72 protein-coding genes and 2 pseudogenes are annotated in these 89,782 nt (G+C 63.6%); 31 read left to right on the top strand and 43 right to left on the bottom strand.

Going from position 1 to position 89,782, the window contains the following annotated elements:
- Positions 1-432 precede the first annotated feature (432 nt).
- From B9A15_RS18290 to B9A15_RS18265, 6 genes are all read right to left on the bottom strand, one after another.
- Positions 433-1,611: an ABC transporter ATP-binding protein gene (locus B9A15_RS18290; protein WP_139798475.1), complete on the bottom strand. Its 1,179-nt coding sequence runs from the start codon at positions 1,609-1,611 to the stop codon at positions 433-435.
- Complete coding sequence (locus tag B9A15_RS18285) at positions 1,611-3,545, bottom strand: glycoside hydrolase family 127 protein (protein ID WP_084411980.1); 1,935 nt, start codon at positions 3,543-3,545, stop codon at positions 1,611-1,613. The genes B9A15_RS18290 and B9A15_RS18285 overlap by 1 nt, the downstream gene beginning before the upstream one ends.
- A gap of 35 nt (positions 3,546-3,580) precedes the next feature.
- A complete protein-coding gene (locus B9A15_RS18280; protein WP_084411967.1) occupies positions 3,581-4,429 on the bottom strand; it encodes a carbohydrate ABC transporter permease in 849 nt (282 codons plus the stop codon).
- A complete protein-coding gene (locus B9A15_RS18275; RefSeq protein ID WP_139798479.1) occupies positions 4,426-5,331 on the bottom strand; it encodes a carbohydrate ABC transporter permease in 906 nt (301 codons plus the stop codon). The genes B9A15_RS18280 and B9A15_RS18275 overlap by 4 nt, the downstream gene beginning before the upstream one ends.
- 149 nt (positions 5,332-5,480) lie before the next feature.
- Positions 5,481-6,710 carry an ABC transporter substrate-binding protein gene (locus B9A15_RS18270; RefSeq protein ID WP_084411979.1) on the bottom strand — a complete coding sequence of 410 codons (1,230 nt, stop codon included), beginning with the start codon at positions 6,708-6,710 and terminating at the stop codon, positions 5,481-5,483.
- 255 nt (positions 6,711-6,965) lie between these two features.
- Positions 6,966-8,018 carry a LacI family DNA-binding transcriptional regulator gene (locus B9A15_RS18265; protein WP_342170512.1) on the bottom strand — a complete coding sequence of 351 codons (1,053 nt, stop codon included), beginning with the start codon at positions 8,016-8,018 and terminating at the stop codon, positions 6,966-6,968.
- An 854-nt stretch (positions 8,019-8,872) separates the two neighbouring features.
- On the opposite strand from B9A15_RS18265, the gene B9A15_RS18260 reads away from it, so the two are divergent.
- Entirely contained in the window at positions 8,873-9,532 is a 660-nt protein-coding gene (locus B9A15_RS18260) for a hypothetical protein (protein WP_139798474.1), read from the top strand.
- Between the two features lie 82 nt (positions 9,533-9,614).
- On the opposite strand, the gene B9A15_RS18255 is transcribed toward B9A15_RS18260, so the two are convergent.
- The 4 genes from B9A15_RS18255 to B9A15_RS18240 form a co-directional block, all read right to left on the bottom strand.
- Positions 9,615-10,532, bottom strand: a complete 918-nt coding sequence (locus tag B9A15_RS18255) for an intradiol ring-cleavage dioxygenase (protein WP_084411964.1) — start codon at positions 10,530-10,532, stop codon at positions 9,615-9,617.
- A 235-nt stretch (positions 10,533-10,767) separates the two neighbouring features.
- Positions 10,768-11,220: an RcnB family protein gene (locus B9A15_RS18250; protein ID WP_084411963.1), complete on the bottom strand. Its 453-nt coding sequence runs from the start codon at positions 11,218-11,220 to the stop codon at positions 10,768-10,770.
- A gap of 95 nt (positions 11,221-11,315) precedes the next feature.
- Complete coding sequence (locus B9A15_RS18245; protein WP_084411962.1) at positions 11,316-12,578, bottom strand: ATP-binding protein; 1,263 nt, start codon at positions 12,576-12,578, stop codon at positions 11,316-11,318.
- Positions 12,575-13,303, bottom strand: a complete 729-nt coding sequence (locus B9A15_RS18240; protein WP_084411961.1) for a response regulator — start codon at positions 13,301-13,303, stop codon at positions 12,575-12,577. The genes B9A15_RS18245 and B9A15_RS18240 overlap by 4 nt, the downstream gene beginning before the upstream one ends.
- A gap of 221 nt (positions 13,304-13,524) precedes the next feature.
- On the opposite strand from B9A15_RS18240, the gene B9A15_RS18235 reads away from it, so the two are divergent.
- Entirely contained in the window at positions 13,525-14,451 is a 927-nt protein-coding gene (locus tag B9A15_RS18235; RefSeq protein WP_084411960.1) for a hypothetical protein, read from the top strand.
- A gap of 220 nt (positions 14,452-14,671) precedes the next feature.
- Here the strand turns inward: B9A15_RS18235 and B9A15_RS18230 are convergent, their stop codons facing one another.
- Positions 14,672-15,289, bottom strand: a complete 618-nt coding sequence (locus B9A15_RS18230) for a TetR/AcrR family transcriptional regulator (protein ID WP_084411959.1) — start codon at positions 15,287-15,289, stop codon at positions 14,672-14,674.
- 149 nt (positions 15,290-15,438) lie between these two features.
- Between B9A15_RS18230 and B9A15_RS18225 the strand changes: the two genes are divergently transcribed.
- From B9A15_RS18225 to B9A15_RS23895, 3 genes and pseudogenes are all read left to right on the top strand, one after another.
- Positions 15,439-18,615: a bifunctional cytochrome P450/NADPH--P450 reductase gene (locus tag B9A15_RS18225; RefSeq protein ID WP_084411958.1), complete on the top strand. Its 3,177-nt coding sequence runs from the start codon at positions 15,439-15,441 to the stop codon at positions 18,613-18,615.
- 224 nt (positions 18,616-18,839) lie between these two features.
- Positions 18,840-19,121: a PepSY domain-containing protein gene (locus B9A15_RS18220; RefSeq protein WP_084411957.1), complete on the top strand. Its 282-nt coding sequence runs from the start codon at positions 18,840-18,842 to the stop codon at positions 19,119-19,121.
- 32 nt (positions 19,122-19,153) lie between these two features.
- Positions 19,154-19,499 (top strand): annotated as a pseudogene (locus B9A15_RS23895) (IS5/IS1182 family transposase); the annotation flags it as partial.
- 33 nt (positions 19,500-19,532) lie between these two features.
- Here B9A15_RS23895 and B9A15_RS22655 read toward each other — a convergent pair.
- Positions 19,533-19,670 (bottom strand): annotated as a pseudogene (locus B9A15_RS22655) (IS256 family transposase); the annotation flags it as partial.
- 200 nt (positions 19,671-19,870) lie between these two features.
- On the opposite strand from B9A15_RS22655, the gene B9A15_RS18215 reads away from it, so the two are divergent.
- The 10 genes from B9A15_RS18215 to B9A15_RS18170 all read left to right on the top strand — a co-directional run bounded on the left by B9A15_RS18215 (position 19,871) and on the right by B9A15_RS18170 (position 30,076).
- On the top strand, positions 19,871-21,799 hold the full coding sequence (locus B9A15_RS18215; protein ID WP_084411977.1) for a DUF3483 domain-containing protein: 1,929 nt from the start codon (positions 19,871-19,873) through the stop codon (positions 21,797-21,799).
- Positions 21,796-22,938 carry an electron transfer flavoprotein subunit alpha/FixB family protein gene (locus B9A15_RS18210; RefSeq protein ID WP_084411956.1) on the top strand — a complete coding sequence of 381 codons (1,143 nt, stop codon included), beginning with the start codon at positions 21,796-21,798 and terminating at the stop codon, positions 22,936-22,938. The genes B9A15_RS18215 and B9A15_RS18210 overlap by 4 nt, the downstream gene beginning before the upstream one ends.
- A complete protein-coding gene (locus tag B9A15_RS18205) occupies positions 22,935-23,723 on the top strand; it encodes a hypothetical protein (protein WP_084411955.1) in 789 nt (262 codons plus the stop codon). The genes B9A15_RS18210 and B9A15_RS18205 overlap by 4 nt, the downstream gene beginning before the upstream one ends.
- Positions 23,716-25,755: an oxidoreductase gene (locus B9A15_RS18200; protein ID WP_084411954.1), complete on the top strand. Its 2,040-nt coding sequence runs from the start codon at positions 23,716-23,718 to the stop codon at positions 25,753-25,755. Before B9A15_RS18205 ends, B9A15_RS18200 begins: the two co-directional genes overlap by 8 nt.
- Before the next feature lie 32 nt (positions 25,756-25,787).
- Complete coding sequence (locus B9A15_RS18195; protein WP_084411953.1) at positions 25,788-26,594, top strand: amino acid ABC transporter ATP-binding protein; 807 nt, start codon at positions 25,788-25,790, stop codon at positions 26,592-26,594.
- The gene (locus B9A15_RS18190) at positions 26,591-27,235 is read left to right on the top strand and encodes an amino acid ABC transporter permease (RefSeq protein WP_084411952.1); all 645 of its coding nucleotides are present in this window, start codon (positions 26,591-26,593) and stop codon (positions 27,233-27,235) included. Before B9A15_RS18195 ends, B9A15_RS18190 begins: the two co-directional genes overlap by 4 nt.
- Positions 27,232-27,897, top strand: coding sequence for an amino acid ABC transporter permease (locus B9A15_RS18185; RefSeq protein WP_084411951.1), 666 nt, complete (start codon positions 27,232-27,234; stop codon positions 27,895-27,897). Before B9A15_RS18190 ends, B9A15_RS18185 begins: the two co-directional genes overlap by 4 nt.
- A 31-nt stretch (positions 27,898-27,928) precedes the next feature.
- The gene (locus B9A15_RS18180; RefSeq protein WP_170923356.1) at positions 27,929-28,753 is read left to right on the top strand and encodes a substrate-binding periplasmic protein; all 825 of its coding nucleotides are present in this window, start codon (positions 27,929-27,931) and stop codon (positions 28,751-28,753) included.
- Positions 28,754-28,878: 125 nt separating this feature from the next.
- A complete protein-coding gene (locus B9A15_RS18175; RefSeq protein WP_210190542.1) occupies positions 28,879-29,367 on the top strand; it encodes a MarR family winged helix-turn-helix transcriptional regulator in 489 nt (162 codons plus the stop codon).
- Between the two features lie 16 nt (positions 29,368-29,383).
- Positions 29,384-30,076: an SDR family NAD(P)-dependent oxidoreductase gene (locus tag B9A15_RS18170; protein WP_084411948.1), complete on the top strand. Its 693-nt coding sequence runs from the start codon at positions 29,384-29,386 to the stop codon at positions 30,074-30,076.
- Between the two features lie 777 nt (positions 30,077-30,853).
- Here the strand turns inward: B9A15_RS18170 and B9A15_RS18165 are convergent.
- Together B9A15_RS18165 and B9A15_RS18160 are read right to left on the bottom strand one after the other, a co-directional pair.
- Positions 30,854-33,253, bottom strand: a complete 2,400-nt coding sequence (locus B9A15_RS18165; protein WP_244557025.1) for a putative bifunctional diguanylate cyclase/phosphodiesterase — start codon at positions 33,251-33,253, stop codon at positions 30,854-30,856.
- A gap of 367 nt (positions 33,254-33,620) precedes the next feature.
- Complete coding sequence (locus B9A15_RS18160; RefSeq protein ID WP_084411947.1) at positions 33,621-34,055, bottom strand: MarR family winged helix-turn-helix transcriptional regulator; 435 nt, start codon at positions 34,053-34,055, stop codon at positions 33,621-33,623.
- Positions 34,056-34,690: 635 nt separating this feature from the next.
- On the opposite strand from B9A15_RS18160, the gene B9A15_RS18155 reads away from it, so the two are divergent.
- The 4 genes from B9A15_RS18155 (at position 34,691) to B9A15_RS18140 (ending at position 39,664) form a co-directional block, all read left to right on the top strand.
- Complete coding sequence (locus B9A15_RS18155; RefSeq protein ID WP_084411946.1) at positions 34,691-36,538, top strand: type I secretion system permease/ATPase; 1,848 nt, start codon at positions 34,691-34,693, stop codon at positions 36,536-36,538.
- Entirely contained in the window at positions 36,535-37,938 is a 1,404-nt protein-coding gene (locus B9A15_RS18150) for an HlyD family type I secretion periplasmic adaptor subunit (RefSeq protein WP_084411945.1), read from the top strand. The genes B9A15_RS18155 and B9A15_RS18150 overlap by 4 nt, the downstream gene beginning before the upstream one ends.
- Before the next feature lie 95 nt (positions 37,939-38,033).
- Complete coding sequence (locus tag B9A15_RS18145; protein ID WP_084411975.1) at positions 38,034-39,011, top strand: sugar ABC transporter substrate-binding protein; 978 nt, start codon at positions 38,034-38,036, stop codon at positions 39,009-39,011.
- 347 nt (positions 39,012-39,358) lie between these two features.
- Positions 39,359-39,664: a hypothetical protein gene (locus B9A15_RS18140; RefSeq protein ID WP_084411944.1), complete on the top strand. Its 306-nt coding sequence runs from the start codon at positions 39,359-39,361 to the stop codon at positions 39,662-39,664.
- Positions 39,665-39,728: 64 nt separating this feature from the next.
- Here B9A15_RS18140 and B9A15_RS18135 read toward each other — a convergent pair whose 3' ends face one another.
- Positions 39,729-40,451 (bottom strand): pyrimidine 5'-nucleotidase, encoded by a 723-nt coding sequence (locus B9A15_RS18135; protein ID WP_084411943.1) that lies wholly within the window; start codon positions 40,449-40,451, stop codon positions 39,729-39,731.
- A 246-nt stretch (positions 40,452-40,697) separates the two neighbouring features.
- Between B9A15_RS18135 and B9A15_RS18130 the strand changes: the two genes are divergently transcribed.
- A complete protein-coding gene (locus B9A15_RS18130) occupies positions 40,698-41,597 on the top strand; it encodes a DMT family transporter (protein ID WP_084411942.1) in 900 nt (299 codons plus the stop codon).
- Between the two features lie 75 nt (positions 41,598-41,672).
- Here the strand turns inward: B9A15_RS18130 and hglS are convergent, their stop codons facing one another.
- Positions 41,673-43,076 carry a 2-oxoadipate dioxygenase/decarboxylase HglS gene (gene hglS / locus B9A15_RS18125; protein WP_084411974.1) on the bottom strand — a complete coding sequence of 468 codons (1,404 nt, stop codon included), beginning with the start codon at positions 43,074-43,076 and terminating at the stop codon, positions 41,673-41,675.
- 164 nt (positions 43,077-43,240) lie between these two features.
- On the bottom strand, positions 43,241-43,738 hold the full coding sequence (locus B9A15_RS18120; RefSeq protein ID WP_210190541.1) for a cupin domain-containing protein: 498 nt from the start codon (positions 43,736-43,738) through the stop codon (positions 43,241-43,243).
- Between the two features lie 390 nt (positions 43,739-44,128).
- On the opposite strand from B9A15_RS18120, the gene ilvA reads away from it, so the two are divergent.
- Positions 44,129-45,379 carry a threonine ammonia-lyase IlvA gene (ilvA, locus tag B9A15_RS18110; RefSeq protein ID WP_084411972.1) on the top strand — a complete coding sequence of 417 codons (1,251 nt, stop codon included), beginning with the start codon at positions 44,129-44,131 and terminating at the stop codon, positions 45,377-45,379.
- A gap of 9 nt (positions 45,380-45,388) precedes the next feature.
- Here ilvA and B9A15_RS18105 read toward each other — a convergent pair whose 3' ends face one another.
- The 7 genes from B9A15_RS18105 to B9A15_RS18075 form a co-directional block, all read right to left on the bottom strand.
- Positions 45,389-46,369: an alpha/beta hydrolase gene (locus B9A15_RS18105; RefSeq protein ID WP_084411940.1), complete on the bottom strand. Its 981-nt coding sequence runs from the start codon at positions 46,367-46,369 to the stop codon at positions 45,389-45,391.
- Between the two features lie 16 nt (positions 46,370-46,385).
- Positions 46,386-47,342, bottom strand: a complete 957-nt coding sequence (locus B9A15_RS18100) for an ornithine cyclodeaminase family protein (RefSeq protein WP_084411939.1) — start codon at positions 47,340-47,342, stop codon at positions 46,386-46,388.
- Entirely contained in the window at positions 47,339-47,890 is a 552-nt protein-coding gene (locus tag B9A15_RS18095) for a GNAT family N-acetyltransferase (RefSeq protein ID WP_244557024.1), read from the bottom strand. Before B9A15_RS18095 ends, B9A15_RS18100 begins: the two co-directional genes overlap by 4 nt.
- Positions 47,891-47,895: 5 nt before the next feature.
- Positions 47,896-48,741 carry a 3-mercaptopyruvate sulfurtransferase gene (gene sseA, locus B9A15_RS18090; protein WP_084411937.1) on the bottom strand — a complete coding sequence of 282 codons (846 nt, stop codon included), beginning with the start codon at positions 48,739-48,741 and terminating at the stop codon, positions 47,896-47,898.
- 120 nt (positions 48,742-48,861) lie between these two features.
- A complete protein-coding gene (locus B9A15_RS18085; RefSeq protein ID WP_084411936.1) occupies positions 48,862-49,620 on the bottom strand; it encodes an alanyl-tRNA editing protein in 759 nt (252 codons plus the stop codon).
- Positions 49,621-49,625: 5 nt separating this feature from the next.
- Positions 49,626-50,666: a cysteine synthase A gene (locus B9A15_RS18080; protein ID WP_084411935.1), complete on the bottom strand. Its 1,041-nt coding sequence runs from the start codon at positions 50,664-50,666 to the stop codon at positions 49,626-49,628.
- A gap of 154 nt (positions 50,667-50,820) precedes the next feature.
- Positions 50,821-51,294 carry a YaiI/YqxD family protein gene (locus B9A15_RS18075; protein ID WP_170923355.1) on the bottom strand — a complete coding sequence of 158 codons (474 nt, stop codon included), beginning with the start codon at positions 51,292-51,294 and terminating at the stop codon, positions 50,821-50,823.
- A 150-nt stretch (positions 51,295-51,444) separates the two neighbouring features.
- On the opposite strand from B9A15_RS18075, the gene B9A15_RS18070 reads away from it, so the two are divergent.
- On the top strand, positions 51,445-52,413 hold the full coding sequence (locus B9A15_RS18070) for a DMT family transporter (RefSeq protein ID WP_084411934.1): 969 nt from the start codon (positions 51,445-51,447) through the stop codon (positions 52,411-52,413).
- Between the two features lie 116 nt (positions 52,414-52,529).
- Positions 52,530-54,539 (top strand): acetyl-CoA carboxylase biotin carboxylase subunit, encoded by a 2,010-nt coding sequence (locus tag B9A15_RS18065; RefSeq protein ID WP_084411933.1) that lies wholly within the window; start codon positions 52,530-52,532, stop codon positions 54,537-54,539.
- A gap of 85 nt (positions 54,540-54,624) precedes the next feature.
- On the opposite strand, the gene B9A15_RS18060 is transcribed toward B9A15_RS18065, so the two are convergent.
- Positions 54,625-54,834: a hypothetical protein gene (locus B9A15_RS18060; RefSeq protein WP_084411932.1), complete on the bottom strand. Its 210-nt coding sequence runs from the start codon at positions 54,832-54,834 to the stop codon at positions 54,625-54,627.
- A 235-nt stretch (positions 54,835-55,069) separates the two neighbouring features.
- On the opposite strand from B9A15_RS18060, the gene B9A15_RS18055 reads away from it, so the two are divergent.
- Positions 55,070-56,197, top strand: a complete 1,128-nt coding sequence (locus tag B9A15_RS18055; protein WP_084411931.1) for an ATP-dependent DNA helicase — start codon at positions 55,070-55,072, stop codon at positions 56,195-56,197.
- Between the two features lie 292 nt (positions 56,198-56,489).
- Entirely contained in the window at positions 56,490-58,529 is a 2,040-nt protein-coding gene (locus tag B9A15_RS18050) for a putative bifunctional diguanylate cyclase/phosphodiesterase (protein ID WP_210190540.1), read from the top strand.
- Positions 58,530-58,593: 64 nt separating this feature from the next.
- Here B9A15_RS18050 and B9A15_RS18045 read toward each other — a convergent pair whose 3' ends face one another.
- From B9A15_RS18045 to B9A15_RS17990, 12 genes are all read right to left on the bottom strand, one after another.
- Positions 58,594-60,123, bottom strand: a complete 1,530-nt coding sequence (locus tag B9A15_RS18045) for a DHA2 family efflux MFS transporter permease subunit (RefSeq protein WP_280173814.1) — start codon at positions 60,121-60,123, stop codon at positions 58,594-58,596.
- Positions 60,124-60,203: 80 nt separating this feature from the next.
- Complete coding sequence (locus tag B9A15_RS18040) at positions 60,204-61,547, bottom strand: HlyD family secretion protein (RefSeq protein WP_084411929.1); 1,344 nt, start codon at positions 61,545-61,547, stop codon at positions 60,204-60,206.
- Positions 61,544-61,975, bottom strand: a complete 432-nt coding sequence (locus tag B9A15_RS18035; RefSeq protein ID WP_170923354.1) for a MarR family winged helix-turn-helix transcriptional regulator — start codon at positions 61,973-61,975, stop codon at positions 61,544-61,546. The genes B9A15_RS18040 and B9A15_RS18035 overlap by 4 nt, the downstream gene beginning before the upstream one ends.
- A 323-nt stretch (positions 61,976-62,298) precedes the next feature.
- Positions 62,299-63,786, bottom strand: coding sequence for a glycerol kinase GlpK (gene glpK, locus B9A15_RS18030; protein WP_084411927.1), 1,488 nt, complete (start codon positions 63,784-63,786; stop codon positions 62,299-62,301).
- 121 nt (positions 63,787-63,907) lie between these two features.
- The gene (locus B9A15_RS18025) at positions 63,908-65,719 is read right to left on the bottom strand and encodes an ABC transporter substrate-binding protein (protein ID WP_170923353.1); all 1,812 of its coding nucleotides are present in this window, start codon (positions 65,717-65,719) and stop codon (positions 63,908-63,910) included.
- Between the two features lie 94 nt (positions 65,720-65,813).
- The gene (locus B9A15_RS18020) at positions 65,814-66,098 is read right to left on the bottom strand and encodes a DUF2160 domain-containing protein (RefSeq protein WP_084411926.1); all 285 of its coding nucleotides are present in this window, start codon (positions 66,096-66,098) and stop codon (positions 65,814-65,816) included.
- 88 nt (positions 66,099-66,186) lie between these two features.
- The gene (locus B9A15_RS18015; RefSeq protein WP_084411969.1) at positions 66,187-67,017 is read right to left on the bottom strand and encodes a carbohydrate ABC transporter permease; all 831 of its coding nucleotides are present in this window, start codon (positions 67,015-67,017) and stop codon (positions 66,187-66,189) included.
- Positions 67,018-67,115: 98 nt separating this feature from the next.
- A complete protein-coding gene (locus B9A15_RS18010; protein ID WP_084411925.1) occupies positions 67,116-68,006 on the bottom strand; it encodes a carbohydrate ABC transporter permease in 891 nt (296 codons plus the stop codon).
- Positions 68,006-69,133, bottom strand: a complete 1,128-nt coding sequence (locus tag B9A15_RS18005; protein ID WP_084411924.1) for an ABC transporter ATP-binding protein — start codon at positions 69,131-69,133, stop codon at positions 68,006-68,008. Before B9A15_RS18005 ends, B9A15_RS18010 begins: the two co-directional genes overlap by 1 nt.
- A gap of 24 nt (positions 69,134-69,157) precedes the next feature.
- Positions 69,158-70,318, bottom strand: coding sequence for an ABC transporter ATP-binding protein (locus B9A15_RS18000; protein ID WP_084411923.1), 1,161 nt, complete (start codon positions 70,316-70,318; stop codon positions 69,158-69,160).
- A 234-nt stretch (positions 70,319-70,552) separates the two neighbouring features.
- A complete protein-coding gene (gene glpD, locus B9A15_RS17995) occupies positions 70,553-72,052 on the bottom strand; it encodes a glycerol-3-phosphate dehydrogenase (protein WP_084411922.1) in 1,500 nt (499 codons plus the stop codon).
- A 76-nt stretch (positions 72,053-72,128) separates the two neighbouring features.
- The gene (locus B9A15_RS17990; protein ID WP_084411921.1) at positions 72,129-72,947 is read right to left on the bottom strand and encodes a DeoR/GlpR family DNA-binding transcription regulator; all 819 of its coding nucleotides are present in this window, start codon (positions 72,945-72,947) and stop codon (positions 72,129-72,131) included.
- A gap of 318 nt (positions 72,948-73,265) precedes the next feature.
- Between B9A15_RS17990 and B9A15_RS17985 the strand changes: the two genes are divergently transcribed.
- Positions 73,266-74,777: an inorganic phosphate transporter gene (locus tag B9A15_RS17985; RefSeq protein WP_084411920.1), complete on the top strand. Its 1,512-nt coding sequence runs from the start codon at positions 73,266-73,268 to the stop codon at positions 74,775-74,777.
- Positions 74,778-74,795: 18 nt separating this feature from the next.
- Here the strand turns inward: B9A15_RS17985 and B9A15_RS17980 are convergent, their stop codons facing one another.
- From B9A15_RS17980 to B9A15_RS23265, 3 genes are all read right to left on the bottom strand, one after another.
- Complete coding sequence (locus B9A15_RS17980; protein ID WP_139798471.1) at positions 74,796-75,287, bottom strand: NUDIX hydrolase; 492 nt, start codon at positions 75,285-75,287, stop codon at positions 74,796-74,798.
- A gap of 234 nt (positions 75,288-75,521) precedes the next feature.
- The gene (gene ald, locus B9A15_RS17975; protein WP_084411918.1) at positions 75,522-76,637 is read right to left on the bottom strand and encodes an alanine dehydrogenase; all 1,116 of its coding nucleotides are present in this window, start codon (positions 76,635-76,637) and stop codon (positions 75,522-75,524) included.
- 305 nt (positions 76,638-76,942) lie between these two features.
- Positions 76,943-77,080, bottom strand: a complete 138-nt coding sequence (locus B9A15_RS23265) for a hypothetical protein (protein WP_210190539.1) — start codon at positions 77,078-77,080, stop codon at positions 76,943-76,945.
- 579 nt (positions 77,081-77,659) lie between these two features.
- Here B9A15_RS23265 and ftsH point away from each other — a divergent pair.
- Positions 77,660-79,585, top strand: coding sequence for an ATP-dependent zinc metalloprotease FtsH (ftsH, locus tag B9A15_RS17970; RefSeq protein WP_084411917.1), 1,926 nt, complete (start codon positions 77,660-77,662; stop codon positions 79,583-79,585).
- A 635-nt stretch (positions 79,586-80,220) separates the two neighbouring features.
- The gene (gene glmM / locus B9A15_RS17965) at positions 80,221-81,567 is read left to right on the top strand and encodes a phosphoglucosamine mutase (protein WP_084411916.1); all 1,347 of its coding nucleotides are present in this window, start codon (positions 80,221-80,223) and stop codon (positions 81,565-81,567) included.
- 675 nt (positions 81,568-82,242) lie between these two features.
- Here glmM and B9A15_RS17960 read toward each other — a convergent pair.
- The 3 genes from B9A15_RS17960 to B9A15_RS17950 all read right to left on the bottom strand — a co-directional run bounded on the left by B9A15_RS17960 (position 82,243) and on the right by B9A15_RS17950 (position 86,067).
- The gene (locus B9A15_RS17960) at positions 82,243-83,610 is read right to left on the bottom strand and encodes an MFS transporter (RefSeq protein ID WP_084411915.1); all 1,368 of its coding nucleotides are present in this window, start codon (positions 83,608-83,610) and stop codon (positions 82,243-82,245) included.
- 220 nt (positions 83,611-83,830) lie between these two features.
- Positions 83,831-84,763, bottom strand: coding sequence for a uracil-DNA glycosylase (locus B9A15_RS17955; protein ID WP_084411914.1), 933 nt, complete (start codon positions 84,761-84,763; stop codon positions 83,831-83,833).
- 62 nt (positions 84,764-84,825) lie between these two features.
- On the bottom strand, positions 84,826-86,067 hold the full coding sequence (locus tag B9A15_RS17950; RefSeq protein ID WP_084411913.1) for a urate hydroxylase PuuD: 1,242 nt from the start codon (positions 86,065-86,067) through the stop codon (positions 84,826-84,828).
- A gap of 103 nt (positions 86,068-86,170) precedes the next feature.
- On the opposite strand from B9A15_RS17950, the gene B9A15_RS17945 reads away from it, so the two are divergent.
- The 3 genes from B9A15_RS17945 to B9A15_RS17935 all read left to right on the top strand — a co-directional run bounded on the left by B9A15_RS17945 (position 86,171) and on the right by B9A15_RS17935 (position 89,163).
- Entirely contained in the window at positions 86,171-87,103 is a 933-nt protein-coding gene (locus B9A15_RS17945; protein WP_084411912.1) for a LysR family transcriptional regulator, read from the top strand.
- 144 nt (positions 87,104-87,247) lie between these two features.
- Positions 87,248-88,639, top strand: a complete 1,392-nt coding sequence (gene puuE / locus B9A15_RS17940) for an allantoinase PuuE (RefSeq protein ID WP_425292972.1) — start codon at positions 87,248-87,250, stop codon at positions 88,637-88,639.
- A complete protein-coding gene (locus tag B9A15_RS17935; protein WP_084411910.1) occupies positions 88,636-89,163 on the top strand; it encodes an ureidoglycolate lyase in 528 nt (175 codons plus the stop codon). The genes puuE and B9A15_RS17935 overlap by 4 nt, the downstream gene beginning before the upstream one ends.
- Positions 89,164-89,782: the final 619 nt, after the last annotated feature.

Below are 89,782 nucleotides of genomic sequence, written 5' to 3'. Positions count from 1 at the left end.
CGATCCGCGAAATTCTCGAGACCGTCACAAATCGCGAATGTTCAAACTATCTCGCCAATTCAGGTTATGCACCGAGGTAAAATCATCTCGCTCTAAGCTCTGTCATGGAACGGTCCTTCTCGTTCGAAGAGGTCAGCCCTCTCCCTTGTCACATAGATGCCGCAGAGCAGGGGCCGTTCCTCATCTTCAGCGGACGTATGAAATGATCTCCGCTGGCAGCCCGAGCGTCGTCTGAGCCCCTCGCCGGACATTGCCAAACGGCTGTCTCGACGCCGAGAATTGTCCCATCAGCCGATCGAACCGAAATGTCCGGCTCGTTTCCGCCAAGAGGCGCGATTCGATCCATTCGATAATCCCATGCCACTCTCTCGCTTTGGTGGTCAGGGCCACCTCTCCGAACCATTGAGCGGCCAATACTCGCGACAGGGTTCGTCAGCGAGCCGGAAGGCGCAAGCGCTCGCCGGTTTCCCGGTCGAAATAGCGCAAATCGTTCGGATCGAAGGTGACCATCAGCGTCTCGCCGGGCCGCGCTCGGACACCACGCCGGGCTTCGATCGTCAGCGGGAGGCCAGCGCTTTCGCGCCCCCCTGTTTGCCTGATCTCCCCATAAATATAGCTCGTCGAGCCGAGATATTCGGCGAAATCGACGCGGAGCGGCAGGGGGCCGATCATGCCGGAGCGCTCCTGGTCCAGACGCGCTCTGTCGAGGGAGGCGGGAACGACGACGAGATGTTCGGGCCGAATGCCGACATCGAAGGGTCCCGCCCCGAAAGCATCGGGTACGCAACGTCCGAGGGAATGGCCGCCGACCATCAGCACGCCATCCCCGTCGAGCTCAGCCGGCAGAAGGTTCATCTTCGGCGACCCGATAAAGCCTGCCACAAAGGCATTGGCCGGATCGTCGTAGATTTCGGCGGGCCGCCCCACCTGTTCGAGGCGTCCACCCCGCAAGATGACGATCTTGTCGGCCAGTGTCATGGCCTCGGTCTGATCGTGGGTGACATAGATCATCGTGTTGCCGAGGCGCTGATGGAGCTTGGCGATCTCGATGCGCATGGCCACCCGCAATTCGGCGTCGAGATTGGACAAGGGCTCGTCGAAGAGGAAGATCTGCGGATCGCGGACGATCGCCCGTCCGATCGCGACACGCTGGCGCTGACCACCTGAAAGCTGGCCGGGTCTGCGATCGAGAAGAGGCTGCAGCTGCAGTATCTCGACCGCCGAGGCGACGCGCCTCTCGATCTCGGCCTTCGGCGCGCCGTTCATGCGCAGACCGAAGCTCATATTCTCCTTGACCGACATATGCGGATAGAGCGCGTAGGACTGGAACACCATGGCGATCTGGCGCTCGGAGGGATCGGTGTCGGTCACGTCCCGCCCCCCGATCCGGATCGTGCCGTCGCTCGCATCCTCAAGACCCGCGATCACCCGCAGAAGCGTCGACTTTCCGCAACCCGACGGTCCGAGGAACACGACGAACTCGCCGGGTTCGACGGCCAGGTCGATCCCGTGCAGAACGTCGACCGTCCCGAAGGATTTACGGACTTTCGAAAGGGTGAGGCCACTGCCTTCGGCGTCCGCTATGGTTTGCCACCTCGCCTGCGCGCCCATTATTCGGCCTCCCGTCTCACCCAGACCAGCATTTCGCCGGGCTCGCGATTGTCCCAGGCGTAATAGGGCACGAAGGTCAGCGTTCCTTCTTCGCGAGACGGCGGCGTCGATCGGTAGAGCGCGCCCGTTTCGTATCGCTCGCGACGCCCCCCACAGGCGATGCGCACGAAACCGCCGAGATCGTCGATCGCCTCGCATCTGAAGGCCGGCTCCGCCGGCAGGACCGCGCCATTGAGGAAGCTGCCATTGTCGGCGCCTTCGAGGCAGTAGACGAGGGGGCCACGGGCGAGCGCCGCCCGGCCCTGATCATTGCCGACATTGGGATGGGCGAAGATAAGGCGCGGGACCATCTCGATGGCGAGAACGATACGCTCGCCGCCACGCCATTCCCGCTCCAGCCGCACATAGCCTTCGGCCATATGAGCGTCCAGATCGATCGCCTCGCCGTCGACGGCGAGCGTCGCACCGCTGGCCCAGCCGGGAATGCGCAGGGAGAGGGCGAAACGCGCCGGCGCCTCCAGTGCGCCGAATTCGATCTCGACGCGTCCATCCCTGGGATAGGCCGTCCTCTGGGTCAGCGTCACCGTCCGAGAGGCCACCTCGACCGTCGCCTCGCTCTCGCAATAGAGATGCACGGCGATTTCGTCCTTGGCAAGGCCGTAGATATAGGTCCCTATCGAGGCGATCAGCCGCGACAGATTGGGCGGGCAGCAGGGGCAGCGATGCCAGCGCCATCGATGATGATCGCCCCGGCTCTCCAGGGGGTTTTCGTAGAAGAACGTCTCGCCGTCGAGCGAGATTCCCGACAGGGCGCCATTATAGAGGGCTTGTTCCATCACATCGGAAAAACGCCGATCGGGCCCGCGCCCCAACATGCGGCTCGCCCAGAAGACGAGGGCGACGGAGGCGCAGGTCTCGGCATAGGCGCTGGCATTTGGCAGATCGTAATCGAAGGTCAGGCCTTCGTTCTGAGCGGACGGGCCGAGGCCGCCCGTTACATAGAGGTTCTTCTCGGTCAGATGCGACCAGAGCCCTTCGAGCGCGGGGGTCAGCGTCTCGTCGGCAAATTCGGTGCGCACATCCGCCATGCCGCTGTAAAGATAGGTGGCGCGCACCGCATGACCGACGATGCGACGCTGATCGCGTACCGGTTCGTGCGACTGATTGTATTCCTGGGTTCCGAACCAGAATGCGCCATCGGCTTCTCCGCGGACCTTCGCCTCCTCCTCGAAATAATTCGGGGTCTGGCCGCGCTGGTCGACGAAATATTTGGCGAGCGCCAGATAGCGCCGCTCGCCGGTGGCGCGGGCGAGCTTGACAAGGGCGAGTTCGAGTTCCGGATGGCCTGGATAGCCGCGTAGCTGCCCTTCGCCTGTGCCGAAGACCGTGGTGATATGGTCGGCATAGCGCGACAGGATGTCGAGGAAGCGCCGCTTGCCGGTCGCCTGGAAATAGGCTACCGCGCCTTCCATCAGATGGCCGGCATTGTAGAGCTCGTGGCGGTCGCGCAAGTTCGTCCAGCGCTCGCCGGGCTGAATGCGCTGATACCAGGAATTGAGATAGCCGTCCTCGGCCTGGAGACGGGCATAGGCGTCGATCACATCGTCGACCCGGCGCTCCAGCTCGGCATCCGGGTGGCGATAGAGGGCATAGGCCGCCGTCTCGATGCTCTTGCCGAAATCGGAGTCCCAAAACATCTGGGTGGTGACGGTGTTGCCATGCTGGAAGGGGATCCGGATTCCGGGATTGGGTCGGTCCGGATCGACCTGGTCCAGCATGCCGGCCTCGATGCAGCGATCGAAGAGCATATGGGCGGTCTTGGTGGCGATGGTGTCGATACGCGGGCCGAAGAACCCCCCGACCGTGACCTGGCGCAGTTGCGGCGGCCGGAAGGAAGCGGCCGAGCCTGCGGCGATCGAAGACTGTTTGTTCATGAAGTCACCTGAGGATGGGTCGAAACCAGAGACCGTCATTTGACGGCGCCCGCGGTCAGCCCGCGGATGTAGAAGCGCTGCAAGGCCAGGAAGACGATGAGGCAGGGGATCATCATGGCCGTGACCCCGGCCTGGACCGCGCCCCAATCGACCGAGCCGAAGCGACCGGCGCGCACCTGGGCGATCAGAACCGGCAGCGTCAGCTTGTCCGGATCGGACAGGAAGATCAGTGCGGCCAGGAACTCGTTCCAGGCGTTGAGAAAGGCGAAGATCGCCACCGTCGCGACGCCCGGCATGACGAGGGGTAGAAGGACGCGGAACAGCATCTGAAAGGTGGTCACGCCTTCCATGCGCGCCGCCTCCTCGATCTCTTTGGGCACCGCGTCGAAGGCGTTGCGCATCATGAAGATCGAGAAGGGCAGTTGCAGCGTCGTATAGACGAGGACGAGGCCGATCAGGGTGTTCTGCAGGCCGAGCTTGGCAAGCAGGATGAAGAGCGGGGTGAGGATCGACTGGAACGGGATCATCAACGTCGCCATGATGAGCACGAACAGGACGTTGCGCATGGGAAAGCGGAAGCGCGAGAAGCCGTAGCCGGCAAACAGGCTGACGATCACAGACAGGACGACCGTCATGCCGGCGACGAAGCCGCTATTGGCCGAGTGGCGCAGGATGCCCTCGCCCGCCGCATCGAGGCGCAAATAGCTGTCGACGCTGACGCCTTGCGTCGGCCAGGGCGGCAGCGGCACCTGAAAGGCTTCAGACCCGCCCCGGAAGGAGGAGAGGATCGTCCAGAGGATCGGCGCCAGAAAGGCGGCCGCCACCAGAAGACCGACAAGGGTCGACAATGCGAGGGACAATCTCTTGGCTGTGGCGGCGGTCATCGCGCATCCTCCTTGGGATCGCGGATGATCCAGAGCTGCACGACGCTGATGGCGACGAGAATCGCCAGAAGCACGATGGACAGGGCGGAGCCATAGCCGAGCCGGAAGGAGACGAAGGACTGGTTGAAGATCCAGTAGACGGCCGTCAGCGTCTGATTCTGGGGGCCGCCCGAAACCATGATGTAGAACTGGTCGAAAGCGAGCATCGAGCCCGAAATGCAGAGGATCAGCGCCAAACCCACAGTGCGCCGCATCAGAGGCAGTGTGAGGAAGCGGAAGCGCTTCAACGCGGAGACCCCGTCGATGCGCGCGGCCTCCGTGATATCCTCGGGAATGCTCTGAAGGCCGGTCATCAGGATGATCATGGTGAAGCCCGCGACCTTCCAGACGACCATGGTGATGATCGAGGCGAAGGCGAGGTCGAAACTGCCCAGAAGATTGACGCGCCCGTTCGTCAGGCCGAGGCGTTCCATGAGCGGGCTGAACAGTCCGTTGTCCACATTGAGTAGCCACACCCACAGGAGCGAGGCGGCGGCAAAACCGACCACGACCGGCAGGAAATAGATGGTGCGAAACACGTTCTGGAGGGGGCGCGGCTTCTCCACGAAGATCGCCAGTGGAAAGGCGACCGCGAAGATCGCGATCGTCACCACCACGGTATAGAGGACGGTGAAGCCCATCGCGTCCCAGAAGCCGGTATCGGAGAGCATGCGCCAATAGTTGTCGAGGCCGATGAAGCGCGGCTGGCCCAAGAGCGGCCAGCGATGAAGCGACATCCAGGCGGTCATGGCGACGGGCGTCAGGAAGAAGAGGCCGACAAGGAGGAGCGCGGGGACGACGAAGAGAAAGCCGACGAGTTGACTCTTTCGCTTTCGTTTTCGCTTGTGCCCGCCGCACGGCATGGCCTTGCCGACCGTGACCGGCTGGGTGACGATATTCGACATAGGATCGTCCCGGTGGTTCGAGGATGGACGGTTCGGGCAGCGCGCCCGGCAGGCTCGGGGCCGAGGCCGGACGCGCCGCATCGTCCGCTGGGAGGAGACGCGGGCGATCAGCTGCCGAAGTCGATGGTTTCCTGCATCTGCCGCTCGCCTTCGGCAATCGCGGCATCGGGATCGTCGCCATAAATCGCGGCGGACAGCATCTGGATCCAGGGCGAGTTCGCACTGTTGATGATGTCGTTGAAGACGACGGAGTAAGGCGTGTGCCCCGTGGGGACGGTCGCTGCGGCGACCTGAAGCCGCGAATCCTGGTCGGCCATGATCTTAGCCGAAATATCGGACCGCGCCGGCAAGCTTCCATATTTCGCCATCAGGGTCTGGCCTTCGGGGGAGTAGGCGAATTCCAGAAACGTCTTGGCAAGGTCGACATGGTCGGAGCCCTTGGTGATGACGAAATTGTCGCCGCCGACAAAGGTGGATGAGCCGCCGTCCTTGCCGGGGATCGGGGCGACGCCGAAATTCAGATCGGGGTGCTGGGTGGTCAGGACGCCGATCGTCGCCGCTCCGACCACCTGCATCCCGATCCGGCCGTTCTGGATCGACAGGAAGTTGGTGCCGTTGTCGGTGCGCGCGCTTGCCGCGATCGACCCATCGGCGATCATGTTGCGGAAAAGGTCGACCGCATCATGCATTTGCGGCGTGTCGAGGGTCGCCTTGGAGCCGTCATCCGAGAGGATCCGGCCATTCGAGGCCCAGATCATCGGCGTGAAGGAGAAAATGGTGCAGCCGGCGCAGTTGCCGGAAAAATAGAAGCCGTCGATGTCATCGCCGAGCGCATCGACCCTCTTGGCCATGTCGCGCCATTCGGCATAATTCGTTGGCCCTTTTTCGGGATCGAGCCCGGCTTTTTCGAACAGGTCCTTGTTCCAGGCCATCACCGAGGTCTCGGTGGTGAAGGGCATGCCGTAGATGTCGCCCTGATAGGTGGCGACCGAAAGGTGCGCCTTGGAGAGGCTGTCGAAATACGAAAGACTCTTCGCCCAATCCGTCAGCGGTTCGAGTTGGCCGGACGCCGCGAAGGACGGAGTATAGATCAGATCGAGCGCGACGGCGTCGGGCGCCTCGCCGCCGGCCAGAGCGGTCGCATATTTCTGGACCATTTCCTGGAAGGGAACCTGGACCACCTGGACCTGGTCTTCGTGGCTTTCGTTGAAGGCCTTGACCAGCGCCGGGATCGTCTCGCCCTGGCCCGAGCGCGACCATAGTGTCATCGTTTCGGCCGATGCAGGCCCGGCCAGAAGCGCCATCGCGCCGGCACAGGTCATCAGTCTTGCGACGATCTTCGAATAAGTATTGGAGCGGGTCATGCATGTCCTCCCTTGGCTTGCGATTCCCGCCGGCGGACCTCCCGTCCGCGCATGGAAGCGGTTCTCGTTCGGATATCAGGCATGCGAGCGGGGAATGGCCCCCGGCGCGGATGCCGAACGGACTGCGCGGGGGCATCGGGCGGTGCGGATTGGCCGCCCGGATGCTCTCGATCTTATTGGTCACGCGCCGGGAGGCCGGAACCCGGCATCCCGTTTTCGCCCGGCGCTTCAGGACATGTCCCGCCCCGCGCCGCAGGAGCGGCGCTGGATCAGCCGGCAGGGCAGGTATCGATGGCCGGGCGCGACGGGTCGCCCTTCGATCAGCTCGAGAAGGGTCTGCCCGGCCTGCCGTCCGAGTTCGACGAGATTCATGTCGATCGTCGTCAAAGGCGGCCGCACCGCATCGGCGAAGATTTCCCAGTTGTCGAAGCCGACGATCGCCACATCCTCGGGCACTTTGATCCCGCGCAGCGCAAGAGCATCGGCCAGGCCGCGAGCGATCTGATCATTGCCGCAGAACACCGCGTCGGGGCGTCCGGCGGACGGCACGCCATTTGCGAAGAGGCGTTCTGCGGCCGCAAAGCCCCAAGCCTCGGTCCAGGCACCCGTCAGCGGCTGCAGAAAGGGGTCTCGGTCATGGGCACGGCTCGCTTCGCGCCAGCCGGCGATGCGCTTCGCCACAACGTCGAAACTGTCCGGCCCCGTGACATGGGCAACACGTGTGCGACCACTGGCGTAAAGATGCTCGACCGCGAGACGGGCCCCCTGGACCTCATCGACGAAAAAGCCGATCTCGTTCGGCCCGCATTCGGAATAGACGTGGATGATCGGCATTGTGAGGCTGGCGAGATCGATGGGAAGCCTCGCATCGGCACGCCGACCCGATACGATCAGCGCGTCGACGCATTTGTCCTGCATCGCTTCGACATTGACCTGGGCGCGGCGCGGGTCATTGTCGAGAACGGGACAGAGAAAGACCGATACTCCCTCGTCGACCAGCGCCTCGGAAATACCGCTCGCGACGGGAAGCGTGAAGCGGCCATAGGTGTCGTTCGTCAGAAGCCCGACGGTGAAGGAGCGCTGCTTTAGGAGCCCCCGCGCCATGGCATTTGGGCGAAATTGTAGTTCAGAGGCTGCCTTGAGGATCCGTTCGCGTGTATCCTCTGTCATCCGGCCGTTGCCGTTCAGCGCCTTCGAAGCCGTCGAGACGCTCACACCGGCATGGTGGGCGACCTCTCGAATGGTAACTCGAGCTGAGCGATTAGCAGAACCAGCAAACACGAACCACCTTCTGAGAAAAGGTTTTCTCAACCTGCGTGACACGAAGAGTCGGGAACCCTATTCGCATCGAGCACAGGTGAGAAAACGATTTCCCAAACCATTCCATGGCGCTGATAGCGTGTCAAGCCAGAAATCGAACACTAAGGGAGAAACACCGGCCCTGTCGCAAACTCTCGCCGCTTAACGATTCGGGGACCGTGACGTTGGCCCCAAGTTTTTTCCAGCAGGGAGCTCGTTTCCGGTGGTCATGTTGCCATGACGGGCCGGATGTGCGGCGGGCTTCGGTGCGGAGCCGTCCATCAAGTGCAGCCCCGGAGCCCGTCGCGTTCGCAAGGTCACGGCGAACGCGGGTAGATTGCTCCTGCCGAACGGGAACTGGAGCTTCCAATTCCTTCTCCCGGTGCTAGTCCAGCCAGCGGCGTAAAGTCGACAAGCCGATCACGAGACTCTCGGCAATTTCCTTTTGCCTGCGGCCGCCCGCTGCAACGAGCCGCACAGCCTCGGCCACGAATCCCTTGCCGAGTTTCTTACGAAATGCTGCTCTTTCCTTCAGAAGAGCTCATCACTTTCCGAAGGCAAGTCTACTTGACTGCCACTTCAGTCTTTCGGCGATCGTGTTCAGGATCATGGCAACACTCTTCATCGGTGAGAGAGCGAAAATCGGTCAGTACGGGCACCGAACCGTGAGGCCGCGAAATCTTGCGACAGGGCCGTTTGAAGCCGAACTGAGCGATTGGAGAGCCAAACGTTTTTTCGCGGCGAAAAAAGCAACGGCGAAACAAAACGTAATAGCAGGGCCAGAATATTGTCAGGTTGTGGCGGAATATACCCACCCATTGTGAAGGGGATGCCACATGCGGACACGAATTCGCGCTTTGCCGGGTTATTTGTCTACGATATCGCGGCGCTTTGCGACCCAGGCGGTCATATCCGGAACGGTGATGATCGTGCTCCACGCGGCCGGCGGCGGCGCAGGGCTCTACAAGACGATCTTCGGGCCGGGCGAGCCGTCGGCGTCCTCGTCGGACACAGTCGAGGTCGAGCCTTCGAACCGGCAGAACGTCAATCAGGAGAAGTCGCCCCGGCTCGCGATCACCAAGCGCGCCGCCCCGACACCCGCGCATTCGAGACCGCAGGTCGAAACACGAAGCAAGGAGGGCGAGACGAGGGTGGCGACAGGCACTCCGCGGAGACACGACGACACGAGTATTCCGGACGGAGTCCTTCTGTTCACCGAGTGCCGCACAGCCTGCGAGTCGCGCGACCCGCTCCTGGTTTCAGAAGACGCGCCGAACGATGATCCGGGGCCCGTTGCAAGCGCGGAGAATCGGCCCCTGGTTGCGGAGGTTGGCCGGCCTGTTCCGTCCGTTTCCCGGGACAGCGGGATGGGCGGAGTGTCCGATTGGTTGCCCGGCGGCGCTACCCTGCGCGACGGGTTGGACGTGGCGGCCGCGACCGTCGATCACACTCTGAACAGGATCGATGCCATCGCGACGGCCTTGACGCCCTGGTAGGCGCTATCTTCGTCGATCCGCCGGAGACGGTCTCGAGAGGGAACACAAAGCGAGGCTCATCGCCTCGCTTTGTGTTTTTCGATCAGCTATTCGCACCGGGAACCAGCATCGCAGGGGTTATCGGCTGACCTTCGCCTGATCCGCCGCCGAGAGGCGGTCCAGACGGTGCGCCATCAGGCCCCCGGGCTCCGCCGGGCGGAGGCCCGCCGAAGCCCTGTGGCGGCGGGCCTTCGGGAGGAACGCCATCCGGCGGCGGCGGCGGAGCACTCTGCACGCTCTTTGCCGACGGGTCGACGCCGACAATGAGCGCGACCTCGTAGGCCGTCTCGCCTTCCTTGACATAGGCAAAGGAAGCGTCACCGGCCTGTTTGGCAATCCAGTCATTGGCGTTGATCGTGTCACGCTCCCCTTGCCGATCCGAGTAGGGCGCAATGTTCTGGTAGATATAGGCCGACAAGGCGTCCGGGAAGAAGATCTGACCTGTCAACCGGGTCGTCTCATTGGTGAAGACCTTGAAATGGATATGGGTGGTCCGACCCCGATACCAGCCGGGATAGATCGTCAGGAACTCGACCACACCGCCCTCGTCGGCCATCTGGGTGCCGCGCAGAAAGGTCTCACCTTTGGTCGAAACCGGATGCTCGCGGTCGTCGCCCTGGCCCGCATAGTTCGAGTAAAGACCGCTCGCATTGCAGTGCCAGAGGTCGACACGGGCGCCTTCGATCGGCAGGCAGTCGGCATCGACCACCTGCATGCGCAGCTTCAACGGAATGCCGGCATGCCCCTCGGTGATGTCCCGACGAACCAGTTTGGGATCGAAGTAATATGGGCCTTCGGTGACTTCGGGTGTCAGTCGGCAGATATTCTGTCCGATGAGCAAGCGGCTTGTTGCAGCGGGCGTCTGTGCCGCCACAGCGCTGCGCGGCAGGATTGCCGCACCCCCGATCGTTGCTCCCGTCAGGGCAAGAAACCGGCGGCGGCCGGGGTTATGTACTGTCATGGCGTCCTGATCCTCTTTGCTTGTACGGCGCCCGGCCAGACGCCGAGCTGGGATTTCCGGGCTGCTTCTTCGATGCTCTGCAGTTTGAGATCCGATTTCAGATTCGGATCTCAAAGTTCTGCCGTTCGTTTGCGCATCGGATGACCCGACAACCGGACCCACTTTCCGGAAAGCACGATGCGTAGGTTCAACGAGTTCGAGCGTCCTGTGCGCGTCCAATCGGACGCGCGGCGCTCTAGCGTGCGGCCGCGACGATGGCGGCGACGAGGCCGCTCTTCGTTGCAATCAGCAGATAATCGCCGTCCACCTTCACCCAGCGATGCCTCTCGTCGGGGCGGCGGAGCCCATGCTTCTGCCAGTCCGAAACCACATGGCCGCGATAGGCCTTGGGAACAGTTCCGCCGCGGCGATGCCAGTCCCGGCCATGATCGGCGCGATGGGCGTTAACTTGCTCCGGCGCTTCCCGCTTGGCCTCGGTAAGTTTGGGGGTCGTTTGCCGGGACTTGACCTCCCTGGGTGTGGACCCCTTGGGTGCGGCGTGCTCTTCACTGCGCTTCTGCTCGCCTTCTTTCGGCGCCTGTGCAGGCAAGAGCTTCCGGGACGACTGCGCCATGGCCGGCGAGGTAGCCGTGAGAGCCGGGGCGGCGAGCGTCATGGACAGCGCGATGGCAATCGATCGGGTCAGCATGATTTCCGTTTCCTCCAGTGGATGGTTGGTCGGGAAGCAAACGGGGAGAACGCCGGCGCGATCCGGTTACGAAACATGTCTATTGTTGCGCCGTGTCATCCGCTGGCCGAAAGCAGCGGCAGCTCGATCCTCTGGCTGAGGCCGCCTCCCGGACGGTTCGCGATCAGAATGAGACCGCCGATCTGGTCGACGATCTCCTTGGCGATTGCCATGCCGAGCCCCGCACCTGGCTTCAACTGCCGGCGGCCGGGATCGACCCGGAAGAAAGGCTCGAAGGCCCGATTGATCAGTTCTTCGGGAATGCCCGGACCCTCGTCCCTGATTTCGAGCAGGCCAGTGTTGCCGGAACGGGAAACCGCGATCCGGGCAATCTCTCCGTGGACGGCCGCATTTTCGATGAGATTGCGCAAGGCGCGCTTCAGGGCGAGCGGCCGTGCCAGGACGTACATCGCCTCCTCGGGATCGGGCTCGAATTCCACATTCCTGCCGATTTCGCGAAGCTCGGAAGCGATCTCGTCGACCATCGAAATGATCTCGGTTTCCTCGGCCGCATTCGGATCCACCTCCTCGCGCACCAGCCGGATGGCACTGTCGGCAATGCGGTCGAGCTCGGCGAGGTCTTTCAGCCACGTTCCGCGCTCGTCGTCGGGAAGGAACTCGGCGCGAAGGCGCATGCGGGTCATCGGGGTTCGAAGGTCATGGCCGGCGGCGGCGACGAGCCGCATGCGGCTCTCGACGGCCGTGCGCACTTGACTGGTCAGTCGATTGAGGGCCGAAGCCGTCGCCCGGACCTCCGCCGGACCGTCTTCAGGAATATGCGCGGGCAGACCGTCCGGTCCGATCGTCGTCACCGCCTGGTCGAGAATGCGCAAGGGCCGCGTCATTTTGTTCGCGGTGAACATCGACACGGCCACGGCGCCGAGAGCGACCGCCGCCATATAGGCCAGGAATACGGGCCAGCGACGCGGTGGCATGCCGAGATAGGGCAGATAAGCCCAACGGCCCGGGGCAAATTCGAAGGCAAGCTGGCGGGCGCCCGTGTGGCGGTCGTCGACCACCTGCACCGGGATGTCGAGACCGGCATCGGCCAGGGTCTCGCCGATGCCACGGCTCGAGCGGACAACGACCGCGCCGCTGCGCAGCGGCTCGGGGCCGACTTCGATGCCGAGTTGTTCGGCCGCCGTGGGGTCACTGCGCAGAACCGACGCGACGATACGAACCTCCTCGGCGAAGACCCGGGAAAAATTGTCGCGATCGGGATGTTCCAGAACAAGGATCGCCACAAGGGCGGCGATCATCACCACGCCCAGGATCGCGCCGACCAGAAGCAGCGCCAGACGTGAGCGCAGCGACTTCACGCCTCCGGTCCCCCATGGCGATCGACGCGTGTGGCGAACTGGTAGCCGCCGTTTCGCACGGTCTTGAAGAGCCGAAACACCCCGCCATCGTTGAACTTACGCCGCAGCCGGCTCATCGTCACGTCGATCGAGCGGTCGAAGGGGTCGGACGAGCGCCTGTGCAGAAGATCCATCAGGATGTCGCGCGACAGGACGCGGCCGGGACGGTCCAGGAAGATCGTCAACAGGTCAAATTCGGCCCCGGTCAGTCCGATCTCCTTGTCGTTTGGCCCTTTGACCGAGCGTTGCTGGGGATCGACGATGAAGCCCTCGAAAACATAGCTGTGCGCCACATCGCTTTCACGGGACGTGGGCTCGCCGCCGCGCCGGAGCACGGCGCGAATGCGCGCCGCGAGCTCGCGCGGGTTGAACGGCTTGCCCAGATAGTCGTCGGCGCCGAGTTCCAGTCCGATGATCCGGTCGACGTCTTCCTTCAACGCCGTCAAAAGGATGATGGCGATGTCCGGCCGGCGCTCCTTAAGGTCCCGGCAGATATCGAGACCCGACCCGTCGGGTAGCATCACATCGAGGACGACGAGGTCGACGCGGCTATTGGCGATTTTCTGTTCGCACTGTCGGCAACTGGCTACGATCTGGCAGCGGAAACCCTGGCCGTCGAGATATTTGCCGAGAAGGCGTCCAATTTCGGGGTCGTCGTCGACGACGAGAACGCTGGGGTGGGTCATGGTCAATCTCGGGTTTCAGGGAAAGGTCGTTCAGGATGGTTTGACTCCGTCCGCTGCGGGAAGCGAGATCGGTTTTGTTTCGTCATCTTGCGAAACGGCAAGGAGCAATGTTTCGTTACAACTTTCCCCTGCAGGCGAGAGCCTTTGTAACACTCGGCCTCATGCCTGCAACAACTGGTTCCTACGTTGGGGTCATCACGCCATCAACGGAGGAAAACGTGATGACAACGAAGAACCAGAATAAGGCCGCTCTCGGCAAACCTTCGCGCATCGTGGCAGCCCTCATGGGGGCGACGCTCCTGGCGAGCGCGGCTCCGGTCTATGCGCAAGGCCAAACTCCTGGCGGGCAGCCCCCGCAGTCTGAGGTCGAGCGCAGTCTTCCGCCCAAGCCCGACGCTCGGCGGCACCAGAAGCCGCAACGCATGGTAGAGCACCGTGGGGGCGAGCGCGATCATGGTCCGCATCGCTCCGGCCCCGGCCGCCGCGGACCTGGCGGACCAATGATGTTCTCGCCGGCCAAGGTGGCGGAAGCGCTCTCCACCCTGGAGACGGGGATCGGCATCCAGCCGGACCAGATGGAAGCCTGGCGCAGCTTCACCGGCGCAGTGGTCTCTTTCACGGAGGCCGTGCAGCCGCCCCGAATGGGCCCGCCGCGCGAGGGCCGGCCTGGCGATCGCGGTCCCGGCGACACCGGTCCGGATGCGGGCGGTCCGCTTATGGGACCGGATGATCAGGCGCCGCAGCCCGGTGATGCCGGACCAGACGCCTCCCCGCCGTCAACCGTCTCGACGCCGCAGGATCAAGGCAACGGTTTCCGCGCCCTCGATATGCTCGACCGGTTCGCCGACAGGGCCGTGGATGCGGGCGAAAAGGCACAGGCGCTGAAATCGGCCATTGCCGATCTCAAGACCGTGCTGACCCCCGAGCAGGCCGCCACCGCCCAGGCGCTTGTGCGCGACATGATGCGCGATGCCCGCGGTGACCGGGGTCCCGGCATGCGCGGTCCCGGCATGCATCGCGGCCCCGACCGGGATGAGCGACGCGGCCACCACGAGATGCGTGGCGACAGGGATGGTCCGCGTCACGGCGATCGTCGGTGGGACGAGCAGGGCCGCGATGGTCCCGATCGTCAGCCCTCCCGCGGCTGAACGACGGAACGAGGCGGCAGGTAATTGCAAAACACATCGCCCCGATGGCGGCCGGCATCCTTCGCGGGTGCCGGCCGCATGCGTTTAAGGCAGGGCAGATCACCAAGCTTAAGCTGCTTAAGCGTTCGATGCACAGACAACCCGATTTCGAACTCGGGTCTCATGCTCCATTGGGTTGTGAGGCAGCGGGCATGAAAAATCACCTCGGGAATAGCAGCTCTCAGGGGAGCGGGTTGCGGGTGATGCCTTTGAGAAAAATGTCGACGCCATCATTCACAAGCGTATCCAGCGCGTCGCCTTCGGGTGGTTCGGCAAGACCGAGAACGGCATCGCGCAGCCCTTCGGCGACGATCATCGAGACGAGCATCATGGCAGTCCGTTCAGCCTGTCGTATTTCAAGCCTGCCCTCCTTGGCGTAAGCCGCGAGCTGGTCAGCGAGCGGTCTGATCGCCAGGCGTTTGACGGTCTGGACATAAAGAGCGGCGACATGAGGAAATCGCTGCCCCTCGCTCATGACGACACGATAGGACGCAATCCCGTGTTCGGAAAAGGTGAGCCCGGCGAAGGCCTTCATGAAGGCCTTCAACCACTCGGCCGGGGTCAGGCCGGCCGCGGCGGTCGTCACGGGGCCGACCGAACGCGTCACCATGGCATGCATTACCGCTTCAAGAAGTGCCTCCTTGGACGGTACATGCCTGTAGATCGTCTTCTTCGACATTCCAGCCGCTGACGCGATCCGCCCGACATTGGCGTCGTTGAAGCCGTGCCGGCGGAATTCCGCCAGAGCGCTCTCCAGCAGGGGAGGAGGAAGTTCGGTATTCGCCTTGTCGTCGCTCATGAACCAACTTCTAAACCGCAATATCAAAAGGGGTCGATCGGAAACTCGCGGGTTTCCAGCGACGAACCGCGTTCCTATATCCTCGCAAAGCACCGACGCCGGGGCCGCCAGACCGCAGCTTCGACCGTTAAGCCAGAGCGAGAAGCGCCATGAGCCATGTGATTCCACGCCCCAAGGGACTGCCCCTGATCGGCAATCTTGCCGAGATCGATCCTGAGGCTCCCGTCCAGAGCATCATTCGATTGGCAAAGACCAATGGCCCTTTGTTTCGCCTGGAAATCCTCGGCAACAGCCTCGTCATCGTCGGCAGCCAGGCGCTGGCCAACGAATTATGCGACGAAACCCGGTTTCAAAAGGCGCTGCACCGGCCCCTCGAAGAAGCCCGCACGGTGGCCGGCGACGGTCTCTTCACCGCCTATGACGAGGAGCCGAACTGGGGCAAGGCACACCGGTTGCTGATGCCGGCCTTCGGTCCCCTGGGCCTCAGATCGATGTTCGATCGGATGCTCGACATCGCCGAACAGATGATGACGCGCTGGGAGCGTTTCGGGGATGGGGCGGTGATCGACGTCGCCGACAACATGACACGTCTCACCCTCGATACGATCGCGCTGTCGGCCTTCGACTTCCGCTTCAACAGCTTCTATCAGAGCGAATTGCATCCCTTCGTCAACGCCATGTCCCGGGCGCTGGAGGAGTCGGGCCGGCGTGCGCGCCTGCCCCACGGCGTCGGCCGTCTGAACCTGCTCCGCAATCGCCTGTTCGAAGCCGACACGCGGGTCCTGCGCGAGGTTGCCGACCGGCTCATCGAAGAGCGCATCCGCGATCCGCGTCTCGGCGAACGCGGCGACCTCCTCGACCGGATGCTGACCGCCAGGGACCTCGAGACCGGCGAGACTCTCAGCCGCGAGAATGTCGGCTACCAGATGATCACCTTCCTGGTGGCCGGGCATGAGACCACCAGCGGGCTCTTGAGCTTCGCGACCTGGCTCCTCCTGAAGCATCCCGAAACGCTCGCCAAAGCCAGGGCGCATGTGGACCGGGTGCTCGGGGGCGCGACGCCGGGCTTTGAGGATATCGGCCGCCTCTCCTATCTCGAGCAGATCCTTGAGGAGACGCTGCGCTTGTGGCCGACGGCCCCGGCCTTCGGTGTGCATGCGCGCGAGACGACCACGATCGGCGGGCGCTATAAGGTCACGCCGGAGGATGTCCTTCTCATTCTGACGCCCGTTCTGCATCGCGACCCTGCCGTCTGGGAGGCGCCCGGAGAGTTCCGGCCGGAACGCTTCGCCCCGGATCGGGCCGCCAAGCTGCCGCCTCATGCCTGGAAGCCTTTCGGCAACGGCCAAAGGGCCTGCATCGGTCGCGGCTTTGCCATGCAGGAAGCGGTGCTGGTGCTCGCTTTGATGCTGCAGCGCTTCGACATCACTCTGGCCGATGCCGACTATAAGCTCGTGGTGAGCGAGACGCTGACACTCAAGCCGAAAGGGCTGCGAATCCATGCGCGCCGCCGCGACACTGGCGACAGGCCGGTGGCGCTAACGCACAGCCCGCATCCAACCGAAGCTCTGGCGCCGGTCGCCTCGGCAGAACCAGCCGCGCCGCAGGCCGATCTCGGTCCACTCACGGTTCTCTATGGCAGCAATTCCGGCACCAGCGAAGCCTTCGCCCAGCGCATCGCTGGGGAGGCCGCCGCCCGTGGCTATCAGGCAACGCCCGCCCCAATGGATCAATATGCCGAGGGGTTGCCGAAGGACGGACCGCTGATCCTCGTCACGGCCTCTTACGAAGGCCAGCCCCCCGCCAATGCCGGGCAGTTTCTTGCCGCGATCGAGGCTCTGCCGGCAGGCGCCTTGACCGGGCGCCGCTTCGCCGTCTTCGGTTGCGGCAATCGGCAATGGGCGCGCACCTATCAGGCCATCCCCAAACGTGTCGAGAAAGCCCTGTCGAAGGCGGGCGCAGACCCCCTCCTGCCGCGCGGCGAAGGGGATGCCGCCGGCAATATCTTCGGCGATTTCGAAAGCTGGTTCGGCGCCCTGTGGCCAGCCCTCGCGGCCGCCGAGGGGCGCCAGGCAAGCGGCGGGGACCTTGCGTCTCTCAATGTCGAGATTCGCTCCGGCATCCGCGAGCGCGCGCTGAAGCTTGACGAGATGCAGCGCGCTACTGTCGTCGCGAACCGCGAACTGGTCGACATGACCAAAGAGGGCGCCCGGTCGAAACGGCATATCGAAATTGCCCTGCCTGCCGGAATGCGCTATCGCGCCGGCGATTATCTGGCGGTGCTGGCCAGCAATCCGCCGCAAACGGTGCGGCGTGTCCTCTCGCGCTTTTCCCTCGCACCCGATACCGAGATCGTCATCAAGAGCGCGCCGGGTGTGTCGTCCTTGCTGCCGGTGGACCGGCCCGTGGCGGCCGAAACCCTGTTTGCGGATTATCTCGAACTCCAGCAGCCCGCGACCGCCGGTCAGGTCGCGGCCCTTGTCGAGGCGATCGCCTGCCCGCCGGAACGTGAAGCCGCCCAGCGCCTGTCGGGCCCCGAAGTCTATTCGCCGGAAATTTTAGACAAGCGCGTCACCCTTCTCGACCTTTTGGAGCGGTTTTCGTCGGCCGACTTCGCTCTTGGCGACTTCATCGCCGCCATGCCGCCAATGCGGGCCCGGCAATATTCCATCGCCTCCTCGCCGCTTGTCGACGCGGCGCGTTGCGCTCTGACGGTCTCGGTCCTTTCCGCGCCTGCGCGAGGCGGCGCTCATCGCTATGAAGGAGTCGCGTCGACCTTTCTGGCGCGCCTTGCCGAGGGAGACAGTTTCGGCGCCACCGTTCGGCCAAGTCAGGTCGGATTCCATTTGCCTGAAGATCCGACACTGCCGATCATCATGGTCTGTGCCGGCAGTGGCATCGCCCCGTTCCGGGGCTTCATCGAAGAGCGCGCCGCCTTGCAGCAGGCGGGGACAGCGATCGGCCCGGCACTCCTCTTCTTCGGAGTGCGCGATCCCGAGACGGATTTTCTCTACCGGGACGAGCTGGAGCGCTGGCAGGACGACGGCGTCATCGACCTGCGCATGGCGTTTTCTGAAAGACCCGTGGACGGCGTCGCCTATTCGCAGGATGCGATCTGGCGCGACCGCACCGAGATCGCCGACCTGTTTCGCGCCGAAGGGCGCGTCTTCGTCTGCGGCGACGGCACGCGGATGGCCGCTTCGGTCCGCGACACATTCCTGCGCATCTATCAGGAGGCCATGAATGTCAGCCGGGAAGCCGCCGAAGCCTGGGCCGAGGAGATCGAGCGCGAGGCGACCCGCTACGTCGCGGACGTGTTCGGCTAGAGCCTCCTGGCAGGACGATGCCAGCCCGTTGTCGCAAGAGCCGGTGCTACAGCCAAGCGCCGGATCATAAGTCCACAATCTGAGATTGTTAATCACGTGAAAGGTAAAAGTCACGCCACTCAGAGTAGAAAAAAGGCCTTGCCACCTCCCGTTCAAGGCGAACGGGGAAAAACATCTCCATCGGACAAAGGATCAATTTTAAAATGAAAACAATACCGATCATCATGGCTCTCAGCCTGCTCACCGCGACAAGCGCCTTCGCTCAGTCCGACACCCGGCCAGACCCGCTAGCGAAGCTGCCGCCGGCCAACAGTGTCAAGCTTTCGCAAGTGATCGCCAAAACCGAGGGGCGGCCGGGCTTCTACGCGATCAAGAGCGTTTCCTACTCGGATGGCGAGTATGAGATCGTCTACTTCATGGATGACGGTGCCGAAGTCCGCATGAACTACGACGCCGAAACCGGCGAGGCGCGGCCGCCAAAGGAGGGCGGATTATTCGGGCAATAGCACCTGCCATCGAGGCCCACATCGGCGCGACCCTCACGAGGATTCTCGCCGGTGCCGGCTACAAGGGCCACAACGTCCAGCTGAGCCACCGCTTCAAGGTCTACACATCGGGCCAGAAATGCGGCATGGCCGACGCCATCTGGCGCGAGATGATTCGGCGAGCGGCTGTCGAACCAGTCACCAGCCATCTCAAGGCCAACCACTGGATGGGCCGCAATCCATCTCGCCCACGCCATTAGTGACGCCGCCAACGCTGTCCTCGCCGCCATTGGCTACAACTTCCGCCATATCCTCGCCTGGCTCAAGCTTCTTGTCGCCATCATGAAGGCCTCGATCTTCAGATTAATAATAGCCGCTCGACCTGCCGTCGCAGGTTGACCGGAGTCCTTCACGCTCGCCCAGTTCTCGTCAGCTTCTGGCGCTCTGGCGGACGCCGACCTGGTAGCCAACAAGGTCCCGCCTTCCCTCCGGCGTCGCGCCGATGATGACCAGCATGCAGGCAGCATCGTTTTCCATTTGGGCCTGGAGATTAAATCCGTCCGCCCAGACTTAGACGCAGCAGCCGGCCGAGCGTTATTTTGCACCGCATGGCGCACCCACCCAGGTCAACTCGATCAATGTCTTATTACCCTGGTCGGCCCCGAGACCCGGGGCCCGCTACACAGTGCTGCCCTTTGGGAAGTCGGTTCACCTGACAAAACGGCTTGCCGCAGTCTTGCTATCCAATCTTGATCGTGATTATGTTCTATATGGAACGATTCCATAAGGAATTATATTGCGCTGTGTCCCGGCTTCCGATCCTCGTTTGTCTCGCAACCTTCCTCGTGCTTATCCTCCGGGCGGCGGCGATGGCGCGGGCATGGAAAAAAGGTCGGCCAGCCACGGCAAGGCTGCTTCGCGGCTTCATCGAATTTCACCGCCGCTACCTGAACGACGTGCACCACGTCGTCGCCCGCGAGCCGTCTTCGGCGCGCATGCACGCCTTGCTCGTCGGCGGTTTTCTCGGCGCGTTGTCGTTCTTCCTCGCGTCTCTCGCACTACCCGCCGTCTCATTCTTGCCCGCCCTCGTTCTTGGCTGCCTCATTTTCATGCTGGCGGGGTTGCGGCTCGAATTTCAGCGGCGAGCCGATCCGCCGGTGCGGTTGTCGCGCGGCAGCTACCAGCGCTTGCCGATTCTGTTCGCTCTGGCACTCGCTTTCATGGGCCTGACCGCTTCGTCGTCCTTCGTCGCGCTCCCCAACGGCATCGACCTCGCCCTTACCCTGGCGGCGAACCTTGCAGGTCTCGTCGGCCTTGGAGGGCTTGCTTGGCTCGCTGGCACAGGGCCGATGCGCCACGCGGTGGCAGGAGCGATCTATCTCGTTGCTCATCCGCGCCCCGAGCGCTTCGGCCAAGGCCGCTCGACAGGACTGCGTCCGGTCGAACTCGGCGCTGCTCGACTTGGTGCGCGCACGGCGGAGGATTTCCAATGGCCGCAGCTCGCTAGCTTCGACGCCTGCGTCCAGTGTGGGCGCTGCGAGGTGGCGTGCCCGGCCTTTGCCGCTGGCCAGCCGCTCAATCCGAAAAAGCTGATCAACGACCTCGCCGTCGCTTCGCGCGGCACCGGCCAGCTCAGTTATCACGGCAATCCGCATCCCGGGCGCTGCCCCGACCTGCCGGAGCTTTCGCCCGGCATGGACCTCATCGCCAGAGACGACGCGCCCGGCCTTTCACCAGATACGATCTATGCCTGCACCACCTGCCGGGCCTGCGTCGAAGCCTGTCCGATGATGATCGAGCACGTGGACGCCGTCATCGACCTTCGGCGCAGCGAGGTGCTGAACGAAGGTCGTCTCGCCGGCCAGGCTCAAGTCGCGGTCGAAAATCTTCGGCAGACCGGCACCCTGTCTGGCGAAGCTCTCGACGCGCGTTTCGATTTCGCAACCGACCTCGCCATTCCGGTCCTGTCCGAGACGGGATACGCCGACATGCTGCTCTGGGTCGGCGAAGCGGCTTTCGACCGCCGAGCCCAGCGCACCATCCGCGCCCTCGTCAAGCTTTTGAAACACGCGGGGATCGATTTCGCCATACTGGGCGCCGAGGAGCAGGATTGCGGCGATCAGGCGCGCCGGCTCGGCGACGAGGCGACTTTCCAGTTTCTCGCCTGTGCCAACATCGAGACGCTCTCGCGCTATCGCTTCGACACGATCGTCACGGCGGACCCTCACGCCATGCACGTCTTGCGCAACGAATATCCGGCCTTTGGCGGGCACTATCGTGTCCGCCACCATACGGATGTCCTCGCCGAGCTCCTGGATCGGGGGGCGCTTCTCCCCTCGGGACGCCACGAAGGCCGGATCACCTATCACGATCCCTGTTATCTCGCCCGCTACAACGGGGAGATCGAGGCCCCGCGCCGCATTCTTGCAGCGCTCGGCGGCGACTTCGTCGAGATGGAGCGGTCGGGTCTGAAGTCCCACTGCTGCGGCGGAGGCGGCGCGGCGCCGCTGACGGACATTCCGGGCGAGCGGCGCATTCCCGACATGCGGATGGCGCAGGCGAGCGCCACCGGAGCGCACTGCGTCGCCGTCGCCTGCCCCGGCTGCACCGCCATGCTTGAGGGCGTCGCCGGCACCCGGGCCGATGTCCGCGATCTCGCCGAACTGCTGTGGGATCGCGTCGATGGAGCTTCGGCATGATCCGCCAAAGAGTTTCACCGCACGCCACCGCCCGGCAAGCCGCCTCCGGCCGCCCCCGTGTCAATCGGATGGCGCCGACGAAGGCCAGGCGCCTCAGAATCGACCCCCATATCGAGACCGGCCAGCGCCTGCGCCGCGAGATGCGTGACGAGGCTTCTGTCGCCGCGCCATCGACAACAGCGAGATCGCAACCGTCACTCCATGTCGCGCCCGCCGATGCGCCGGTGGTACTGGTCATTTCCGGCGTCGCCGAAGCCTGGCCCGGCGCTCAGGCCGATCTCCTCGGCACGGCCCGCGAGCTCGTGCCCGACGGCGCCATCGCTCTCGCCACGCTCGGAGATGTCGAATGCGACCCCGAAAGCGCCGGCGCCGACGGCCTCGTTACCTGGATCGGCGACTGCCAGTCTGGCGAGAGCCGGCAGGTTGGCGCCCTTCTTGCCGCGATCGCCCACTACCGCCCGGCGCATATCGTCCTGGCGGACGAAGCCGCTGACGCCGATCTTCTACGGCGCCTAGCGGTCGCCCTCGAAGAGCACCCCGCGCTTCAGGTGACCAGTGCCCGCGGCGGCAAGGTGACCTGTCTCGTGGATGCGGGAACGCGCCAGTTCACGGGGCCAGCGCCGAAACTCGTCGGCCTGAGACGGTCAGCCTGCGCCGCCTTCGAAGGCTTCCTGCGATTCGAGGCGCGCATAAGCGAGATCGATGCCTCGATGCCGGGCCGTGAGCCATTCACGGACGAAGGTCTCCTGCCGGTTCGCAGCGACACGCTTTCGCTCACCGAAGCGGAGATGGTCGTCGGCGCTGGCGCCGGCGTTACCGATTACGACAGTCTCTTTGCCGTCGCCGATTGCCTCTCTGGCGCGGTCGCCGGCTCGCGCGTCGTCTGTGATGCCGGATCGCTGCCCCGGGCTCGCCAGGTCGGCGCATCCGGCTCCATCATCGAAGCGCGCTTTTATCTCGCCTTCGGTATTTCCGGCGCGCCCCAGCACCTGCAGGGAATAAGGGCGTGCCGCTACGTGGTCGCGGTCAACACCGATCCGCATGCGCCGATCATGGAACGGGCCGATCTCGCAATCGTCGCCGATGCCCAGGCCGTGATGAGGGCTCTGACGGAGCGGATGGAGAAAGTTCCGCAATGAGCGACACGCCAAGCTTCACCGTCGCGGTGTGCCTCTCGATCGGGCGCCATCCCGTGTCCGGGCGGCCGCGCATGGCGCCCTGCGACCGGCAGGCGCTGGAGATGGCGATCGCTTCGGGCCACCATGTGGCCGCGTTCCACGCCGGGCCGGGCGACGAAGCGGTCCTGCGCGACTATCTCGGAATGGGCGTCGGAGAGATCTCGCACCTTGAGCTTGGCGACGGCGCCGACATCCTCGCAGCGTTGACGGAGGCGCTCGCCGCGCTCGATCCCGCGCTCGTGCTCTTCGGCGATGTGGCCGAGATTGGCCCCTCCTCCGGGCTCCTTCCCTACATGGTCGCAAAGATGCTGTCCCGTCCGATCCTGACCTCCGTGACGGGGTTCGAGCTGCGCGCCGGCGAACTGGCCATCACCCAGGCAGCAGCCGGTGGCCGTCGGCGCCTGCGACGCGGCGTTCCACCGGCGGTCCTCGCCGTGTCCCGAAGCGCTCCAGCGCCGCGCCTTTCGGCTTACGCCAGGGCCCGGACAGGCAAGATCATCACGCATCCAGCGACGGGCGAAACGCCCGCGATCACGATGCCTGAGCTCAGACCCGCCAAACGGCAATCGGCACGTTTGCGGCCTGGCCGAAACGCCGAAGCTGCGACCGGGCGGCGCCTTGTGGAAGACGTCACAGCCGAAGACGCAGCGCAAGAGATCCTCGAATTCCTTGCCCGCGCGGGCTTCGCCAAGGCTTTGCCATTCGCCGACACGCAACGGGCAAAGAACGGAAACCAAAATGTCTGAATACGCTGCGCTTTTCAAACCTTTCCGCCTGAAGCACCTGACCCTGCGCAACAGGATCTTCAGCACCGCGCATGCGCCGGCCTATGCCGAGAACGGCGTGCCCGGCGAGTGGTACCAGAACTACCATCTGGAAAAAGCGCGCGGTGGTATCGGCCTGACCATGTTCGGCGGCTCGTCCTCGGTGGCGCGCGATTCACCGCTGGTCTTCAGCCAGATATCGCTGGCCGACGATACGGTCGTTCCCTATCTCGAACGCTTTGCCGCGCGCATCCATGCCGAGGGTGCCGCAATCATGTGCCAGATGTCCCATATGGGTCGCCGGGCGGAATGGGACGGCGGCGACTGGCTGCCGCTGATCGCGCCCAGCGCGACGCGCGAAGCGATGCACCGTTCCTATTCCAAGGCGATGGAAGACTTCGATTTCGCCAGAGTGCGCAACGACTATGCGGCTGCGGCCCTGCGCCTGAAGGCCGGCGGTCTCGACGGCTGCGAGATCTGCGCCAACGCCCATCACCTCTTCGACGCGTTCCTTTCGCCGCTCCTCAACCGCCGGGACGATGACTATGGCGGCAGCACCGAGAAGCGCATGCGCTTTCCGTTGGAAATTCTGCAGGCGGTGCGCGAGGCGGTCGGCGAGAATTTCGTCTTCGGCCTCAGGATCACCGGCGACGATCTCGTCAAGGGTGGCTTCAACGAGGCGGAGGCACTCGACGTCATCACGAGCTTCGCCGGTTCCGGTTATCTGGACTTTCTCAACATCTCACAGGGAAACGGGGATTTCGGCAGCGGGCTCCAGTCGATGATCCCGGACCTTTCCTACGATTCCGCGCCGTTTCTCTATCTTGCCAGCGCCGTCAAGGCGGCGGTGGACATCCCGGTCTTTCACGCTGGTGCCGTCCGCGATCTGGCTTCGGCCAATCGCGCCGTCGAGGGTGGCCATGTCGATCTCGTCGGCATGACCCGCGCCCATGTCGCCGATCCGCATCTCGTCAGCAAGCTGCAAGAGGGGCGCGAGGACGACATCCGTCAATGTGTCGGAGCCAATTATTGCATCGATCGCGTCGGTCTCGGAAAGCCGATGGCCTGTATCCAGAACGTCTCGACCGGCCGCGAGGCGCAGCTTCCCCATGTCGTGGCCAGAACGTCGCAGCGCCGCAAAGTCGTGATCGTCGGTGGCGGCCCCGGCGGCCTCGAGGCCGCCCGCGTCGCGCGACTGCGTGGCCATGACGTCACCCTGTTCGAGAAGAGCGAAACGCTTGGCGGTCAGTTCGCCCTTGCCTCGGCCGTGTCCTGGCGCAGCAACATGAGCGGCATTCTGCGCTGGCTCGTCCAACAGACTGAAAAGCTCGGCGCAGACATTCGCATCGGGACACAGGCGACCGCGGACATCATCCGCGAGGAAGCCCCCGACGTCGTCGTGCTTGCCACCGGCGGACAGCCGGTGCGGCCGGATATGCCCGGCGCCGAGCATGCGCACAGCTCGCACGACATCCTGTCGGGCGCCGTCGAACCCGGCGCCAACGTTCTCATCTTCGACATTATGGGCCAGCATCAGGCCCTCACCGTCGCCGACTTCATCGGCGAACGCGGCGGTCTCGTCGAGATCGTCACCCCCGACCAGATGGTCGGCGCGGAAATCGGCGAGACGGCGCGAACCAGCTACATGAAGCGCCTGTTCGCCCGCGATCTGATTGCGACGAGCAGCCATCACCTCCAGGAGATCTATGCCGAGGGCAACGCCCTGATCGCCGTCTTGCGCGAGCATTATTCGGGCAAGGAGGTCGAACGGGAGGTAACGCAGGTCGTCTGCGAATTGGGAACGATCCCCAATGACGATCTCTACTTCGCTCTCAAGCCGATATCCCGGAACGGAGGCGAGATCGACCAGGACGCCTTCATCCATCTGGTACCGCAGACGATCACCCGAAATCCCGACGGAACTTTCGACCTCTACCGGATCGGCGATGCCGTGATGAGCCGAAACCTGCACGCCGCCTTATACGATGCCAGCCGCCTGCTGCGTGCCGTGTGATGTCCTCCAATCGAACTGGAGCACCAAGCCCCATGGACCAAGCCGCATCCGTCCGACCCGACCCGAGCACCGCGACGCTGCCCGAAGACGTCAGCCCGCTGGTCCGAATGCGCCATCTTTGCAAGTGGTTCGGAGAACACGAAGTCCTCAGGGATATCTCTCTCGACGTCGATTCCGGCGAGGTGCTGGCCATCGTCGGGCCCAGCGGCTCGGGAAAGAGCACCTTGCTGCGCTGCATCAATCTTCTCGAAGAACCTTCCGCCGGAAGCCTCAATGTGGGCGAGCTGACGGTCGAATTCGACCACCCCGTCAAGCGGCGCGAGCGCAAGGCCCTGCGCCAGCAGCTCGGCATGGTGTTCCAGTCTTTCAATCTGTTTCCGCACATGACGGTGCTCGAGAATATCTGCCTGCCGCAGCGCCGTGTCCTCGGCCGCAAACGTGACGAAGCCGAAGCCGTGGCGAAAGACCTTCTCGAGAAGGTTGGGCTTACCGATAAGGCCGCGGCCTTTCCGAGCAACTGCTCGGGCGGCCAGCAGCAGCGGATCGCCATAGCCAGGGCCCTGGCGCTCGATCCGCGGGTCATGCTCTTTGACGAGCCAACCTCGGCGCTGGATCCCGAACTCGGCCTCGAAGTGCTCTCGGTCATGTTCTCGCTCGCCCAGTCGGGCATGACGATGATCGTCGTCACCCACGAGATGAGCTTTGCCGAGAAGGTCTCGGATCGCACCCTGTTCATGGCCGAGGGCAAGATTGTCGAGGCCGGGCCGAGTGCCGACGTCATCCGCCGCCCACAGAGCGAACGGGCTCGACGTTTCTTCCGCGCGGTGAACGGCCTATGACGCCCGACTACTTTCTGCTTCTCCTCACCGGATTGCCCTACACCTTCGCTGTGACCGGCGGAGCGCTGCTGATCGGCGCGCTGTTTGGCTTTCCCCTGCTTCTCGTGCGCCGCTCGAAGGTCACCATCCTGCGCTGGACGGCGGTGATGCTCATCGCCGTCATCCGATCGATTCCGCCGATTGTCTGGATCTTTCTCATCTTCTTTTCGATCGGAACCGGCGTCTTCCCGATCTCTCCTCTCTCGGCCGCGCTGGTCGGTTTCGGCTTGATCGCGACGGCGAACATGGCGGAGATCTATCGCGGCGCCCTGATCGCAGTGCATCACGGCCAGACAGAGGCCGCCCAGGCGCTCAACCTTTCGCCCTTCCATACGATGTGGGACGTCATTCTGCCGCAGATGGTGCGGGTCTGCCTACCGGTGGCAGCAACCTACGCCATCGGCCTTTTGAAAGACGCGGCGATCGCTTCGACGATCGGCGTTCCAGACCTGACCTATCAGGGGCGGCACATTACCCAGATGACCTTGCAGGGCCTGTCGGTCATGGGCTCGGTCGGGATCATCTACGTTCTCATCAGCCTGCCGATCGCCTGGATCGCCCGGGTGACGGAGGCGCATATCCGAAAGACGGTGTCGCTATGAACGAGCTCCTCATGGGGGCGACGTGGAGTGACGTCGCCGACTGGATCGAACCGCTGAGCCGTGGCTTCGTTCTCAATCTCGAAATCACGTTCATCACCATCCTCCTCGGCTTTCCGGGCGGTTTTGTCCTGGCCCTGCTCGTGGAGCGCAGAAGCCCGTGGGTGCGCTGGCCGGCCATGGTGATCGTCGAGATCGGTCGCGGGGCACCCGCTCTGGTCCTGCTGCAGTTCGTCTATTTCGGCTTTCCCCAGATCGACCTGACCCTCTCCAGCTTCGCCTCGGCGATCGTCGCGCTGTCCGTCAGCACCGCCTGCTACACCAGCGAAATCATCCGCTCCGGGCTGGCGGCGGTGCCCAAAGGTCAGAAGGAAGCCGCCGAGGCCCTCAACTTTTCGTCCGCCGACAGCATGCGCTTCGTCGTCTTTCCGCAGGCAGCCAAGATTTCGTCGCCCGCCATGATGGGTTTTTCCATCTTGATACTACAGTCGACGACGCTGTGTTTCACAATTGCTCTTCCGGAAATCGCCTCCCAGGCCTATGAGATCGGCTCGACGACTTTCCAATATTTCCCGATTCTGTCTCTGACGGCGCTCTTTTTCATTTTCGTCTGCGTACCGGCCTCGTTCCTCGTCGGGTGGTTCGAGCGCAGGAGTGAACCGTGAACCCGACCCTCTCAGCCAAGGAAACATGAAAATGAAAACACTGGCCGCATGGATCGTTGGAGCTCTCGGCGCTCTCTCCCTCGCCACGGGCGCCCACGCTCAAGACTGCAAGCCCGCCCATGAATTCGAAACGATGACGCCCGGCGTTATCACCCATGTACTCGTGAGCTACATGCCTTATGACGCGCTCGACAATGCGGGCAAGGCTATCGGCGTCGACGGCGACATCTTGAACGAGATCGCCAAGATGGAATGTCTTCAGCTGAAATCGACCTCCGTGGATGCGAGCGCCGCCCTGAACTACGTCGTCAGCGGCCGCGCCGACATCGCGTCAGGCAGCTACTATCGCACCGCGGCGCGAGCGAAGGTCCTGGCGCTCTCCGACCCCCTCTACATCGATCAGATGGGCATGGTCTCGCGGGCGGGCTACGACTCGATCCCGCAGATCATCGGCAAAAAGGTCGGGTCGGTGCCGGGCGATCTGTGGATCGCGGATCTGAGGAGGCTGGACGTCGATCTGAAGCTCTATCCGGCGCTGCCCGAGCTGCTGCAGGATATGCGGCTCGGGCGCATCGATGCCGCCCTGGTCGGCTATTCGGTCACCATTATGGCCAAGGAGAAAGGCCAGATGGACGGCCTCGTCGCGAAGGTTGCCAAGCCCGACAAGCGCGTTGCCGCCTCGGTCAGCCCGGGCCAGGGCAGCTTCCCGATGTCCATGGGGAATCCGGCGATGGTCGAGGCGATCAATGCGGACATCGCCGTGCTGAAGAAGAACGGCTTCATTGCCAAGACACTGGAAAAGTATGATCTCGACGTGTCTGCGGCGAAGACTGGCGCGCCGCGCCTAATCCAATAGGCCTTTGAAGCGTCTCATCCGGCGCCCCTTGGGTGGCGCCGGGTGATCGTCCCTTTCTTGACCGAACGGACGAGAACGGTTCTCTACGCACGATCGAGTCTAGTGTCCCGAAAGGATTCATGGCGATGGCCGCACGCAACAGCACGGTACGGGATATGCTTCTCGAAATCCTGGAACGCAGTCCACTGCGTGACAGCTATCCGATCACCCTCTGGGCAAACGCATTCGCTGGCCCTGCGACAAAAGCCGTGGAACGCGAGTACGACGTTCAACGCGACGAGTTTAATGTCATGTTCGTGATTGCTGCGATCGGCCCTTGCCTTGCGACGGACGTCTGCCTTCTCAACAGTCGGCCCCGAAACTCTGTCAGTCGCGCCGTGCGACGGCTGGAAACCCGCGGAATGTTGGCGCGCGAGGAGGTCGCGGAAGATCGCCGCAAGGAGTTCCTCAGCCTCACCGAGGCCGGCCAACGGCTCTACGAGCAGGTACTTCCCATCTATGTCGCCCGGCAGAACCTCCTTCTGGAGGGGCTCGACGAGAATGAATGCGACGTTCTGGTGTCGCTTCTCTCCAAGGCTCTGCTGAAGTCGTCCGATTGGGTGAACACATTCTAATCTGGTTGGAATTGTCATGACAAAGAGAACGGCTCTCGTCACCGGCGCAAGCCGAGGCATCGGCGCGGCCATCGCCGCCCGGCTTCATGTCAGCGGCTGGAATCTCTCGCTTGGAATGCGCAAGCCGAAGCATCCCGTTTTCGACGAAGGCGGTGCCTGCCATCTTTTCCCCTATGATGCCGAAGCGGGCGGCGAAGACACATGGGTGGTGGAGGCGAAACGGCGATTTGGGCGGATCGATGCCGTGATCGCTTGCGCCGGCATCATGATCCCCAGAACGATCTTGTCGGCCGATGACGAGGAAATCGACCGTCAAATGGCTGTGAACGTCAAGGCGCCACGTCGCCTCGTGCGCGCGGCATGGAGCGACCTTAAGCAAGCGCGGCATGGGCGGGTCATCATTCTCGCTTCGCTTTCTGGGCAGCGCGTGAAATCGGCTGCATCAGGCGCCTATTCTGTCTCGAAGTTCGCCGCCGTAGCCCTCAGCCACGCCATCCGGCAGGAGGGATGGGAGCATGGCATCCGCGCAACGGCCATTTGCCCGAGCTACGTTAATACCGACATGGCGCGTGCGATCACCGATTTCGATCCGGATAGAATGACAGATCCCGACACTATAGCACAGGCGGCGGAACTGATCTTGAACTTTCCGGACACGGCGAGCGTGGCCGAGTTCAACGTAAACTGCATGCTCGAGCCAAGCTTTTAGGGCGCTGTCTGAAACTGCATAAAAAGGGACGATGTAGTATCGACCATGCACTTGCACTAAAGGCGCTCGAAGCTGTTGTTCGGGTATACAGGCCTATATGCGCTTAAAAATGCTCACCTATGAGCAAACCGCTTTGAAGCGAAATATAACGCTGACCAAATTCCGTGGCATGTGTGGATGCCCCCTGTTTGGCAAGCATAATCTTCGGACTTCCGGGCGGCGGGGTCGTCGATCGGACGAGTGTCAGGCCTCTCGATGTGGCCTTGATGACGCCACGGGCGGGTATGCAGTTTGGAAAGCGGGGCTCACTCCGGTTCAGAGAGCTGCATGCGCTCGAGCCCCGGGTCTGAATGTCTTCGCCTTGAACTTCGAAGTCCGTATCGCCGACTCCTCGTCGATCGCTCACCCCGGCCTTGCGGCCATGCCGTGCCCTATTCCCTGACGGGCTCCAGGTTACGCCATCCGGTAATCTTCCTTCTTCATGGTCATGGCCCAGATCATGCGCGCCGTTCGCGGCCCGCTCGGACCAATGGCGCGTGGCCGCTCACTGTTCGCGAGTGCGATAGCAGCGACCACCCTTCGTTTGCCTTGGAAAGACAATTTCTGCGGTTGCAACGATTCACTTGCGAATACGAGGGCGCGCTAGCGCGATGTGGACATACTTCGAGCGAGTTTGTCGAAGAGGGTTTTCCCTCCACCATCTGATTTTCCAAATAAAACAATGGTTGCGGCAGGGATTGACACCTACCTAACACGCTGACTTCGACGTCGGCCTGTTCAGGCGAAGGCCGCCGATGGGCGGGCGTGGTCGCCTTCTCTTTGGTGCGCTGCTTCCGGAACGGAGGTGAGAAGCGTGCGGATGTCGGATTGGGGGACGGGGCGGCTGAGGAAGTAGCCTTGGATCTGGTCGCAGCCTTCTTTCACGGCGAATTGGTGCTGGGCGATTTCTTCCACCCCTTCGATCGTAACCGCCATTTTCAGCTTTTCCGCCAGCATGATGATTGCCTGGACGATGGCGACGCTTTCGGGATCGCTCGGAATGGAGCGCACGAAGGACTGGTCGATCTTCACCCGGTCGAAGGGGAAGCGCCGCAAATGGCTGAGCGATGAATAGCCGGTACCGAAATCGTCGAGGGCGATTTTGACGCCGAGCCGCTTCAGATCGCGTAAATTCTCGAAGCTTCGCGCATCGTCGCGCAAGAGCGCCGTCTCGGTCACTTCGAGTTCGAGGCGATGGCCTTCGAAGCCGGTCTCGAAGAGCGTTTCCGCGACCATGTCGACGAGCCGCGGATCGCTGAGTTGGATGGCCGACAGATTGACCGCCAGAGTGTAGCTGCTCGGCCAGGAGGAGGCCTCGCGGCAGGCCAGCCGCAAAACCTTTTCTCCGATCGCCCCGATCAGGCCGATATCTTCCGCGATGGGGATGAAGCTGGCCGGCGAGACCAGGCCGCGCCTGGGATGGCGCCAGCGCACGAGAGCCTCGGCGCCCTCGAACAGCCCGGTCTCGGCATTGGCCTGAGGCTGATAGTGAACCTCGAATTCGTCAGTCTTCAGGGCGCGACGGAGATCGAGTTCGAGTTCGCGCTGGGCGATCACGTCCAGAAGCATCACGGCTTCGAAGATGCAGGACTTGCCGTCCCCTCGCGACTTGGCTTTGTGGCGCGCGAGGACCGCGTTCCGGCAAAGAGCCTCGCCGCTGGCCGCTTCCACATGCGAGAAGGCGATGCCGATGCTTGGCGCGATTTCGATGACGTGACCGTCGATCGTGAACGGCCGAAGCAAGCTCTTGATAATCGTCGCGGCTAGCTCTTCGATATCGTGCTGTTCGCCGCTCTGGAGCAGGGCGAAATCGTCGTCGCCGAAACGGGCGACGATCTCGGCCTTACGCGCGGATCGCGAAATGCGCTGACCGACCTCACGCAAAAGCGCGTCGCCGATCGCATGGCCATGGTTATCGTTCACGCATTTGAATCGGTTGACGCCGATGGAGAGGAGAGCGAAGGGCTCCGTCTCGGCGCGTCCGCCGAGCATGCGGGCGCAGAGCAATTCGTTGAAATGGGTTCGGTTGGTCAGGCCCGTCAGCGTATCCGTATAGGCCAGGCGCCGGATCGTCGCTTCGCTCTTCAGGCGCTCGCTCTGATCGCGCAAGGCGACGACCGTCAATATCTTCGACCCGAGCGAAACCGTCCGGCAGAGGAGGCGGACTGGGAGAGCGTCTCCACTCTTGGCGGCGATCTCGGCGTCATATTCGCGATGGTCCTGCATTGCCGCCAGGTCGAAGTCGCCGATCAGCTTTGCGATCGGCTCTCCCGTCAGATCGCCCTGGTCGTAGCCGGTGAGGCGCTGGAGGCTGTCATTGGCGCTGGTGACGATGCCGTTCTCGCAGATGGCGAGACCCTCAAAGGCGAGATTGGCGAGCTCGATGAGGCGTTTGCGATCGCGGTGCGCCTGAGCCCTCGCCGCGATCGAGAATCGCAGGCCGAGAAGCGCGAGAGCGATCAGCCCCAGTGCGACGATAGCCACGATCGGCGCGACGATCTCAGGCGCGAGAGCGAGCGGCGGGAAGATGACGAGCGGATCGTAGGTGATCTGCAGCGCCGTCATGCCCATGACGTGCAGTATGGCGATTGCCGCCACGAGAAGAGGGGGCGCTGCAAGGCGCAGATACCTGTTGCGCTCCCCCGCAACCACCATTGCCGCGGCAAAGATCGGCATGCTGAGGCCTATGGAGCCGGCCACGTAATGAGGATCCCAATCGATATGGCCGGTCACGAGATAAGAGGATTGGCCGACATAATGGAGAGTGGCGATGCTGAGCCCCATGATCAGGCCGGCAAAAGCGCGCCGGGACCGGCCTTTGCGCCCAATCGCCAAGCTCATGCTGAGGCTGAGACCGGCGACTGCCAGAAGAAGGGAAAGAATGAGAGAGATGGGCTCGAAGGCCGAAAGCAATCCGGGCTCATAGGCGAGTAGAGCGATCATATGGGTCGCCCAGGTGGTGCTGCCGGCGCTGACGATACCGATCGCCGCCCAGCCATGCCGTACGCGCCCCTCCGAGCGGGCCGCATGGGCAGCGAGCGAGAAGGATGCGTAGACGCCGATCAGACATATGCCGGCAGCTGCATAGAGCAGCCCCAGATCATGGCTTTCCGTAAGGCAAGTAACGATCGCGTTCAAAGGTCGATACCGAGGCAGGTTGGAAGCTAATCAGCGTTGAAGGTCTCCAACGCTTCTAAGGCTTCCTGAATGACAAACGGTTACCAAGATCGGCTGCTTCAAGAAAAAGCATGACAATATCATATGAAACTATAAAATAACGGTATGATAACTTCGCCAGCCGTTCCTATATGGTCGATAGCCTTCGCTGGAAGGCCGACGAAGACGATATCCGAACGGCTCGAGAAACGCCGATTTCCCGAGACGCCGACACCCCATCGAGAAAGACGCCGCGCTCACGCCATTGATGTCGCCGTCCTCACCTGTTCTGCTTGCTGGCAAAAGGGGAGCGACCCGGCGCGGCCGGGAGATGACAATTCGTTGGGGATCAGGAGAGGGTCGCGCCATTCTGGCAAAGTCGCTCGACACAGCCATTCAGCTCTTCAAGATCCGCATCCGAGATCCCGGCCAGCACTCTGTCAAGAACTTGTTCCGACCGAGGCTTGAGCATTTCCTTCAAGCCATGAGCCTTTGCCGTCAGGAACAGCCGTTTGACGCGGAAATCCGTTGCCGCCGTCTCGCGCCGCACAAGGTCCAGGCCTTCCATGCGGCTGGCGCAGCGCGACATTGTCATCGGATCGAGTTCGAGAACGGTGGCGAGTTGAGACTGGGACTGGCCGTCGAACATGAAGAGACGATAGAGAATTCTGATATCGTTGAAATCGATTCCCACATCCGAATAGGCGTGGGCGACGAAGCGCCTCATCGCCTCCGACGTCTTTAGAACGGCGAATGCCAGTTCGAGCTCCTGCTCCTGCGCCATCTCACGCACCTTGTTCCACGAGGAGGCGACAATCTGTTTCGCCCTAGGCGCCTGACCGTATCAACCTTGCCGCTCGTTGTCTCTGCCCTCCTGGTCGCGGCCATCCGACTTGCGGATGACGGGACGGCCGCAAGTCAAGCACGGGCAGACATCGCGGCGACCACCTGAGCGATCTCGGGGCCATGCCGCCCGGACGACTGAATCGACCCCTCGGGTCAAGCCACGTCCGGGGCGGGGCTTCGGACGCCGCTCGGGCTGCCAGCGGACATTCAAAAGCGATGCTTTCATATGTCCGCTCGAATCATTCGAGCGCGCATAAGGGGCGTTTTCGGCTTCAGCATCTGTGTTGCGGGGCGATCAACACCATACTAGATCCGCAACGCTCAAGAAGACATTATCGCCATGACGGCGTTGCAGGGCCACAAAAGAATTGAAGCCGCTCTTATTGTGAACCGACTCGATCTTCCATGCGAAAGATCTTTGCTCAAGGCCCCGACCTGCCGCGTTGATCGTTCGCTTCGACCGCGCTCGGATCTGCCACACGCTTTGTTAAACATAATGCCGTTAGGTCTTCAGCCGAGTGAGTGCGATCCATTCCCGCCGCAGGGGATCGAATTCGGGAGGCTGCCCGGCTGATGACGCGTATCGTCCAATTCCTGACCCGCAAGGGCGCGCCCCATGTGCGGATGATCGTGCTTCTGTCGATCGTCGCGAATTTGATGATCCTCGCGCCGTCCTTCCACATGCTTCAGGTCTATGACCGGGTTCTGGCCTCGCGCTCGGTGCCGACGCTGGTGGCGATCACCGCGATCGCACTCTTTGCCATCGCCGTCTATGGCATCGCCGAGGCAATGCGCATGCGCGTCGCGCGCCGGCTCGCCAATAGCTATGCGGTCGAGACCTCGCCGAAACTCTTCGGCAGCTTGGAAACCCTCGATTCGGGCGCCGATGCGGGAAAGGTTCTGCGCGACTTTCAGACGGCAAGTGGCTGGCTCGCCTCCAAGGCTTTCGTCAATCTTTTCGATCTGCCCTTCATGCCGCTCTTTGCGGTCATCCTGTTCCTCGTCCATCCTCTCGTCTGCCTCGTCGCTATGATCGGACTTGTCATCATGGTCGCGATCGGCTGGCTCAATGTCGTCCTGACCCGAGAGACGGCTAAGGCAGGACGCAGCGCCGATCTCGACGCCAACGCCTTTGCCATGAGCGCGATTACGCGCGGGCCTGAAATCCGCGCCTTCGGCATGTTGCCGGATCTGTCGATGCAATGGGGGCTTAAATCGGCCCGATCGATCGTCGCGGCCGAAAAGGCTTCGCATCTGTCCGGCAATCTCTCGGCTCTGTCGCGTTCGGTGCGCCAGGGCATCCAGATCGTGACCCTCGGCTGGGGCGCCTTCCTCGTCATCCATGGCGACATGTCGGGCGGCATGATCTTCATGGCCTCGATGATTTCGGGCAAGCTTCTGCAGCCGATCGAACAGGCGATCGCCGGCTGGGAGGCGACCACGAAGGCGCTGCAGTCCTTTGCCGATCTGGATGAGGTGACGAAGTCGCACAAGCGGCTGGAGGAGCGCCCGCCGCTTCCCGAGCCGAGCGGCCAGATCGAATTGCGCGACCTTTCGATCAGCCTCGACCGGGGGCGCATGCTCCTGAGCGACGTCAATCTTCGGGTGAAGCCCGGCGAATGCGTGCTTCTCGAAGGGGGCTCCGGTTCCGGCAAGTCGCTTTTGATGGAATGTATCGCGGGCGGGCGCGAGCCCTCCTCGGGGCTCGTTCTCATGGACGGAGCGCCGCGCGGCCGCTGGCCTATGCGCCAATGGGGCCGCGCCGTCGGTTTCGCGCCCGAGGAGCCCGGCATCGTCAAGGGCACGGTTGCGATGAACATCTCGCGCTTTTCACCCGAAATGGATCTGCAGGAAGTCTATCGGGTCGCCCAGGCGCTTGGCCTTCACGCGGCGATCCTTTCCTTGCCGCAAGGCTATCAGACCCAGCTGTCGGAGGGCACGAAACTGCTCTCCACCAGCCAGAAGCGCCTCCTGGCCCTGGCGAGAGCCTTTTACGGCAATCCGCGCCTTCTCGTGCTCGACCAGCCGGCCTCCGGCCTCGATGCGCGATGCGAGGGCGCGCTCGCCAATCTCGTCTCCGACGCCAAGCGCGACAAGGCGGCGATCATCCTGGTCACGCGCTCTTTGCTTCTGGCCAATCTGGTCGATCGATGCATCCGCATTACCGACAACAGGGTCGAGGACATCTCGATCACCGTGCCCGGCGGCCAGGGTGGTCCGCGCCGCATGCGCCCGCGCCAGCCCAACGCCCCCGCTCCAACCCAGGCCCGTATCGAGGCGACGCCCGCCGCTCCAGCCGCCGGCGCTAAGGCGCGCGGGGCCACCCCCCAAACGGCGCCCGTCGGTCAGCCGGCGTCGAACGCCGCCACGGCGAGCGGCGCCTCGCAGCCGGGCTCGATCTCGAACGGAGCCATGCAATGACCAGCGAAGCGCAGACGATCGATCCCTTCGCCGAGGTCTCGACCGATGCAAGCCGGCTCGCCGGCCGTCTGGGGCGCGGATTTCTGATCGCGCTCGGCGTCTTCGGGGCTTGGGCAATGGTCGTGCCGCTCGATTCGGCCGTCATCGCGCCCGGAACCCTCATGTCCGAGGGGCGCAATCTCGTCCTTCAGCATGTGACAGGCGGTGTCATCAAGTCGATCCGCGCCCATGAGGGCGACCTCGTTCGGGCCGGCGAGGTGGTTCTTGAGCTGGAGCCCCTGGTCGACCGCGCGCGGCTGAGCAAGCTGAAGGCACGCCAGGCTGCATTGGAGGCGATCGAGTCCCGCCTACAGGCCGAAAAGTCTCTGGAGACCCAGTCCGACGCGGGTGATCGCGCTCTCGTCCTCAACGCCTCGGCCTCGCCGCTCGGGATCGGTGATCTGCGTCTGCGCTCGGCCGACGAACTCCCGGCCACCACATCCGACGATCCGATGAACGAGATCGTCCGCCTGTTGCAACAGGAGCAGGAGCGCGAATTCGAGCGCGGACGAAGCGCCGTCTCGGCCCAGATCGAGGCGCTGCGCAACCGGGCCGAGGGCGAGCGGCGGCGGCGTGACGGGCTGGTCGATCAGGCGGCCGATTCCGCCCGCCAGCTCGATCTTCTGACCCGCCAGATCGAGAATGCTCGCAGCCTGACCAATGCCGGCCATCTGCCGAAGCGCGAATTGTGGGATCTGGAAAGCCGGCTTCTCCAGCAGCAATCGCTCGATGCGAAACTCGCCTCGGACGCGGCCGCCTCCGAGCGCGCGATCGCCGAGATCGAGGCGGAGATGGAGCGGGTGCGCATGACGGATGCCAAAGAGAACTCCCAGCAGCTGACCGACGTCCTGTCCGAACTCGGCCAGATCCGCGACGAGATCGCGGCGGCCGAACAATCCCTGTCGCAGACCGCCATCGTCGCGCCCGAGAGCGGCCATCTCGTCCACTTTACGGCCAACACGCCTGGCGGTGTCGTTCCCCCCGGCAAGACGATCGGCGAGATCGTGCCGGACGAGGCGCGGCTCGTCGCCCGCGGACGGGTGTCCATCCAGGACATCACGGCGGTGCGGGTCGGCTATGAGACCGAGGTGAAAGTCACGGCCCTCCACGCCCGCACCGAAGACCCGATCCTGGGCAAGGTCTCATTCGTCGCTCAGGATTCCACCGTCGATGAGCGCACCGGCGAGCGCTATTTCGAGGTCGAAGCCTCGCTCGATCTCGATGGGCGCGAAGCGACGCGGAACATGATCCAGGCCGGTATGGGCGTTGAAATGTTCATCAAGGGCGAGCCGCGCACCTTTGCCAGCTATCTCACCCAGCCGCTGACGGACGCTCTCGGACGCACATTCCGCGAGCATTAAGGATTTTACGGCCAAGCCGGGGGATTGCCCTTCGCCAACGCTTTGACCACAAAGACGCTCGCTGTTCTGGGCTCTTTGGCGGATGGGACATGACGATGAAGACAGGTCTCATGGGGTTGAGCATCGCGGCGCTGATGTCGGGCGCGGCGATGGCCGAGACGATCGGCGTCTCCATCGCCACCTTCGACGACGCCTTCCTGACGGCCTTGCGCGGCCAGATCGAGGCCCATGCGAGCGAACTCGACGGCGTCGAAGTCCAGATCGAGGACGCCCAGAACGACGTCGGCAAGCAGCTGAATCAGATCCAGAACTTCGCCGCCTCCGGTCTTGATGCCATCATCGTCAATCCGGTCGACACCGACGCCACCCAGGCGATGACCCAGGCCGCGCAGAATGCCGGAATTCCGCTCGTCTATGTCAATCGCGAACCGGTCAATCGGGACGAGCTGCCCGACAACCAAGCCTATGTCGCATCCGATGAGACGCAATCCGGCACGCTTCTGGCCACCGAAGTGTGCCGGCTTCTGAAAGAGGCCGGCAAGGGCAGTGGTGCGCGGATCATCGTGCTTGTGGGCGAACTATCCAACCAGGCGGCCCGCACGCGCACCCAAGACGTTCACGACGTCGTCGCCACCGACGACTGCAGCTTCATGACCATCGCCGAGGAGCAGACGGCCAATTGGTCGCAAGACGAGGCCGAAAACCTGATGACCAATTGGCTGGCTTCGGACGTGAAGTTCGATGCTGTGCTGGCCAATAACGACGCGATGGCGCTCGGCGCGATCAAGGCCATGAAGGCCGGCGGCGTCGAAATGGATACGGTGATCGTCGGTGGGATCGACGGCACCGCCGAGGCACTGGCCGCCATGAAGGCCGGCGAGCTCGACGTCACGGTTTTCCAGGACGCGAGCGGCCAGGCGAAGGAGGCGGTCGATACCGCGCTGAAGCTCGCGAAAGGCGAGGCCGTCGAGCAGACGGTCCATGTCCCCGTCGAGATCGTCACGCCGGAGCGGGTCGGCGATTTCGAGGGCCGGAACGGGTCCGTCAGCTCCACCGACCCTTCGGCGGGTTGAAGGGCCGTGCGTCGATCGTCAGAGCGTCCGAGCAGAGGAGTCTGCAGGATTCGAACATACTGCAACGAGCCTGGATGAAGAAAGCTTGCGGCTGGCTGCGGCCCCTTTCACGGCTTTGGCGAGTTGTCTCTGCAGCCGGAGGTAAGCACCAGACGACTTCTCCCCCTGGGGGAGAAGTCGAGGCGTCCGTGTCCTGGGCTTGCCTGTTACCGAAAAAAGGCGGGACCAGCGTAGGCCTAGGATCTGCATGTGTCTTGCTGGGAACTGGTCTTGCCGCCTCCCGTTGATCTTCCAAGATCAGACATTGGGCCGGCGCCTGCCGGCATGCGAAACGACGGAGGTCCGACATGGCCGATCTGAGCACCGAACCGAAGATGATGCGGTCCCAGCAGGACAAGGACACGCCGGAGACGATCAGCGAGGACGAGCTTGCTCCGCGCGCCGAGGCGCAGGATAGCGACGAGACGAGCGGGCGCGACCGCGAACTCTCTAAAAAGGGCGAGGCGACCTACGCCAACGAACAGATGAATGCGATCTTCGAGCAGAATGGCGGTGGCGGCACCAAGGTTGCCCCGGACGAGGCTGCCGAGGATGTGGCGACGGATGGCCGGCAGGGTCTTGTTCGGTCCGGACGCTCGCGACTGGAAGACTAACCGCGAGGCTTTTCGTCGATCCCATGAAAGGCTGGCGCTCTTGCGAGCGCCCCCTCTTTTCCCGTCAGCTTCGAATGCGGCGGATGAAGCTTGCGAGATCGTCGGTGACGAAGTCGATATGCTCGCCCTCGCGCCCTTCATGCTCCCAGGCATCGCCAAAGGTCGTCTCGAAGTTCTGCGGCACGATCAGGACCGTCTTCATGCCGAGTGATTTCGGCACTTGCAGATTGCGCGCCAGATCCTCGAACATGGCCGCATGGGCCGCGTCCACCCGGTGGAGGCCCAGAAACTTGTCATAGGTCTCGGAGGCCGGTTTCGGCACCAGATCGGCGGCGACGAGATCGAAGATATCCTCGAAATGATCGAGAATGCCGAGCTGCCTTGCCGCCCGTTCGGCATGATTGCGGTCGCCATTGGTGAAGATGAATTTGCGCCCGGGAAGCGCCTTGATCTCGTCGCCAAGCGCCGGGTCGGGATCGATCCAGGAATAGTCGATGTCATGGACGAAATTCAGAAATGCGTCCGGATCGACATTGTGCTCGCTCATCAGCCCGCGCAGGGTCGTGCCGTAGCGGCGATAGAAATCCTTCTGGACTTCGCGGGCCTTATCCTTCGGCAGCGCCAAAAACTCGGCGACGAAATCCGTCATCCTCAGATCGATCTGGGAGAAGAGGTTCGAATGGCGCGGATAGAGCGTGTTGTCGAGATCGAACACCCAGTCACGGACATGGGCGAAGTCTTCCTTCGTCGCCTCGGCGGTCGGGCGAAGAGCAGTCGGTGACGTCATCGAGGCAGGATTCTCTTAAAACGCGAGTGAAAAGATCAGATCGGTCGTCCGCGTCATATAGCGCGATGGCCCGGGAGACGCGACCATCCGCGTCGATGGGACTCAGGATGGCCTTGGAATCGGGCGGCATCTTCCCTCCGGTCCAAGCTTCGCGATAGGAGAGGCGACAAACACCTCATTGCCCGACTTTGAACGTTCGCATCCTTTGCGGTCAAAGCCCGGCTTCCCACATGAAACGGCGCTTCCATGGGCCTCTGGATTCCCGTCACCATCGCGGCCGCCTTCTTCCAGAATCTGCGATCGGCCCTTCAGAAGCATCTCAAAGGGCGGATGGGGTCGACCGGGGCGACCTTCGCGCGCTTCGGCTTCGGCCTGCCTGTCGCGCTTCTCTATCTCGGCCTTTATGTGGGGGCGACGGGCGAGGCCCTGCCGGCGCTCAATGCCGGCTTTCTATTCGCCGCGCTGTCCGGCGGCATCGCGCAGATCCTGGCGACCTTTCTCCTCGTCTATCTCTTCGGCTTCCGCAATTTCATGGTCGGTACGGCCTATTCCAAGACCGAGCCGATCCAGGCGGCCTTCTTCGGCTTTCTCATCTTGGGCGAAGCGATCGCACCGCTCGGTCTTCTGGCCGTGGTCGCGGGAGTGATCGGTGTCATGATGATCTCGCTCGGCGAGCGCGCGCCGAAGGATGTTCTGAAAGGCCTTGCAACCCGGGAGGCGGCGATCGGCATCCTGTCTGGCACGCTGTTCGGCGCCTCCGCGGTCGCCTTTCGCGGCGCATCGCTCGCGCTCGGCGACGGCACGATCCTGATGCGGGCCCTTCTAACGCTCGCCGTCACCCTGGCCATCCAGACGGCGGTGATGCTTGCCTGGATGCTCATGAAGGACCGGGACGAACTTTCCCGCGTCCTGAAGGCCGCCGGCCCCTCGCTCCTCGTCGGGCTGATGGGCGCCACGGCCTCGGCCGGCTGGTTCACGGCGATGACCTTGCAGAAGGTCGCCTATGTGCGTGCGCTCGGCCAGATCGAACTGGTCTTCACCTTCCTCGCCTCGGTCCTGTGGTTCCAGGAAAGGATTACGCGCCTGGAATTTGCCGGCTCGGCCGTGATCGTCTGCGCGATCCTGCTCCTGATCGGCGCCGGGTGACGAGAGCGCCGGGCGAAAAAGTGGATGCCGGTTTTTCGGCAACCCGGCGCGCCACCAAAGATTGAGAGAGCGCCGTCAGGCATTCGCCCGGCGGCGCGGCGCAAGGGCCGACAGGGCCGAGGCGATCGAGGCCTCTTCGGCTTTCGCGTAAAGGCTCGTCTCGTCGTGGACGGCGCGGGAAAGGGCTGCCTCGAAGGCCGGCTTGCTTCCCTTGGCGCTCGCATTGGTCTGGGCGTCGCTCGACAGATTGGATTGGAAAATCCCAGCCGCCGAGACGGGCAGGAAATCCTCATAGACGATCGGATCGAAGGTGAGGTCGCCCGCCTCGATCAGCGCGTCGGGATCGGTGCTCGTCTCGCCGCTTTCGGCCCGGTCGAGCCCGCTTTGGGTCGGCGTATAATGGAAATAAGCGAGGCCTTCGGCGCGCATCGACGTCCAATTGTCGGGAAAATCGGTGAAGCGATGGGTCAGCGCGGTTTCGTAGTCCGAAGCGCCCTCGCCGGAGGCGGCGACGGATGCGTCGGATCGCGCTTCGTTGAGAAGCTTGTCATAGAGCGCGCGGCCTTTCGGCGTCAGCGCGATGCCGCGCTGCTCGATCTCGCCGAAGCGGGCGGTATGGGTGCCGTCCTCGGCCCCGTTCTGGCCCTGGAAGGCGATCGCCTCCTCCAACGCCTTGAAGCTCGTCTGGCGTAGAAGGATAGGGCAGAGCCGGCGCGGCGGGCCTTCGATGACCGCCTTCGGGGAAATGCCTCTTTGCGGCATCATCGCCTGGACCGCGTCGATATCGAGGGTGCGCGGGGTCAGATGATTGATATGCGGGCCCCGGAAGCAGACGACGTCGGCGATCAGGCGATGGGCCTTGGCGAGCCGTTCATAGGTCGCCCGGTCGACGGTCGCCGCCTCGTGCCAGCGGAAGGTTTCGAGCGCTTCCTGAACGAAGCGCTCGGCATCCGCCTCGCCCAGCCCGCCATCCTGCTCGGCCTTGTCCAGAAGGGCGAGCGCGCCCTCGGTGAAGATCGAGCGGCGGGAGAGAATGTCTTCGGCCTCGCGGCGAAGGCTTTCGTCCTCGATCCAGTCGAGCCGCAGCAGCGATGTGAAAATCCGGAACGGGTTCTTCGACAAGGCGGCCGGATCGATCGGCCGAAACGCCGTCGAATGAACCGGAATGCCGGCGACGGAGAGATCGTAATAGCCGACCGGATGCATGCCCATCACCGCGAAGACGCGGGCGATGGTGGCGAGTTCGCCCGGCGTTCCGAGGCGGATGGCTCCGTGGCGCTCTTCCGAGAGGCGCGAGAGCTCGCCGGAGCGTTCGAGCGAGGCGGCAAGATCGGGATCGTCCCTGAGGCGCAGGTCGTTGATCTCTTCGACGAGTTCGACGAGCGTGCCATATTGCGGCACTTCGCTGCGATACATGGCCGACATCGCCCGCGAGAAGCGCGAGCGGATATCATCGCTCGAAACGAAATTGCGCGTCATGGTCACGGTGTCGTCTCCCTCGTGCGGCGTTCCTGCGGGCTGGTTTCGCCTCTCAAGATCACGCCGGATCATTGGGTCTTAAGATGAAGCGATCCCGGCGCCGCTTCAATGGGGCGCTCCCGCCGATGCCCTCGTGAAGGCTGCCTTCGGACAAAGGCGACCCGTCAAGGTGCCTGATAAGGCGTTCCATCCTTGCGAGTGAAGACCCAGCGCCCTTCGGTCCAGACCGCCATCAGATCGTCTTGCGGATAGGAGACTTCGTCGCCGGGCGTGCGGTCGCCGATCTCCAGATAGGTCGCGGGCCTATCCGTCCGGTTGTGAAGGTGATGGGCGGTGCCGCCCGCCGCAAAGCCGGCTACCATGCCCGGGGCCATTAGCGTCTCGCCGGACTCGGTAACGAGGGTCGGGGTGCCTTCGACGATGAAGACGAATTCGTCCTGCCTCGAATGGCGGTGGAAGAGTGCCGAGACCGCGCCGGGGGCCAGCGTCGTCAGATTGACCCCGAAATTCGTCAGCCCGAAGAGATCCCCGAGCGGTCGCTTGGTTCGGCCGGCCATGCGGCTGAAAAAAGGTTCGGGGTAATTGGAAGGTTTGGTGCGGATGGGCGCTTCCAAAGCGGCGATGGCATCGAAGCGCTGCGGGCTGACCGTCTCCGTCATCATGAGGCTCCTTGAGCGTTGGCGCAACCTTTACAAACGCCGGCATATCGCCCAAGACAAGCCGGCATTGTGTCAGGGCGACAAAGAAAGGAGCGTGCGATGACGAGCATTCCATCGATCGGCGGAGCGTTCCTTTCGATTATCGGCGCCGGCGTCGTCGCGGCCCGAACCTTCTGACGTTTCGAGCGCAAGAGCGACCACGACCGGCCGGGCGGGACGAGCCAGAGGCGCTTCGGGCCTGTCCGACACGAGATTCTTCGACATGACCCGGGACAAGGGCGACCAGACGGCAGCAAGCGGCAGGACAAGCCGCGCGCCGGGGCCGTCCTCGTGTCCCTTCAAGGCGAGACAAACCTCCTCGCCGAGACGAAACGGACGTTTGACATCATGACCATGACGGATTTTCCGGCGGGCGTCGCTGCCGCCGAAGCCGAGTTGCGCGCGCTCTTTCCGGCAACGCCTCTGCAACTCAACGAGCATCTTTCGGCCAAATACGGCGCGCGCATCTTCCTGAAGCGCGAGGACTTGACTCCGGTGCGCTCCTACAAGATCCGTGGCGCCTTCAACTTCATGCGCAAGAAGATGGCGTCGGAGACGGCGAATACGAAATTCTGCTGTGCCTCGGCCGGCAATCACGCGCAAGGCTTCGCCTTCGCCTGCCGCCATTTCGGCGTTTCGGGTCGCGTCTTCATGCCCGTGACGACACCCCAGCAGAAGATCGGCAAGACCCGCGCCTTTGGCGGCGACGCGGTCGAGATCGAACTCGTCGGCGACTTCTTCGACGATTGCTACAGGGCCGCCAAGACCTATGCCCACGAGGCGGGCGCCGATCTCGTCCCGCCCTTCGACCATGAGGACATCGTCGAGGGCCAGGCGAGCGTCGCCAAGGAGGTCGTCGACGAATTGGGGGACGAGAAGCCCGACTTCGTCGTCATGCCGGTGGGCGGCGGCGGTCTCGCCTCGGGCATGACCCGCTATTTCAACGCGATCGGCGAGACTCCCTTCCTGCGCTTTGTCGAGCCGCTCGGCGCGCCGAGCCTTCAGACCAGCCTCCGCAACGGCTCGCTGACCCGGATGGAGCAGATCGACGGCTTCGTCGACGGCGCCTCGGTCGCCGAGATCGGCCAGATCCCCTACCAGACCCTGAAAGGCTTTCCGCCCGAGGCCGTGTTGCTCGCCCCCGAGGGGCGTCTCTGCGCCACCATGCTGGAGATGCTGAATATCGAAGGAATCGTATTGGAGCCGGCCGGGGCGCTCGCCATCGACGCGCTGAAAAGCTTGAAGACCGATATTCGCGGCAAGACAGTGGTCTGCGTCGTCTCGGGCGGCAATTTCGACTTCGAGCGCCTGCCGGATGTGCGCGAGCGCTCGCTGCGCTTCGAAGGCTTGAAGAAGTATTTCATCCTGCGTCTGGCCCAGCGGCCCGGCGCGCTGAAGGACTTCCTCAATCTGCTCGGTCCCGACGACGACATCGCCCGTTTCGAATATCTGAAGAAGTCCGCCCGCGATTTCGGCTCGATCCTGCTCGGCATCGAGACCAAGGATCCGGGCAATTTTGATTCCCTGCTCTCGCGCTTCGCCGCCTCCGGCATCCGCTATCAGGACATCACCAACGACCAGATCGTCGCCGATCTTCTGATCTGACGGTCGCGGTTACCGCAAAGCCTTGACCCATTCGACGATGCGGCTTGCGAGGCGCATCGTCGTGGAGGGGGAGAGAACGTTGCCGGCGAGCACATGGTGATTGGGATCGTCGCCGTCATTGACGGTGACAATTTCGTGGGGCCCGCCCCATCGGGCGATGAAGAGTGTTGTCGCCTCCGGTTTCACCACCCGGTCCAGGTCCGACCTGAAGACGAGAAGCGGCAATTCGATCGCCGCCGGATCGAGGCTGCGGACTGCCCGCACCAGCGCGCCGAGCGGGGCCACGGCTTCGGTCGGATAGCGCCATGTCCAGCCCTCGGCCTCCGCCTCGTTGGACGGCTCGAAGCCGCGCATGGCGCCGCCCAGCCTCGGCAGGAGCGTCCGTGCCATCGGAACTTCCAGCATGAAGGCGAGGGGATCGTTCACCGCATAGTTCGGCGAGATGAAGACAAGGCCGGCGACCCCGTCCATCAAGCCGGGCACGCTCGTTCCGAGGGTGGCGAGTGTCGCGCCGGTCGAGGTGCCTACGATGACGACCCGCTCGCCGATCCGCCGGCCGATGGCGATCGCCTCGGCAAGATCGTTCAGCCAGTCATTGACGCTGGTCTGGGGCATGGCCGCCGGATCGCGGCCGTGGCCGGTGAGCCGCGTGTAGAAGAGATTGGCGCCGATCTCGCGCGCGGCGATATCGAGAAGCGGGCGTGTTTCCGGCTTGGCGGCCGAAAAGCCGTGGAGATAAATGAAGGCGATCGGTGTCTTTGCCTTGGATCGCGGATCGGCCCAGACGATTTCCTTTTCGGCAGAGGACCTCAGATTGGGAATGTCGGCCTCGCGCCGCTTGAGATAGGCCTCCGGGTCGTCGCCGATCGAGGCCGGATCGAAGCGGATCGTCAGATCGACCGGCTCGCGGGGCCCGAAGACCCAGAAGGCGCCGCCCAGGACCAGGACGAGGCAGAGGACGGCGAGAAGAACGCGCAAAGCGGTGCCCATCACTTGGCCTGGCGCCTCAGCCGGCCGACTGCGCGGCGGAGGGTTCGTCCAGCCGATCGAGAATGTGCCGGGCCGTCATCAGGTCGAGATGGGCGCCGCCGCCATTCTTGAAGACGGTGATCTCGTCCTTGTCCTGCCGTCCGGTGGTTTCGGCGACGATGTCGTTGAGATCGCCCAGGATCGTCTCGCGGGTGATCGTGCCGGCCCTCAGGGGGATTTCGATCTCGCCGATATGGCCGATCGTCGTCTCGAAACTGTCGACGAAGAGGCGCCCGCGCGTCAGAACGGCATCGTCGGCCTCGCGCATATCCGGCCGATAGGCACCGATAAGGTCCACATGAGTGCCGGGGGCGAGCCATTCGCCCTTCAAAAAGGGTTCGCTTGCCATGGTTGCGGTCGAGACGATGTCGCTCTCCCGAACGGCCTCTTCGAGGTCATGGGCGACGCTGATCCTGGCTCCGATACCGCCCATCTCCTCGATAAGCGCTTCGGCGCGGTCCTGGCTGCGGTTCCAGACGCGGATGTCCTCCAGGGCTTCGAAACCGGCCGAATAGGCTTCGATCAGGCTTTTCGCGAGGGTGCCCGCGCCGCAGACGAGAAGCCGCTTGGCGTCGGGCCTTGCAAGGCGCCGGGCGCCGAGGAGCGAGTCGCCGGCGGTCTTCCATTTGGTGACCAGCGGTCCGTCGACGAGGGCGAGCGGCGCGCCGCTCTCGTGATCGAAGAGCAGGACGCCGCCCTGCACGGAGGGGAGCGGGGGATCGCGGCGCGGATTGCCTGCGAACACCGTCACCGATTTCATCGCGATGCCGAGACCGTCGATCCAGGCGGCGCGATTGAGCATGCGGTTCTCGCCTGAACCCAAGAGGAGATCGCCGATCTCGGCGCGGGGGCGGCGATGGCCGGCTTCGAGCGCCTCGACGATGCCGGTCCAGGTGAGGTTCGCCTCGCCGGTCGCGAAATCGACGATGATCACGAGGCGGCCCTCACACGGTCCAGGAAGGAGTCGAAGGTCGGCGTCTGCACCTCGCGCGAGGCGTAAGGCACGAAGCCGTGCTTTCGGTAGAGTTTGAGGGCGGCGGGATGGTCCAGCGTGTTGGTCTCGATGATGAGCCGTTTCGGCCCTTCCGAAAAGCCGGCCTCGATCGCCCGCTCCAGCATCTCGCCCGCATGGCCGAGGCCCTGAAAGGCGGGCAGCATGCCGAAATGGACGATCCGCGCTTCACGGATCGCGCGCTTCACCTCGACCTCGAACCAGCCGACCGTGTCATGGCCGAGAGCGGCGGTGTAGAGGCGGCATTTGGGGTTGTGGATCTCCTCGCGCAGCCGGTCGTCGGGGAGAAGCCGGGAGGTCCAGTGATGGGCCGCGCCGACCGCCTCATAGAGCGCGCGATAGCGCGGCAGCGGCATGCGCGGATGGTCTTCGATCCGCAATCGCCGGGCGCGAAGCTCGGTCTCGCGTCCGGCGCGATAGGCCTCGACGGTCATTTCCAGGCTGAGGACGCGGGTCGTGAGCAGTCGCACGGGTCTCATGCTCCGGTCTCGACCGGCGTATCGCTCGCCGAGCCCCATTCGGTCCAGGAGCCGTCGAAGAGCTTGGCGTCCCGATTGCCGACCGTCTCGAAGGCGAGATTCAGGATGGCGGCGGTGACGCCCGAGCCACAACTCGTCACCGAAGGCGCCTGCGGGTCGATGCCGGCCTCCTGCATCGCCCGGCGCAGCGCCTCCGGCGATTTCAATTTGCCGTCCTCGCCGAGAAGCGGGAAGGGCAGGTTCGCCGCACCCGGCATATGGCCGGCGCGCACGCCGGGGCGTGGCTCGGCCGCTTGGCCTGCGAAACGCTCGGCGGGCCTCACATCGACGATCTGGCGGCTTTTCTCGGAGACGATGCGGCGCATCTCGGCAAGATCAGCGACGGCGCTGCGGTCGAAAGCGGGCTCGAAATTCTTGGGGCTCACGGCGGGAGCCGCGCTCTCCACCGGATGACCGCCCGCGATCCAGGCCGGCATTCCGCCGTCGAGAAGACGGACATCCTTGGCGCCGAAGGTGCGGAACATCCACCAGATGCGGGGGCCGGAAAAGAGACCCATGCCGTCATAGACGACGATCGTATCGGTGTTCGAAATGCCCATTTCGCCGACGGCTTTGGCGAAGATGTCGGGCGAGGGCAGGGTGTGCGGCAGGTTGGAGGCTGGATCGACCACCGCGTCCTGATCGAAGAAGACGGCGCCGGGAACATGGCCGGCGTCATATTCCGCCCGAGCGAAGCGGTTCTGTGCCGGCAGATACCAGGAGGCGTCGACGATCGAGAGGCCGGGCCGCCCGAGCACCTCGGCCAGATCGCTCGCGGAAATGAGAAAGGGGTTCTGGGTCATCGCTCGATCGCCAAATGTCGTTCGCACGGGTCGTAACCTGCGCAAATGCAGGAGGGACCGGAAGGATCAAGGCATAAGGGAGGCACGAAGGCCGAGGCAAGGAGGAGGCCTCGAAATCCTTTAGGCCGGCGGCCCGAAACGGATGCGAAAGCGGCGATTTTCCCGGCCCTTCTTCTCGATCTTGCCGATATGGATCTCGCCGAGCTCGCCCGTCTCCGACACGTGGGTGCCGCCGCAAGGCTGTGTGTCGATCGCGCCGTTCTCGCCGATCGCCACCAGGCGCACGGTGCCGGTGCTTCGTGGCGGCTTGACGTGTTTGGATTTGACGAGACCTGGATTGGCGTCGAGCTCGGCCTCGGTGATCGTCTGGGTGAAGACCGGGTGATTGGCGCGGACCAGGGCCATCAGCGCGTCGGTGACGGCGGCCTTGTCGGGCGCCTCGCTGCCCATGTCGAAATCAACGCGCGATTCCATCTCGCCGACGGCCGCGCCGGTGATCGGGAAGGGGCAGACGACGGTGAGAAGGTGACAGGCCGTGTGCATGCGCATCAGCCGATAGCGGCGCGGCCAGTCGATATGGAGTGTCAAGGTCTCGCCGGGGGCTGGCAGGTCCGCCTCCGGGCCGGCGAACATGACGACATCGCGCTTGTCCGGCGAATAGGCGGTCTCGACGATCGGAATCGTGCGGCCATCGGCGAGTTCCACATGGCCGGTATCACCGGGCTGGCCGCCGCCCGTGGCAAAGAAATTCGTGCGATCGAAGACCAGCCCGCGCTCGCCCTCGATGCGCAGGAGCTTGGCTTCCATCGTCGAGAGATAGGCGTCGTCCTGATAGACGCGCTCGGTTCCGGGATTGGTCTCGGCGCTGGGCTGATCCATGGCGCTCAGTCCGCCTGTTCGAACGGAATGTCGAATTGGGGCGTCTGGCCGATCCAATCCGGCACCGGCAGGCCCTTCTCCTTCAGGAAAGCGGGATTGAAGAGCTTCGACTGATAGCGATTGCCGTAATCGCAGAGGATGGTCACGATCCGGTGGCCGGGACCCATCTCCTTGGCCATGCGGATCGCGCCGGCGATGTTGATGCCCGACGAGCCGCCGAGGCACAGGCCCTCCTCGCGCACCAGATCGAAGACGATCCGCAGCGCCTCGTCATCGGGGATCTGATAGGCGAAATCAGGCTCAAAGCCCTCCAGATTGGCGGTGATGCGGCCCTGGCCGATGCCTTCGGTGATCGAGGAGCCTTCCGACTTCAACTCGCCATGGGCGTAATAATGATAGAGCGCGGCGCCCATGGGATCGGCGATGCCAATCTTGATATGGCCCGAATGGCGCTTGAGGCCGAGAGCGCAGCCGGCGAGCGTTCCGCCGGTGCCGACCGCGCAGATGAAGCCGTCCACCTCGCCATCGGTCTGGTGCCAGATCTCCTCGGCGGTCGTCACCACATGCCCGTCGCGATTGGCGACATTGTCGAACTGATTGGCCCAGATCGCGCCTTCGGGATGGCTTTTGGCAAGCTGTTCGGCAAGACGCCCGGAGAGCTTCACATAGTTGTTGGGGTTTTTATAGGGAACTGCCGGCACTTCGACGAGTTCGGCGCCCATCAGACGAAGAGCGTCCTTCTTCTCCTCGCTCTGGGTCTCGGGGATGACGATGACCGTGCGGTAGCCGAGCGCATTGGCGACGAGCGACAGGCCGATGCCGGTATTGCCAGCCGTGCCTTCGACAATGATGCCGCCTGGGGCCAAGAGCCCCTTGGCTTCGGCATCGCGGATGATGAAGAGGCCGGCGCGATCCTTCACCGATTGGCCCGGATTGAGAAACTCCGCCTTGCCGTAGATCTCGCAGCCGGTCTCGTCCGAGGCGCGGTTGAGACGGATCAACGGGGTGTTGCCGATGGCGTCGAGAACAGAATTGGTGCGGGACATGGGCGCCTGAAGCTTCAATCTTACGGGAATCGCAATTGCGGGTCAGGCTGGAAACTATGAGCGCCCAGGGGGCAAGGCAAGCTTGACCAAGCGCACGGCCAAGCACTTCGCGAAAGCGTGCCGGCGCGCAGCGCCGAAAGGCTGATGGTCGCCCCTATCCCTTTGCGCCTCGTAAGGCCCGATCGAGCGCTTGGCGAAAGCGGGAGCGATCGGCGGCACTGAAGCTCGCATTATAGCCCTTGATCTCGCCACTCTCGCGCAAATGCTGGGAAAAGGCCCGCATGGATAGGGCCTCGCCGATGGTCTCTGGCGTGAAGGGTCGGCCGGTCGGCCCGATCGCTGCCGCACCCTTTTCCAGAACGCGGGAGGCGAGCGGAACATCCGCAGTGATCGCGACGTCCCCAGGTCCGGCCATCTCCACGATCCGGTCGTCGGCGGCATCGGCTCCGGCCGGCACCGTGACGATCTCGGCATCGGGATAGCGCGACGGGCGCATGCCGCCATTGGAGACAAGGACGGGCGTGAAGCCGTGGCGCAGCGCCAGCTCGATCGCCTCGTCCTTCACCGGGCAGGCATCGGCATCGATCAGGACATGCATCGCCTTGATGGCTCCATCATTTCTTTTCATTTGTTGCTCCGGCCGTATCGCCGAATAAGTCAGCTAAGGGCCAAGCCCTTGGAAAACCTCAACTAGTGTCTCATTCGCACAAGGTTGCGGTGGCTGGACCCGCATCCCTCCTGCCTATCCTTTCAACCCCGCTCGTGCCAGTGCGTGACGATGACGAAGCCGACGACCCCGTTTCACGCCCGCACCATCGTGAATACGCCCGCAGAGGTCATGGTCGGGATCGCCTATCTTGCGGTCAGCTTCATGATCTTCCCGGCAGCGGACGCGACCGGCAAGGTGCTCGTCGAATGGCATGGCCTGTCCGGGGGCTTCGTGGCCTTCGTGCGCATGGTCATGCAGGTCGTCCTCGTTCTGCCGATCGTCCTCGTCTGGAAGGGCAGGGCCGCCCTTGCCACGGGCCATCTCGGCCTCAACCTGTTGCGCGGTATCTTTCTCGGTCTTGGCGGCATCGCCTTCTTCTCGGCGCTTGGCTTCATGCCGCTTGCCGATGCGACGGCCGTCTTCATGGTCGAGCCGATGATGGTGACGCTGCTTGCTGTGCCGATCCTAGGCGAGACGATCGGCCGGCGCCGCATTGCCGCGATCGTGGTGGGCTTTGCCGGCGCCATGCTGATCATCCAGCCGAGCTATGCCGTCTTCGGGCTCGCCTCTCTGCTGCCGATCGCCGCAGCGCTTCTCATCAGCCTCTATCTCATCGTCAGCCGCTTCGTGTCCGGCACGACGAGCCCGCTGGCCATGATGGTCTATTCGGGTCTCGGCGGGGCGCTGACCTGCGGCGTGGCGCTGATGATCGGAGGGGTCTCCGGCGTGCCGGCCCTCGATCCGACACCGCCTGAATCGCTCACACCCTATGGCCTGATCGTTCTCCTCGGCCTGATCGGCACGGTCAGCCATCTGATGGTGATCGAGGCCTATCGCCGGGCGCCCGCTTCGGTTCTTGCCCCCTTCAGCTATCTAGAGATCGTCTCCGCGGTGGTCCTCGGATTCCTGATCTTTGGCGATTTCCCGAACGGCCTCAAATGGCTGGGGATGGCGGTCGTCGTCGGCTCGGGCCTCGCCCTTTATCTTCTGGAACTCAGGGCTTCGCGCCGGGCGCGGCCGATCCATCCAACCCCCTGAACGCGGGAGATTGCGCCCGTTTCATGCGGAAGTCGCGTTGCACGCCGCGCGCGGTCGCATAAAACGGGTGTGAGAAGCTCGACCCGGCCGAGACAGACAGGAAAGACCGCGCGCCCATGTTCAAGACCATCCTGATCGCCAATCGCGGCGAGATCGCCTGCCGCGTCATCAAGACGGCGAGGCGCCTCGGCATCAGGACGGTCGCGGTCTATTCGGACGCCGACCGCCAGGCGGTGCATGTGGAAATGGCGGACGAGGCGGTCCATATCGGCGCGGCGCCCGCCTCCGAGAGCTATCTGAAGGCCGAGACCATCCTGAGGGTCGCGAAGGAGACCGGCGCCGAGGGCGTTCATCCGGGCTACGGATTCCTGTCGGAAAACGCCAAATTCTGCGAGCTTCTGGAAGATAACGGCATCACTTTTATCGGCCCGAAGCCCAAGGCGATCCGCGCCATGGGCGACAAGATCGAATCGAAGACATTCGCCAAGGCCGCCGGCGTCAGCGTCGTTCCCGGCCATATGGGCATCATCGAGGATGCCGATGAGGCGGTGCGGATCGCCGGCGAGATGGGCTATCCGGTGATGATCAAGGCCTCGGCCGGCGGTGGCGGCAAGGGCATGCGCATCGCCCATGACGACAAGGAATGCCGCGACGGCTTCGACCGGGCGCGCTCCGAAGCCCGTTCCTCCTTCGGCGACGACCGGGTCTTCATCGAAAAATTCGTGGTCGAGCCGCGCCATATCGAAATTCAGGTGCTGGCCGATGCCCATGGCAACGCCATCCATCTCGGCGAGCGCGAATGCTCGATCCAGCGCCGCAACCAGAAGGTCGTCGAAGAGGCGCCTTCGCCCTTTCTCGACGAGGCGACCCGCCGCGCCATGGGCGAACAGGCCTGCGCGCTGGCAAAGGCCGTCGATTATCAGAGCGCCGGGACGGTCGAATTCATCGTCGACGAAGATCGCAATTTCTACTTTCTCGAAATGAACACCCGGCTCCAGGTCGAGCATCCGGTGACCGAGCTCGTCACCGGCATCGACATCGTGGAGGAGATGCTGCGCGTGGCGAGCGGCGAGCCGCTGCGCTATGCCCAGGACGATGTGACCCTGAAGGGCTGGGCGGTGGAGAGCCGCATCTATGCCGAGGACCCGTTTCGCGGCTTCCTGCCCTCAATCGGCCGGCTGACCCGCTATCGCCCGCCGGAAGAGGAGCGGCTGGGCAAGGCGATCGTGCGCAACGACACGGGCGTTCGGGAAGGCTCGGAAATCTCCATGTTCTACGATCCGATGATCGCCAAGCTCTGCACTCATGCCGAGACACGCCAAGCGGCGATCGAGGCGATGGGCGAGGCGCTCGATCGCTTCGAAATCGCCGGCATCGAGCACAATATCCCGTTTCTCGGCGCGCTGATGCGCCATCCGCGCTGGCAGGAGGGCCGGCTGTCGACGGGCTTCATCGCGGAGGAATATCCCGAAGGGTTCGAGCGGCCGGAGCCTTCCACCGAGACCAAGCGTGTCGCGGCGATCGTCGCTGGCCTCCTGGAACTTGGCCAACGCCAGCGTCTGGACAAGCATATCGATCGTCTGCGGCCCCATTCGGGCGTCTTGCGCCGCGACTGGGTGGCGAAGGTCGACGGCGATTATCTGTCCCTTCACCTGGAGCGGGCGGAAGGCGGGCTTCGGCCGGTCTATGCCGTAAGCGTCGAAGGGCGCGAGGCGACGGTTGCGACCGACACCAAGATCGGCGAGTCGCTCTGGACCGGTATGATCGACGGCCAGAGGCGCGCCGTTCAGGCCCGGCCCGTCATGAATGGCTGGGCGCTCTTCGTCGATGGGCTTTGGCTGCCGGTGAAGGTGATGACGCCAAGAACGGCCGAACTCGATCGCCTGATGCCGGTCAAGCTGCCGCCGGACACCTCCAAGATGCTGCTCTGCCCGATGCCGGGCCTCGTCGTCTCGATCGCGGTTAAGGAGGGGCAGGAGGTCAAAGCCGGCGAGACCCTGGCGGTCGTCGAAGCCATGAAGATGGAGAACATCCTCAAGGCCGAGCGCGACCTCACCATCGGCAAGCTCAACGCCAAGCCGGGCGACAGCCTTGCCGTCGACGACGTCATCATGGAATTTGCCTGAGCGAAGGCTTTGGACGAGGGAAGGCCGTGCCGCAATGGGCAGAGCCTGTCTCTCTTCTTTCAGGAAACGATACGTTCGAGGGCCGTCAGTTGACGTCCTGGGCGTCCGGCTTGATCACCCCGGCCTCTTCGCCGTCACCCTGAACGAGGGCCGGATTGCTGGAGCCCGCGCCATCGGTCGGGCCGTCGCCGGAGCCGACGCTGGTGGCCTGTTCTTCGCCCTCGTCGCTGCAGGCCGACAGGCCGAGCGCTGCGATGGACATCAGGGATGCAGCGAAAAGTGTCTGAAATTTCATAGATTTGTTCCTTCGATCGGGTTGATGGGACTTGACCTTTCAAGGCTTGCCGCGCCGATCGGGTTCCGGCTTTAGGTGGAAAAGACCGCTTGCCATCCAACGGTTTGTGGACGGGGCATCTGCGTCCAATCCGCGATTGCGCTCAAAGCCCCCGGCGACTATGCGGGTGTCTCACCCGTCAATGCCGCCTGCAGGTATCTCACCCGCCGATGCTGACTGAGGAGCCGAACCGGTCGTGAAGCTCTCCCCCCAACAGGACGAAGCGCTGAAGGCCGTGGCCGATTGGCTCGAAGCCGGCGACCGTCCCGTCTTCCGCCTGTTCGGCTATGCCGGCACGGGCAAGACGACGCTCGCCAAGCATTTCGCCGAAGGGATCGAAGGCGCGGTCCAATTCGCCGCCTTCACCGGCAAGGCCGCTCAGGTCCTGCGTTCGAAGGGCGCCAAGAGCGCCCGTACGATCCATTCGCTGATCTACCGCCCGCGCGGCGAAGAGGAGATCGCCGACGAAGAGACCGGGACGGCCCGGGTCTCGCCGACCTTCTCGCTCAACCGTCAGAGCCCGGTGGCCAAAGCCCGGCTCGTCATCATCGACGAATGCTCCATGGTGGACGAGGCGCTCGGCCGCGACCTGATGAGCTTCGGCACGCCCATTCTCGTTCTCGGCGATCCCGGCCAGCTGCCGCCGGTCTCGGGGGGCGGCTTCTTCACCGAGGCCGAGCCCGACTTCCTTCTCACCGAGATCCATCGTCAGGCCCGCGACAATCCGATCGTTCGCCTCGCCCTCGACGTGCGCGAGGGGCGGGCGATCATGCATGGCGATTACGGGACGGTTCAGGTCATCGGCAAGCGCGACGTGGAGCGAGACGCTGTTTTGAAGGCCGATCAGGTGCTGGTCGGCACCAATCGCACCCGGCGGCGCTACAATGCCCGGCTGCGCGAATTGAAGGGTTTTACCGAAGCCTTGCCCCAGGTCGGCGACAAGTTGGTCTGCCTCAGAAACGACCCGGCCAAAGGGCTCCTCAACGGCTCGCTCTGGCAGGTGATGACGGCTAGCCGAGAGACTGTGAAGCCGGGCGTCAATCTCATCGTCAAACCCGATGACGACGACATCGACCAGGGCGCGGCGAAGATCCGCCTTCTAAAAAGCGCCTTCGAGGAGCCGGAGACCGAAGTGCCCTGGTCGACCAAGAAGCGCTTCGACGATTTCGACTATGGCTACGCGCTGACCGTCCACAAGGCACAAGGCTCCCAATGGGACGACGTCATGCTGTTCGACGAAAGCTTCGCCTTTCGCGATACGCGCGAGCGCTGGCTTTACACCGCGATCACCCGCGCGGCGGAAACGCTGACGATCGTGCGCTGAGGCGTGCCTCTTCCAATTTTGCCTTGCCTGAGGTTCCAGCCCGCAAAGCGAGTTCTGCGACGCGGGGCGTATAAGGGAGGGCCGTATAGCGCGCAATCATGTCGCGAGTTTCTTTTGACCGGTCTGAATTTGCACCTTTCCCCAGCGCCTATCGCGTGCTGGCCGCGACAATGACTAAGTGTGCCCATCACGTCTTCGCAAATTTGATACCAATTGTCGCAACAGGCCCAAGCGGACGTTTACCCATCTCCTCTAGGCTGGCTTCGAAACAGCTGGTGTTTGCAGATCGATGATGACCGCGTATTCGAACCGTGCCCATGTCTTGCCGGACGACGACGCGCAGGCGACGCTTCTGAATGTCTCCCTGCGCAACGCCATCCCCGGGATGTTCGTCAATTTCGTCGCGTCGTTGGGAGTTGGCTCTCTTTTCGGCATGCACGGTTATCAATGGGCGTGGCATTGGCTCGCGCTGGTGTCCGTTCTGACAGTCATTCGCGTACTGGTCTGTATGCGGATTCAGGGATGGGCCCGCCACACGTCGGCTCCCCGGCCATCCGCAGTCCGCCATGCGCAAAATGGGCTTGCGATCGGCCTCATCTCCGGATCGGCATGCTGGGGCATTTTCGGCTGGTTCGCCTTGTCGGTCCCCGAGCCGGCCCTGCACTATACGGCATGCATCATTCTGAGTGCCTTCACGGCCGGGGCCATCGTGACGCTCTCGCCCTATCGACTGATCGGTCCCGCCTATATCTGGCTGATGATGGTGCCGGCCTTGGCCCGGCTCTTTCTCAACGGGGGAAGTGACGGGCTACTTGGCCTTCTTTGCCTTGTCTTCATGTTTGTGATGACCCTTGCCCATCGCGCGTCTGCTCGGGTGCTTCGCGAGTCGATCGATCTCGGCCGGCAGAATTCCAGGCTGGTCGAAGAAATGCGCCGCACCAACTTCTATCTTGAAGACCGTGTCGCCGAGCGCACGCGGACGCTCCATGAGCTTGCTCATCGCGACCAGTTGACCGGCCTTCTCAATCGCCGGGGGCTGACGGTCGCCTTCAACGCCTGGATCGACAACGAGGGCGGGCCCGCCGTCCTCCTTTTCCTCGATCTCGACCATTTCAAGCAGATCAATGACGGCCTCGGCCATGAAGCGGGCGACCTCGTTCTGAGCGAGGTCGCCCGGCGCCTGAGCCAGAGCTGCGGTGAACAGGCCATCGCGCTGGCCCGTTGGGGCGGCGACGAATTCATCTGTCTCTTGCGGCCGGGAAACATGGAGGACCAGAGGGACGGCGATCTGCGCGGCGCTGCGGATCGCCTTGCCGAGAGCATCGCATCGGCTTGCGCAGCACCCTTCCATATTGGCGGGGCCCAATGCCGGCCCATGGCGAGCATCGGGGTCGCGCTTTATCCCGAATGCGGCGCAGAACTCGATCAACTCGTGCGCAGGGCCGATCGCGCCGGAGGCGAGGCCAAGCGACGGGGGCGTGGCCGCTTCGTTCATTACGATCGCTCCCTATCCATTGCCATGCAGCGTCAGGCGACCATCTTCGCCGACTTTGAATCCGCGATGGCGCGGGGCGAGATCACCGTCGTCTATCAGCCGGTCGTCGATACCGCGAAAGGTCTTGTCACGGCCTACCACTCTCGTCTCGATTGGCGGCATCCGGAGCTCGGCGTCGTCGAGCCGGACGAATTCATCGAGGTCGCGGAAGCCAATGAGGTGATCGGGCGTGTCGGTCATGTGGTCTTCGACACGACCCTCGCCGACGCGGCCGCCTGGCGGAGCCTCGGATCGAGCGCTCGCCTCGTCGTCGATGTCTCCATCCGGCAACTCCTGGCCGAGGGGTTCGTGGATCAGACCCTATCGATCCTTCGAAAGCACGGACTCGGCCCGTCCGCGCTTGAAATCGAGGTCGTCGCGGCAGCCCTCGCGCCTCAGGACGAGGTCGGCACGATCGAAGTTCTGCAGGCGCTGCGCGGGCATGGCATCGTCATCACGCTGAGCGAATTCGGGAGTGGCTTCATCCGCTTGGCGCGCCTGAAGGATTATCCGATCGATCGCCTGAAGATCGATCCGGCGCTCACGGCCGGAGATCGCCAATCGAAGGCTGTCCTCGAAGGCCTGATCCACATGGCGCGGCATCTCGATCTAGAGGTGATCGCAAGTGGGATCCACACGCTCGATCATGCACGGGCCGCGGTGGCGCTCGGCATCGATGCCTTGCAGGGCGACGTCATCCGCCATCCGGCGCCGCTGACCGCCGCGCTGCAGCCTGTCACAATCCCTTGGCTCGATGCGCCTTCGCAAACGCCCGACGCCTCGGAGATTGCCGCCTGAATCCTCAGGCGCGGCATCACCCATCAATAGTCGCTGGTCGAAAGACTTCGAGAGCCTCGGTGTATCATTCCATCGCCGGTCCAGGCTCCGCCGGGCCGGCACCCTTCGGCTTCGGCCGCATGAGGGCGAGCAGGGGGATCGCGCAGAGCGTGATGATCATCATCAGTTTGAAGTCGTCCACATAGGCAACCATCGCCGCCTGGGCTTGGACCTGCTGGTTCAGAACCGCCAGCGCTGTGGTCTGGTTGGCGCCCATTCCGCCCATCGCCGCAAGCGCTTCGGTAAAATTGGGATTGAACGGATTGAGGCCCGAGACGAGCTCGCTGCGGCTGATGACGATGTTGTGGGCGAGCTCGACGGTGACGATCGAAATGCCGACCGACGAGCCGATATTGCGGAGCAGGCTGAACAGGGACGCCGCATCGGCCCGAAAGCGGGGCTCGAGTGTCGCGAAAGCGAGTGTCGAGAGCGGCACGAAGACGAGACCCAATCCGAGACCCTGGACGACGCCCGACACGATGATCGGCGTCTGGTCCATCTGGGGCGAGAAGCCGCTCATCTGGTAGAGCGAGAGCGCGGTCAGAAGAAGGCCCGTCAGGATCAGGAGCCGCGTGTCGAACTTGCCGATGATCCGCCCGACGACGATCATCGAAATCATCGTGCCGACGCCGCGCGGGGCCAGGACCAGGCCGGTCGTCACCACCGGATAGCCGAGGATGTTCTGGAGCATCGGGGGCAGCAAGGCGAGGCCTGCCAGAAGCACCATGCCGACGACGAAGATCATGACGAGCGCCATGACGAGATTGCGGTCGCGAAAGATCTTCGGGTCGATGAAGGGGGCCTTGGCGCCGGTGATGTGGATGACGAAGACCCAGATCGCGGAGACCGCGAGGCCGAGCTCGATCCAGATTTCGGGGGATGAGAACCAGTCGACCTGCTCGCCCCGATCGAGAAAGAGCTGCAGCGCGCCGATGAAGATCGACAGCATGGCGAAACCGAAGAAGTCGAAACCGCGCTGGCGCTTCGGCGTGTTCGGCAGAAAGGCGATCATGCCGGCAAGCGCTAGCGCACCGATCGGCAGATTGACGAAGAAGACATAGCGCCAGTTGAAGGTCTCGGTCAGCCAGCCGCCGAGGGTCGGGCCGACGATCGGGCCGACCATGATGCCCGCGCCCCAGATCGCCATGGCCTGGCCATGCTCTTCGGGCTTGTTGATGTTGAGGAGAACCGTCTGGGACAATGGCACGAGAGCGGCGCCGCACAGTCCCTGGAACAGACGGAAGGCGATCATCTCCTCGAGGCTCGTCGAAAGCCCGCAGGCCATGGACGCGACGACGAAGCCGGCGGCGGATGCGATGAAGAGTTGGCGCAGGCCGATCTTGTCCGAGAGCCAGCCGGTGACCGGCGTCATGATCGCGGCGGCGACGATATAGGAGGTCAGAACCCAGGTGATCTGATCCTGGGCCGCGCCGAGCGAGCCCTGCATATTGGGCAGGGCGACATTGGCGATGGTCGTGTCGAGCACCTGCATCACCGTCGCCAGCATGATCGAGACGGTGATCAGGCCTTTATTGGCGACAGGTTGCGAGCTTATCTTGGGAGCAGCTTCAGGCGTGGATTTCGCCGGCGCGGCCTGTCCTTTCGGGCCGCCTTGCGCGCCGGCGGTGACCGCGCTCACCTCTGCCGCGGCCGGCCATCATCGCCGGTCGCTTGCTGGGCGTTTGCGTCAGAGACCGCGAGGGTCCTACCCGTCTCGGCAGCTTCAGCCGTTTGCGGGCCCGGAAGCCAATCCTGAAGACCGAGCGATGCAAATGCGGGCTCCAGAAACTCGGGAACGCCGCGGCTATGGCCGGTATCGACGGTGACCGACGCGCTCATCCCGGCGCGCATGGGCGGCAGATCGCCATTGTGGTCGAGATCGATGCGCACCGGAACGCGCTGAACCACCTTCACCCAGTTGCCGGTGGCGTTCTGGGCCGGAAGAAGCGCGAATTCCGAGCCGGTTCCGGCGCCGATCGAGCCCACATGCGCATGGAAGGGTCGGTCCGGATAGGTGTCGAGCACCACATCCACCGGCTGGCCGGGATGCATGTCGGTCAGTTCGGTTTCCTTATAATTGGCTTCGACCCAGCTCGTCGAGGTCTCGACCAATGCGACGACGGCGGACTGGGGCGTTACATATTGCCCGATCTGTAGCCGGTCGGTCTGGCTGACGATTCCGGCCTCCGGGGCGGTGACCCGCGTATGATCGAGATCGAGTTCGGCCGAATGGAGAGCGGCAAGCGCCTCCATCACTTCCGGATGCTGGTCGGTTGGAATATCGGGATTGCCGGCGAGCGCGGCCTTGGCGGCGAGGACATCCTGTTCGGCGGAGGACAGCGTGCCCTTGGCCTGTTGCAGGGAAAGGCGCGCATCGTCGAGCGTCGCATCGGAAACGACGCCCCGTTTCACCAGAGCGTTCTGCCGATCATAGGTCGTCTGGGCGAGATCCAGCGCGTCGGACGCCGTCTGGCGTTTGGCGATCGCCTGGCTATAGGCCGCCTTCAGTTTGGCCACATCGAGCCGCGCTGCTTCCAGCCGCGCCTTGTCGCTCTCGACGGCGTTGCGATAGGCGGCATCGTCGATGGTGAAGAGGAGATCGCCGGCTTTCACGGACTGGTTTTCCTTGACCGCGACCTCGGCGATCTGGCCGGAGACCTGGGGCATGACCGTCACCCGGTCCTGCTGCACATAGGCGTCCTCGGTCTCGATATAGCGCCCTCCGGTCACCCAGTAATAGGAGCCGGCGGCAACGAGAGCCAAGGGAAGGGCGATCATCAGCGCCAGGCGCAAGGGGCGCCGCTTGCGCGGCGGCGCGGCGGATGTGTCTTCGTTTGTCGTGGTCTCTTCGCCTTCGCCCGCTGGCCGGCCGGACGCTGCTGCGACTGTGTCGGTCTCGTCGGCCGCTTCGTTCAAGGCGACGGGTGTGTCGACGGGTTCGGCCTTCTCGATCGAGGTCTTGTCGGGTCTCGCATTCATGAGAGGATGTCCTGCTTGACGTCATCGGCCATTGGGGCGGAACCGGTGCGCCGGCCGGGGCGATCATCGGCAGGATTGGCGCTCGCATCGGCGGCGCAGAGATTGCGGACGACCACCTGCAAGGCGGCAAAGAGCGCTTCACGCTCCTTCGACGACAAGCCCACTTGGGCCTCGTCGAAGAGCGTGTTCGCGCGCTCGCGCATCGGCGCGAGAAGCGCTCGGCTCTTCTCGGTGGTGAAGAGCTGACGCGCCCGGCGGTCGTTTGGATCCTGGACCCGTTCCACCAGCCCGGCCGCGACCATCCGGTCCACATGCCGGCTGACCGTCATCGGCTCGAGCTCCAGAAGGCTCGCCAAGGCCGCCTGGCCGATCCCCTCGTTCTTGGACAGACGCGCGATGATCTGAAGCTGGGCCGAGGTCATCGGCATGTCGCGATTCTCCTGCTCGAAGCGACGCCTGAGCAGACGGGCCGCGTCGACGAGAAGAAAGCCGAGACTGGTTTGAGGATCCTGTTTCATGCCGTGGATATAATAATCAGGGTTATTATTGGCAAGTCAGGAATCGACGGTTCCCAACCTCAGACGCCGTAGGGGTTGATGGAATGTAAAAAGGGACGCGACCGGTGCGGATCGCGTCCCTCAATAATCGAAATCGATGCCCCACGGTTCCGCCTCAAACCGATGACGAAGACGGGTCCCGAAGCGCCCCGATCGCCCCCACCGGCTCAATAGGCGCCTGCCGGCTGATTGCCTCAGGCCGCGAGCGTGCGCTGGATCGCCTTTTCCCACAGTGTCAGACGGCGGCCACGCTCGACGGCCGGCATGCGGGGCTCGAAACGGCGTTCGAGGTGCCAGCGCTCGGCAAAGCCTTCCTGGCCCGGCCAGACCCCGGCGGCGTGGCCGGCGATCCAGGCTGCGCCGAGGGCCGTCGTTTCGAGGACCACCGGCCGGTCGACCGGCGCGTCCAGGAGGTCGGCGAGACGCTGCATGGTCCAGTCGCTCGCCACCATGCCGCCATCGACGCGCAGGATCGTGTCGCTGGCGCCGGACCAGTCCGCCTTCATCGCCCGCAGGAGATCGGCGGTCTGGAAACAGGTGGCTTCGAGGGCCGCGCGCGCGATCTCGTTCGGCCCGCTCTTGCGGGTGAGGCCGTAGATCGCGCCGCGCGCTTCGGCGTTCCACCAGGGGGCGCCGAGGCCGGTGAAGGCCGGCACCATGACGACGTCCTGGGTGTCGTCCGCCTCGCCCGCCATCGGGCCGGAGCGCTCGGCCCGATCGACGATCTTGAGCCCGTCGCGCAGCCACTGGACGGCGGCGCCGGCGACGAAGATCGAGCCTTCGAGCGCAAAGGCCGTCTGGCCCGACAGACGATAGGCGATGGTGGTGAGCAGCCGGTTGGCCGAGGGAACGCGCTCGGCGCCGGTGTTGAGGACCGCGAAGCAGCCGGTGCCATAGGTCGATTTCAGCATGCCCGGCTTGAAGCAGGCCTGGCCGAGAGTCGCCGCATGCTGGTCGCCCGCCATGCCCCGGATCGGAATGTTCGCGCCGAAGAGAGCGCCGTCGCAGATGCCGAAATCGGCGTCGCAGTCGCGCGCCTCGGGCAAAATGGCGGCCGGCACGTTCAGGAGCCGCAACAGCTCGTCGTCCCATTGATTGGCGGAAATGTCGAAGAGCTGGGTGCGGCAGGCATTGGTCGTGTCGGTGGCGTGGACCTTGCCGCCGGTCAGCCGCCAGAGGAGGAAACAGTCGATCGTGCCGAAGGCGAGCTTGCCGGCTTCCGCCTTCGCGCGGGCGCCGTCCACATGGTCGAGGAGCCAGGCGATCTTGGTGCCGGAGAAATAGGGGTCGATGACGAGGCCGGTCTTTTCCGTGATCAGCGCCTCGGCGCCGTCGCTGGCGATTTTATGGCAGATATCGGCGGTGCGCCGGTCCTGCCAGACGATGGCGTTGTGGATCGGCTTGCCGGTGTCGCGCTCCCAGATCACCACCGTCTCGCGCTGATTGGTGATGCCGATCGCGGCAATGTCGGAGGCCGAGAGCGACGCATCGGCGAGCGCCGTGCGCACGGTTTGGACGGTGGATGTCCAGATGTCCTCCGGATCGTGCTCGACCCAGCCCGAGCGCGGAAAATGCTGGGCGAATTCTTCCTGGCCGAGGCCGCGAATGCCGAAACGGTCGTCGAAGACGATGGCGCGGGTCGACGTGGTTCCCTGATCGATGGCGAGCACGTAGCCGGACATGGCGGGCCTCCAAATTCCCCGAAAGCGAAGGATGGACTTTGAAAGGAAGGGGAGCCGGCGGACCGGCTCCCCTCAGGAGCGTTGTGACGAGGCCGGACGCACCGGCCCTAAGAGAGGACGATCAGTTGCTCTTTTCCATGGAGCCGTCCGCCGAGGCCGGCGTTGCGGTCGCCGGCGTCTGACCGCCATCCTGCGGCATCGCCGCCTCGGAATCCTGCCAGCTCTTCACCAGCTCGTCATAGGAGACGGTCTGGGGCGTTTCCTTCTCGTTCTCTTTCTTCGGCTGCGGCGCAAGCGTGCCGTTCGCCTTGGCCTGCTCGACCCAATATTCCATGTCATGCTCTTCGTTGAGCTTGGGGCCGATATCGCCCTGGATGCCGGCGCGCTCCAGGCGCTCCATCACCTTTTCCTGCTCGGCGCAGAGCGAGTCCATGGCTTCCTGAGCGGTCTTGGCGCCCGAAGACGCATCGCCGATCGCCTGCCACCAGAGCTGGGCGAGCTTCGGATAGTCCGGCACGTTGGTGCCGGTCGGCGACCACTGCTTGCGGGCCGGGGAGCGATAGAACTCGACGAGACCGCCGAGCTTTGGCGCGCGCTCGGTGAACGAATCGTCGCGGATGGTCGACTCGCGGGTGAAGGTCAGGCCTTCGTGGCTCTTCTTCACGTCGACGGTCTTCGAGCCGACGAACTGGGCGTAGAGCCAGGCCGCCTGGGCGCGATCGACCGGGGTGGACTTCATCAGCGTCCAGGAGCCGACGTCCTGATAGCCGAGCTTCATGCCGTCGACCCAGTAGACACCGTGCGGCGAAGGCGCCATGCGCCATTTCGGCGTGCCGTCCTCGTTGACGACCGGCAGGCCGTCCTTGACCGCATCGGCGGTGAAGGCGGTGTACCAGAAGATCTGCTGGGCGATCTGCCCCTGTGCCGGAACCGGGCCGCTCTCGGAGAAGGTCATGCCCTGCGCTTCGGCCGGCGCATAGGCCTTCAGCCAGTCGAGATATTTCTGGATGGCGTAGACCGAGGCCGGGCCGTTGGTGTCGCCGCCGCGGGCGACGCAGGAGCCGGTCGGCTGGTCCTGGTCGTTGACGCGAATGCCCCATTCGTCGACCGGCTTGCCGTTCGGCAGGCCCTTGTCGCCATTGCCGGCCATGGAGAGCCAGGCATCGGTGAAGCGCCAGCCCAGCGACGGGTCCTTCTTGCCATAATCCATATGGCCATAGACCTTCTGGCCGTCGATCTCGCGGCCGGTGAAGAACTCGGCGATATCCTCATAGGCCGACCAGTTGACCGGCACGCCGAGCTCGTAGCCATACTTCTCCTTGAAGTCGGCCTTGTTCTTCTCGTCGTTGAACCAGTCGTAGCGGAACCAGTAGAGGTTCGCGAACTGCTGGTCGGGCAGCTGGTAGAGCTTGCCGTCCGGCGCGGTGGTGAAGGACGTCCCGATATAGTCGTCGAGATCAAGCCCCGGATTGGTGACGTCCTTGCCCTCGTTCTCCATCCAGTCGGTCAGGTTGCGGACCTGCTGGTAGCGCCAATGGGTGCCGATCAGATCGGAATCGTTGACATAGGCGTCGTAGATGTTCTCGCCGGACTGCATCTGGGTCTGCAGCTTCTCGACGACGTCGCCTTCGCCAATCAGGTCGTGGGTGACGTTGATGCCGGTGATCGCGGTGAAGGCCGGCGCCAGCACCTTGGACTCGTATTCATGGGTGGTGATGGTTTCCGATACGACGCGGATATCCATGCCCTGGAAGGGCTTGGCCGCGTCGATGAACCACTGCATTTCCTTTTCCTGATCCTCGCGCGAGAGCGTGGACATGTCACCGATCTCGGCATCCAGGAAGGATCGGGCCGCTTCCATGTCGGCGAAGGCCGGGCCGCTCGCAAGCACGATGGCAAGCGCCGCGGTCGTTCCGAGTAGCGTTCGTTTCATCAGTTCATTCCTCCCTAATGGCCGGTTTGAGGTCTATGGCGGGCAGCTCCCCCGCGCCATCCGGCGAGCGCGGCATGCCCATGGGGTTCATCACCTAAACGGTGGTGAAGACGAGGACGAAGAAGGCCGCGCAGACGGTCAGCGCGTACCAGAGGGTGAGATCGGTAAAATACAGCCAGCCGAGGCAGATGAAGGCCGAGCCTAGCAGCGAGACGAAGAGCCGGTCCCCCCGCGTCGTCTCGAAGCGCAACACCCCCACGCGCGGCCCGCCACCGGGCGAGGCATATTCCCAAACGCCCATCAGGGCGATCAGGGAGAAGATGACGACGAAGAAGATCGCCGTTGGCCAAGTCCAGGCCATCCAAGACAGGTCGATCATGTTTGGATTTCCATGATGGTAGCGGATTCCATTCCCTCGCCCTTCGAGGCGAGGGGGCGTGGCGCAGAGGTTGCAGCGACGATCCCCATCACACCCGCCCCAGGGCAAAGCCCTTGGCGATGTAGTTGCGCACGAACCAGATGACGATCGCGCCGGGGACGATGGTGAGGGCGCCGGCGGCGGCGAGCACGCCCCAGTCGAGGCCTGAGGCCGAGACCGTGCGGGTCATGATGGCGGCGATCGGCTTGGCCTCCGTCACAGTGAGCGTTCGCGCGATCAGAAGCTCGACCCAGGAGAACATGAAGCAGAAGAAGGCGGCCACCCCGATGCCGCTCGCAATCAGCGGCATGAAGATCTTGAAGAAGAACTTCGGGAAGGAATAGCCGTCGATATAGGCGGTCTCGTCGATCTCCTTGGGGACGCCCGACATGAAGCCTTCGAGAATCCAGACCGCCAGCGGCACGTTGAAGAGGCAATGGGCGAGCGCCACCGCGATATGGGTGTCGATCAGGCCGAAGGCCGAATAGAGCTGGAAGAAGGGCAGGGCAAAGACCGCCGGGGGCGCCATGCGGTTGGTGAGAAGCCAGAAGAAGAGATGCTTGTCGCCGAGGAACCGGTAGCGCGAAAAGGCATAGGCCGCCGGCAGCGCCACCGAGACCGAGATCACCATGTTCAGGACGACATAGATGATCGAATTGACATAGCCCATATACCAGGACGGATCGCCGAAGATCACCTGATAGTTGCGCAAGGTCGGCTCGGCCGGGATCAGCGAGAAGCCCGACAAGATCTCCTGGTTCGTCTTGAAGCTCATATTGACGAGCCAATAGATCGGCAGAAGCAGGAAGAGAATATAGAGGATCGGGATCAGGGCTTTCGCCTTGAAGCGCGGATTGCGGGCCCGCTCCCTGGCGCGCATGGCGCTGGCCGACCGGCCGCTCGCCGGCAGGCGGTCATGCTCGGCTTGCCGCGCGTCGGGGGCGGCGCGGCTCCCCGTGTGATCGAAGGTGGCTTCGCTCATGCCTCGCCTCCCGTGCGGGGCGCCTTGTCGGCGCCGACATTGGTCATGACGGTGTAGAAGACCCAGCTGAGCAGAAGAATGATCAGGAAGTAGATCAGGCTCATCGCCGCCGCCGGGCCGAGATCGAACTGGCCGACCGCCATCTTGACGAGATCGATCGACAGGAAGGTGGTCGAATTGCCCGGGCCGCCGCCAGTGACGACGAAGGGCTCGGTATAGATCATGAAACTGTCCATGAAGCGCAGGAGAACGGCGATCAGCAGCACCCGGCCCATCTTGGGCAGCTGGATGTAGCGGAAGACCGCAAGGCGCGAGGCGCCGTCGATCTTGGCCGCCTGATAATAGGCGTCGGGGATCGAGACGAGGCCGGCATAGCAGAGCAGCGCGACAAGGCTCGTCCAGTGCCAGACATCCATGACGACGACCGTGATCCAGGCATCCAGCGGGTCCTGGACATAGTTATAGTCGATGCCGAGGCCGGCGACGGTCGCGCCCAGAAGGCCGATATCGGTGCGGGCGAAGACCTGCCAGATCGTGCCGACGACGTTCCAGGGAATGAGCAGCGGCAGCGCCATCAGGACGAGGCAGACCGAGACCCAGACGCCCTTCTTGGGCATGGCGAGCGCCACGAGTATGCCCAGCGGGATCTCGATGGCGAGAATGATGCCGGAGAAGATCAGATTGCGGATCAGCGCGTCGTGAAAGCGCGCGGAGGTGAGGATGTCGGTGAACCAGTCGGTTCCGGCCCAGAAGAACTGGTTGTTCCCGAATGTGTCCTGAACCGAATAATTGACCACCGTCATCAGGGGGATCACCGCCGAGAAGGCGACGATGACGAGGACGGGCAGGACGAGGAACCAGGCCCGATTATTGAAGGTCTTGTCCATCAGGCGGTCCTCCCCGAGGCGGTGGCGCGGGCGGCGCCGGGGGTCGTGTCGACGAGGCGGGAATCGGAATAGAGATTGAGGGCGTGCGGGGCAAAGGCGATATCGGCCTCGGCGGGAAGCGACGCATCCTCTTTGACGATCGCGCTGACCGGCAGGTCCCCGAGGCGGGCGCGCACGATCTTCTCCGAACCCACGTCCTCGACCCGTTCGATCGTCACCGGCAGGCCCTCGCCGCGCGGCACAAGCGAGACGAATTCCGGCCGGATGCCGAGCTCGATGCGCCGGCCTTGTGCCATCTGCCCACCAGCGGGGCCAAAATGGGCCGGAAGACGCAGACGTTGGCCCGATACGACCGCCTCGCCGCTTTCGAGGGCGCAGGGCAGAACATTCATGCCCGGCGAGCCGATGAAATAGCCGACGAAAGTGTGCTGCGGGCGCTCGAAGAGCTCCTCCGGCGTGCCGATCTGGACGACCTCGCCCTCATACATGACCACTACCTTGTCGGCGAAGGTCAGCGCCTCGGTCTGGTCGTGGGTGACATAGACCATGGTCATGGCGAACTCCTTGTGGAGCGCCTTCAGCTCGGAGCGCAGCTGCCATTTCATATGCGGGTCGATGACCGTCAGCGGCTCGTCGAAAAGGATCGCGGCGACGTCGGAGCGGATCAGGCCGCGTCCGAGCGAGATCTTCTGCTTCTCGTCGGCGGTCAGGCCCCGCGCCTTGCGCTTGCCCTTTTGCGTCATGCCGAGACGGCCGAGCATGTCCGCGACACGCCTCTGGATCTCGTCTTTCGGCACCCGCCGGTTCTTCAAGGGGAAGGCGAGATTCTCGGCGACCGTCATCGTGTCGTAGATCACCGGAAACTGAAACACCTGGGCGATGTTGCGCGCCTCCGGCGAGAGCATCGTCACATCCGTCTCGTCAAAGCGCACATGGCCCTCGGACGGGGTGAGGAGACCGGACATGATGTTCAAAAGCGTGGTCTTGCCGCAGCCGGAGGGGCCGAGCAGGGCATAGGCGCCGCCGTCCTCGAAGACATGGTCGACCTCGCGAAGGGCATAGATGCCGGCTTCGGCAAGGCCTGGCGTATAGGCGTGGCGCAGATGATCGAGGCTGATACGGGCCATAAGCGTGTCTGTCTCCTTGCCGTCTCAGGCCGCGATCGGGGCGGCGGTGCCGGCCGAGCGGTCGGCCGCCATGCCCGTCTCGGTAAAGAGAAGGACGTGGTTCGGGTCGAAGGCGAGACGCACGGGCTCGCCCGTCTCGACCCGGTGGACGCCATGGACGAGGGCAATGATGCGGTTGACGCCCTCTTCATCCCGGATCGTCGCGGGCGAAGCGGCGGTCTCGCCGCCGGGGCCATGGCCGTGATCGGCATGGATGAAGGTTTCCGAGCCGGTGACCTCCGAAAGAGCGATCCGCCCCTCGATGACGGCGCGGGTTTCGTCCTCGCCCTCGGCGCGTCCGCGCTCCAGATGGTGCGGGCGAATGCCGGCGAGATAGCGCCCGTCGGCCAGCTCCCGATGCCTCGGCGCGGCGGCGAAATGGACGCCGTGCGCGCCATGGAAGGAGAGGCCGCGCTTTTCGACCTTCAGGACGTTGAGGGGCGGATCGGAAAAGGTGCGGGCGGTCAGAAGGTCCTTCGGGCGGCGATAGACGTCCGGCGTCTCGCCGAATTGGGTGACGCGGCCTTGAGACAGCGTTGCCGTGCGACCGCCCAGAAGCAGCGCCTCATGGGGCTCGGTGGTGGCATAGACGAAGATCGCGCCGGTCTCGGCGAAGATCTTGGGCAACTCCTCGCGCAATTCCTCGCGCAGCTTGTAGTCGAGATTGGCGAGCGGTTCGTCGAGAAGGACGAGCTCGGCGCCCTTGACAAGGGCGCGCGCCAGCGCCGTGCGCTGCTGCTGGCCGCCCGAGAGTTCGAGCGGCGTGCGATCGAGAAAGCCCGACAGCTTCATCAGCTCGGCCGCCTTCTTCACCTTGTCCTCGATGACCGACTTCGGCTGCTTTTGAAGGCGCAAGGGCGAGGCGATGTTCTCGAACACCGAGAGGGTCGGGTAGTTGATGAACTGCTGATAGACCATGGCGACATTGCGCTTCCTGACCGGAACCCCGGTCACGTCCCGCCCGTCCATCACGATCTTTCCCGATGTCGGCTCGTCGAGCCCGGCCATCAGGCGCATTAGGCTGGTCTTGCCGGCAAGGGTCGGCCCGAGCAGGACATTGACGCTGCCGCGCTCGAGCTTCAGCGAGACGTCCACGATGTGACGCTCGCCGCCGACTGTCCGGTTCACCCCTTCGAGTTCAAGCACCTGTCAAATCCTCCCGATGACGCGCGCCGCGAACGGCTCTCCCGCCGGCGCATCATCATGTCTCATGTGGTCGGCGAGGCCCGGTCTCACCCCGGGGCTTCGCCCTGACGATGCGCCTGTCCGCATACGGACCCTCGGCGTCTCGCCATCTCCCAAGTCACGACCCTTACCGGCGAACAGGGGGGCGAGCCCCTGGCCTCCCGCTCGGCGGGTCTTCGTCATCGCGCCGCCCGCTCAGGCGGCGGCCGTCTCCCGCTGGGCGCGCTCGGCCATGAAGGCCTCGAGCCGCTCGGTTTCGTCTTTCGTGAAGCGCAAGCCCAGCTTGGACCGGCGCCACAGAACATCCTCGGCCGTCAGCGCCCATTCGGCCGCAATCAGCCAGTCGACTTCGACGCCCCTCAACCCATGGCCGAGATCGGCGCCGAGATCGCCCTTGGCGCGCTCCAGAAAGGCGATCGCATCGAGGCCGTAGGAGCGGGCGAGCCGCTTGACGCTGCGCGCATCGAGATCCGGGGCAAGCGCGGCGATCTTCGCCTCGACCGTCTCGATCTCCTCGACCCCGAAATTGCCGCCCGGCAAAGGCTCCTTGCCCGTCCACGACCGCACATGGCCGTCGAGCGACTTGCCGATCATCTCCACGACGTCCTCGGATAGGCGCCGATAGGTGGTGATCTTGCCGCCAAAGGCGTTGACCAGCGGCGCGCCTTCGGTCTCGTGCTTCAGGACATAGTCCCGGGTCGCTTCCTGGGCTTTGGAGGCGCCGTCGTCGAAGAGCGGGCGCACGCCCGAAAACGTCCAGACGATGTCGTCGCGGCTGACGGGAATTTCGAAATATTCGCTGGCCGAGCGGACGAGGTAGTCGATTTCGTCCGCCGAGATCGCCGCCTTGCCGGGATCGCCCTCATAGTCGCGATCTGTGGTCCCGATCAGGGTGAAATCGTCCTCGTAGGGAATGGCGAAAATGATGCGGCCATCGGAATTCTGGAAGATATAGGCCCGGTCATGGTCGTAGAGCTTTCGCGTGACGATGTGCGAACCCTGGACGAGGCGGATATTGTGGGCATCGTTGCGGCCGACCGCGCCGCGAATGACCTCATCGACCCAGGGGCCGGCGACATTGACGAGAAGGCGGGCGGTGACCTCGCGGGCCTCGCCGCTCGTCTGGTCCTTGATCTTGAGCTGCCACTCGCCATTCGCGCGCCGCGCCGAGACGAGCTTGGTGCGGGTGCGAATGTCAGCGCCCCTTTCGGCCGCGTCACGGGCGTTGAGGACGACGAGCCGGGCATCGTCCACCCTTGCATCGGAATATTCGAAGCCTTTGGAAAAGTCCGACTTGAGAGGCCTTCCGAGCGGCTTGGAGAGATCGACCGTGCGCGTTGCCGGCAGGCGCTTCCGCCCGCCCAGATTGTCATAGATAAAGAGGCCGAGCCGCAGGAGCCAGGCCGGGCGCAGCCCATCATGATGGGGCAGAATGAAGCGCAGCGGACGGATGATATGGGGCGCGATCGCCCACAGGACCTCGCGCTCCTTCAGCGCCTCGCGCACCAGCCGAAACTCGTAATGCTCCAGATAGCGCAGGCCGCCATGGATCAGCTTGGTGGACCATGACGAGGTGCCGCTGGCGAGATCGTTCATTTCGACGAGGCCGACCTTATAGCCGCAGCCCGCCGCGTCCCGCGCGATGCCACAGCCATTGATGCCGCCGCCGACGATGAAGACGTCGTAATCCGCCATGACCTCCCATCCCGCATTGCAACATTTTGTTGCGCTTCTTATTGATGCGAAAGCTAATACGAAACAAAAACGAGCGTCAAGCGAAATTCTTGTGAGATTGCTCGGCCATCTCCTTCTCGGATGAGGCGTCCTCTTCGGCTTGCCCTGTCTCGATGAGACACAGCTCGTTGTCCCGGCAGATGTCGCGGATCGTCATAGGTGCATGATCGGTGACGAAGGTGTCGACCTGGGTCATATGGCCGATCCGGACCGGCGCCGAGCGATCGAATTTCGAGGCGTCGGCCGCCAGGATCACATGGCGGGCATTTTCCATGATCGCCCGCGTCACGCGCACTTCCCTATAGTCGTAGTCGAGGAGCGAGCCGTCCATATCGATCGCTGAGGCGCCGATGACGGCATAATCCACCTTGAACTGACGGATGAAGTCGACCGCCGTTTCGCCCACCACGCCGCCATCGGAGCGGCGCACGACGCCGCCGGCGATCACCACTTCGATTTCCGGATAGGGACGCAAGAGCCCGGCCACATTGATGTTATTGGTGATCACCATCAGTCCGGTTCGATAAAGAAGCGCCTGGGCGACCGCCTCGGTGGTGGTGCCGATATTGATGAAAAGCGAGGCGTTGTCGGGAATGAGATCGGCGACCGCGCGGCCGATCGCCGCCTTCTCGTCGGCCGCGATCATACGCCTTGCGTCATAGCCGACATTCTGGACGCTGGAGGAAAGGACCGCCCCGCCATGCACCCGCGCCAAAAGCCGCGCGCCGCAGAGTTCGTTGAGGTCCTTACGGATGGTCTGAAGGGAGACGTGATAGCGGGCGGCAAGATCCTCCACAGTGACCTTGCCGGCACGCTTGGCCATTTCCAGAATTTCGTTCTGCCGGTCGGACAGCATGGCAAGGCCTCCCCTTTGGTTTCGAATGTGAAAGAAGCGAAACTCAAACGCAAGCATGCTGTTAGGGCTTCGTCGCTGCTCCGCTTCACCGCCTCTTCCTCGCTCTTCGTCATCAATCCGTCATAGACGCCTCTGCGAAAGCGACTTTGCCAATTCATATGAGAATGTTAGCTGCGAGCGCGATCCGGTGATCCGGCTAGAGCATGATGCGGAAAAGTTGCATGACTTTTCCGATTACATCATGCGGCAAAACAAAGGTTTAGAGCGAAATGGCGATCCCAATTGATCGCATTTCGCTCTAGGGGACGAAAACGGCGAATGGCGAAAAGCGCGCTCGACAAGGATCTGCAGAAGGTGGTGCAGCTGGAGGAGGCGACCCACAGCGCGGGACTGTCCTTCGTGGTGCCCGGCCTCACCATCACCTTTCTCTTCGGGGCTGCGATCCTGGGCGGGGTGTCCTTCGGCGCCGGCCCGCTGACGACGCTCGTCGTCATCGCCTCCCTGATCGCCGGCTATATGGCGCTGAATGTCGGGGCGAACGACGTCGCCAACAATATGGGGCCGGCGGTGGGCAGCCGCGCTCTGACCCTTAGCGGCGCTTTGGCGATTGCTGCCGTCTGCGAGGCGGCCGGGGCGTTGATCGCGGGTGGCGACGTCGTCGGCACCATCTCGCGCGGGCTGGTTCGGGCCGAGGTGTCCTTCGCGGTTCTCGATTTCGTCTTCGTCATGATGGCCGCCTTTCTGGCCGCTGGCATGTGGATCCATCTGGCGACGTTTCTCGGCGCGCCGGTCTCCACCACCCATGCGATCGTCGGCGGCGTGGTCGGTTCGGCGGTCGCTGCGGCGGGCGTTTCCGCCGTCATCTGGCCGGTGCTTGGAACGATCGTGGCGAGTTGGGTCGTCTCTCCAGCCCTTGGTGGGGGCATCGCCGCGCTGCTTCTTCTGGTCATCGACAAGCTCGTCGTCGAACGCGAGGACCGTGTCGCGGCGGCGCGGCGCGTCGTGCCGCTTCTCGTCGGGCTGATGGCCGGCATTTTTTCGATTTATCTCATGCAGAAGGGGCTCGCGCGCATCTGGCATCCAGGAGCCGGCCTGATGGCGCTCGGCGGTGCCGTCGTCTTCGTCCTCGGAACCTTCTCCTCCAAGCCCTGGGTCGCGCGGCGCGCGAAAACTTTGGCCGAGTCCGGGCGCTCGATCAGCCGCCTCTTCGTACCGCCGCTGATCTTCTCGACGGCGCTCCTGTCCTTTGCCCATGGGGCGAACGACGTCGCCAATGCGGTCGGCCCGCTGGCGGCCATCGTCGATGCGGCGAGCCACGGCATTGCGGCCCGCGATGCCGTCGTCCTGCCCTTCTGGGTGCTTCTCATCGGCGGCATCGGAATTGCCGTCGGACTCTCCCTCTTCGGGCCGCGTGTCATCCGCACGGTAGGCGAGAAGATCACCAAGATGAACGAGATCCGCGCCTTCTGCGTGGCGCTGTCGGCGGCGATCACGGTGCTCGTCGCCTCAGGCCTCGGCCTGCCGGTCTCCTCGACCCATATCGCCGTCGGCGCGATCTTCGGCGTCGGATTCTTACGCGAATACAAGACCAATCGCGGGATTCCCAATCCGGGTGTCCAGCCGCGCTCGGCCTTTCTCAAGACATCGCGCCTCAACCAGACGCCGGAAGAGGCTGTCGAGAATTTCCAGAAGCGCGAGCGGCGCCGGCTCGTTCGGCGGCGCCATGTTCTTGGTATCGTCGCCGCCTGGGTCGTCACCGTTCCGGCCTCGGCGCTTTTGTCGGCCCTTCTCTATGGTCTGATGCGAATGGCCGCCTTGGTCGCAGGGTGAGACAGCGCGAGCGGCGGCTCAAGCCCGCTTGCGCTCGACCCGTGTCGCCAGCTTTTCGGCGAGGGAAACGACCTCCGGCTCGGTCAGGAGACGGCGGACCTCCGGCAGGATCGCCCAATGGCGATGGCGCTGGCCCATTTCCTGCCAAGTCTCGTGCTGGGCGTCGACCTTCAGCGGATAGAGCGTCACTTCCAACAATTGCGTGCGGCGCAGCCCCTGCTTCACGGTCCGGTAGCTCCCGAGAGGGTCCGGGTCCACGACGCCCTCGACGCCGGCCTCCTCATAGGCCTCCTGGGCCGCGCTCTCCCAGGGCGTCTTTCCGTCCATATGCGAGCCTTTTGGAAATACCCATCGCCCGGAGCGCCGCGAGGTGATCAGGAGAAAAACCGCTCGGCCGTCGACGAGCGCATAGGGAATGCAGCCCGACTGGAGCTTGTCCGGCCGCGCATAATCAACCAGCGGCTGGCTTCTCAATCGTCGGCAGATCGCATTCAGCATCGCTAGCGGCATTCTTCCCAGCCCTTCGGAGTCTGCTTCGCCCTAGACCTTTATCAAATCAGATTGTGATTATAACCCAGCAATATTGTATAGCCCTGCCGTCCTGGAGAAAACGCCGCCGTCAAAGGCCTTGAGGGATGGTGTCGGTCAGGCCTTATTCGGCTCATGAACACGCAATGCAAAACGGGCGCCCGACAGCGGACGCCCGTTTCCCGATCATTTATGCCGGAATGCGGACTTTGTCGATCAGGCCTTCAGAGCCTCAAGAGGCTCGCGGAACTCCTGGCCGAGCGAGTCGGCGACGGCCCGGTTGGTGATCAGCCCGCGATGGACGTTGAGGCCCGCGAGAAGATGCGGATCGGCATTGAGCGCCGGCAAGCCCTTGTCGGCGAGGGCAAGGCCAAAGGGCAGGGTCGCGTTGTTGAGGGCATGGGTCGAGGTGATCGGCACGGCGCCCGGCATGTTGGCAACGCAATAATGAACGACCCCGTCAATCTCGAAAGTCGGCTCGGCATGGGTCGTCGCATGAGAGGTCTCGAAGCAGCCGCCCTGATCGATCGCTACATCGACGAGGACCGCGCCCTTCTTCATATGCGGCAGCATCGCCTTGGTGACGAGCTTGGGGGCGGACGCGCCTGGGATCAGCACGGCGCCAATCACGAGATCGGCGGCAAAGACGCATTCGTCGATGGCGGTGGGCGTCGAGAAGCGCGTCATCACGCGACCCTCGAACAGATCGTCGAGATCGCTCAGGCGCGGGATCGAGCGGTCGAGGATGGTCACTTCCGCGCCGAGCCCGATTGCCATCTTGGCCGCTTCCTTGCCGACGACGCCGCCGCCGATGATCGCGACCTTGCCCGGTGCGACACCCGGCACGCCGCCGAGGAGCAGACCGCGCCCACCATGGGCCTTTTCCAAGGCCCGCGCGCCGGCCTGGACCGAGAGGCGTCCGGCGACCTCCGACATCGGCGCCAGAAGCGGCAGGCCGCCGCGGGCATCGGTGACGGTCTCATAGGCGACGGCCGTGACGCCGGATTGGAGGAGGCCCTTGGTCTGGTCCGGGTCGGGAGCCAGGTGAAGATAGGTGTAGAGGATCTGGCCCTCGCGCAGCTGGGCCCACTCGCCGGGCTGCGGTTCCTTGACCTTCACGACCATATCGGCGCGCTCGAAGACCTCCGAGGCCGATCCGACGATCGTCGCGCCGGCGGCTTGGTAGTCCTGGTCTGGCGCGTCAATGCCCGCGCCCGCGCCCGTCTCGATCAAGACGTCGTGACCATGGCCCACATATTCGCGGACCGCCGCGGGCGTCAGCCCGACCCGATATTCGTGGTTCTTGATTTCCTTCGGGCAGCCGACGCGCATCGAAATGATCCTCCTACGGGTTGATGGGTGAAGTTCACATCAAACGGGTCGCACATGTCTTGCTGATCGCACGCTTCAATCGGTGTCGTGTGCAATCTTTGTGCGGTTCAATAGGGGATGATGCAAGGATTGGCGGTCGGTTAAGCTCTATAGGGCTATCTCTCGCGCTTGCGCTCTTCGCCGACAAAGGCGGCGCTGACGAGGTGATCGACCAATGCGGGTGAGAGGGAGTAGGGCGCTCATCGCATCGACCGGCGCGACGTGGATCCGCCCAAAGCATATGGTCGAGGACGACACCCTCTGGATCATTGTAAGAGCTGCAAAGCCAGCCAGCCGACACCGATGCTCGATACGGCCATGATCAGAAGACCAGCAAGGCGCCAGAGCGGCCCTCCGTCATCGGGAATGAATGCATCGTCCGGCGGGGCTTCATCGACGATCAAGCGCCGCCACCAGGACGGACGGTCTGCCCGCCTGTTTGGGATAGAGGACTCTCGAGGTTGGTTCCGCATCAGACACCCCCTGGTTCGACAACGCTCCACATAGATCGCGTTGAGAGGTGTGAATTGAGGCAATCCCGGATATCCTAAACTGAAATTGTATTTGTGCTTTATATATTTTCCTATTTGAAGCTTGGTCGAAAATATCCTGTCTGAATTTACTTCGATAAGATCGAGCGTCAGCGATCGATATACACTTTGTATCGTAGAATCATTCGAATGTGAACTTCACGCTTGGTCGTGCAGTCTTGGTTCGCATCGAAGACGGGCATGAGGCCCGCATCATGGAGCGGAGGGCGCGGCGCTATGTTGCAGGCGACCGTTCCCCGCTGCTTCTTCTCGCGTGATAGGGCCGACAGGGCCTGACGCCCTTTCGGCGGCGGACAATTTCGACGAAGCCTTGACCATTCGCCGCAAATGCGCCTTGGACCATTGGCAAGCTGTCCAAGACCACCTATTTTCGGATGAGACGAGAGGTGGGCCAAGAACGGTCCTTCTTGCGCCGCCAGTTCAGGACGACTGATGAACCAGAATTTCCGAAATTTCGCGCTATGGGCGATCATCGCTCTTCTCTTGATCGCGGTCTTCCAGCTGTTCTCGAACGGCTCGCAGAATGCCAATGCGCGTGAGATTCCCTATTCGCAGTTCCTGTCCGATGTGGACACGGGCCGCGTGACCTCGGTGACGATCCAGGGGCAGCGGATCACCGGCAATTACGGGGATGGTGGGCAGACCTTCCAGACCTACGCGCCGGACGACGCGCAGCTGATCCCCCGCCTCGAGGGCAAGAATGTGCGGATCACCGCCGCGCCTCCGGGGGACAACACCAATCCGATCTGGTCGATGCTTCTGTCCTTCGGTCCGATTCTCCTCATTCTCGCCGTCTGGATCTTCCTGATGCGCCAGATGCAGGGCGGCGCCGGCGGCAAGGCGATGGGCTTCGGCAAGTCCAAGGCTAAGCTTCTGACCGAGGCCCATGGCCGCGTGACCTTCGCCGATGTGGCGGGTGTCGACGAGGCCAAGCAGGATCTGGAAGAGATCGTCGAATTCCTGCGCGAGCCCCAGAAGTTCCAGCGCCTCGGCGGCAAGATTCCGCGCGGCGTGCTGCTGGTCGGCCCTCCCGGCACCGGTAAGACGCTGCTCGCGCGCTCCGTCGCCGGCGAAGCGGGCGTGCCCTTCTTCACGATTTCAGGTTCCGACTTCGTCGAGATGTTCGTGGGCGTCGGCGCGAGCCGTGTGCGCGACATGTTCGAGCAGGCCAAGAAGAACTCGCCCTGCATCATCTTCATCGACGAGATCGACGCCGTCGGCCGCCATCGTGGCGCGGGCCTCGGCGGTGGCAATGACGAGCGCGAGCAGACCCTGAACCAGCTTCTCGTCGAGATGGACGGCTTCGAGGCCAATGAGGGCATCATCCTCATCGCCGCGACCAACCGTCCGGACGTTCTCGATCCCGCGCTTCTGCGACCCGGTCGTTTCGACCGCCAGGTGGTGGTTCCCAATCCGGACGTCACCGGCCGTGAGCGCATCCTCAAGGTCCACACCCGCAACACGCCCCTCGCGCCCAATGTCGATCTGAAGACGATCGCGCGCGGCACGCCGGGCTTTTCGGGTGCCGATCTCGCCAATCTCGTCAATGAGGCGGCCCTGATGGCGGCGCGGCGCTCCAAGCGTCTCGTCACTATGCTCGAACTCGAGGACGCCAAGGACAAGGTCATGATGGGCGCCGAGCGCCGGTCCATGGCCATGACCGAGGAAGAGAAGAAGCTCACCGCCTATCACGAGGCCGGCCACGCTCTTGTCGGTATCCACGAGCCCTTCAACGATCCCTTGCACAAGGTGACGATCATTCCGCGCGGCCGTGCGCTCGGCGTGACCATGAACCTGCCGGAGCGCGATCGTTACGGCATGCGCAAGAACGAGATGGAGGCGCGCCTCGCCATGATCTTCGGCGGCCGGGCGGCCGAGGAGATCATCTACGGCCTGGAGAACGTCACCACCGGTGCCTCCAACGACATCCAGCAGGCCACCAACATGGCCCGCGCGATGGTCATGGAATATGGCATGAGCGACAAGCTCGGCCGGCTGCGCTACAAGCAGAACCAAGACGAGGTCTTTCTCGGCCATTCCGTCGCCCAGCAGCAGAACATGTCGGAGGAGACGGCGCGGCTGATCGACTCGGAAGTTCGCGGCATCGTCGAGGTCGCCGAAAACAAGGCGCGTAAGATCCTCAACGAGCATATCGATCAGCTGCATCTCTTGGCCAAGGCGCTGCTCGAATATGAGACGCTGTCGGGCAAGGAGGTGGACGATCTTCTCAATGGTCGCCCGCTGTCGCGCGACATGGGCGACGATACGCCCCCGACCCGCGGCTCGGCGATCCCCAAGGCCGGCACGGCTCGCCCATCCCATGGCGACGAGGGCGGCATGGAGCCCCAGCCGACCTGATGGTTCGGCTTGATCAGATGACAAGATGGGCAGGGCGGCTTACGGGCCGCCCTTTTCGTTTGGACCTGATGGCGAAAAGTTGCATGATTTTTCGGAGCACATGATGCCCCGAAACGAATACTTGGACCGAAATCGCAATCCCGATTTACGGTGCCTGACGGTCTTTTCGAACGGCGTCTGGCGAGGGCTCGGCGCTTGAAAATCGGGGCTCACTTCTCTTGCGTTCGTCATTCTCGGGCTCCGTCCCGAGAATGACGATGCGTCGAAGGAATCGGCTTTTCGACCGAGGCGCAGGCTGTGCTCCTGAGCGTAGTGTCGTGCACGATGATCCCAATTCATCGCATTTCGCTCCAGGACAGCATGGTGATCGGCAAATCGTCGGGCGCGTACAGGCCGTGTCAGAATTCACACACCATACCGGCAAGAATACCGACGAGCATTCATCGCCCAGCAATCGGCGTATTCCAGTTTTCCTTCCCACTATGAGGCAGAAGCGGCCATCACCTTGAAAGGGCGTCGATGGCCTTTCGCGCGTGAAAACCGTGGTGGCCGGGTTGAGGTGACGGAAGGGCGTCGCCGGCTCGGACCGTCGAGGTCGCGCGTCGCTCTGCAAAAACGCGAATCTGGAGTCACCCATGGCGAGACGTTATTTCGGCACCGACGGCATTCGCGGCAAGGCGAACCGGCATCCGATGACGCCTGAGGTCGCGATGAAGGTCGGCATGGCCGCCGGCATCGCCTTCAATCGGGGCAGCTACCGCCACCGGGTGGTGATCGGTAAGGACACGCGCCGCTCGAGCTATATGCTGGAGAACGCCATGGTGGCGGGCTTCACCTCGGCTGGAATGGACGTCCTTCTCCTCGGACCGATGCCGACACCGGCCGTCGCCATGCTGACGCGCTCGCTCAGGGCCGATATCGGCGTGATGATCTCCGCCTCCCACAATTCCTTCGAGGACAATGGCATCAAGCTCTTCGGTCCCGATGGCTACAAATTGTCCGACGAGATCGAGGCACGGATCGAAAGTCTTATCGACGAGGATCTGTCGACCCGTATGCCGACGGGCGCCGGGATCGGGCGGGCGACCCGCGTCGATGGCGACATCTATCGCTATATCGAATTCGCCAAGCGCACATTGCCGCGCGAGATGAGCTTCGAGGGCCTGCGCGTCGCGGTCGATTGCGCCAATGGGGCAGGCTATAAGGTCGCCCCGGGCGTCCTGTGGGAACTCGGCGCGGAAGTCGTAAAGATCGGCGTCGATCCGGATGGCACGAATATCAATTTGAATTGCGGCTCGACCAAGCCCGAGGCCCTGATCGCCAAGGTGCGGGAAGTCCGCGCCGATATCGGCATCGCACTCGACGGCGACGCCGACCGGGTTCTGATCGTCGACGAGCGCGGCCAGATCGTCGATGGCGACCAGCTCATGGCGGTGATCGCGGAAAGCTGGAACGACGACGGGCGGCTGGCAGCCGGCGGCATCGTCGCGACGGTCATGTCCAATCTCGGCCTGGAGCGCTTCCTGGAGGCCCAAAACCTGCTTCTCGCGCGCACGAAGGTCGGCGATCGCTATGTGGTCGAGCATATGCGCGCCCATGGCTACAATGTGGGCGGGGAGCAATCCGGCCATATCGTCCTGTCCGATTTCGGCACGACCGGCGACGGGCTGGTCTCGGCCCTGCAGGTGCTGGCCGTCGTCAAGCAGAAGGGCGGGACGGTGTCGGAGGTCTGCCGGCGCTTCGATCCGGTGCCGCAGATTCTGAAGAATGTGCGCTTCGGCGGCGGCACGCCGCTGGAAAAGGACAGCGTTCAGTCGGCGATCGAAAGCGCTCAAGCCCGGCTGGGCAATTCCGGCCGCCTCGTCATCCGCCCATCAGGGACCGAGCCGCTGATCCGCGTCATGGCCGAGGGCGACGATCCGCGCATGGTGGAGGAGGTCGTCGACGGCATCTGCGACGCGCTGAGAGCGGTTGCCGCCTGATCGGGGCGGTCGGGCAAGCGGCGCGGGCGGTGTAATCGCGCGATCGATGGCTGACGATCAGTCTTCGACGGTCGATGCTGCACCGACTTCTGCCGCCATCGTGCGGGACAATCAGTCCGAGCAAAGGCGGCGACACCAGAGCAATGCCGGTCCCTTTGACGCTTCGTCATTCTCGGCCACCGTGCCGAGGATCCAGACTCGGTGACGCCAAAAGCCAGTTCAGAATGAAAATCATCCATTATTCCAGTCGGTTAAAACGCCGCACTGGATGCTCGGGACGGAGCCCGAGCATGACGAACGCGATGAAAGTCAAGTCCTGACCTTTGAATGCCGAGTACTCGATATGTGCCGCTTGACGCAATTGTCCTGTACTGTGCTCGGACACAAAAGCATCCCCCCGACGCTTCGTCATCCTCGCTCTCGAAGAGAGCGGGGACCATGCCATCCCGATTGATGCGGCATTCGGGTGGAGGAAGGTCAGAACGAAAACCGCGATGGTTTGCGACAGTGTCGAGCGTAGGAGGCATGGGTCCTATGGCTCTGACGGGCCGAGGATGACGAGCTGTGGGGAGGCGCGTTGAGCCCTCGGCCGGCTCTATCCGACATCAAGGGGCGTAACCCCCTCCGACGGTTCATTCGACCATCCAGCTATACGACTGCCGACCCGCCCGTGCCTCAATCGGCTGTGCGGGTCATCACCTCGTCGCGAAGGTCGGCGTCCGGCTCGTCTTCGTCGTCGACGCTCGCCGGGTCCATCTCATCGTCCTTCTCGGCCTGCATCTCGACGCTCTCGGCCTCGAGCGCGGCTTCCGCGCGCGGATCGAGGGTGAGGGTGACAGGGGTCTGCGTGCGGGCAAGCGGCACGGCCTGGAAGTCGGAGCGCTCGGAAACCGGCGGCGCCACGCGGCGGAAGGTCCGGTAGAAGGCATAGGCCGCATACAAGGCGGCCGCCGAGCCGATCGACTGAAAGATGCCGGCCGGGCCGAACGCATCCATCAAGGACGCCGCGTAGAGCGGGCCGACCATGGTGCCGACGCCGTAGAGAATGAGCAGGCCGGACGAGATCTTGATGAAGTCGGCATCGGCCGCGTGGTCGTTGGCATGGGCCACGGCCAGGGAATAGGCGGGATAGACGACGCCGCCGACCACGAAAGAGACGGCGAAGACGATGGAGGCACCGAGACCGGAGAACTGCACGCCGGCAAAGGCGGCCGCAACGCCGATCGCGCCGGTCGCGACCATAACGTAGCGCCGATCGACCCGGTCCGAGATGCGCCCAAGGGGGATCTGGAAGGCGATGCCGCCGGCCATGGCCACGACCACGATCGAGGCGATCTCGGCGGTCGACAGGCCGATCTGCTGGCCGAAGACCGGCGCCATGTTGTTCCAGGCGCCTGACAGGACACCGGCCAGGATCGTGCCGACGGCCGCGACCGGCGAATTGCGGAACAGCATCAAGACGTCGAGCTTCACATTGGTGAGCGGAGCCGGCGACTGGGCGCGCGACAAAGTCGTCGGGATCACGGCGAGCGCGAAGAGGATCGCGCAGAGCATGAAGGGAATGGTCAATTCGGGCTGGGAGAAGGGCAGGACATATTGCCCGCCCATCATCGCCGCCATGGTGGTGATCATATAGACCGAATAGATCTGACCGCGCGTCTCGTTGGTCACACGCTCATTCAGCCAGCTTTCGACGATCATATAGGTTCCGGCAAGGCCAAAGCCGGTCATGGCGCGAAAGGCGATCCAGGCGAGGGGATGGACGACGATGGCGCAGAGAAGCACCGAGATGGCCAGGAGCGCGTTGAGGGCTGCGAAGGTCCGCACGAAGCCGGCGCTGCGCACCACCCAGGGAATGAAGACGCAGCCGGCCATGAAGGCGATGGCATAGCTCGTTCCAAACAGGCCGATTTCGTAGCTCGACCAGCCCTCGATCGAGCCGCGGACGGGCAGGAGAATGCCCATCAGGCCGGCGCCGGCCATCAGAAAGAAGGTCGATGTCAGAAGCGCTGCGATCGGCAGGATCGTCGTCGAAAATCGCATGCCTTCTCCTCGTTCTCTTGCGCCGGCCGTCCGCTGTCTCAGGCTGGCGCCTTCGTCGTCTCGCGTGCCGAATCAGCTTGGAAAGGCGGCTTAAACCGTCAGCCCCCTGATTGGCGAGTGACAAAATACGATGAAGACATGATGGCGGCAGGGCGGGTTTTATGCCCTGCACTCGGGGAACGCGTGCTGTCTGCCGCCCTCTTCTCGATGAAATAAGGACTTAGTCGCCGCCGTTCCCAGCAAGGCGCAGCTTGAGCGCCAGAAGGTCGCGCCAGGCGAAACGCTTCTGGGCCGGTTGGCGCAGGAGATAGGCCGGATGCAGCATGGCCGTCGCCGGGATCGTCCCCTCCGGCGTCAGATCCATCGTGTAGGTCAGCCATTTGCCACGCAGTCGCATGATGCCCTCCTCGGCGCCGAGAACGGCTTTGGCCGAGGGCGAGCCCATGCAGACAAGGATCTTCGGGCGCACGAGTTCGATATGGCGCTGCAGGAAGGGCAGGCACATGGCGGTCTCGGCCGGTGTCGGCGGCCTGTTGCCGGGCGGGCGCCAGGGCACGGTGTTGGTGACGCGCACATCCGCGCGCTCGATGCCGATCGAGATGAGCATCCGATCGAGAAGTCGGCCCGAGCGGCCGACAAAGGGCTCGCCGGAAATGTCCTCGTCGCGGCCGGGCGCCTCGCCGATGACCATCAGATCGGCGTCCTCGCGCCCATTGCCGAAGACGCAGGATTTCGCCGTGACCTTCAGTCCGCAAGCCTCGAAGCTCGCCAAGGCCTCGTAGAGTTCGGCCAGTGTCTGCGCCGAACGAGCGCGGGACCGGGCATCGGCCAGCGCAACGTCTGGCCCCAACGGCAGCTCGCCCGTGCCCATGGGGGAGGGCGTTGGCGGTGCGCCACGGGTCTGCGCTTCCTCTGGCGCGCGTGCCGCCTCACGCGATGGGGCAAGGCGCGCGCTCGGCTCTTTCCGCGCCGTCGCTGCCGACGAGACCTGCCGGGCGCCGCGCGCCGCGATCGCCTCGCGCGTTTCCTGAAAGCGATCGCGCGGCGCTTCGCTCAAAAGCGCGTCGATCCCCACCTCGCCATACCATTCGAGAAGGGCGATCGCCGCCGTCTCGATCGACGGAGGGGTGTCAATGTCGGGGCCACGGCTCATGGATCAGCCATAGCGCATCGGGCGAAAAGCTCGAACCGGTTTTTTGCGTCAGCCATGCGCCGTCACTCGCCATTCGTCGCGGCGCGGTACCAGGCGGTGATGGCTTTGCGGTAGTCGTCGGTCATGGTCGGGGCGGCGTTGGGCGGGGGCATGGCGTGGGTGATGCCGGCCTGGACGTAGATGGCGCGGGCATGCCGGGCGACGTCGGATTTCGTCTCCAGGACGACGCCCTTGGGCGGCCAGAGCATGGTCTCGCTGAAATAAGGCTCGCGAGCATGGCACATGGAGCAATTGCCGACCACCACGTCATAGGCTTGGTCGAAGCCTTTGGCGGAGGCGAATGTCTGTTCGTAAGGCGTCAGGGGACGGGCTTCGGCCTCCTCGACGCTGTCCATCATCGGCGCGGTCGAGAGCCAGACGATGACGATCATGATGATGACGGTCACCAGCCAGGTCCAATGGGGGCCCTTGCCGGTCTTGTGCATCGTATTGAAATAATGGCGAATGGAAACGCCGGTCAGGAAGATCAGGCTTGCGATGATCCAAGAATACTCGGTGGCGAAGGCCAGCGGGTAATGATTGGAGAGCATCAGAAAGACGACCGGCAGGGTCAGATAGTTGTTGTGGGTCGAGCGGACCTTGGCGATCTTGCCGTATTTCGCGTCGGGCGTGCGGCCGGCCTTCAGATCGGCGACGACAATGCGCTGGTTCGGCATGATCTGGAAGAACACATTGGCCGTCATGATCGTCGCGGTGAAGGCGCCGAGATGGAGAAGCGCGGCGCGGCCTGTGAAGATCTGATTGTAGCCCCAGGACATGGCGACGAGGATGACGAAGAGGATGAGCATCAAGAGCGTCGGCCGCTCGCTGAGCTTCGACTTGCATAGGGCGTCATAGGCCAGCCAGCCGATGGTGAGCGAGCCGCCCGAGATCAGGATGCCTTGCCAGAGCGATAGATCGGCCTTGTTCGGGTCCAGAAGATACAGTTCGCCCCCGAGCCAATAGACGATCATGAGGAGCGCCGCGCCCGACAGCCAAGTCGTATAGCTCTGCCATTTGTGCCAGGTCAGATGCTCCGGCATCCGCTCGGGCGCCACCAGATATTTGGTGGTGTGATAGAAGCCGCCCCCATGGACCTCCCATTCCTCGCCATAGGCGCCTTTCGGCATATCCGGCGCGGGTTTCAGCATCAGGTCGAGGGCGATGAAATAGAAGGACGCCCCGATCCAGGCCATCGCTGCGACTACATGGAGCCAGCGTACGGCGAAGCCCACCCATTCCCCAAATGCTATCAGATCGTACATGGCCTATCCCTTGGAAGCTCTATCCCCGGGGCTTACGCTATGCGGATCGGGATTGTTTTGGTATCGAGGGGAAGCGCCAAGCAGCTTAAAAAAACACCAAACAATGTCCTATTTCGACAATATCCGGACCTTCGTGCGCGTCTATGAGCTGGGCAGCATGTCGGCCGCCGGGCGCGACTTGCGGATTTCGCCGGCTGTCACCTCGTCGCGGATCTCCCAGCTCGAGGAGCATTTGAGCGTGCGCCTGTTCCAGCGCACGACCCGCAGCCTGACGCCGACCGAACAGGGCAAGGCCTTCTATTCCGGCGCCTGCGAGATCCTGGAATCGGTGGAGACCGCCGAGGCCCAGGTGGTGAATATCACCGAAAATCCGAAGGGCGCGCTCTCGGTCGCGGCCCCGCTGGGTGTCGGGCGCCGGCTGATCGCGCCGCAGGTGCCGGCCTTTCTGAAGCAATATCCCGATGTCAGCATTCGCCTGCGTCTGACGGACCGAAAGGTCGACCTGACGACGGAGGGGCTCGATCTCGCCTTTTTTCTCGGCCAGCCCGAGGACAGCACCTTGCGCATTCGCAAGATCGCGGATGTGGAGCGGGTTCTGTGCGCCTCGCCGGACTATCTGAAAGCCCATGGCATGCCGAAATCGGGCGATGAGCTCATTTCCGGCGGCCACGAATGCCTCAATTTGCGCTTTCCCGGGGCGACGGAGTTTCAGTGGCGGCTCGTGACGCCGGACGGCCCGAAGCGCTTCCGGGTGACGGGGCGGTTCGAATCCGACGATGGCGACGTCCTCACCGACTGGGCGCTCGCCGGCCATGGCATCGCGCTGAAGCCGATCTTCGAGGTGGCCGATGATCTGAGGACGGGCCGTCTCGTGCCGGTCGCGACCAAGACGCCACCCGAATCGATCCAGATGGCCTGCCTCTTCACCCATCGTCGGCGCCAGGACCCGAAGACGCGGCTCTTCATGGATTTCGTGATCGATCGGATCGGCGCGGTGGTGAAGGAGGCCGAAAGGCGCGGTCTGTCGCCCCGATAGGGGGAGGACATACGAGCTTGCTCGGAAAGCGCGCAGGGCCCGAAGGCACTTTCAAACGCAATTTGAAAAACTGCATCATTCCCCTGGTCTATGTTGGGCCAGGATTGGGAAAGGAGTTCACCGGTGACACGCTATCCTCGCGACATGGCCGGCTACGGCGCAAATCCTCCGGCAGCCAACTGGCCGAACGGTGCCAAGATCGCCGTTCAGTTCGTTCTGAATTACGAAGAGGGCGGCGAGAACAACATTCTCCATGGCGACGCGGCTTCGGAAGGGTTCCTGTCGGAGATCACTGGTGCGCAGCCCTGGCCGGGCCAGCGCCACTGGAACATGGAGACGATCTACGAATATGGCTCGCGCGCCGGCTTCTGGCGCGTCCATCGGATGCTCAAACATATTCCCGTCACGGTCTATGGCGTGGCGACGGCACTCGCCCGCGCGCCCGAGCAGGTCGCGGCGATGAAGGCGGCCGGCTGGGAGATCGCCAGCCACGGGCTGAAATGGATCGAGCACAAGGATATGAGCGCGGAAGAGGAGCGCCAGCAGATTCGCGAGGCGATCCGGCTCCACACCGAGGTCACCGGCGAGCCGCCGCGCGGCTGGTATACGGGCCGCTGTTCGATGAACACGGTGGAGCTTGCGGCCGAAGAGGGCGATTTCGCCTATATCGCCGACAGCTATAGCGACGACCTGCCCTATTGGACCCGCGCCGGGGAGAAGGACCAGCTCATCGTCCCCTATACGATGGACTGCAACGACATGCGTTTTGCGATCCAGGCCGGATTCACCACCGGCGAGGATTTCGAGACCATGCTGCGCGATGCCTTCGATGTCCTTTACGAGGAAGGCGAGGCCGGATCGCCGAAGATCCTGTCGATCGGGCTTCATTGCCGCCTGATCGGTCGTCCGAGCCGGGCGGCGACGCTGAAGCGCGCGCTCGACTATTTTCAAAGCCATGAGGGTGTCTGGTTCGCGACGAGGCTCGACATCGCCGAACATTGGGCGCGCGAGCATCCGCCGGTGAAGACGCTGCGCCCCTCCGCCATGGATCGCGAGACCTTCGTCGCGAAATTTGGCGGCGTCTTCGAGCATTCCCCCTGGATCGCGGAAGGGGCGCATGGGCTGGAACTCGGGACGATGCACGATACGGCGATCGGCGTTCATTCGGCGCTTGCCCGCGTGTTCCGCTCGGCGCCCGATGAAAAGCGCCTCGACGTCCTGAAGGCCCATCCCGATCTCGCCGGCAAGCTGGCGGCGGCCAAGCGGCTGACGGCGGAATCGACGGCGGAACAGGCCTCCGCCGGGCTCGATGCGCTGACCGACGAGGAGCGGGCGTCCTTCACCGAGCTCAACGACGCCTATACCGCCAAGTTCGGCTTTCCCTTCATCATCGCCGTGCGCGACAACACCAAGGCCTCCATCATGGAGGCCTTCCGCCGCCGGATCGACCAGGATCGCGAGACGGAATTCGCCGAAGCCTGCCGGCAGGTGGAGCGCATCGCCGAACTCAGACTGCGCGAGATGTTTTCGGCATGACCCGGACGGTGATCGCGCAGCCGCTGACTGCCGAAGCCTTCGCGCCCTTCGGAGACGTTCTCGGAGTGTCGGGGAGCCCGGATAAGATCATCAATGCCGGGCGCTGCGGCCGGTTTCACGATCGGGCGCGGCTCGATTTTGGGCCGGAGGGCCGGGCCGGGATCAGCATTTTCGAGAGCAAGGCCGTCGCCTTTCCGGTCGAGGTCGATCTCGTCGAGCGCCATCCGGAGGGGAGCCAGGCCTTCGTCTCGATGACCGGCCATCACTTCCTCGTCGTCGCAGCGCCGGACGAAGGGGGCAGGCCCGGCACCCCGCAAGCCTTCGTCGCGGCAGTCGGGCAGGGCATCAACTTTCATCGCGGCACCTGGCACGGCGTTCTGACGCCGCTTCACGAGCCGGGGCTCTTCGCGGTGATCGACCGGATCGGTGAAACGCCTAATCTGGAAGAATACCGCTTCGAGACGCCTTACCGCGTCGAGCCGGGACCGGATGTGGTCGAAGCGGGTCTGATCGAGGCTTCCTGAGGCTTGTCTCCGTGTGCTCTGCGCAAGCCTCTGGCATGATGGGAGAGGGCGCCTTTTCGGTCCAGCTGCGGCAAGCAGACGCGACGGAGCGATGGGCGCAGCGCCCTATCCAGTCGTCACCCCCGGCCCGCGAGGCTACGAGTTTCACACATTTTCTCGCTGACGGTTAAGAGCCGGACATGGACGCTTCGGCTTCTCCCCCATGGGGAGAAGTGCCGGGAGGCGATGAGGGGGAGGTCAGGGCTCTTTCAGGAAAGATGCCGATCGGCAAAATCCTGATATCGCAGAAGATATCCCTCCTCATCTGCCCTCCGTGCACATTCTCCCCCAGGGGGAGAAGACGTCGGCGCTTGCTGCCGGCTGCTGAGACAAGTCGCCAAGGGCATTGTCACGACCATGGTCGATCGCAATCCCCTACGATACAGGCTCTTCGCGGGATGTGTGATCCTCGTCGCTTCGAGAGCGAGGATGACGACGCGTTGGCAGGGGGCGCTCGATCCCGCGAGGATGTGACGGCGGCGAATTAGAGCGAGATGATTTTACCTCGGTGCATAACCTGAATTGGCGAGATAGTTTGAACATTCGCGATTTGTGACGGTCTCGAGAATTTCGCGGATCG

It is taken from the genome of Fulvimarina manganoxydans, assembly GCF_900176465.1.
In the GTDB taxonomy this organism is placed as follows: domain Bacteria; phylum Pseudomonadota; class Alphaproteobacteria; order Rhizobiales; family Rhizobiaceae; genus Fulvimarina; species Fulvimarina manganoxydans.
Note: the sequence above shows the minus strand (reverse complement) of the source record. Positions and strands in the feature narration are given on the sequence as shown.

Excerpts from the sequence above, each read along its gene's own strand:
- B9A15_RS18290 (WP_139798475.1), bottom strand. The coding sequence starts at position 1,611 with ATGGGCGCGCAGGCGAGGTGGCAAACCATAGCGGACGCCGAAGGCAGT.
- B9A15_RS18285 (WP_084411980.1), bottom strand. The coding sequence starts at position 3,545 with ATGAACAAACAGTCTTCGATCGCCGCAGGCTCGGCCGCTTCCTTCCGG.
- B9A15_RS18280 (WP_084411967.1), bottom strand. The coding sequence starts at position 4,429 with ATGACCGCCGCCACAGCCAAGAGATTGTCCCTCGCATTGTCGACCCTT.
- B9A15_RS18275 (WP_139798479.1), bottom strand. The coding sequence starts at position 5,331 with ATGCCGTGCGGCGGGCACAAGCGAAAACGAAAGCGAAAGAGTCAACTC.
- B9A15_RS18260 (WP_139798474.1), top strand. The coding sequence starts at position 8,873 with ATGCGGACACGAATTCGCGCTTTGCCGGGTTATTTGTCTACGATATCG.
- B9A15_RS18255 (WP_084411964.1), bottom strand. The coding sequence starts at position 10,532 with ATGACAGTACATAACCCCGGCCGCCGCCGGTTTCTTGCCCTGACGGGA.
- B9A15_RS18250 (WP_084411963.1), bottom strand. The coding sequence starts at position 11,220 with ATGCTGACCCGATCGATTGCCATCGCGCTGTCCATGACGCTCGCCGCC.
- B9A15_RS18240 (WP_084411961.1), bottom strand. The coding sequence starts at position 13,303 with ATGACCCACCCCAGCGTTCTCGTCGTCGACGACGACCCCGAAATTGGA.
- B9A15_RS18235 (WP_084411960.1), top strand. The coding sequence starts at position 13,525 with ATGACAACGAAGAACCAGAATAAGGCCGCTCTCGGCAAACCTTCGCGC.
- B9A15_RS18230 (WP_084411959.1), bottom strand. The coding sequence starts at position 15,289 with ATGAGCGACGACAAGGCGAATACCGAACTTCCTCCTCCCCTGCTGGAG.
- B9A15_RS18225 (WP_084411958.1), top strand. The coding sequence starts at position 15,439 with ATGAGCCATGTGATTCCACGCCCCAAGGGACTGCCCCTGATCGGCAAT.
- B9A15_RS18220 (WP_084411957.1), top strand. The coding sequence starts at position 18,840 with ATGGCTCTCAGCCTGCTCACCGCGACAAGCGCCTTCGCTCAGTCCGAC.
- B9A15_RS18215 (WP_084411977.1), top strand. The coding sequence starts at position 19,871 with ATGGAACGATTCCATAAGGAATTATATTGCGCTGTGTCCCGGCTTCCG.
- B9A15_RS18210 (WP_084411956.1), top strand. The coding sequence starts at position 21,796 with ATGATCCGCCAAAGAGTTTCACCGCACGCCACCGCCCGGCAAGCCGCC.
- B9A15_RS18205 (WP_084411955.1), top strand. The coding sequence starts at position 22,935 with ATGAGCGACACGCCAAGCTTCACCGTCGCGGTGTGCCTCTCGATCGGG.
- B9A15_RS18200 (WP_084411954.1), top strand. The coding sequence starts at position 23,716 with ATGTCTGAATACGCTGCGCTTTTCAAACCTTTCCGCCTGAAGCACCTG.
- B9A15_RS18195 (WP_084411953.1), top strand. The coding sequence starts at position 25,788 with ATGGACCAAGCCGCATCCGTCCGACCCGACCCGAGCACCGCGACGCTG.
- B9A15_RS18190 (WP_084411952.1), top strand. The coding sequence starts at position 26,591 with ATGACGCCCGACTACTTTCTGCTTCTCCTCACCGGATTGCCCTACACC.
- B9A15_RS18185 (WP_084411951.1), top strand. The coding sequence starts at position 27,232 with ATGAACGAGCTCCTCATGGGGGCGACGTGGAGTGACGTCGCCGACTGG.
- B9A15_RS18180 (WP_170923356.1), top strand. The coding sequence starts at position 27,929 with ATGAAAACACTGGCCGCATGGATCGTTGGAGCTCTCGGCGCTCTCTCC.
- B9A15_RS18175 (WP_210190542.1), top strand. The coding sequence starts at position 28,879 with ATGGCCGCACGCAACAGCACGGTACGGGATATGCTTCTCGAAATCCTG.
- B9A15_RS18170 (WP_084411948.1), top strand. The coding sequence starts at position 29,384 with ATGACAAAGAGAACGGCTCTCGTCACCGGCGCAAGCCGAGGCATCGGC.
- B9A15_RS18160 (WP_084411947.1), bottom strand. The coding sequence starts at position 34,055 with ATGGCGCAGGAGCAGGAGCTCGAACTGGCATTCGCCGTTCTAAAGACG.
- B9A15_RS18155 (WP_084411946.1), top strand. The coding sequence starts at position 34,691 with ATGACGCGTATCGTCCAATTCCTGACCCGCAAGGGCGCGCCCCATGTG.
- B9A15_RS18150 (WP_084411945.1), top strand. The coding sequence starts at position 36,535 with ATGACCAGCGAAGCGCAGACGATCGATCCCTTCGCCGAGGTCTCGACC.
- B9A15_RS18145 (WP_084411975.1), top strand. The coding sequence starts at position 38,034 with ATGAAGACAGGTCTCATGGGGTTGAGCATCGCGGCGCTGATGTCGGGC.
- B9A15_RS18140 (WP_084411944.1), top strand. The coding sequence starts at position 39,359 with ATGGCCGATCTGAGCACCGAACCGAAGATGATGCGGTCCCAGCAGGAC.
- B9A15_RS18135 (WP_084411943.1), bottom strand. The coding sequence starts at position 40,451 with ATGACGTCACCGACTGCTCTTCGCCCGACCGCCGAGGCGACGAAGGAA.
- B9A15_RS18130 (WP_084411942.1), top strand. The coding sequence starts at position 40,698 with ATGGGCCTCTGGATTCCCGTCACCATCGCGGCCGCCTTCTTCCAGAAT.
- hglS (WP_084411974.1), bottom strand. The coding sequence starts at position 43,076 with ATGACGCGCAATTTCGTTTCGAGCGATGATATCCGCTCGCGCTTCTCG.
- B9A15_RS18120 (WP_210190541.1), bottom strand. The coding sequence starts at position 43,738 with ATGATGACGGAGACGGTCAGCCCGCAGCGCTTCGATGCCATCGCCGCT.
- ilvA (WP_084411972.1), top strand. The coding sequence starts at position 44,129 with ATGACGGATTTTCCGGCGGGCGTCGCTGCCGCCGAAGCCGAGTTGCGC.
- B9A15_RS18105 (WP_084411940.1), bottom strand. The coding sequence starts at position 46,369 with ATGGGCACCGCTTTGCGCGTTCTTCTCGCCGTCCTCTGCCTCGTCCTG.
- sseA (WP_084411937.1), bottom strand. The coding sequence starts at position 48,741 with ATGACCCAGAACCCCTTTCTCATTTCCGCGAGCGATCTGGCCGAGGTG.
- B9A15_RS18085 (WP_084411936.1), bottom strand. The coding sequence starts at position 49,620 with ATGGATCAGCCCAGCGCCGAGACCAATCCCGGAACCGAGCGCGTCTAT.
- B9A15_RS18080 (WP_084411935.1), bottom strand. The coding sequence starts at position 50,666 with ATGTCCCGCACCAATTCTGTTCTCGACGCCATCGGCAACACCCCGTTG.
- B9A15_RS18075 (WP_170923355.1), bottom strand. The coding sequence starts at position 51,294 with ATGAAAAGAAATGATGGAGCCATCAAGGCGATGCATGTCCTGATCGAT.
- B9A15_RS18070 (WP_084411934.1), top strand. The coding sequence starts at position 51,445 with ATGACGAAGCCGACGACCCCGTTTCACGCCCGCACCATCGTGAATACG.
- B9A15_RS18065 (WP_084411933.1), top strand. The coding sequence starts at position 52,530 with ATGTTCAAGACCATCCTGATCGCCAATCGCGGCGAGATCGCCTGCCGC.
- B9A15_RS18060 (WP_084411932.1), bottom strand. The coding sequence starts at position 54,834 with ATGAAATTTCAGACACTTTTCGCTGCATCCCTGATGTCCATCGCAGCG.
- B9A15_RS18050 (WP_210190540.1), top strand. The coding sequence starts at position 56,490 with ATGACCGCGTATTCGAACCGTGCCCATGTCTTGCCGGACGACGACGCG.
- B9A15_RS18040 (WP_084411929.1), bottom strand. The coding sequence starts at position 61,547 with ATGAATGCGAGACCCGACAAGACCTCGATCGAGAAGGCCGAACCCGTC.
- B9A15_RS18035 (WP_170923354.1), bottom strand. The coding sequence starts at position 61,975 with ATGCCGATGACCTCGGCCCAGCTTCAGATCATCGCGCGTCTGTCCAAG.
- glpK (WP_084411927.1), bottom strand. The coding sequence starts at position 63,786 with ATGTCCGGCTACGTGCTCGCCATCGATCAGGGAACCACGTCGACCCGC.
- B9A15_RS18025 (WP_170923353.1), bottom strand. The coding sequence starts at position 65,719 with ATGAAACGAACGCTACTCGGAACGACCGCGGCGCTTGCCATCGTGCTT.
- B9A15_RS18020 (WP_084411926.1), bottom strand. The coding sequence starts at position 66,098 with ATGATCGACCTGTCTTGGATGGCCTGGACTTGGCCAACGGCGATCTTC.
- B9A15_RS18015 (WP_084411969.1), bottom strand. The coding sequence starts at position 67,017 with ATGCGCGCCAGGGAGCGGGCCCGCAATCCGCGCTTCAAGGCGAAAGCC.
- B9A15_RS18010 (WP_084411925.1), bottom strand. The coding sequence starts at position 68,006 with ATGGACAAGACCTTCAATAATCGGGCCTGGTTCCTCGTCCTGCCCGTC.
- B9A15_RS18005 (WP_084411924.1), bottom strand. The coding sequence starts at position 69,133 with ATGGCCCGTATCAGCCTCGATCATCTGCGCCACGCCTATACGCCAGGC.
- glpD (WP_084411922.1), bottom strand. The coding sequence starts at position 72,052 with ATGGCGGATTACGACGTCTTCATCGTCGGCGGCGGCATCAATGGCTGT.
- B9A15_RS17990 (WP_084411921.1), bottom strand. The coding sequence starts at position 72,947 with ATGCTGTCCGACCGGCAGAACGAAATTCTGGAAATGGCCAAGCGTGCC.
- B9A15_RS17985 (WP_084411920.1), top strand. The coding sequence starts at position 73,266 with ATGGCGAAAAGCGCGCTCGACAAGGATCTGCAGAAGGTGGTGCAGCTG.
- B9A15_RS17980 (WP_139798471.1), bottom strand. The coding sequence starts at position 75,287 with ATGCCGCTAGCGATGCTGAATGCGATCTGCCGACGATTGAGAAGCCAG.
- ald (WP_084411918.1), bottom strand. The coding sequence starts at position 76,637 with ATGCGCGTCGGCTGCCCGAAGGAAATCAAGAACCACGAATATCGGGTC.
- ftsH (WP_084411917.1), top strand. The coding sequence starts at position 77,660 with ATGAACCAGAATTTCCGAAATTTCGCGCTATGGGCGATCATCGCTCTT.
- glmM (WP_084411916.1), top strand. The coding sequence starts at position 80,221 with ATGGCGAGACGTTATTTCGGCACCGACGGCATTCGCGGCAAGGCGAAC.
- B9A15_RS17960 (WP_084411915.1), bottom strand. The coding sequence starts at position 83,610 with ATGCGATTTTCGACGACGATCCTGCCGATCGCAGCGCTTCTGACATCG.
- B9A15_RS17955 (WP_084411914.1), bottom strand. The coding sequence starts at position 84,763 with ATGAGCCGTGGCCCCGACATTGACACCCCTCCGTCGATCGAGACGGCG.
- B9A15_RS17950 (WP_084411913.1), bottom strand. The coding sequence starts at position 86,067 with ATGTACGATCTGATAGCATTTGGGGAATGGGTGGGCTTCGCCGTACGC.
- B9A15_RS17945 (WP_084411912.1), top strand. The coding sequence starts at position 86,171 with ATGTCCTATTTCGACAATATCCGGACCTTCGTGCGCGTCTATGAGCTG.
- puuE (WP_425292972.1), top strand. The coding sequence starts at position 87,248 with ATGGCCGGCTACGGCGCAAATCCTCCGGCAGCCAACTGGCCGAACGGT.
- B9A15_RS17935 (WP_084411910.1), top strand. The coding sequence starts at position 88,636 with ATGACCCGGACGGTGATCGCGCAGCCGCTGACTGCCGAAGCCTTCGCG.